Below are 108,623 nucleotides of genomic sequence, written 5' to 3'. Positions count from 1 at the left end.
CGCCCAGCGTTTCAACGCCTTTCATGCCCGGCCAAGTGCTGGTTCCCCCAAGCGAGGGAGAGAGGGCTGACCCCATGGCCAAAATACCGCTAGGGGCCGGACCAGAGTTTTTGCCTGATACCGCAAAACCCTTGGCCGCGATGCGGGTCGCACTGGCAGAGGCCGTTGCCCCGGAAACGGTCACCCCCGCGCTGCCAGCCATACCGCTGGATCGGACCATCACTCCAATGCCGTCACCGAAGACCGCGTTGCAGCTTGGCTCTGCTTTGTCCACGGTTATGGTCAGCCAATCTATGCCTACGAAGCTGGCAGTTCCGGAAAAGCTGATGGCCGCGCCTGCCTTGCCTGGACAAAGGGCAGACGCTGAAAACGCCACCGCAAATTTTGTGTCCAGCATTGCGCGCGGCCTTGGGTCTGGCCAAGTGCCAAAACCTGCGGCCAACCTGCCAATCCGGGCAATCGGGCCTGCCATGTCCGCCCCCGCGCTGCCCGCAATTGCCCCGATTGCGCCGCCGCTGCCCGGCCCGATTGAGGCTGCATCCCTACCGGTTGATACAGGCGGCGCGCCTATGGCCGCCCCTGTATCCGCCACGCCTGCGGCTGTGCCGCCCGCGCCGGGTGCGCTGGGTGCGCTGGGTATGCCCTTGCCGATGTTCGCCCCGGACTGGACCGCGCAATTGATCGAGGGGCCGGTTGCAAACTTGGCAGAGGCCGGGGGTGGCACGATGGTGCTGGAACTGGCCCCCGAGGAACTGGGGCGCATGACCGTTTCTGTCAGCGTGCAGGGCGATAGCGCATCGGTGTTGTTCGCCGCCGAAAACCCAGAGGCTGCAAGGCTTTTGTCAGAGGCGCAGCGCCAATTGGCCACCGATCTGGAACGACTTGGTATGACGCTTGCAGGGCATGACACAGCGCCAGAGCGGCGCGCACCGCAAGAGCAGGGGGGGCAGCCCGATGGGCATAGCCCTTCTGGCCTTGGCCCGACTGACCCGGTTTTAGCCCCTGCACCCGCGACCCGACTTGTGAACCTTATCGCATAAAGGCCCATCATGGCTGACAAAGAGAAAAACACCGACGACGTGACCGACGACGCCCCGAAAAAGAAGGGCGGCAAACTGTTGCTGCTGCTGGGGCTGCCGCTGACGGCTGCCTTATTCGCTGGCATCGGCTTTGGTGCAGGGTGGTTTCTGTATTCGGATGCGAATTCGCCCATGTCGCAAGCGCTGCGGATGATCGAACCCGCAGACTCTACGCCTGCCGAGGGCGAAGGTGGCGCGCGCGGTATGCCAGAGCAGACGCGCACAACCCCTGAGGACGGGGTGTTTGAGACGACCTATTTCAGTTTCGAAGAGGCGCTGACCACCAATCCGCAAGGCTCGCGCCGGTTCATCCAACTGGGGGTGACGCTGTCCACCCAGTATGACGCCAAGGTGATGGAGCATGTCGAAACCCATCAAGCGGCGCTGCGTTCCGATATGCTGGCGGTGATCGGCAGCTTCACAGAGGACGAAATGAGCAGCCGCGACGGGCGCGAACGCATGGCCGCCGCCCTGCGCGACGCGATCAACGAGCGTCTGGAAGCCATCGAAGGTTTCGGGGGCGTCGAAGGCGTGTTTTTCCCGTCTTTCGTGCTGCAATAGGCGCGCCATGGCAAAGCAACGCAAGCTTTCCTCGACAGAGGTCGCGGCCCTTGTCGGCGGGTTGACAGCCGATTTCGGCGGCGATGACGAAACAGAATTTCATAACGGGCAACCGGTCAGGCCGTTCTCTTTTGCCAAAACGCAAGATGCCGGCATTGGCGAATACCATGGTCTGCGCATTGTGCATGAGCGGTTCTGCCGCGTGGCGCGATCTGCCTTCATGCCGCTGTTGCGCTTCCAGCCGCGCCTGTCCAGCTTTCTGCCGGAGTTGATGACATTCGAGGACTACCGCAACGGGCAAGAGAATTTCGTCTCGCTGACCATCAGCGCGTCCGATGCGCTGCGCGGTAACCAGCTTATGGTGTTCCCGCCCGAGTTTATCGCGCGTCTGACCAATGCCTATTACGGCGGTGGGGTGGACGGGCCCAAGCTGCACCGCACCGAATTTACCGCCGCAGAACACAGGGTGATCGAACTGATCACCGACCGGCTGAATTCGGCGCTGGAACTTGCGTGGCGCGATCTGGTGACCGTGGGGTTCAACGCCATAAGCCGCGAAGAGAATATGCAGTTTATGGCCTTTGCCGAAAATGAAGAAAAGGTCGTATGCTGTTCATTTATAGTGGAAATTCCGGGTCATGAGGCGGCGACATTCGACATTGTCTACCCGCTTCAGATATTGAAGCCGATCTCCAGCCAGTTGCGCTCTCGGATGCAGTCTGACCAGTTGACAGAGGATCGCAACTGGCGTGAACGGCTGGAAGCCGCGATCCTTGGCATTCCGTTGACCGTCTCGGCGCGGTTGTGCCAGCCGCAGCTTTCGGTGGCCCGGCTGATGCGGCTGGAAGATGGCGACGTGGTCCCGGTGTCATTGGGCAGCGCGGTGGATGTGTTGGTCGATGGCGTGCCGATGTTCCAAGCCCAGCCGGGCGCGCAGAACGGCCATGCGGCCGTGTCGATCTTGCGGGCGATTGCGCCCCAAAGCCAAAAAGGACTAAGCCATGCCGAATGATGCAAAACCCACGGCGCCCGACCATTTGCGCCTGCTGGAAAATATTGACGTGGCGCTGACTGTCGAAGTGGGACGCACGCAGCTGACCATTCGCGACTTGCTGCGCCTGTCCGAAGGGTCGGTGGTCGAACTGAACCGCATGGCGGGCGATCCGCTGGATGTGCTGGTCAATGGCACCCCCATCGCCAAGGGCGAGGTCGTGATGGTCGGCGAACGCTTTGGCATTCGCTTTGGCCAGATCATAACCCCCGAAGAACGCGCCGACGTGGTCTGACACCGCCGCGCATGGCACGATCCTTGCAGCATCATGCCCAGATCGCGGGGCATTCCCGCAGGTAGATTTGGTGCTGCATGGATATTCTGACATTCGACCGGCTGGTTACGCTTGGCCTGTTCATGGCGGCGCTGGGCGCGGCATGGGTTTTCGTTCATCGCAACAAACACGGGCTGTCGCGCAAGCTGGCGCAGGGCCGCCGTTTGCAGGTGCAGGACACGCTTGCGCTGGGGGCCAACCAACGCGCCGTGCTGCTGGCGGTGGATGGCCGTGAATTTCTGGTCGTTCAGGGGAAGGGCGGCAATTGTTCCGTTCAGCCCTTGGGTGGCCCGGCGGCAGGGGCGCAGGCATGATCCGCCCCATCCTTGCCGTTTTCTTGGTGCTTCTGCCTGTGGCGGCACAGGCCCAAGGTCTGCCTGCGCTGACCATGACCGAAGGCGAGGGTGGCACAAGCTGGTCCTTGTCCTTGCAGATTCTGGCGCTGATGACGGCACTGACGGTGTTGCCATCCTTGCTGTTGGGCATGACCGCCTTCACCCGCATTGTGATCGTGCTGTCCATTCTGCGCCAAGCACTTGGCACGCAGCAAACGCCGCCCAACCAAGTGCTGATCGCGCTGGCGTTGTTCTTGACCTTCTTCGTCATGCAGCCGGTTTTCTCTGAAATCTACGAAACCGCGATTGGCCCGGCGCTGGATGGCGCGCTGCCACAAACCGAGGCGCTGGAACGTGCCAGCGTGATCATCAAGGCCTTCATGGTCGAACATACGCGGCAATCGGATTTGCTGATGTTTGCCGATATGGCGGGTGCAGGCCCGTTCGAATCCTCTGACACGGTGCCCTTTCATGTTCTGCTGCCCGCGTTCCTGACGTCCGAGCTGAAAACCGCCTTCCAGATCGGGTTCCTGCTGTTCCTGCCCTTTCTGGTCATCGATATCGTGATCGCCTCTATTCTGATGGCGCTTGGCATGATGATGGTGTCGCCCATCATGGTGGCGCTGCCGTTCAAGCTGCTGCTGTTCGTGCTGGTTGATGGCTGGGCGCTGACCGTGGGGTCGCTGGCCGCAGGCTATGGCATGGGGGGGTAACCTATGGACTATACCGAAGCATCGGAACAATTGCAGCTTGCCTATTTCACCATTTTGAAAGTGGCAGGCCCGGTTTTGGCCGTGGCCTTGGGCGTGGGGTTGCTGATCGGGGTGCTGCAAGCAGCGACATCCATCAACGAGCAAACGCTCAGCTTTGTGCCCAAGCTGGCGGTGGTGTTCATCGCCATGGCGCTTGGGTCGGCGCTGATGCTGGGCACCTTGTCCGATTACTTCCTGTTCGTGTTCGAACAGGTCCAAGACATTCGCTAGGGGGTGCTGGTGGAAGGTGCCGTTGTCACCCTGCCGGGGCTGGATTTGGCCAGCATGGCGGACCTGCTGGCGGCGCAGCTTTTTGCCATGTTGCGCATTGGTGCCTTCCTGATCGCATCGCCTGCGTTTGGGGGGCGCTTTGTGCCGCTGCCGGTGCGGATTGTCGCGGCCGTCTGCCTGTCGCTGGTCGTGCCTCAGCTATATGATATGCCCGATGCCGACAGCCTTGCCGCCTTGTCGGCTATACCATTGGTCCTTGCCGAAATCGCGGTGGGCGTGGTGGCAGGGCTGGTGCTGACCATCCTGTTCGCCGCCGCCAGCATTGCGGGCGATCAGATCGCCAATGCGGCAGGCTTGGGCTTTGCAGTGCAACTGGACCCGACCGCCGCCGGGCAAAGCCCTGTTCTGGCGCAGTTTTTCAGCCTTGCCTTGCTGTTGGTCTTTCTGGGCATGAATGGGCACCTGATGGCCTTGCGCATCATGCTGGACAGCTATGCCAGCTTTCCGCCTGGGGCAGAACTGGACATTGCCGCGCTAAGCCGCGCGGGCATCATGGCGGGCGCGTCAATGTTCGCGCTGGCCGCGTCGTTGATGTTGCCGGTTGTGGCCGGGTTGGTGGTGCTGAACCTGTCGGTCGGGGTGCTGACCCGGTCCGCCCCGCAGATGAACCTGTTCTCGGTGGGCTTTCCGCTGACCATCCTCATCATGTTCTTCTTGCTGTGGCTGGCCGCACCAGAAATGTTCTTGGGCTTTGCAAACCTTGCCAATGACAGTTTGACAACGCTTGATGGGCTTTGGCCCTTGCCGCGATAAGGGACCGCAATGGCAGAGCAAGACGAAAGCGCCGAACGCACGGAAGAGCCGACGCCACGCAAGCTGGATCAGGCGCGCAAGGATGGGCAGGTTCTGACCTCTCAGGAAATGCTGGTCTTTGCGGCGATTTCGGCGGCAACGGTGATCTTGCTGACCTTGCCCGTGCTGGGCGGCGCGATCCTGCAACGCTGGCGCGCCTATTTGAACGCGCCCAGCAATCTGGAACCCGATGCGCTGCTGGCGGCGCTGGGGTATGCGGGGCGCGATATATTGCTGGCGGCCGGGCTGATCGGGCTGCCTGTGATGCTGCTGATGATCGGCACGCAAATCGCTATCGGCGGGCTGAACTGGTCGGTGAAGGGCTTTGCCTTCAAGCCCGAAAAGATCGACCCGCTAAAGGGCTTCGGGCGCATGTTTTCGCTGAACTCTTTGGTGGAATTGTCCAAGGCGATTGGCAAGGTCACGCTGCTGGGAACGGTGGTTCTGGGCGGCGTGTATCTGGGGTTGGACGGGCTGACCGTGCTGGGCCTTGTGCCCTTGGGCGATGCCCTGCGCGTTGTGTTTCGTCTGACCTTGGGCATTTTTACCGGAATGTGCCTTGTGCTGGGGGGGATCGCGCTGGCCGATCTGCTGTGGCAAAGCCACAAACACCGCACGCAACTGCGCATGACCCCAAGCGAAGTGAAGCGTGAGAACCGCGAAGATAACGGCTCTCCAGAGGTGAAGAGCAAGCTGCGTCAATTGCAGATGCAAGCCAGCCAGCGCGCGGCGCGCGAACGCGGTGCGCTGGATGATGTGGGACAAGCCACCGCGGTCATCGTCAACCCGGCCCATTTCGCGGTCGCGCTGCGCTATGTGCCGGGGCAAGATGACGTGCCGGTCATGCTGGCATCTGGCCGCGATGGGCTGGCCTTTCAGGTTATCGAGCGCGCAAAATCGGCGCATATCCCGGTGCTGCGCTTGCCGCCCTTGGCGCGGGCGCTGTATTTTACTGGCGATATTGGCCAGCCCATCCATGACGGGCTGTTCGGCGCTGTGGCGGCTGTCTTGGCGCATGTGTGGCGGGTGGAACGCGGCCTGCAAGACGATCTGCCCGACATAGACCTGCCGCCCGATCTGCAATTCGACGGGCTGGGCAATCGCGCGGGCTAAGGCATGGCGCTTTAGCGAAACAAACACGCGCCAAGCCGTTGGCATGATCCTTGCAGCCTTGTCGCATATCCGACGCGCAGACCGGAAAGGACCGCCCAGATGCCCCGTTTCGCCACCGATTGCCCCAGATGCAAGCAAGCCCGGCGATTGGCCAGCTTTTGCTTTGCCGCCTTTGCCTTGGCCTTCATCGTCTCGGCCATGGATGACACGCTTGACCCTGCGCGGCAGGGGATTGTCCTGCTATGCGCCATGATGGCCGGTTTGGCCATTCTGCGCCATCCGATCGCGCGCGTGGTCCAAAGGCTTATGGGCAAAGGACATCGGTCATGACCACCAGATCCCCAGACCTGAAAACACTGGCCCAACAGGCGACAGAGGCCGCCAAACTGGCCACAGAGGCCGCAACAGAGGCCGAGGCCGCCATTGCCGCGCGCAATGACGCGGCCCTTGCGCTGGACAAGACTGCCAAGCAAACCCGTATGACCGCGATCGTGATTGCGGCGGTCGCGGTCCTGACCTTGGGCGTGGGGGCGCTGGGCTGGTTTCGCGCCTCGGGGCATCTGTCGCAAGCCGCAGAGGTGCAGGCCAGCGCCTCTGCCAGCTTTGTCGAGAACCTGATGGACATGAATGCCGCGCTGGACGAGATGAAAGCCGCCAGCACTGCCGCACAAGACCAAGCCAACCAGCATCAAGGATCTGTAGAGGCCTTGATCGCGCAGCTTGACCAGCGTTTGGCGGATCTGACGCGCGAAGCGATGGCGGCCCAGCAGGATGCGGCCAGCGCTAATGCGCCCGTCGCCGCCGCCGCGCCCGACCAATGCGGCGATATGCTGATCGCCTTGGCCGAAGTGGAATTGAACCTGACCCGCCAGCTTGCCGAATTGCCGATGGCCGTGGCCGCGCCTGATATGACACCGGGTGCGCGCCCCGAAGCCGCGGCGCCGCCAGCGCCCGCGCCTGCTCCGGCACAGCCCGCCGCCTCGCGCCCCGCGCCAGTACTGCGCAGCGCGCCACCGCCGCCGAACCCGTTCAGCTTTCCATGATGGGGGCAGGCCATGGCCGATGACAAGACACCAGAATCGGTCCTTGTTCTGAAGCGGTGCCGCACAGAGGATGCAGGCCATGTGTTCGGGCTGCGCGGGGGCGATATTTTGTTGGGGGTGAATGGAACTGCTTGGCGCGGCTCCGTGGCCGCCTTGCAAAAGCGCATCCTCCAACATCCCGCGCCGTCGGCATTGAGCTTTCAGCGCAAGGATGCAGTGTTCACCATCCTGACCGACCGCGCGGATTTGGGGCAATGGCAGGCAGAACCTGTGCCACAGACCTTGGCCGCGCTGCCCGACACGCCCGAAACGCTGCGCAACTGGGAAATCGTCGCCAGCCCGCGCGGGGGCCACGACCTGTTCTCGACCGCGCCATCGCTTCTGGCTTTGGTGGCACCGCCGATATGGCTGGCGCAATCGCGCCTGTGGTCGGGGCTGGCGCTGTTCGTGGCGGTCTGTGCGCTTGGGCTGCCCGTGGGCTGGCCGCTGATCGGCTGTGTCTGGCTGGCGGCGGGGCTGCATTTGTGGCGCAACGGGGTGCAACACCAGCGCCTTGCCTTGCAGCTAGAGGGGTATAGCCGCGCCGCCATCATTGCCGCCGCGTCCGAAGCAAGTGCCATGGCCGGGTGGCGCGCGCTGAACCCCAATGCGCGGTTTCGCTTTGCCGCGCCACCGGCCCCTGCCAAGCAGCCCGCGTCAGAGTTGGGATGACAGCATCGCCTGACGGCGCCGCACTGCTGAGGTCGCGATCCCAAGTTGTTCGCGATACTTGGCAACCGTGCGGCGCGCGACAGACACGCCTTCTTTATCCAGCAATTGCACCAAGCCTTCGTCACTATGGGGCCGCGTCGGCGTTTCTGACTGGATCAGCTTGCGGATGCGATTGCGCACAGCCTCGGCCGACCCGGAATTGCCTTCCTGCGCGGGCAAGGCGGCGGAAAAGAACCGTTTCAGCGGCATGACACCGTAGGGCGTGGCAATTGTCACCGCGTTGCTGACGCGGCTGACAGTGCTTTCATGAATGCCCACCGCATCGGCAATGTCTTTCATGATCATGGGGCGCAGATGCTCTGGCCCGGCCTTGAAAAACGCACGCTGGCTGCGCAAGATTTCCTCGCCAATCTTTAGCACGGTTTGGTTGCGATACTGAACCGCGCGCGACAGCCAGCGCGCCACCGAAAGGCGCTCGGCATGGTAGTCGGCCCCGCTGCGCATGCTGCGGCTTTCGTTATCGCGCACCATGACGGCGGGCATGGTCGAATTGTTCAGTTCCAGTCGCCAACCGCCTTGCGGCAATTGGCTGACCAGCAGGTCTGGGGCGCGGATGGGCATGGGGGCCTGTTCGAAGCGCGCGCCCGGTTTCGGGTCCAGCCCGCGCAAGTCGCGCAGCGCCGCGCGTAGATGGGGCATCTCGACCCCGCATATCCGGCACAAGCCTTGCAGGTCTGCGTTGCCCACCATTTGCAGATTGTCCAGAACCTTGGCGAAAAGCGGCGTCAACAAACCCTGCTCGGCAGCTTGCAGGCGCAGGCATTCGGCCAGATCGCGGGCGAACACGCCTGCCGGGTCCAATTTTTGCAGACGGTTCAGCATGGTTTCAACCTTGTCCATGCTGGCGCCCGAACGCAGGGCGATGTCGTCCAAAGGTGCTTCCAGCCAGCCGCTTGGGGCAAGCGATTCAAGGAATACTTCGGCCAGCGCCATGTCTTGCGTGCCCATGCCCAGCGCCGCGATCTGCTGGGCCATATGCGCATAAAGCGAAGCCGCGCCCGGATCGGGCAGCGCGCTGATGCGGTCCCAGTCTTGCGCTGTGCCACCAGACCCGCTGGGCAGGCGCGGCGCGTCGCCGGTATGGCGCAGTTTCAGGCTGACAAACGGGTTCTCATCGGCATGGCTTTCGATGAAGGCCTGCAATTCGGCATTGCTCATTTGCAGGAATGTAATCGCCTGCTGAAGTTGTTGGTTGACGACAAGCGATTGGCGCTGCCCCGTTAGAATCACCGGACTAAAATGCATCATGGCCTCCTGTATTGGGCCATTTTTGCAAAAAGGGCTTAAAAGGCAAAAAAACCGTTTGACAGGGCTAAAATGACGGAAGTCCGACGGTGCTTCTGGCATTAGCACGTTGAAAACAAATAACCCCGGCCAGATTAAGGCCGGGGTAATCTTTGCGCCTGTCAAAAAAGCGTCAGCCGCGCAGCAGACTCATAACGTTCTGCTTGGATGCATTGGCCTGCGCCAGCATGGCCGTTGCGGCCTGGCTCAGGATCTGACCGCGTGCAAGATTGGTCGATTCTGCGGCGAAGTCGGCATCCATAACCTGCGAGCGAGCAGATTCGACAGAGGTCGAGATGTTCGTCAGGTTCGAGATGGTCGAGTCCAGACGATTGGAAATAGCACCCAAGTCAGAGCGTGACTGGCTGACCTTGGCCAGCGCCATGTCGATCACATTGACTGCCTTGGCGGCACCATCGGCGGTGGACAGGTTGATCTCTGCCAACTGCTCTAGGTTACCGGCACCGTTGGAATCTGCAAAAAATGCTTCATCGGCGGTGTTGTCAGAGGTGTGCACAGAAAACACCTTGGTCGAGGACAGCGTGACCTGCCCGGTGACGGTTGCATCTGCGGCGGTGTCATCGATGGTGGTGGTCGATGTAAAGGCAGAGGTCGACGCCGTGCCATCCGCGTTCAGCACATCGACATCAAGGCTCAGGGCGGTGCCTGCGCCATCATCCGATGTAAAGCCAGACAATGCGATGTTTTCGCCAGACGTGTCAGTCAGGATGATTTCCGCATTGGTGTCGCCCATCCGCGCGGTCACACCGGTTTCGGTGGTTTTCGCGTTGATGGCATCGCGCAGGCTGCGCAGGTCCGACGCGTCAGAGATCGCGACTTCGCCCAATTCCACTTCATTGATTTCGAACGCTAGCTGGCCTGCCGCGCTTAGCCCCGACAGTTTGGCAACGGTCTGGGCATTGGCCGACACGGCGGTTTCAGAGGTTTGGCCATTGATTGCCGCCGCCAGATCTTTGGCCGACATGCCAGCGGTCTGCGTAATCTCTGCCGAACCGGCGTGACCGGACACGATGATCGACGTGCTTGCCGCGATGGTAGAGGCGTTGGCCGCCACCACGTTCACGTCCGAGCGCATGGTGAATGCGCCGATATCGGTGGCGCGCGTGCTTTCAACATTCACGCTTACAGTCTGGTTCGCATCTGCACCGATCTGGAATTGCTTGCCTTCAAAGCTGCCATCCATAACCTTCATGCCGTTGAAGGTGGTGGTTTCCGAGACGCGGTTGATTTCGGCAATCAACTGGCGGCTTTCTGCCACGATGTTCCCGCGGTCCGACGAGGTGTTGGTGTCGTTGGCAGATTGCACGGCCAGCTCGCGCAGGCGCTGCATCATGTTCGATACCTCGACATGCGCCGATTCCGTCGTGTCGATCAGGTTCTTGCCGTCGGTCGCGTTGCGCACAGCTTGGTTCAGGCCCATCACCTGTGCGGTCATCTTCTCGCCGATCGCCATGCCTGCGGCGTCGTCTTTCGCGGCGTTAATGCGCAGACCGGTCGACAGGCGGGTCATCGCGGTGTTCAATTCGTCATTGACGCGGGTCATGTTCGCCTGAGCGGACAGCGCGCCGATATTGGTGTTGATGCTGGTCATTTTCATGCTCCTTCGGGAATGCCCTGCGCCGTGCAGCGCCTGACATTGAGAACGGCAGCCCCCGGAAAAGTTTAGCCAGCAAATTCGCTGGCACGGGAATTGCAGGGCCAAAGGCGTGATCACACAGGCTGAGAGGGCGTTATGGATCTGGCCACAATCATTGGGTATGTCGGTGCGCTCGGCATGGTAATCGGGGCAATGGTCTTGGCCGGTGGGCTTGGTCCGTTCGTCGATATGCCGTCCATTCTGGTCGTGTTCGGGGGCACGGCCTTTGCCGTTTTGGCGACCACATCGATTGCGATTTATATTCGCAGTTTCAAAGCGATACTTCTTATGTTCAAGCCCTTCGCGCTGAACATAGAAGACCTTGTGCCGCGCATGGTGGAACTGGCCACGATGGCGCGCAAGGATGGCATGATGGCGCTGGAAGGGCAGCAGGTGCCCGACAAGTTTTTCGAGCGCGGCCTGCAAATGCTGATTGACGGAGCGGACGAAGGCAAACTTGTCAAACAGCTGAAACAAGACCTGAAATCCATGAAAGCCCGGCATGGTGCCACCCAGCGCGCGGTCAAGGCATGGGTCGATATTGGCCCGGCTTTTGGCATGATCGGCACGCTGATCGGTCTGGTTCTTATGCTCAAGAACATGTCCGACGTGTCGTCTATCGGGCCGGCGATGGCGATTGCACTTCTGACCACCCTGTACGGTGCGCTGTTGGCCAACGTGTTGTTTGGCCCGGTCTTGACCAAGATGGAATCGCGCACAGAGATGGAAGTCGAATATCGCCAACTGGTCATCGAAGGCTTGCGCGGCATTGCGCGCGGGGAAAGCCCGCGCCTTGTCGAGGACCAACTTGCCGCCGCCCTTGACCCGGCTGGTCAAGAAAAGCTGCGCGCCGCCGCCTAAGCGAAGGACATCAGACCCATGGCCGCGAAAACCAAATCGCAAAAGGTGGTTCCCATATTCGTCGAGGATGATGACGACGACGAACCGGATTGCCCCAAATGCCCGCCTGTCGGGGCCCCGGCTTGGATGGCGACCTTTGCCGATCTTGCAACGCTGCTGATGGCGTTTTTCGTGCTGATCTTGGCTTTTGCCAATTTTGATGAAGTATCGTTCAAGAAAATGACCGGCGCCCTGCGAGAGCATTTCGGCGAAAACATTGTCGAGATTCTGCCAAACCCCGAAAGCTCTACGGTGTTGGAGATGGATTTCAAGCCTGCATCGAACCCGGCCTCGCCCAGCGACTCGCCAGATCCGCAAGAGGCCGCCGGGCCAGAGGCAGAGGCCCTGCAAGCCTTGGCCGATACCTTGCGCGAGGCTCTGGAACAGGGGGAAATGACCGTATCGAATGAGAACGGCATGGTGTCTGTGCGCTTGCCCGAAGGGACAGGGGCGCAAGACCTTGCGCAAGCCTTGGCCAATACCGCGCAGGAATTCGCGGGCATGGGGCCAAAGCCCGAAAGCGGCGCAACCGGCGATCAGGCCGGGCAGGGCACGCAGCCGCAGGAAGATGCCGCGCCGGGCGATACCGGGCGCAGTTCCGAAGCGCGCGCCGCCATTGCCGATGCGCGCTTGCGCGTGGCGCTGCGCCAATTGCAGGCGCAAGGCTTGGTCGATGTCGAGCGCGATGAGAACAAGGTCAAGGTGACTGTGGGCGCGGGCGGTGCCTTTCCCTCTGGCTCTGCCGATCTGACGGCGCAGGCGCGGGACATCATGGCGCGGATCGCGCAAGCCTCTGTCGGGGATGGCGCCAATGTCACTGTAACGGGGCATACCGACTCTGTTCCGCTTAGCGGTGGTCCGTTCCGCGACAATTGGGGCTTGGCGGCGGCGCGCGCGTCTTCGGTGGTGCGCGAATTGGGGGCCAACGGCACAATAGAGCCGGGGCGCATGTTGGCCGCCAGCCGGGGCGAAGCAGATCCGGTGGCGTCGAACGCAACCGCGCAAGGCCGCGAGGCCAACCGACGCATTGAAATCCTGTTCGAATACGGGTCCGGGGACGGCGGCTAAAACATTTTCCAAAGCGGTCGTTACTGCCACTGAAGGAGGCTGCCATGACACCTGACCTACTTAGCAGCTTGAACAAGAACGGCACTGGCCTGCAACTGCGCGAACTTGCGCAAACCTTGGCCACCGCCGAAACCGTGCCGCGCATTGAACGGCTGCAACGCGCACAAGATGCCGACACTTTGCGTTTGTCGGGGCTGGGGCAGGTGCGCGCGCAATTGGATCAGCTTGGCACCCGTCTGGCCGAAGCCGCGGGCAACCCGGTTCTGACGGTCGAAAGCAGCACCGCCATGCTGGCCCCGCGGGTCACGGACCGTGCCGCGCTGACCAATGGCAGCATGTTTGTTGATGTCACAAACCTTGCGCAGCCGCAGGTGCTGGAATTTTCAGGGTTTACGGGTGCTGACCAACCTCTCGCGGCAGGCAGCCTGACTTTGGAATTCGGCGCGTGGTCAGAGGATGCTTTCAACGCAAACCCTGACCGAGAGGCGATCACGATTGACGTAGCGGAAGGCGCGACATTGCAAGACATGGTCCGTCAGCTAGACGCGCTGCCCGGCGTATCGGCCCAGCTTTTCGATAAGGGTGATGGGACATTCTCGCTTGGTGTGGCGTCGGATACCGGCGCGGAAAACGCGCTGCGCATTACCGCGCAGGATTTGGGTGGCCCCGGTCAGGCGCTGACAGCCTTTGACAATGCCAGCGACAATCAGGCCCGGCAGGTTCAGGCGGCACGCGATGCGCAGCTTACGGTGAATGGCATTTCTGTGACCCGGCCATCGAACACGATTGCAGATGTCGTGCCGGGGGTAGAGCTGACGTTGAACGGTGCCACAAGTGGGGTGCTGGACATTGGGCGCAGCGAAACAGCCGCGCGTCAGAATCTGCAATCCTTGGTCGATGGGCTGAATGACACGTTCGGCTTGCTGCGCGAGGTCACGCGCAACGGGATCGGTGACGAAGCCCGCGGCGATCTGGCGGGTGACGGCAACCTGCAAGCTTTGGACAGCGCCTTGCGGCGGCTTGTCTCTGAACCCATTGCGGGCTTTGATGATGAACCCGTCACGCTGGCCGAACTGGGTGTGGCCACCAATCGCGATGGCAGTTTGCGGCTGGACCCGCCCGCCTTTGACCGGGCTTTCGCCGCCCGCGCCGCTGATTTCGATGTCTTGTTCCAGAATAAGCTGCGTGCGCTTTCCGGTCAGGCAGAGGTATCGGGCAACCCGCAGGCCGCCTTGCCCGCAGGCGACTACCGGTTCGCGGTCGACGGCCAAGGGCGCGCAACACTGGACGGCGCGCGCATGTCCGGGTTCGAACGCGTGGATGGACAAATGGTCTATACCGTTCTGGATGGCCCCGCGCGCGGCGTGTCCGTGACCGCCCCGCCCGATCTGACATCTGACACGATCCGCTTTGGCCGCAGCTTTGCTGAATCCTTGGCAACGCTCATGGACAATGCGGTGGCCGAAAGCGGCCTGATTGGCCGCCGAGAGGCCGAACTGGACAGCAATGTGGACGACCGCGCAGAGCGCATTGACCTGTTCGAGGCCCGCGCAACCCTTCTGGAAAAGCGCTACATGTCACGCTTTGCAGCAATGGAGCAGGCCGTATCACAGATGAACTCGACCGGAAGCTATTTGCAAAACCTGGTCGAGATGTGGTCGAACCAGAAATAGCGTCTAGAGTGGTCTGATACGTCTTAGCGCAGACCCGGTGCCCGGCATGGCTGGGCAGGGTCTAACGTGCCAGACCATGCTTGCGCATCTTCTCGATCAGCGTGGTGCGGCGCAGGCCAAGCACATCGGCCGCGCGGCTGACGCAATTCGACTGCGCATCCAGCGCGGCAGAGATCATGACCACTTCGATATCGCGCAGATACCCCCGCAGATCGATCTTGCCCGAACCGTGACGGAACACCTCGCCCAACGCGTTCGGCGCGTCTTGTGCCACCATGTCGGGCAGGGGGGCCGCGGGCCAGTCGGTCTGGCCGGGCTCCGGATAGGAAAAGCGCATCAAGCTTTCGTTAACCTCGCGCGCACCGACCTTGCGGCCCGGAAACAGCAGGCAGGCGCGTTGCACCAGCGTTTTCAACTCGCGGATATTGCCGGGCCAGTCATGCGCCGACAGCACGCGCAGGGCCGATGCCTCGAATACGGGTTGTGCAATGTCGTGGCGCCCTTTGGCCTCGGCGTGCATCAAGTGGTCCAGCAGCATTGGCAGATCCGACAAACGCTCTGTCAAGGGCGGAACGCTAAGCGGGAAAACCGACAGGCGGAAATACAGGTCTTCGCGGAACGTGCCGTCCTTGACCATTGCGGCCAGATCGCGATGGGTGGCCGCGACAACCGCGATATCCAGATCGATCATCGAGCGGCCGCCCAAACGGCGCATGCTGCGGGTTTCCAGAACGCGCAACAGCTTGGCTTGCATCTGCAAGGGCAAATCGCCGATTTCATCCAGAAACAAGGTGCCGCCCTGCGCTTGCTCTATCAGGCCCGCGCGGGCGCTGTCAGCACCGGTATAGGCCCCGCGTTCGGCACCGAACAGCTCTCCTTCGAGCAGGTCTGCGGGGATTGCGGCGCAGTTCACGGCGACCATATCTCCGGTGCGGCGCGACATGTCATGCAGCGCTTGTGCGACCAGTTCCTTGCCCGCGCCGCTTGGTCCATGCACCAGAACCGGGGCCTGCGCATTCAGCAACAAGACCATCATCTGTTTCATCGCGACAATCGCGGGGGCCTTGCCTGGAATTAGCTTGTCCGCCCTTGCCATTAGCGCTACAGGGTCCGCGTCAAACTGCGGTCCGGTCGGATGTTCTGCCGAAATAATGGTGCTGAAATGTCTGACCATCTAAACGCTCCTCACTAACACCCGTCGAAAATCTTGCATTTCCGATGCAAGAACAACGGAACGGACGGATAATCACACGCACTTACGGCGGCGGCGCTCTGCGCATGGCGGCAAACCCATACTTTCGGATAGCGCTAAAAGTGGCGGCTTTGTGGCCGTTTTATAACCCAAATGGGCTGACGCCCTGACGGAGCATGCCATGCCGAATCACGCCTCGACCGCCCTAGTTCCATTCTCGGAATATCTGCCCGCGCGCCGCAAGACCGCGCCGCGCACCGACGCACCGGGCGCAGATGCCTATGCGCTGTCCTCGGGGGCCACACGGTTGGAAAACAATGCGCAGGTCGAACGCTACCTGCCGGATATTCTGGGCCGCGCCTTGGCCCGGTCGTGGATAGATGCCGATTTCCGTGCCAAGTTCCTGCAAGATCCGCGCGGAACCTTGGCCGCTCACCGTATTGAACTGCCCCCGGCCATTGTCATGGAGGTGGTGACCAAAGGGCAGACGCGGCCCATGGTCGTGGTGTCAGAGCGCCTAAAGGGAAGCGCGCAAACCCGCCGATTGATGTATTTGCAGCTTGTCATGGTGGCGGGAAAATGACCCGCGCCTTGGCTTTTGTCGCCCTGCTTGCTGCCAGTCCGGTGCAGGCTGACCCGTTTGCCGATGCGGTCGGCCTTGCGGCCAAAGGCCAGCACAGTGCGGCTGCTGCCGGGTTTCATGCCTTGGCGCAAGACGGTCATGGGCCTGCGGCGCACAATCTTGCAATACTGTTCGCGCTGGGCCATGGCGTGCCGCAAAGCAAGCCCGATGCGACCTATTGGGCCATGTCGGCATTTCTGGAAGGGCTGACAGCCGCAGAAGGGTTGTCTGATGTCTTGTTGGCCGAATTGTCGGTTGACGAGCGTGCGCAGGTTGCCGCGCGGTTGGAGCGCCGCTGGCTGCAACGCGCCGAAGCGGGCGAGGGCGGGGCCATGCTGGCCTTGGCCGTGGTGCTGGCGCTTATCCGACCAGAGCCAGACCTGCTGGCCGCCCATGCGTGGCAAACCATCGCCGCCGCGCTGGATGTAAACGGCGCGGCCCGCGCCCGCACGGAAACCTTGGCGCTCATGTCGCCAGACCAAAGGGACATGGCCCAAGGCCACGGCATGACGGCCTTTGCTGAATGGTGCAACCGGCAACCAGATGCGCGCCCGGTCTCTTGTGCGGTGGTTGCAATGGGCAACGGATAAGCGGTCGCAAAGCTCATGGATCGCTCTCAAGCCATCTGGCGGGCCAGAACACGCAAACCGCTCCCAATGAGTGACTGCAAACAAGCCAGCGCCAAACACAAAAAAACGCAGGTCCGAAGACCTGCGCGTTACTCGTTACTGACACACTCGGTGTCAGTGGGGTCGGAACGCCGCCAAAGTGCGAATCGTATCTTTCGACAACCCCGTTTCCTGACTAATCTGGGTCAGTGGCGTGTTGTCACGCACAAGCTGCATCGCTTCTTCAATCATCTTTTCGCCAGCCAGCCATTCAAGATCGGCCCGAATGGTTTCGACATTCTGGTTCATTTGCTCTTCGGCCGATTGGCGGCTGCGCGCGTGCTGTTCAAGCAATGTTTCCAATTGCGCGTTATGGCGGGTCAATCGGCTATCCATACTGTCCATCAGCGCGCGCGTGTGGGTATCCGCGCGCTCTTGCAGCTTGCGCCAGCTCAGCATCATGCCAAAGACAAGGGCCAAGACCGCAAGCACCAGTGCAGAGATCATCAACGGAAAGAAAAGCGAAACAGAACCAGTCATGGTCGGTCTTTCATTCAGCAAGTAAAGAGATCTGCGCGGCCAGCGCATCAGAGATCTTGGCCGCGTCCAGAGGGTATCGCCCTGCCGCTATTTCGCTGCTCAGATGCGTCACCAATTCTTGATTGACAGGTGGGCCTTTCGTCATTTCGGCGGGCAACCCGATCGCCGCCCGCGACAGGTCCACGTTATCCGATTGCCCAACGGGGTTGGGCTGATCAGCCCGGCCCAAGACCCCGGCAGCGGTGTTGCGCGACGCATCGACATCGGACAAGCCGCGCAACTGGGTGATGTTAGATGTAATGTTACTGACCATGACAGCCTCCGGTTTCATTCTCTAACGGCAGGTTGGCTGCTTATGTTAGGGGCCACGCGCAGACGTCCGACGGCGACAATTTCGGCTTGCACATTGCGTGCCGCGTTCCACGGCAAAACCCGAATGCGCTGGCCAATCCAGCCGTTTTCCAGCGCGGTCGCCGCAATCCCTATTTGAATGCCGCCGGTCATCAGTTCCAAAACCACCTTGTCGCCTTCGAAAATATCGAAATCGGGGGCCAGATGGCGCTCCAGCAGTGGCTGGTCTGGCATGAGCGAGGTTTGCAGGCGCCGTCCTTCGGCATGCTCTAGCCTGCTCAGCGCCCCCAGTCGCGGATGGGCTTGCACGCGCCTCAGATCGCCGGGCGCAATATATTGGCCGCGCAGAAGCGGCCTTGCGGCGACCAGCGTCATTTGAGTGTTGGCGGCAATCTGGCCCGCCCGTCTGGCGTTGCGCGGGGCGACGCTGGCATTGGTCGCGATCACCCGGCGCCACTGGGTTGGCGCGGTGCAGCGCAGTTCTGCCTTGGTCCAACTGCCCTGAAACGGGGTCACGCTTGGGGCATGATCGCAGGGCGGATAGGCGCGGATTGGTGCGGTCAACTGCGGCGCATCCAGCCCGGCTTGGTGCATCGCGCTGCTGACCAGCGCGACGACCTGCGCACCATCTATCGGTTTGGCCACGGTCACGCCGGGGGCAAGGGCCAGACATATGGCAAACAGGCCGTGCCGCATCAGTCCCAACCCGGCCCCGATTGAACAAAGCGCACCGCGCGGCCCGTGAAATGGTGGTTGGCCAAGGTCGGGTCGAGCGGCGACAGGCGCGCGCTGCGGTCTGACAGCTTTGTAATTTCCAGCATATGCAGGCTGTCGTCGCGGTCGGCGGTAAACCCAAGCGAGGTGCGCGTCAGCCCATGCACGCGCCCCAGCGGAACGCGCATATCCTGCGTAATGACCGCGCGGGGCGGCTGGCAGCCTGCATCGCGCAGCATGTCGCGCAGTGCAGGCACCGCCCCGGCCCCAAGCCTATGCGCCATCTGGTGGCGGTCGGGTTGCGCCAGCGTCGCCGCGCGGCCAAGCAAAGACGGGCCGGGCATGCGGATTTCGGCACGATGCCTGCGCTCTGTCTGCTCGCCTCCGGGGCCGTCCAGCCGCATATTCAGGTGCAAGACAAGCTCGCGCGCTTCCGGCGCGATGCGCATGTCCAGATGCAGGCCATGCCCGCCGGGGGCAACGTGGGTGCTGCCTTGGGTCAGGGTGGTCCAATCGGTGGCGTCGCGGTCGGGGTTGCCCGAAGGGGTGGCGCGGGCAAGGTGCAGTTCTGCGACGTCGCGCTGTTGGCCAAGCTGGTCCAACAACTGCCCGGCCAGATCATGCGCCAAGGCCTCGGCCCATGCGGGGGCTTGGGGGGCGACATGCAGGCGCGGGGGGTAGACGGTCAGCACCAGCGCGCGACGGCCCGGGCAAGCGGTTGGTGTGGCGGCCCCCACCATGGCGCGAATACGCACCAGCCAATGATCGCCCGACAGGCTTTGCGACAGGGTTTCCACCCGCAAAATCTGGCCAACAGGGCGCACCACCAGCATATCCGATGTCATGCGACCCAAGGACATGGCCGAATGTCCCTGCACATTGGCCCCGCCCGCGAATGCGGCGGCCAGCAAGGCATCTGCCAGCGCGCGGCGGCGCGCGGCGTCATGGTCGGCGGCGTTGTGAATGATCGCACTTCCGGTCACTTCGACCCAGACACCCGCCAAGGCCGCATGGGGCAGCAACGGCACTGCAAACGCGGCCATAAGCAGGCTGCGGCGGCTCAGGCGGCTCATCCGCCCGTTCCCACGGCGCGCAGGATATAGGCGACCGTATCGGCATCCAGCTGCATGGTCACGGCATAGCCATCATGGCTGCGCGGTGTGATCGCAACGGTGCGCGCCCCGCGCAAGGTGCCTTCAACGCGGGCGGCCAGCGTGTCGTTGCGCAAGACCGCATCGCGCAACAGGCTGTCAGAGGTGATGCGAATACCATGCACCTGTTCTGTCAGGTCGCGCAGCGCATCCAGCCGCGCGGCGCGCATGGCCAATATGCGCCGCTGGTTTAGGGACTCTCCGGGTTGCTTTGACACTTGCGCAAAGCCGCGCCCCACAAGCGGCGCCGGTCGAAGCTGCGGTGTAACTGTGGGTTCTGCGCCCGCCATGGCATCTTTCATTTCCGCCAGTTGGACGGTGTCGGCAGAGGCATCTTGCGGCAGGGCCTGAACGGCACTTTGCGGCAGGGCCATGCAGCCCGACAGGGCAAGACTGGCGACAAGGCCAGCCAAAATGGCTGTGCGGTGCGGGATCGGTTTGGTCATGGCAACCTCTGGCAGAAACTGTCTGGTGCCATGGCCCTGCAAATGCCGTGCCAGCCATCTTTGTTATGCGCAGCGCTTCTTGCCCGCGGATGGCATGGTTTTTGCAGACACACCCCGAAGATGCTTCAACGCAGGGGCCTGCATGTCTGCCATTATCCCAATGCCGCCATTCGGCCCGCACGCGGGGCATGGCGCATGAACGCGCTGACGCAGGGGCGGCTTGCCGGCTTGGACCTGGGCGGCGTGGCGCTGCCGATGGGCATTCTGGTTATCTTGGCGATGATGATCGTGCCATTGCCCGCGGCCATGCTGGATGTGTTTTTCATCGGCAACATCCTGCTGTCGCTGTTGGTGTTGATGGTGGCTATTCACGCGCAGCGGCCGCTCGATTTTTCCAGCTTCCCCTCCATTCTGCTGATCGCGACCACCTTGCGGCTGGCGTTGAACGTGGCCTCCACCCGGGTGGTGCTGGCCGACGGGCATACCGGCACCGGGGCCGCCGGACAGGTGATTCAGGCATTTGCCGATTTCGTCATTGGCGGCAATTTCTTCGTGGGTATTCTGGTCTTTGCCATTCTTGTCATCATCAACCTTGCGGTGATCGCCAAAGGGGCGGGGCGCGTGTCGGAAGTGTCGGCCCGCTTCACGCTGGATGCGATGCCCGGTAAGCAAATGGCCATTGATGCCGACCTCAACGCAGGGCTGCTATCTTCGGAAGAGGCCAAGCAACGCCGCGCCGAAGTCGCCGCAGAGGCCGATTTTTACGGCGCGATGGATGGTGCATCGAAATTCGTCAAAGGCGATGCCATTGCGGGGCTTATCATTCTGGCCATAAACCTGATTGGTGGCATTATTGTGGGTATGGTGCAATTCGGCCTAGGCTTTGGCGAGGCCGCCGATACCTATGTGCGCCTGTCCGTGGGCGATGCGCTGGTTGCGCAGATACCGGGGCTGCTGCTGTCCTTGGCGGCGGCAATCATCGTCACCCGCAGTTCGACCTCTACCACGATGAGCGGTGAAATCGGCCGCCAGTTGAACATTGCCCAGGCCTGGGCCCCGGCGGCTTTGGTGTTGTTCATTATCGGGCTGGTGCCGGGTATGCCGAACCTGATCTTCCTGACCGGTGCCGCTTTGGCTGCCGGGGCCGGGGTCTTGGCCTATCGCGGCACCAAGGCCGCGCAGGACAGCCGCGGGCAAGCAGAGGCACAGACCGCCAAACCCGCCGCCAGTGCCGCGCCCGAAGCGCAACCCATCACCCCAGAGGATGTGAGCGATATCGCGCAGCTTTCCTTGCAGATCGGCTATGGGCTGATCCCCTTGGCCAGCACAGAGAGCGGCGGCAACCTTGTGTCGCGCATTACCGCCATGCGGCGCGAATTGTCGCGCTCGCTTGGGTTCGTGGTGCCGGGGGTGCGGGTGCGCGATGATCTTGGCCTTGCGCCGAATGCATACCGTTTGCGCATTGGACAGACCATTGTGGCCGAAGACACCGCCTATGCGGACCGGCTATTGGCGCTGCCGGGCCATAATTCGCAACGCAAATTGACCGGGATAGAGGTCAAAGACCCTTCTTTCGGGCTGGAGGCGATCTGGATTCAACCGCATCAGCGCCCAGAGGCAGAGGCCGATGATTACACCATCGTTGACCCGGAATCGGTGATTGCGACGCATCTGGGCCAAGTGTTGCAGCGCCATGCGGGCGACCTGATCGGGCCGGATGACGTGCAGGCGCTGCTGGACGCCTTGGCCAAGGTCGCGCCCACGCTGGTGCAAACCGTGGTGCCCAAACTGGTGCCCTTGCACGTTTTGACCGCCGTCATCCGCCAATTGCTGAATGACCGCCTGCCCGTGGCCGATATGCGCCGCATTCTGGAAGGGCTGGCGCAGTTTTCGGGTGCCTCGCTTGGCATTGTGCAGCAGGCAGAGGCGCTGCGCCCGTCGCTGGTGCCGCTGTTGTTGCAGCAAATCTCGCCATTGTCGCAGGATTTGCCCGTGGTCACGTTGTCGCCCGCGCTGGAACAGCTTTTGCTGCGCACCAAGCGCGAGGCCGATGACGGGCTGATGCTGGACCCCGGTTTCGCGCAACGCCTTTTGCACGAATTGGGCGAAGCGCAGAACGCTGCCCAGACCAAGGGGCAAATGCTGGTGATCGTTGTGTCCAACAGCCTGCGCCGGGCGTTTGACATGTTCCTGCGTCCGCATCTGCCCGATGCCTTCGTGCTGGGCCTGAACGACCTGCCAGAAACCCGCCGCATTGGCATTTCGCGCAGCATTGATCTGCCCGATGGCCTGACGCCGCCTGCGTTGCAGAAAGGGTAGAGCGATGACCGTAATCCACATTCGCGCCGCAGATACCACCGCCGCCTTGGACGAGGTCGCGCGCCGTTTTGGCAAGGACGCGCTGATCTTGTCGACCACGCAAAAGGCAGGCGGTGTCGAAGTGGCTGTTGCCCAAGAGGACGCATCCGCGCGCATCAAGCGCGGCGCGCGCAAAGCCATGCCCCCCCCGGCCCTTGGCCCGTTGCCGCCGCGTCTGGTGTTGCTTGGACCGCCCGGTGCGGGGGTCTCCATGCTGGCGGGGCGTTTGGCCGCGCAGGCGCTGCAACGGCAGGATTCGGGTGTGCCGCAGTTGGTTGCGCTGCGCGCTGACCCTTTGGCGCCGCCCTCTCCGCTCGTGGCCCATGCGCGGTTGATCGGTTTGCCCGTTGACCAACCGCATTGGCCCGATGGCCCCGCGCCATGTCTAGAGCAACCTGCCCCCGCCGCGCCCCAGATCGTGGACCTGTCGGGCTTGGGCGCGTCTGCCCCTGTTCTTGCCAAACCGCTGCTAGGCTTGGCTGGCGCGCGCTGCTGGCTGGTTCTGCCCACCGGGCTGCATGTGCAGGCGCAAGACATGGTTGTGCCGCGATTTGCAAGCCTGGCCCATGCCATAGCGCTAACCCGCGCCGATATTTGCCCGCTAACGCTGGAAGATCGTGCGCTGCCGCAGCGTTTTGGCCTGCCACTTGCACTTGTCACCCAAGGCACCGGTTTGCTGGCACCGCTTGGCGCGCCCGAACCCGCGATTGCCGTGGCCGCAACCCCGGATCAGAAGGAAGCACAATATGTTGCCGCGCGCGTATCCTGAAACCGCCACCAACCCGGATAAACTGGTCGAGGACCATTACGATCTGGCGCGCAAGATCGCGTGGCATGTGCATGGCCGCGTGGGCAAACGTGTCGAGATCGACGATCTGCTTCAAGTGGCATATCTGGGTCTGCTGGATGCCGCACGACGGTATGTCGCCAAGCCCAACACGCCCTTCGCGGCCTATGCCAGTATTCGTATTCGCGGGGCGGTCATGGACCATTTGCGCGGTTTGGCCGGCATGACACGCGGCATTTTGCGCTTGCAAGCGCAGTTGCGTCAGGCCGAACAGCGGCTGGAGCAATCGCTGCTGCGCAGCCCTACGGAAACGGAAATCGCGGCAGAGCTTGACCTGAGCCTTGAAGACCTTGCCCGTGCGCGCGCCGATATCGACAATGGGTCAATCACCTCGATTGATGATGTCTATACAGACCATTCCATTCTGTTTCGGGATCACAGCCCGGATATGGAAGACCGCCTAACCCTTGCCAGCCGCAAGCGCATGTTGACCAAGGCCATCAGCGAATTGCCCGAACGCGAAGCCTTGGTGCTGCAATTGTATTATGTCGAGGAATTGAACGTCTACGAAGTGGGCGCGGTGCTGAACGTATCGACCGGGCGTGTGTCGCAGATCAAGAAATCCGCTATGGAACGGTTGCGCAAATTGATGGAGCTGGCCGATGTCTCGGCCAGCGCCTAAGCCCGCGTCAGGCTGCTGCTGATGATGGCGCAGGCATGATCTGGACACCATGCGCCATGCGAATGGACCAGTCATGCGTCGCCGCATCCAGCGAGATCACGTGTTCGGCCTGCAATAGCTGCACAGCCGCAACGGCCCGCGTGCGCGATTCCAGTTCGGCGGACACATTTATGGGGCGCCAATCCTGTCCTTGCACACGAATTTCGACCCCGGTTTCCGACAGGCGCAGCCAGAAGATATGCCCAAGGATTTCGAAGGTTTCCGCCACCTCTTCGGTGGGCAGATCACGGCGGCGCAGCAGATGCATCCGGATGAATTCCAGCTGGGCCTCTGGGTCGGCACGAATAATTTCGGCAGCGACCGCGGTCCAACCGTCATCTGTGGTGTGGTTCAGAAAGCTCCATTCTTGTTGCTCTGGCGTGCGGAACAGCAGGCTTTCGGTGTCCGGGTCCTCTGCGATCTGAAAGGCGCGTTCCATGACGCGCAACACGGCAAAGGGCGTGATGTTGATCTCTCTGGGGGAGGGCGTGTCGGCATCCGACCGCAACGCGCTTTCCGGCACAAGGCAGCCCGAACGCATATCCGACCAGCCGATGAACCCCGCGGCGCGCAGGATATCGTGCGCGGTTTCGGTAACAGACAGAGTATCGGGGGCTTGCATGCTGCTGTGGCTTTCGACCAGACCGGTAATTTGCAATGCTATCATTTGCGACCGGCTTGGCGCTTTGCCCGCGATCATGCGCAGGAACCCGGCCAAAGTAGGAGGGGTTGCTGCGGCGTCCAGATCTGCCAGTTTTTCAATTAGCTCCAGCATGGTCCCGGCCATTCTTTTGGGCAGATCACGCATGGCGCGCAACTGGTCTGACAAAAGCTCTGCGACCATGTCCAGCACGCGCAGCCGCGCCTTGGTTTGCCATTGGCCGGGCGCGCTGTTCAACACCAAGCGCCCGATCGGGTGGCCATGTTCGCATTTTATATCGACATGCAGGTCGATCAGGTCGGTTGTGAAACTGCCCAGCGCCGTGGTCTGAACGATATGGGCGTTGGCGCGGTCGATGACTTCGCCGTCAATGGCGGGAAAGTTGGCCGCCAGTTCGAACATGCCGCTTTCGAAGGCAAGTGATTTCCAGTTGTCCGACCATGGCGGCACAAGCAGGGTCACGCTTTTGGCATCTGTCACGGTTTGGGCCAAATGGCAGGCATTGGCAATCGTGCTGGACAGCGTTGAAAGTAATGTGTCGGACAAGGTGCGATCCCCCGTGAAAGCGATGGTATGGTCCGGCGCGCGGGTCAAAGCGCGCGCCTTGGGTGTTACTGTCGGTAACGGACAGGGCCGCGCTCACTTGAGGGCTGCGCATCTGTGCATTCGTCTATGCGCCCATCCGAATGGCTTGGTGTCTTGGCACGGGTCTTGCTTTGGCAACTGTATGCGACACGCTATCCATACCGTTTTTTGCCTGTGGCTGTGCGCTGCGCCCGGCCAGGCGACCATCCCCGATTGCGAAGATCTGGCAGAGCATGCCGGGCAGGCCGAGGGTGTCCCAAGCGGCGTGATGCGCGCAATCGCGCGGATTGAATCCGGGTATACGGTTGGCGGGCAGTTTCGCGCTTGGCCTTGGACCATCAACCGCGCGGGCAAGGGCAGCTACCACCCCAGCAAGTCAGAGGCGCTTGCATTGGCGCAGGCCGCGCTGAAGTCGGGCCGCCGCAATGTCGATCTTGGGTGTATGCAGATCAACTGGCGCTGGCATGGTAGTGCTTTCGACGGGGTGTCCGACATGCTGGACCCGGTCAAAAACACCCGCTACGCGGCGCGCTTCTTGCGCCTGTTGCACGACCGGCACGGCAGTTGGGACAGCGCCATCCGGCATTATCATTCGGCGGACCCGGCGCGCGGCACGGCCTATGCGGCGCGGGTCAAGCGCCATATGACCACGGATCATGCCCCGCGCCCCGCCGCGCCAACGCAGCCTGTGCGGCAAGCGGGCCTGCTGCAACGCGCGCCGCGGCCCTTGCTGGGCGGCACGCCCGCCCGCCCCCTGATCGCGCGCTAGACTGTCAGATAAGGCCAATCTCCTGCGACAGCAGAACCGCGCGGGTGCGGTTATTCGCCCCGATCTTGCGGCAAATGCTGTTGACATGCATTTTCACGGTGGCTTCGGCCAAGCCCAGTGCCTTGGCAATTTCCTTGTTGGATTTGCCCTCTGCCAAATGCGACAGAACATCCATTTCCTTGTTGCTCAGGTTGCCGGGGCGGCTGGCGTTGTCGTCGCGGCCTTGCGCTTTTATCAGTTCCATCGGCAGGTAGCGTTCGCCCGAATGCATGAACCGGATGGAATTTGCCAAAGACCGCAGCGGCGTGGTTTTCAGGATGATACCGGCGGCGCCCGCATCCATGATGTCGCGGGACATGCGCGGAGTTGTCATGCCGGTCAGAATGGCAACCGGCTTGCCCTTGTTCAGCTTCAAGGCCTGTTTCAACCCGTCCAGACCGTTCATGCCGGGCATGTTCAGGTCCAGCAACACAACATCAAAACTGCCCTCGCGGTGCAGGATTTGCGCAGCTTCGTCAAAGCTTGTGGCGATGTCCACCTGCATGCCTGCCGTATTGGCCAGGAACATCTGGAACATATCCGTGATCATGCAGTGGTCATCGGCCAGCAGCACGCGGATATGTTCAACATCGAGGGTGGAAAGCGTTGTCACGGGAAGGTCCTTGTCAATTTCGCAACCCTCCCATCTTACACCCGAAATACGGCTAATCTTTGGCGTTGGTCAAGGGTGGGTCGACTAATGGCTGGGTTTGTGGCGTGTCGGACTCCGCTTGCGGGCTGTCATCGCCGCCGCCGAACGCGCTGAGCAAACTTGCCGCATCATCCAGCGAAACCGCTGAAAACTTGGTTTCCTTGCGCTTTTTCTTTGGTGCCGGTGGTGGTGTGGGATCAGGCACAGGTTCTTCCGATGGCTCCGGTAGGGTCGGTTCTTCCGGAACAGGTTCGGGGGCCGCAGGGGCTTCATCTATGATTTCAGGCTCTGGGTCCGGTTGCGGGGCCGGTTCTTGCACGACTGGTTTCACCGCCGCCGGTTTTGCATGCAGCAAATGTTCCAGCAGCGCGATCCGCAGCCCCAGCCGTGCGCGCTTGTCCAGTTCCTGTCCGGGCAGGTCTGCCAGCATGTCGGCGGTTTTCTCTGCCGTCAACGGGCTGCAAGCCTTTGCTAGCCTGTCGATCCAGCCTTTTGCGGTCTGTGTCATGGTGGCGTTTCCTGATGTTTTTGCACTTGGCACCGTTCTTGCAAGAACCGGGCCATAGCCCGTTCAGAGCAAGGAGGAAGGGCAATGACAGTCTTGCGCGATCATATTGCCCTGCACGCAGAAGCGCTGAAAATCAGTGAACGCCGCGGCGTGATGCTGGCGTCAAATATCGCCAATGCTTCAACCCCCGGCTACAAAGCCCGCGATGTGGATTTCCACGCGGAACTGGCGCGCAGGGCTGGCGGGGCAGGGGCCTTGGCCACCACCGATTCCGGCCATATTGCCCAAACTGGCGCAGGGTTTGCGGCCCCCGGTTACCGTATGCCCACAACCGCCACGCTGGATGGCAACACGGTGGAACTGGCGGTCGAGCAGGTCGAATTCGCCGAGAACGCACTGCGCCAGCAGGCCAGCCTGACGTTTCTGAACCGGCGTATCAGCGGGCTAATGAGCGCAATCAGGGGCGAGTGAGATGACCGAAATCCGCAATGTATTCGACTTGGGCAGCCGTGCGCTATCGGCGCAGATGCAGCGGTTGAACACTACCGCATCAAACCTTGCCAATGCGTCCAGCATGTCGGGCAGCGCCGAAACCGCGTTCCGCGCCCTGCGCCCGGTTTTCGTGGTGGACGAGGCCGCGCCCGGCTCTGGCCTTGCCGCGCCGCGCGCCGACCGGATTGTCGCGCTGGACCGCGACCCGGCGCGCATCTTTCGCCCCGACCACCCCAATGCGGATGCCGAGGGCTTCGTCTACGAGGCCGCCGTCAATGTCGAAGAAGAAATGGTCGAGATGCTGGAAGCCAGCCGCAGCTACCAGAACACCCTAGAGGCAATGTCCACCTTGCGGATGCTGATGACCCGCACCCTTTCGATGGGAGATAGATAATGATCCAGCAGACTGCGTTCTCGGCGTTGACCGCGCCGCAAGCAAACCCGCAAGCCCCCAGCCAAAGCAATGAACTGGGCCAAGAGGATTTTCTGACCCTTCTGACCACGCAATTGCGCAATCAAGACCCGCTGAACCCGCTCCAAAACACAGAGTTTCTGGGCCAGATGGCGCAGTTCTCGACGGTGTCCGGAATAGACCGGATGAATGCAAGCCTTGAATCCTTGGGCGGCGGCTTGCGCGATCTGCGCATTGGCATGGCGTCCAACCTTGTCGGCCAATCGGTGTTGGTGCCTGCGACCGAGGTTTTCCCGAGTGCCGATGGCGCAATCCGTGGTGAAATCGAACTGGACGACCCGGTCGATGCACTGTCCGTGCGCATTATCGACCCTGACACGGGCGCGGTGTTGCACAGTCAGGACTTGGGCGCCCAAGGCCCCGGCATTGCGACCTTTGCTTGGGAAAACATGCCGCACAGCGCCCTAGCCCCGCGTCGTGCCTTGCAGTTAGAGGTTGCCGCCCAAACCGGGGAGCAGCAAAGTAGCCCATCCAGCCGCGCTTATGCCCGCGTGCTGGGGGCGGTTGTGGGCCAAGGCAATGATGACATCGCGCTGGATGTCGAAGGATACGGGCTGTTGCACAGCCTAGAAGTTGACAGCATTCGCTAAACCGAAAACCCGGAGAACCCCATGTCCATGAGCACCGCCCTGTCGGGCCTGCATGCCGCGCAACGCAGCATCTCTGTTACCTCGCATAACATCGCCAATGTTGGCACAACGGGCTTTCGCGGCTCTCGGGCCGAATTTGCCGATATTTTCACGCAATCGCCCTTTTCTGTTGCGCGCACGACCGCCGGGTCCGGCACGCAGATAACCCGCGTGGCACAGGATTTTTCGCAAGGCAGCGTGGTCGGCACCGGTAACCGGCTGGACCTTGCTATCGAAGGCCCTGGCTTTTTCGCCATGCGCGCCGAAAGCACCATGCCGGGTGTGGCCAATGAAACCGTCTATTCGCGGGCGGGTGCGTTTTCGATGTCGGCAGATGGGCATATCGTCAACAGCTCTGGCCAACAGCTGATGGGGTGGCCGGTTGCGCAGAACGGGCAGGTTCTGTCAGAGGCGCTTGGATCCGCGCAGGCAATGAACGTGCCGCTGACCATGGGCACGCCAATGGCCACGAGCGAGACAAGCTTGGAGTTGCGCCTGCCATCCGATCCGACCATGTCGGGCAGTCAAGCGGCGATCCCGCCGATCGAAGCGTTTGACCCGGCCAACCCCGAAACCTACGCGCATCGCACCCAGCTTCCCCTTTTTGACGAGAATGGCAACGCGGTCGAGGCAGAACTGTATCTGGTGCGCGAAAGCTCTGCGTCGCCCACTGACCCCAACACGGAATTCACTGCATATGTCATGCGGGATGGCGTGATGATGGATGCCACCGGCGACAGCACGCTGACCTTTGCCGCCGATGGCAGCTTGGTTGCGCCGGAGGGTGCGCTTGGTTTTGACAGCGCGGCTGGCGCTTTGTCGATGTCTTTTGACGGCTCCAGCCTTGGGGCAGAGCCGTTCGCCGTGGAATCGGTAGTGCAGGACGGGCAAACGGTTGGCCAACTGACCACGCTGGACATTGATTCCGAGGGCACGGTCTGGGCGTCTTATGGTGCAAATGACCGTGTGGCGGTCGGCAAGTTGCTTTTGGTCAACTTCCCCAATCCGGGCGAGCTGCGCCCATTGGGTGCTGCGACCTTTGGCGCGCAAGCCGATGCGGGCGAGCCTTTGGCCGGATCGCCCGGCGGCACCGGCTTTGGGCGGTTGCGGTCGGGCGCTTTGGAAATGGCCAATGTTGATCTGACAGAGGAACTGGTCGATCTGATTACCGCCCAGCGCAACTATCAGGCGAATGCCAAATCCATGGAAACATCATCGCAGATGATGCAGACCATCATGAATATCCGCAGCTAAACGGGGCGCGCATGGACAGGCTTGTCTATACCGCGCTGAATTCGTTGGCGAATATGCGCGATGACCGCGTGGTTTCGGCGCAGAACCTTGCGAATATATCGGTGCCGGGGTTTCGGCGGGATCTGCCCAATGATGGCGCGTCCCGCTTTCTAGAGGCGCTCGGCAACACCAGCTCTCGGGCGTTCCAGTTGGAAAGCGGGGTGCATGGTTTTTCGCGTGCCCCCGGCCCGCTGGAACAGACCGGCGACCCGATGGATATGGCGATTGCCGATGCGGGGTTCTTCCTGATCGAGCCCGCCAATGGCGGCGAGATGGCCCTGTCCCGGCGCGGCGATATGCAGGTGGACCCGGATGGCAACCTGCGCAACGGGTCGGGCGATCTGATGCTCAGCGCCGATATGCAGCCCATTGCCCTGCCGCCGTTTCGTGACATCGTTGTCGATGATCTGGGCCAGATCTATATCACACCGCTGGACGGTGCGCCGGGCGAGCGTGTGGCGGTGGCCATGTTGGGCACCGTCAACCCGCCCGAGGATTTGGCGCTGCGCAAATCGCCCGATGGCCATATTCGGCGGCTGGATGACGAAGCATTGCCCCCGCCCGACCAGCAAGCCCGCATCGTGCAGGGTATGCGCGAGGGCAGCAATGTGAATGCCACGACAGAATTGATCGCATCTATCGAATTGCAGCGCCGCTTCGAGATCAACCTGCGCATGGTCCAGACTGCCCGCGATGTGGACGAAGCCGGATCGACCCTGTTGCGCCCGCCGGATGGCTGAACTGGCACGGCATTTGCAGGTCATGGGCAACGCGCTTCTTGAAAGGACACGCCATGTCAACCAATGCCATGCATGTTGCCCGCACCGGGCTGGATGCCCAGCAAACCCGTTTGCAGGTCATCACAAACAACCTTGCCAACGTCAATACGACCGGGTTCAAGCGGGATCGCGCCAGCTTTGAAACGCTGCTGTATCAAACCCACCGCCCGGCGGGGGCGCAGACCTCTGACCAGACCGCGCTGACCGGCCCGATGGCCGTGGGCACCGGCGTGCGCGTGGTGGCAACCGAAAAGATCCACACCCAAGGCGCGATGAACATGACCGGCAACGCGTTGGACATGGCGATCGACGGGCGCGGGTTCTTTCAGGTTCTTATGCCGGATGGGCGCGTGGGGTATACCCGCGATGGCGGCTTTTCGCGCAATGCCGATGGCATGTTGACCACCGATAGCGGCTACCTGTTGCAACCCGAAATCAACATCCCGCCCGATGCCATGTCGATCAGCATTTCGAATGATGGGATTGTGTCGGTCCTGCTGCCCGGACAGGTCGACGCGCAAGAAGTGGGTCAGGTGGAACTGGCCAGCTTTGCCAACCCGCGCGGCTTGGCACCCATCGGGGAAAACCTGCTGACGCAGACGACTGCCTCGGGCGAGGCAGTTCTGGGCGTGCCCAATGGCGATGGCATGGGCAAGCTGGTGCAAGGCTCGCTCGAAGCCTCGAATGTCAATGTGGTCCAAGAGCTGGTCGATATGATCGAAACCCAGCGCGCCTATGAGATCAATTCGCGCTCCATCTCTGCCTCGGATGAGATGCTGAGCTATCTCTCCAACAGATTGTGAGCTGACATGCTGCGTCCTTTGATCCTGCTTTTGCCGCTGGCCGCCTGTTCGACCTATCTGGAAGACAAGGCTGGCCTTGACTATGCCCCCGTTTATCAGGAAGCGGTGCCAACGGCGTCGCGCACCACGGGCGGAATTTTCCATCAAGAGGCGCATGGGCTGTTCGTCAGTGACCGCCGCGCCAATGCGGTGGGCGATGTGCTGACGGTGCAATTCGTCGAGCGGCTTCAAGCCAGCAAATCACAAACCGCCAGTTCTGGCCGCGCCTCGAATTTCGAGATGACCTTGCCATCGCTTCTGCCCGGCGGGTTGACCGGCGCAGAGCTTGGACATTCCACCGCGCAGGATTTTTCCGGGCGCGGGGCGGCGACGCAGTCCAATTCCCTGACCGGGCGGCTGAGTGTGGGCGTGGTGCGTGTGCTGCCAAATGGCCATCTGGAAGTGATGGGGCAAAAGCGGCTGGCGCTGAATAACGGGGCCGAATATGTGCGCCTGACAGGCATTGTCCGCCCAGAGGATATTGGTTCAGACAACGTGGTCACATCCGACCGCTTGGCCCATGCCGATATTCGCTATATCGGCGCTGGCGATGTGGCCGATACGGGGCAGCAAGGCTGGCTGTCGCGGGTGCTGACAGCGGTAAACCCGATATGATCGCGCGCATCTGCCTGTCGCTTGCATTGCTGTTGCTGCCCGTGACCGCCCATGCGGACCGGCTGAAAGACCTGTCATCGGTTTACGGTGTGCGGATCAACCAGCTTGTTGGCTATGGCGTGGTCGTGGGCCTGTCGGGCAGCGGCGATGGCAATAGCGGGCTGACGCTGCAATCGCTGGAATCGCTGATCTCTCGGCTTGGGTTGCAGGTCAGCGCGCGCGATCTGAACGCGCGCAACGCGGCGGCTGTTATGGTCACGGCCGAACTTGGGCCGTTCATGAAGGAAGGGCAGGCGCTGGATGTGACCGTTTCGACCGTTGGCAGCGCGAAATCCTTGCAGGGCGGCACGTTGCTGATGACCCCGCTTCTGGGCGCGGATGGCGAAATCTACGGCATTGCGCAAGGCAATCTTGTCGTGGGCGGTTTGGGCGTAGAGGGCAATGACGGATCGTCGCTGACCGTGAACATCCCGACCGTGGGGCGCATTCCGGGCGGGGCCACCGTGGAACGTGTGGTCGATACGCCGTTGATGGACAATGAATACATCCTGCTGAACCTGCACCGGGCCGATTTCTCGACCGCGGCGGCGGTGCAACAGGCGATTGATGACAGCTTTGGCCCCGGCACCGCCGTGGCGATTGACGGGTCCTCCATAAAGGTGCGCGCGCCGGCGGATCCGGGATCGCGGATCGGGTTCCTTGGTATGCTGGAAAATATCCGCGTAACGCCAGATGCCCCGCCTGCGCGCGTTGTGGTCAATTCGCGTACAGGCACCGTGGTGATTGGTGGCAATGTGCGGGTTACGCCTGCGGCGGTGACACATGGGTCGCTGACCGTGCGCGTGACCGAGGATTTCAACGTGGACCAAGGCGCAACCGTGGTGGCGGGCGACGATGGTCAGGTGGTCGTGCCGGGTGACCCTGTCGTGACGCCCGACACAGAGATTGACGTGCAACAAGACCCCGCGCGCGCCTTCGTGTTCGACCCCGGTGTGTCGCTGTCATCACTGGTTGATGCCATCAACGCGGTCGGCGCCAGCCCGTCCGATCTTGTCGCCATTCTGGAAGCGCTGCGCCAAGCGGGTGCCTTGCGCGCAGAGCTTATGGTCATCTGAGGGAGCGCGGGATGGATTTGCCACCGATTGACGCGGCCCAAGTCAGCTTTGCTGCGCCCACCGGCACGGCCAAGGATCTGCGCCAAGCGGCTGAGGGGTTTGAATCGCTCTTTCTGGCAGAGCTGTTGAAATCGGGCCGCGCCAGTCTGCCGGGCGATGACCTGACCGGATCGCAGGCTGTCAGCGCCACCCAAGACATGCTGGATAGCCATCTGGCCAAACACGCGGCAGGACAGGCGGGTCTGGGCATTGCCGACGCGATCACGCGGCAATTCGGCGGATATGTGAAGCCATCATGAGTGATATGATCCATATCGCTCGCAGCGGCATCATTGCCGCGCGCACCGCGCTTGCGGTGACGTCCGAGAACGTGGCCAATGTCGGGACCGAAGGGTATCGGCGGCGCGATGTGGCCAGCGTGTCGAATGCGGGCGGGCAAACCACGCCCACCACGCAGCCAACAGGCGGGCAGGGGGTAAGTGTCAGCGAAGTGCGGCGCGCCTTTGACCAGCTTGTCGCGCAGCGGCTGTGGACAGCGACAAGCGCGCAATCGGCCAGTGCCGCGCATCGGCAAGTGGCGGACAGTCTGGAAACCCGTTTTACCCCCGGTGAAAACGGGCTTGATGGCACCATGCGCGATTTCTTCGACAGTCTGTCGCGTCTGGCCGCCAGCCCGGCCGATCGCACCACGCGCGCCAGTGCCTTGCACGGTGCCCAAACGCTGGCCACCGAAATCGTCGCTACGGCCCAAGGCGCGGCGCAATTGCGCGCCGACACGGTCGCCCAAGCGCAAATGACCACAGCCGAGGCGCAGGGCATTTTGCAGGATCTGCATGTTCTGAACGAACGGCTGGCGCATTTGGGCCAAAGCGAAACGATTGGTCATCATCCGCTGGCCGACCAGCGCGATGCGCTGTTGCAGCGTGCGGCCCAGCTTTTGCCGGCCTCTGTCGAACTGGGGGCGGATGGGCGCGCAACCCTGCGGCTTGGGTCTGAAGCCGGGCCGGTGCTGCTGGATGGCACCGGGCCAACGCGCCTGCATGTCAGCGCCGAAGACCAGTTGACGCTGCACATGACCGCACCTGATGGCAGCCGTCGCGATACCCGCATGTTGACGGGCGGGCGCTTGGGGGGGCTGGCCATGGGGCTGGGGGCGCTGGACATGGCCGCGCAGGAATTCGACAAACTGGCCCGCGATATGGTGGCGGGCCTGAATCAGTTGCACCGGCAGGGCACCGATGTGTTGGGCCAGCCGGGGGGCGATCTGTTCACAATGGATGGCTGGCAAGCCAAACCGGCGGCGGCCAATGCAGGCAAGGTGCAGGTGCAGGTGGACATGGCCCGCCCGCAGCCGCTGAATGGCCCGCTGGAACTGGTTTATGACGCGGGCGGCCCCGGCTGGACAGCCCGCGATGCAGGCGGAACAGTTCTGGCCACCGGTCATGACCGCTTGGTGTTGCCGGGCGTCACGGTCGATCTGGCCGGCGCGCCGCGCAACGGGGACCGGATTGTGCTGGAGCAGGTCACGGGCCGCGCGATTGACCTGCGCTTGGCCATTGGCGATGCCGACGAACTGGCCGCCGCTGCCGATGTTTTGGTCGCGCCCGCCCTTGGCAATGCCGGGGCGGCCAGCCTTCAGCTATCACGCGATGCGGGCGAACCGAGTCCCGACGCGCTGGATGTTGTGATCGCCGACGCCACTGTCGGGCTGGTCGAATTGCGCAACCCGTCCGATGACAGCCTTGTCGCCACTGGCACGCTGGCCGGTGATGGCCGCGTCACGCTGGCCGGGCTGAACTTGCAATTGCAGGGTGTGGGCCAAACCGGCGATCGGTTTACGCTGCGCCCGACCGCGGCCGGGTCCGGCAATGGCGCGACCGCGCAGGCCATGGCAGATCTGCGCAGCGCGCGGGGTGATGGCGGGTATGGGGTGTTGGACAGCCTGTCCAACTTCCAAGCGGATCTGGGCACGCGCGCCGCCGCCGTCCAGCGCGCCGATGACACGGCCCAAGCAAGGTTGGATAGCGCCGCCGCCGAAGATGCCGCGCTTGGGGCCGTGAACCTAGATGCAGAGGCCGCTCGTATGGTGGAATTGCAGCAAGCCTATCAAGCCTCGGCGCAGGCCATGTCGATAGCCCGCAGCCTGTTTGACACGCTGCTGCGCATGATCTGAAGGACCAGACAATGATTTCGGACGCTCAATTCGCCCAGACTGCCATTCGTGCCTTCACGCGGCAGGATCAGCAGATTTCCGATCTGCAAACCCGGCTGTCCTCTGGGGTGAATGATCCGCGCGTTTCTGCCGATCCCGCGCGCGCCATGGAATTGTCCGCCCTGCGCGATCTGCGCTCTGATCTGTCCACCCAGACCGATATTGGCCGGATTGCGGCCGACCGCTTGGCCATGACCGACAGCGTTCTGTCCGAAGTTTCTGACGGGGTGCGCGAATTGTATCGCATCAGCCTTCAGGCAAATAACGACACGCTGACCCGCGAAGCGCATGGCGCGCTGCGCGTTCAGGCCGAAACCCTGCGCAATACGCTTTTGGCGGCCGCCAATGCCACCGACCCGCAAGGCCGCCCGCTGTTCTCGGGCAACGCGCCCGGGCCAGCCTTTGTCAACGCGCCCGATGGTGTGCGCTATCAGGGCGACAATAGTGCAACCGCCATTCAAATGGGCCGCAACACCCTGATGCAGACGGGTTTGCCGGGTGGGCAAGTGTTCGGCGATGGGCAAGACAGCGTTTTCGCGCTGTTGGACGATGTTATCACCGGGCTGTCCGACCCTGTTCTTGGCGCGCGCGATACTGTCAGGGCCAATCAGCAAGCAACGCTGCAACTGGGCATACAGGATGATCCCATCACTTTTGACATTGCCGGGCCAGAGGGCCGCACACTGGTGCAACTGCCCCTGAGCGCCGGGTCCGAAGCCGCGCAGATCGCCGCGATCAACAGCGTTTCGGCGCAAACCGGGGTGCAGGCGCAGGCGGCGCCCGACGGGGTGGGCATTCGGTTAAGCGCGGCGGGTGACATGACGCTGTCCAACCAGACCAGCCCCATGGGCAACTTGGCCAGCCGCCCCTTGGTCACGCTGCAACAGCTTGACAGCGACGGCACGACGACGTCGGACCCGGTCGCGCTGCGCCCCGCCCATCTGGAGCGGCAGGAATTGCTGGCCCGGTCCTCTGCCAAGGTTGGACATATGGCAGAAATGCACGCAGCGGTGGGGGCCTTGGGCAGCACGCTGGACAGTCGGCTGGAACAGATTGCCGAAACCCGCCTGACGGTGGATCAAGCCATGTCGCGGCTGAATGACGTGAACGTGGCAGAGACCATAACCCGGCTGCAAACCCTGCTTTTGACGCAGCAGGCCTCGCAGCAAAGCTTTGTCAAAATCGCCGGGCAGTCGCTGTTCGACTATTTGCGCTAGGGGCTTAGCGTTCCATCTGGTTCCATGCTTGTTTCAGGCTGGCGATGAAATCGCGCGCCTTGACCAAGCCTTCGGCATGGCCTGCTTCCTTGCGAAAGGCTGCGGTAACCTGTTGGCGGCAATACTCATAAACCTGAAACAAGGATGTGGCGATCTGGCTGTTGCCGTCCATGTCCAGACTGCTTTGCAGGATGAACAGCGCCGACATCGCCTTGACCATGGAATCTGGCGGCAGGGCCGTGCCATTGGCGCTGGCAATGCAAAGTTTGTCCAGCGCGCCATGCAATTCGCCCATGACCAGCGCGACAATCGCATGGGAATCGTCAGGCACCACGGGGTCGCTTTTGGCAAGGCGGCTATAGTGCTGTCTGGCAAGTTGCAGGTTCATGGCAGGCCCCTTGGCATTGTTCTGTCAGATAGACCCTGTAACGGTCGTGCTGCCAAAACTGTAAGCCACAGGGCGGCATATCCGCGTGCAAAACTGCGCGCCGCGCAGCCCGCAAGTGGTGCTGGCTGCCGTCGGGGCGGTGCCCCGGTCGAACAATGCTGCCTTTGGGTTGGTGGAAGAATGCGGTGTTTTCGGCCAGCGCGCACTGCATTGGCAGGGATCGCTAGCTGCGCGCTTACACTGCCGGGTGCGCTTGGGGGCGGGCCAATAGCCCGCCGATCGTGTCGCGCGCGATACGGTCCAGCACCCATAGCGACAGCGCCAACCCGCTGATTACGGCGGTTGCAATGCCAAACCACACGCCCCATGTGCCCCAGTCGAACACCGTGACATAAAGCCAGCAGAACAACCCTACCGCAATGCCTTGTCGCCAGATGCCGATCCAGACCGTCGCCATGGGCCGCTTGAACGCTTGCAACATGGCGTTCACGGCAAATAGCGCCAGATAGACCGGCAAGATGAACCCGTCGACATGCAGGTAATCGGTGCCAAGGCGGATCACCTGCGGGTCAGTGCTGAACAGCGCGACCAAGGGTGCCGCGGCAAACCATAGCAGCCCGGACCCGCTCAGCATGATCGCGGTGCCGACCTTCAGGCAGAACCACCAGGCTTCGCGCACGCGGTCATACTGCCCCGCGCCGAAATTCTGCGCGACAATGGGCAAAAGCGCGCCGGTCAGGCCAAAGCCGGGCAACAGGATCAGCTGTTCAATCCGCAAACCCACCCCATAGGCCGCCAGCGCAGAGGGGCCGAACCCTTTCAGGAACATCTGTACGAAAAACCCCGCAACCAGCAGGATCATCATGGCAAAGGTCGCGGGCAGGGCTTGCGCCGCAATTTCCCGCGCCCGTGCCAAATCGGGCCGCCATGCGCGCGCGCCGTCCATCACCTCTGAGCGCATGACCTGCCACAGAATGTAGCCCATCACCCCGGTCTGGCTGACAAGCGTGGCCAGCGCGATCCCGTTAAAGCCAAGACCCGGCAGCAGCCCCGGCAGGCCGAAAACGAACAGCGGATTCAGCGCCAGATTGGCGAAAAACGCCGCGATCTGCGCGCGTTTCATCGAATTCGTGTCGCCCTGTGCGCTTAATATGCCATTGCCGCCAAACGCCAGCAGGAACGGTGCGGTCGCCAGCAGGATCACGTTCATATAGGCATTGGCGGCGTCGCGGTATGCGCCCGGTTCCGACACCAGCGCCAGCAGCGCCGGAGAGCCCCATATACCGGCCACGGCCAGCGCCAGCGCGGTCAGCGTGCCAAAGACCAGCCCTTGCGTGGCGATCTGGCGCGCGCCGTGGCTGTCCTCGGCCCCCAGTGCATTGCCCACCAGTGCCGACATGGCGCTGCTCAGGCCCACGCCAAAGGCGATCAGCAGCATGAAAACCTGAAAGGTAATTGCCAGCCCCGCCTGCGCGTCGGTGCCCAGAAGGCCCGCATACCACAGGTCCACCACGTTATAGAGCGTGGAAAACACCAGACCGATGGCCGCAGGCACCGCCAGCGCGCGGAAATGGCCGGGGATGGACCCCTGCCGCAGGTTGCGCGTGCGCGGCGTGCTCATGCTGTGTCCAATCGGGTCGGGCGGCGAAAGCGCCGCCCTGTCTGGCATATGCGCCGATTGAAGGGCTGGTCAAGAACAGGGTTTACCCGGCCTCGACATCCCAACCCGATACGGCCTTGACCTCTTGGAAATCCTCGATCCCCCAAATGCCGCCTTCGCGCCCGTTGCCCGACTGCTTCATGCCGCCAAAAGGCGAGCCCGCGCCGCGCGCTTTGCCATTCATCTCGACCATTCCAGAGCGCAGATGCCGCGCCATGCGGTTGCGCCGCGCGCCATCACGGCTTTGCACATAATTCGTCAGCCCGTAGGGCGTATCATTGGCAAGCGCTATGGCATGGGCTTCGTCATCGAACGGCATGATTGACAGGACAGGGCCGAAGATTTCCTCGCGCGCGATGGTCATGTCGGGGGTCACATCGGCAAACACCGTGGGACGTACGAAATAGCCGCGGTTCACGCCCTCGGGGCGGCCAAGCCCGCCTGCGACCAGCCGCGCGCCTTCAGTCATGCCGGTTTCTATCAGGTGTTGCACCTTGTCGAATTGCGCGGCACTTACCAGCGGGCCGATATGGCGGCCCGACTGGCTGGCGGGGCCAACTTGCGTGGCTTGTGCGATCTCTGCGGCCTGTTCGACGGTCTGGTCGTAAATGCTGCGTTCCACCAGCATCCGCGTGGGCGCGTTGCACGATTGCCCGGTATTCTGGAAGCAATGTTGCACGCCGCGCGCGACCGCCTTTTCATCGGCATCTGCGAAGATGATATTCGCGCCCTTGCCGCCCAGTTCCAGATGCACGCGCTTCAGCGTTTCGGCGGCATTCTTGGAAATGGCAATGCCCGCGCGGGTGGACCCGGTAAAGCTGACCATGTCCACGTCCATGTGGCCCGATAGCTGCGTGCCCACGCCCGGCCCGTCGCCATGCACCATGTTGAACACGCCCGGCGGCAGATCGGCTTGATGCATGATCTCGGCCCAGATATGGGCCGAAAGCGGCGCGATTTCCGACGGTTTCAGCACCATCGTGCAGCCCGCCAGAAGCGCCGGGATCACTTTCAGCGTGATCTGGTTCATGGGCCAGTTCCAAGGCGTAATCAGCGCGCAAACGCCCACCGCTTCGCGGATGATGCGGCTGTCAGGGGCGTGGTCCCCCAAGGGTGCTTCGAATGGCACCTGCGCGATGGCGCGGATGAAATTGCGGATGTGGGACTCGCCCGCGCCATATTGCGAACGGCGTGACAGGTCGATGGGCGCGCCCATCTCAAGACTCATGGCTTGGGCAAGCGGTTCCGCGTGCTCTTGATACAGCGTCAGAATGCGTTCGACCGCTGCCAGACGGGTGGCCGGGGCGCTATGCATCCAGCCGGGCAGGGCGGCTTTGGCCGCAGCCACTGCGGCGTCGGTGTCGGGCTGTCCGCCCAAGGCGATAACTGCGCAAACCTCTTCGGTCGAGGGGTCGATGACATCCATATCCGTGCCGGCCTGTGGGGCTACCCATGCGCCATCGATGTAGAATTGCCGTTTATCTTGCATCTTTTCCTCCGATATTTGGTGGCACTGTCGCACCGGGCTGCACGGCCTGCAAGGGTGGTCGAATTGTCGCATTCAAAATACGATGTTTAAATGCGATATCTAGAATCATTCTAAACGGGCGGTAGGCGCCCGACAATACTGGAGAGATCATGACCCTGCGTATCAACGATACCGTGCCCAACTTTACCGCCGACAGCACCGAAGGCACGCTGAATTTCCACGACTGGATCGGCGACAGCTACGCCATTCTGTTCAGCCACCCCAAGGATTTCACGCCGGTCTGCACCACCGAATTCGGGGCCGCCGCTGCCATGGCGGGCCAATTCGCCAAGCGCAACTGCAAGATCGCGGGCGTGTCCATCGACCCGGTGGAAGAACACCTGCAATGGAAAGCCGATGTCGAGAAAGTGTCAGGCAACCCGCTGAACTTCCCGATCTTCGCCGATGACAAGCTGGAGATAGCCAAGCTTTACGACATGCTGCCCGCAGATGCCTATCTGCCCGATGGCCGCACCGCCAACGACAGCGCCACCGTGCGCACGACCTTCATCATCGGGCCGGACAAGAAGTTGGAACTGGCGTTGATCTACCCGATGTCGGTGGGCCGCAACTTTGCCGAGATCCTGCGCGCGCTGGACGCGATCATCGCCACCAAGGGCCAGCCGCTGGCCACGCCCGCCGATTGGCAGGCCGGTGACGACATGATCGTGGGCCTTGCGCTGGACACCGACGCCGCGCGCGAGAAATTCGGCGATGTCGAAGTCGTGCTGCCCTATCTGCGCAAGGTGAAAGCCCCCGCTGCCTAAGAAAAGGCCTAACGCAGATCAATAACCCGCGCGTCAATGGCCAGCATATAGCCTTGGCGCGCGACATTCTTGACCAGAACCTCGCTTATCAACTGGTTGCCAAGGCTATCGCGCAGGCGCTTGATGCGCGTTGCACCTGCGGCTTCGTCGCATTCCGCCTCTGCCCGGCCAGAGATGACGGATTCAATCGCGGCCCCCGTCAGCATGTCGTCATCCAGCCGCGCTTCTGCCAGAACGGCCAGCGTTTCGACCGCCGCAGGTGTCAGGCGAAATTCCATGTCGTTAATGCCTACGGTATTCGTGGCCCGGTCGATCAGCAGCGCGGAAACCTGCAATCCTTGCTTTTCCACCGTGGCCAAGCGCCGGTTCAACACCACCAGCGTGACCACCATGAACAGCGATGTCACCAGCAGGCCCGTCGCAAAGATCAGCAGCACGAAGATCACAATCCGGTAGCTGACCAGCGTTTCGGAAAACGCCGTGCCCGATTGCGCCAGTATTTCCAGCAGCTTGATTTCCGCGCCCGTGGTCAGGTCGGCATTTTCCACGAACACACGTTCCACCCGCGCGTTGAAGGCGTTGGCGTCGGGCAGGTTCAGGAACAACAGCACCGCCGTCAGCGCCAGCACGGCCACGATTCCGGCAATGCCCAGCATCAGCGCGCGGCTGCCATGCCGAGTCAATTCAGCGGCGGAGATGGATGGCCCCGGCATTGGCGCTCCTTGCATCGAACTGGTCTTGGGTCAGGAAGGATTCGATCTGCAACAATGTCCAGCCTGACCGCGCGATCACGGGGGCGGCGTAGCGTGTGGCCGCATCGACCGACCCGCAGGCAGAGGCCGGCAATTCGATCAGCCCGTATTGCAGGCGCAACGGATTGTCCTGCTTGGCCTTGTAATCTGCGTAGCACTGCGCCGAGGCTTGCGTTGCAAGCGCCATCGCAATCAGGAACGCGCCCTGTGCAAAAATGTGTCTCATGCGGGAAACGCTGACACCAAGTGCTGCGATATGCAATATCCGGGGCGCGCGCGGGCCATGTCATCGGATAACATGGCAGCGATATTGCCTGTCAGAGCGGGGCAAGGGCAGGCTTGCACCATGACATCCAAACACGGAGACTTGCCATGACCTTGCCAACCCGACTGACCTCTGCCCTTGCGGCCATTGCGCTTGCCTTGGGGCTGTTTGCTACCAGTGCTGCGCCCGCCCGCGCCTCTGACGATGCTGCCAAACTGCTGTTCGGGGCGGCGACCCTTGCGATCATCGCGGGCGCTGTCCATGCCGAGCGTGACAACCGCCGCCATTACGACCCGCGCCCGCACCGGACGCATCGTGCGGTGGTGCTGCCGCATCGCTGCGCGTTCACGGTGCGTGTGCAGGGCAAGCGCCACCATGCCTATGGCGGTCGCTGCCTGCACCGCGCCGGGCTGCGCGGCTTGCCCAACCGCTGCGTGGTCGGCGAATGGCGCGGCGCGGTGTACGGGGCACGCTGCCTGCGCCGCAACGGGTATGTTGTGGGCTGACACTTGCGTTCGGGCGCGCGGGCTTGGCATAACACGCCATGTCCGCCGCCCCACAAATCCCAGATTTCAGCTTCGAGCGTCTTGCCATCGCGCAGGGCGCGTGTCGCGTGGTGGGGGTGGACGAGGTTGGGCGCGGCCCGCTATGTGGCCCGGTCACGGCGGCGGCGGTCTGGCTGGACCCGGCCCATCTGCCCGAAGGGCTGCGCGATTCCAAACGCCTGAGCGCCAAGGCCCGCTTGGCGCTTAGTGCCCAGATCCGCGCCCATGCCGATATCGGGATCGGCCATTGCAGCCCCGCAGAGATTGACGCGCTGAACATTCTGCAAGCGAGTTTTTTGGCCATGCAGCGCGCAATTGCCGCGCTGGCGGTCCCGCCCGACCATCTGCTAATTGACGGCAACCGCCTGCCCGCGAGCCTGCCCTGCGGCGCAGAGGCGGTGGTGAAAGGCGACGGGCGCAGCATGTCGATTGCCGCCGCGTCTATCATTGCCAAGACCGCGCGCGACGCGATCATGACAGACCTGGCGCAGAAATACCCCGGTTATGGGTGGGAACGAAACGCCGGATATCCGACAAACTGTCACTTAAATGCCATAGCAGAGCTTGGGCCAACCCCAGAGCATAGACGGTCCTTCAAGCCCATACGCAAAATCTTGTGTCCCGATTCTACTTGAAGAAAGTTTTTTAAATCTCTGATTCGAATAGAAATTGACGAAACGAATCACATGACTCATCTTGTGCTCAACGACACACGCACCAACGCGTGGAGACAGAGGCACAAATGGCAGTCAAAGACGCAGCGAAGGGCGCAAACATGCTTCCCTTGGACCAGATACTGGATGGCGATTGTATAGAAGTGATGCGCGGGCTGCCCGAAGCCAGCGTCGATCTGATTTTCGCGGACCCGCCCTATAACCTGCAATTGCGCGGCGATTTGCACCGCCCCGACAACAGCAAGGTAGATGCGGTCGATGACGCTTGGGACCAGTTTGACAGTTTCAAAGTGTATGACCAGTTCACGCGCGACTGGCTGGCCGCTGCGCGCCGCTTGTTGAAACCGAATGGCGCGATTTGGGTCATCGGGTCGTATCACAACATTTTCCGCGTCGGCACCGCGTTGCAGGATCAGGGTTTTTGGCTGCTGAATGATGTGGTCTGGCGCAAGTCCAACCCCATGCCCAATTTCCGCGGCAAACGCCTGACCAACGCGCATGAAACCATGATCTGGGCGTCGAAATCGGAAGGCGCGAAATATACGTTCAACTACGAGGCCCTCAAAGAGCTGAACGAAGGTGTGCAAATGCGCTCTGACTGGGTGCTGCCGATCTGTTCGGGCCATGAACGCCTGAAAGACGAGAACGGCGACAAGGCGCACCCCACGCAAAAACCGGAATCGCTGCTGCACCGCGTGCTGGTCGGCACCACCAACCCCGGCGACGTGGTGTTGGACCCGTTCTTCGGCACCGGCACCACGGGGGCGGTCGCAAAGCTGCTGGGCCGCCATTATATCGGGATTGAACGCGAAGAAAGCTACCGCAAGGTTGCCAGCAAGCGCCTAGGCCAAGTTCGCCCGCTGGAAGGCGCGGCGCTGGAAACCACCGTTTCGAAACGCGCCCAGCCGCGCGTGGCCTTTGGCACGCTGGTTGAACGCGGCCTGTTGCGCCCCGGCGAAGTGCTGGTTAACCCGCGCGGGCAGGCGGCCAAGCTGCGTGTCGATGGCTCGCTGGTCAGTGCCGAGCATCGCGGGTCGATCCACCAAGTTGGGGCCGCGCTGGAAGGCGCGCCATCCTGCAACGGCTGGACCTATTGGCAGTTCAAGCGCGACGGCAGACTTATTCCAATCGACATTCTGCGCCAGCAAATCCGGGCAGAGATGCACGATTGACCTCAGTTACCGCCGGTGCCTCGTGTTACCCGCCGGGGCGCCCACTTTACCCCGCCAGCAGTGGCGGGGTTTTTTTGTGCCGTCTGGCAGGCTACATCAGGCAAAAATGGAGGGATCATGCGCGATTTTCAGGCACCGGGCCGTTCGGCCGTTTTCGCAACCAACGGCATGTGCGCCACGTCGCACCCGTTGGCCGCCAAGGTGGCGCTGGATTTGCTGCAACAGGGCGGCAACGCGGTTGATGCCGCCATCGGCGCGGGCGTGCTGTTGGGCCTGTGCGAGCCGCATATGACCGGCTTGGGCGGCGATTGTTTCGTTTTGCTGAAACCGGCGGGCGAAGAGCGGGTAATCACGCTCAACGGCTCTGGCCGGGCGCCTGCGGCGGCGGATGCGGGGGCGCTGCGTGCGAAAGGTCTGGATGCGGTCCCGGTCTATGGGGTCGAAGCGGTCACCTTGCCGGGCGCGGTGGATGCGTTTTGCAAGCTCAGCACCGATTGGGGGCAGCTTGGCTTGGCCGATACACTTGCCCCGGCCATTCATTACGCCGAAACCGGCGTGCCGGTTGCGCCGCGCGTGGCCTATGACTGGGCGGAAGCTAGCAATCTGCAAGGCGCGGCACGGGCGCATTACCTGAATTCGGGTGCGCCCTTATGCGCGGGTCAGATTTTCCGCGCGCCGGGGCAGGCTGAAGTTCTGCGCCGCATCGCGCGCGACGGCCGCGCCGGGTTCTACGAGGGAGAGGTCGCGCAAGACCTGATCGACAGCCTGCGCGCCATGGGGGGTGTTCATACGCTCGACGATCTGGCGGCGACCGGCTGCACCTATGGCGACCCAATTCGCAGCGCCTATCGCGGGCTAGAGCTGTTGGAACATGCGCCGAACGGAACCGGGGCGGTCGCCAGCCTGATCCTGAATATCCTGAGCCATTTTGACATGGCCAGCCCAGACCCGTTTGGCCCGGAGCGCACACATCTTGAGGCCGAAGCCACCAAGCTGGCCTATGACGCACGCAACCGTTTCATTGCCGACCCGGACCATACGACCCGCCTTGCGCATCTGCTGGCCCCGAATACGGCGGCGCAACTGGCCGCGCTGATCGACCCCAAGCGCGTTCTGCCCGATGTCGCCCCCCTGACCGAGGCGATCCACCGTGATACGGTCTATATCACCGTGGTTGACCGCGACCGCATGGCGGTGTCGCTGATCTATTCCATCTTTCACAGCTTCGGGTCTGGGCTGGCCTCTGACAAGTTCGGCATTCTGTTCCAGAATCGCGGTGCGGGGTTTACGCTGGCAGAAGGGCACCCGAATGAGATGGCGGGCGGCAAACGCCCGATGCACACGATCATCCCGGCCATGCTGGGGGAGGGCGGGCGCATCACCATGCCCTTCGGCGTTATGGGCGGGGCCTATCAGCCGGTGGGCCATGCGCGTTTGCTGACCAATATGCGCGACCATGGGATGACCCTGCAAAGCGCCATAGACGCGCCGCGCGCTTTCGCGGAAAATGGCACCTTGGCGCTGGAAACCGGCTATCCGACCGGCACGGCACAGGCGCTGGCCGATTTGGGCCACAAGGTTATCGCATCGCCCGGTCCGCGCGGGGGCGCGCAAGCGATCCGCATCCATGACAGCGGTGTGTTGGAAGGTGCGTCCGACCCGCGCAAGGATGGCTGCGCCTTGGGGTATTGATTTCATCTTGCCCCAAATACTCAAAACGCCCTGCCGCAAGGCAGGGCGCACGATAAATACTTGCGGCGCAGCCGCACAATCAGGTCAAGCCGCCGAAAGCTGATCCCAGCAATCCAGCGCCTTGCCCGCATACATCACGGCTGGGCCACCGCCCATCTGGATGCACATGGCCAAAACATCGCCCAGTTCTTCGCGGGTGGCGCCCGCTTTCATCAGCGCTTCGACATGAAAGGCGATGCAAGGTTCGCAGCGCACCGCCACGGCAATGCCAAGCGCCACGAATTCTTTTTCTTTCACCCCGATGGCCGGGCTTTCCTTGGCCGCTTTCGACAGCGCGCCAAAACCCTTCATCGTGTCGGGGATGGTTTTGAACAAGGCGCGGCTCTGGTCGCGGGTCGCGTCTATAAAATCGGGGTAGTTCATGGGGCTATCCTATGTTTCGGTGTGCCCCTGTGCCTAACGCGCTGTCCGTCCTGCGGCTTTGACCTGCGTCAAATGCGCAAGAAAGGTTGCGCCAGTCGCGGCAGGATCGCGCGGAACTTCAAGGGCGCATCGGTCGCGGCCAAGCAGATGCAATCAAGGCCCGGTTCCGCAATCGGCGTGTGCTGTGTTTCTTCGGTCGCAATTTCCACATCGCCGCGTTTGAAGACTGCGTCCTCGTCGCGGAATGCGCCTTGCAAAACCAGTGTCAGTTCCAGCCCGTGGTGACCATGGTCCGGCACCGCTGCACCTGCAGGAATGTGCAGCAAGCGCGCGCTAGCTTTGTCAGATGTTTTCAGAATTGCCTGTCGCACGCCGCCGCCGACCGCGCGCCATTGCACATGGTTCAGCCCGCCGCCGATCGCATCGACCAGCGGGGCGGGCAGCACCGCGTCGCGGCCCGGCGCGGCTGGTTTGGCGGTTGGCGCTTCAGATTTGATACGCGCCATCACATTGGCCAGCGAATCCGCACCCATTGCGACGGTATCCTCGTCCAGCAAAGCGCCGCCAAGGGCGTCAAAGCTGGCAAGACGCGCGCGGCATTCGTCGCAGACGGAAATATGGGTGGCGACCACCAAGTTGAACGCCTCCGGCAACGAGCCAGCCGAATAGGCCATCAACAAATTGTCGCTCAGGTGGTGGGTAATCATTGTCAGTGCTTTCTTAACTCAAGGAGTGGCGCAGCCTCTCCAGCGCCAATCTGATCCGCGATTTGATCGTGCCAAGGGGTAAACCGGTCGCATCCGCAATTTCGCTATGCGAAAGTTCGTTGAAATAGGCGCGCTCGATCATGCTGCGCTGCGCTTCTGGCAGGGTGCGCAAGGCGGCGGCCAATTGCGCGGTTTCCTGTTGCAGGGCCAGCGCGTCCTCTTGGTCGGGTTCCGCTTCGGGGCCCCATGGCAGGTCTTCGGGTTCGGGGCGCCTGTCACGGCGCAGCATGTCTATCCGGCGGTTGCGCGCGATGGTGAATATCCAGGTCGCGGCGGAAGCGCGCGTGGGGTCGAATTGTGCTGCCTTGCGCCAGACCGTGACCATCACGTCTTGTGCGCATTCTTCGGCGGTGGTGGCATCTGCGCCCGATTTCATCAGATAGGCTTTTACGCGCGGCCCGAAATGCGCAAACAGCGCGGCGAACGCGGTGCTGTCTTGTGCTTCGGCAACGCGGCGCAAGACCATGCCCCAATCTGTCTCTTGTTCCCTGCCCACGCTTCCCAGCCTTCGCCACACGACTCGAACCGGTCGATTTGCCTGCACCATAGGGGGCAGGTGGGGGGCGTGTCGAGACGCCACAACAGGGTGGAAACTGTCAAACATACCTGACATACGGAATGAGCGTTCAGCCGGATCAAAAAATATGCACCTAACCAAGATGTTTTTTGCTTTGATCCGGGCCTTCCCGCCCAGCGTAATACGTCCATAGCCCGACACCGGGTATGCCATACTGTCAAGCAACGGAGACACGATGCCATTTGAAATGATTGACATGCCCGCGCGGCGGATTGCGATAATTGGCGGGGGCATTTCGGGGCTTGCAGGGGCTTACCTTATGTCGCAGCGCCACCGCGTGACCTTGTTTGAAGCCGAACCCCGTTTGGGCGGTCATGCCCGCACCGTGACGGCGGGCAAGCGTGGCGATCAGCCGGTGGATACCGGGTTCATTGTGTTCAACCATGTGAACTACCCCAACCTGACCGCGCTGTTTGAAAAGCTGGATGTGCCGACCGCGCCATCTGATATGAGCTTTTGTGCGTCTTTCGACGGCGGGCGCTACGAATACGGGCTTGGCAATCTGGACCAGCTATTTGCCACGCGCCGCGCGGCACTGGACCCGCGACATCTGCGGATGATCCGCGATATCCTGCATTTCAACAAGAACGGGCTGCGCGTGGCGCAGGCCGATCCCAGCCTGACCATCGGCGGCTTGTTGGAACGGCTGGGCACCGGCAACTGGTTCCGCGAGCGGTATATCCTGCCGTTTTCGGGCGCGATCTGGTCGACGCCGACAGCCAAGATCCTCGATTTTCCCGCCGTCGCGATGATGGAATTTTTCCGCAACCACGCGCTTTTGAACGCGACGGGGCAGCACCAGTGGCATACGGTGCGCGGCGGTTCTATTGAATACGTGCGGCGGCTAAGCACCTATCTGGAGCGCGCGGGCGTCAACCTGCGCCCAGCAACCCCGGTTGAACAGGTTACGCGCGGCGTTGATGGTGTGCAGGTCAAGGCGCAGGGGGCCGATCCCGAGCGCTTTGACGAGGTGATCTTTGCCACCCATTCCGACATTACCCTGCGCCTGCTGGCCGACCCGACAGAGGCAGAGCGCCGCGCCTTGGGTGCCGTGCGCTACCAGACCAATGATGCGGTGTTGCATTGTGACACGGATTTCATGCCAAAGCGGCGCAAGACATGGTCAAGCTGGGCCTATACAGAGCGCGGGCCGCAAGACCGTGACCGCATCTCGCTCAGTTACTGGATGAACTCGCTTCAGCCCATCCCCAAGGATGACCCGATATTCGTCACGCTGAATGCGAACCATCCGGTGCGGGAAGACTGTATCTACGACACCTACAGCTTCGCGCATCCGGTCTATGACATGGCCGCTTTGGAAGCGCAGGAAGCCGTGCGCGCCCTGAACGGTATGAACCGCACATGGTTTAGCGGGGCATGGTTGCATAGCGGCTTTCACGAGGACGGGTTCAAAAGCGCGGTCGATGTGGCGCGCGCCATGGATGTGCGTGCGCGCAAACTGGCAGAGGTCGCATGAGCACGCTCGAGCATATCGCGGGCCACACCTTTCACGGGCGGCGCGGGCCGGTGAATAACCGTTTCACCTATGCCGTGGATTATGTGCTATTCGATGCCGAGGCCGAGTTGCGCACCCCGCAGCTGTTGTCGCGCAATGCGCGCAACGTTGCAAGCCTGTCGGACCGCGACCATGGCGGGATGCCGGGGCAAGGGCGCGGGGCCGCTTGGGCGCGCGAGGTGCTCGCCGCCCATCAGCTGGAGGGCGTGACCGATGGCAAGCTGCTGCTGTTGACGCAACCGCGCGTGTTGGGGCATCTGTTCAACCCGGTCAGTTTCTGGCTGTGCCATGATGCGGCAGGTGACATGCGCGCCATGATCGCCGAAGTGAACAACACCTATGGCGACCGTCATTCCTATTTGTGCGTAAAGCCCGATCGTTCCCCGATCCAGCCCTCGGACGAATTGCAGGCGCGCAAGATTTTCTATGTCTCGCCCTTTCAGCCGGTCGAGGGGAATTACAGCTTCCACGTTGAAATGACCGATGCGAAAGTGAACATTCGCATCGGCTACCGGCAGGATGCCGAGGCAGAGAATGCCGGGCTGGTCGCCACTTTGACCGGCGCGCGCAAGCCCTTGGGCAATGGGGCGATCCTATGGGCGATGGCGCGGCGCATGGGCTCACGCCGGGTTCTGGCGCTGATCCATTGGCAGGCGCTGAAACTGTGGTGGAAGGGCGCGCGCTTCCGCAATCGCCCGGCACCACCCGCCGAAGAGGTCAGCCAGTGAACACCAGCACCGCCATAGCGCCTGCGCCCCGTTTCTGGGGCTATTCGCTTTATGGCGGGATGCTGGCCATGGCGGGGCTGCCCATCTATATTCACGCGCCGTTTTTCTATGTGCAGGAATATGGCGTGGCCTTGGGCCTGTTGGGCACGGTTTTGTTCGTGCTGCGCGCAGTGGATTTCGTGCAAGACCCGGCTTTGGGCTGGCTGGCCGCGCGGCTTGGCGCATGGCGGGGCCAAGCGACCGCGCTGGCCGTCCTTCTGCTGGCAGGTGCGATGGTCATGCTCTTCGCGGTGCCGCCCTTGTTTTGGCCGCTTGCGTGGTTTGCCATTGCCATCACGGTTCTGTTCACCTGTTATTCCTTCCTGACCATCTGCTTTTACGCCACGGGGGCTGCGCGCGGCGCGACACTGGGGCAGGGCGGGCATGTGCGCTTGGCCGCGTGGCGCGAAAGCGGGGCGCTGGTCGGTGTGTGTCTGGCCGCCGCAGCACCGGTGGCGCTGGAGGCGATCACGCCGGTGCCTTTCACGGGGTTCGCGCTGGGCTTTGTGCTGGTCGCCTTGGCCGCTTTTTGGGCCATGCGCCCCGAATGGCCACGGTTCAAGCCCGACTTGTCGGCGGTTGGCCCGTCCTTTCGCGATGTGCTGGCCGACCCGACCGCGCGCCGCTTGCTGGCGATTGCGCTGGTCAATGCAACGCCGGTCGCCATCACCTCTACCCTGTTTCTGTTCTACGCCGAATCCGTGCTGCAAACCGACGGGGCAGAGGGACCGCTGCTGGTGTTGCTGTTTCTGGCCGCCGCTGTCAGCGCGCCGGTCTGGGCGCAGATCGCCAAACGCTTCGGCGCGAAAACGGCGCTGCTGGGCGGCATGGCGCTGGCCATGGGCAGTTTCGCTTTCGTGCTGACACTTGGCGCGGGCGACCTGACGGCCTTTGCCATTATCTGCGTGCTGTCGGGCTTTGGTATGGGCGCGGATCTGACGCTTTTGCCCGCGATCTTCTCGCGCCGCATGGCGGAACTCTCGCCAGAGGCCGCGCAGGGCTTTGGCCTTTGGGCCTTTGTCACCAAGGCCACACTGGCGCTGGCGGCGATCATCGTGTTCCCGACGCTGGACATGGCCGGGTTCGAACAAGGCGCTGCCAATTCCGACACCGCCCTGACCACGCTTGTTTTGCTATATGCCGCGCTGCCCACGGTGCTGAAAGCAGGTGCTTTCACCCTGCTGGCCCTGACCCCTTTGAAGGAGAGCTGACACATGACCACCTTTCTAATCCTGCTGGCAGGAATGGCGCTGATGCTGGCGCTGGTCGTGGCGGTGCAGCGCTTCGCACGCTTCCCGGCCCAGCGACCGGCGGATTATGCGGCGATGGAACCGGCCTTCGACATCCGCCAGCACCTGTCCGGACCAATCGCCTGCGAGGGTGTGATCTATGGGCCGATGGGGCGTGTCACCTCGCGCTTTACCGCGAAAATGCATGGCACATGGGATGGCGACAGCGGCACCTTGGCCGAGCATTTCCGCTATGACAGTGGCACCACGCAGGACCGCGAATGGCGGCTGACATTGCAAAGCGGCGGCCGCATTCGGGCCGAGGCCGACGATCTGGTCGGCCGGGGCGAGGGCACGCAAAAAGGCGCGGCGGTGCAGTTGCGCTACACCATCCGCCTGCCCGACAGCGCAGGCGGGCACGCGCTGGACGTGACCGATTGGCTGTATCTGGTCGATGACAAGACCATCGTGAACCGCAGCCAGTTTCGCAAGTTCGGCATCAAGGTGGCCGAGCTGGTCGCGACCATGCGCAAGGTGGACCCATGAGAAAACTGTCAGGCAAGACGTATTGGCTGGTCGGCGCTTCCGAAGGGTTGGGGCGCGCGCTGGCACAGAAACTGTCGAAAGCCGGGGTGTCGCTGGTGCTGAGCGCGCGGGGCACGGACAGTCTGAATGATTTGGCGGGCAGCCTGCCCGGCCCGGCCCGCGTGGTCGCCTGCGACGTGTCGGACCGCGCGTCGGTCTTGGCCGCGGCACAAGACGTGGGCGCGGTGGACGGGCTGGTGTTTCTGGCAGGTGTCTACTGGCCGCAGCCCGCGCAAGAGTGGAACGCCGAGCAGGTGGAAGCCATGTTCGACGTGAACCTGACAGGGGCCGCCCGCGTGCTGGGCCAAGTCGTGCCCGCCATGGTTGCGCGCGGGGCGGGGCATGTGGTCATTACCGGGTCGCTGTCGGGCTATCGGGGTCTGCCGGGCGCGATTGGCTATGCGTCGTCCAAAGCGGGGCTGATGCATCTGGCAGAATCCATACACTGCGATCTGCGCGGCACGGGCGTGGATGTGCAACTGGCGGTGCCGGGCTTCATCCGCACGCGGCTGACAGAAAAGAACGATTTCGCCATGCCCTTCATCATGGAACCCGAACAGGCCGCAGAAGAAATGATGATCCTCATGCGCTCGGACAAATTCCACCGCGCCTTCCCCAAGCTGTTCTCGCTGGTGTTCCGGGGCGGCAACTTCCTGCCCGACTGGCTGTATTACCGGGTCTTCGGGCGCTAACGCCTGCGCGCGCATTGCCGCAATGCAGCGATTAGCGCTTGACATTATCTTGCGTCTTTTGCAGGTGTTTAGGCAAGAAAGTTTCGCACGCATCGCCGGAGGCCCGCATGACCGACACCCAAGTCCGCCCGCAAAAGGACAAGCCCTGGCTGTTTCGCACCTATGCCGGGCATTCCACCGCGCGCGCGTCGAACGCGCTGTATCGCAACAACCTGTCCAAGGGGCAGACGGGCCTGTCGGTGGCGTTCGATCTGCCCACGCAGACGGGCTATGACAGCGACCACGAATTGTCCAAGGGCGAGGTCGGCAAGGTCGGCGTGCCGATCTGCCATCTGGGCGATATGCGGCTGCTCTTCGACCAGATCCCGCTGGAGCAGATGAACACCTCGATGACCATCAACGCGACCGCGCCGTGGTTGCTGGCGCTGTATATCGCGGTGGCGGAAGAGCAGGGCGCAGATGTCAGCCAGTTGAACGGCACGGTGCAGAACGACCTTATCAAGGAATACCTGTCGCGCGGCACCTATATCTGCCCGCCCCAGCCCTCTATGCGGATGATTACCGATGTCGCGGCCTATACGCGCGAGCATCTGCCCAAATGGAACCCGATGAATGTCTGTTCCTACCACCTGCAAGAGGCGGGCGCGACACCGCAGCAAGAACTGGCCTTCGCGCTGGCGACGGCCTGTGCGGTGCTGGACGATCTGAAAACCAAGGTTCCTGCCGAACATTTCCCGCAGATGGTGGGGCGGATTTCGTTTTTTGTGAATGCAGGCATCCGCTTCGTGACAGAGATGTGCAAGATGCGCGCCTTCGTGGACCTGTGGGATGAAATCTGCCGCGACCGTTACGGCATTGATGACCCGAAATTCCGCCGCTTCCGCTACGGGGTGCAGGTCAACAGCCTTGGCCTGACCGAACCGCAGCCGGAAAACAACGTCTACCGCATTTTGATAGAGGCTTTGGCGGTCACGCTGTCAAAGAAAGCCCGCTGCCGCGCGCTGCAACTGCCCGCCTGGAACGAGGCGCTGGGCCTGCCGCGCCCGTGGGATCAGCAATGGTCGCTGCGCCTGCAACAGGTTCTGGCCTATGAAACCGACCTTCTGGAATATGACGACCTGTTCGACAACAACCCGGCAATTGATCGCAAGGTTGCTGAACTGGCCAACGGCGCGCGCGAAGAATTGGCGCGGATTGACGAGATGGGCGGCGCGGTCAAAGCCATTGACTACATGAAATCACGGCTGGTCGAGGCGAATGCAGAGCGCATCGCCGGTATTGAAACAGGCGATACCATCGTGGTCGGGGTGAACAAATTCACCACCACCGAACCTTCGCCCCTGACCACCGGCGAAGATGCGATCATGGTGTCCGACCCAGAGGCAGAGGCCGACCAGATCGCCCGCCTGACTGAATGGCGCGCTGCCCGCGACGAGGCCGCAGTGCAAGCCGCGCTTGCCGATCTGCGCGCTGCGGCACGGGACGGGCGCAATGTCATGCCGCCCTCGATAGCGGCGGCCAAGGCCGGGGCTACGACTGGCGAATGGGGCGAAACCGTGCGCGCGGCCTTTGGCCAATATCGCGGCCCGACCGGCGTTTCGCGCGCCCCGTCGAACCGGACCGAAGGGCTGGAAGATGTGCGCGAAGCTGTCGATGCCGTCAGCGCCAAGCTGGGCCGTAAGCTGAAATTCGTGGTCGGCAAGCCGGGGCTGGATGGGCATTCCAATGGCGCCGAGCAGATAGCCGCGCGGGCCCGCGATTGCGGGATGGACATTGCCTATGAGGGCATTCGCCTGACGCCTGCCGAAATCGTCGCTGCCGTGCGCGATGAAGACGCGCATGTGGTCGGCCTGTCGATTCTGTCGGGCAGTCATATTCCGCTGATGGGCGACCTGATGGCCTTGATGCGCGCCGAAGGGCTGGGGCATGTGCCTGTCATCGTGGGGGGCATCATCCCGGAGGACGACGCCGAACGCTTGCGCGCCATGGGTGTGGCCCGTGTCTATACGCCCAAAGATTTCAAACTGAACCAGATCATGATGGATATCGTGGCGCTGGTGGACCGCGAACCCGTCGCGGCAGAGTGAACGGCCCTTGCCCTGCCCGCCGGGGCGGGGCAAACATGGCCCGCAAGCAACAGGGGGCGCGGGCATGAAGCTGGTCAGTTTCAACATCAACGGAATCAAGGCGCGGGGACCGGCGCTGACCCGCTGGCTGGATGCGTTTAGACCCGACGTGCTGGTCATGCAGGAAATCAAATCGGTCGATGATGCTTTCCCACGAGAGATATTCGAAGACCGCGGCTACCATCTGGCAACCCATGGGCAAAAGGGTTTTAACGGGGTGGCGATTGCCAGCCTCTTGCCGCTGTCGGATGTAACGCGCGGCTTGCCGGGCGATGATGACGACGCGCAGTCGCGCTATATTGAGGCGACTGTGCAGGGGGCCACGCGTGTCTTGCGGGTTTGCGGATTGTATCTGCCCAATGGCAACCCGGTGGAACTGGACGGGGCAGGCGCGCCCGTGCCGGGGGGCAAATACGCCTATAAACTGGCATGGATGGCGCGGCTGCGCGCGCGGGCCGAAGCGCTTCTGGCGGCTGAGACCCCGTTTGTCATGTTGGGGGATTACAACATCATCCCGCAGGCCGAAGATGCCGCGCGGCCCAAGGCATGGGAGGCTGACGCGCTGTTTCGATTGCCCTCGCGCGAAGCGTTTCGGAAAATTGTCAATCTGGGCCTGACAGATGCGTTGCGCGCGTGCACGCAAGCGCCTGACAACTTTACGTTTTGGGATTATCAGGCCGGTGCGTGGGACCGCAATGACGGCATCCGCATTGACCATATTCTGCTGTGCCCCCAAGCCGCTGACTGGTTGCAAGATTGCGGCATTGACCGGGCGGTCCGGGGCGAAGAAAAGCCCTCTGACCATGTGCCGATCTGGGCCGAAATGGCGCTCTAACGCTTTGCCTCGCCTAAGGGCACGCGCCATTTTCGGACATCTGGCGTAGGGCTTTGTCAATGCCTTCAGGCCGGTTGATGTTGAAAGACAGATCACATGCCTTGCGCGGGAAGGCGGCGGTTGCGGTCCAGGGCCGGTCCGCCCAAGCCGCGACCTTGCGCCGCCCTGTTCCAGCGCGGTTTCGACATGAAACACCGCGTCCGGCAGCCCGCACAGCACCCTTCGGCGCTGACATATGCGGACATGGCGGCTCTGGCTAGCTTGCGCGTTTGATCCCGACAAACCGCGCCCGTGCGCGCGGGTCTTTGTCAAAGAGCGCGGCAAGCTGTTCGGTCATGGCCCCGGCCAGTTGTTCAACATCGGTAATCGTGACCGCGCGGTTGTAATAGCGCGTCACGTCATGGCCGATGCCGATGGCCAGAAGTTCCACCGCGCGGCGCTTTTCGACCATGGCGATCACGTCGCGCAGATGGCGCTCCAGATAATTCGCGGGGTTTACCGACAGCGTGCTGTCATCAACCGGCGCGCCGTCGGAAATAACCATCAGGATCTTGCGCGCCTCTGGCCGCGCGACCATGCGTCTATGCGCCCATTCCAGCGCCTCGCCGTCGATGTTCTCCTTCAGCAGGCCCTCTTTCATCATCAAGCCCAGATTGGGGCGCACGCGCCGCCACGGCGCATCGGCTTGCTTGTAGATGATATGGCGCAGATCGTTCAGGCGGCCCGGTTGCAGGCTGCGCCCTTCGGCCAGCCAGTTTTCCCGCGACAGCCCGCCCTTCCACGCGCGGGTGGTAAAGCCAAGGATTTCGACCTTGACGTTGCAGCGCTCCAGCGTGCGGGCCAAGACATCGGCACAGATGGCTGCGATCGAAATCGGCCGCCCGCGCATGGACCCGGAATTATCCAAAAGCAGCGTCACCACCGTGTCGCGGAATTCAGTGTCCTTTTCCTGCTTGAAAGACAGGGGCGTCGTGGGGTTGGCGACCACGCGCGCCAAGCGCCCGGCATCCAGCGTGCCTTCTTCCAGATCGAATAGCCAAGAGCGGTTCTGCTGGGCCTGCAAGCGACGTTGCAGTTTGTTGGCCAAGCGCGACACCGCGCCCTTCAAGGGTTCCAACTGCTGGTCCAGATAGGCGCGCAGGCGTTCCAATTCGGCAGGCTCTGCCAAGTCCTCGGCGCGGATTTCCTCGTCATGGGCGGTGGTGAAGACCTTGTAATCCGCACTCGCCTCGGAATGCGGCGGTGGGGGGGGCGGGTCCATGGGGGCCTCGCCCTCTGGCAGTTCCGCCTCGTCCGACATTTCGTCCTCGGCGTCTTCATCCACGGCCAGATCGGCTTGGGCGGCATCTTGCGATTGGCCGTCCTCGTCAGAGCTTTCGTCATCGGCGCTGTCATCATCGCCTTGGCTGTCGGGGTTTTCGGGCTCTTCGGGCTGATCTTCCTGATCCTCCTCAATGCCCTCATCCTCATCGCCCATGTCGTCGGGATCGTCGCCCAACTGGTCGCCAAAGCCCAGATCCTCGATCATGCGGCGGGTGAAGCGGGCAAAGGCGCCTTGGTCGGCCAGCACCTTGTCCAGCCCTTCCAAGGTGCCGCCCGCGCGCTCTTCGATAAAGCCGCGCCACAGGTCCAGCACATTGTCCGCGCCTTCGGGCAAGGTGCGCCCGGTGGCCAATTCGCGGATCATATAGCTGGCGGCCACGGGCAGGGGCGCATCCTTGCGGTCGCGGATCTGCGCATAGCCCTTGCGGCCCGCGTCATGCTTTATCCGCGCGTCGATATTGCCTGCGGTGCCGGGCATATGCCGCGCACCCACCGCTTCGCAACGGGCATCTTCCATCGCCTGATACAATTCGCGCGCCATGTCGCCTTGCGGCATATAACGTGCATGGGTGCCGGTGTCGTGGTAGCGGTGGCGCAGGGCCAAGCTGTCGGCGGTGCCGCGCGCCAGCAAAACTTCATCTCGGGTCATGCGGCGGGTCACTTGCGGCAAGCGCATGGCATCATTCGACAGGCCCGGCGGGTCGACCGAATAGGTCACCGTCATCTCGCGCGCATCGGCCATGGTGCGGGCGGTGTCGGACAGCGCCTTCTTGAACGGGTCTGCCGGATTGTCGGAAGGCTTGCTCATGCGTCACCGAGGCTTGTGCGTTGCGTTGTTTCACAGATAGACCAGCGCCCTGCGAAAGGAAAGCCGCGACCATGCGTGCCCGCACAGGGGCTGTGCGCCAACAGGCCTACCGCGTGACGGGGTTTGTGCCGATATCTGCGGTGAAACCACACCAACCCTTCGGAGAGAGAACATGACCCAGACCCCCCGTATCGGCGTAATTCTTGGCAGCACCCGCGACAGCCGTTTCGGGCTGGCGCCGGCTGAATGGATTTTGGCCCGCGCCAAGGCGCGCGGCGATTGGGATGTTGACCTGATCGACCTGAAAGACCACCCCTTGCCATTGTTCAACGAGATGGCGTCGAACGCTTGGATGCCTAGCCAAGACCCCGCCGCCGTGAAATGGCAAGAAACCCTTGCGCAATATGACGGGTTCATCTTCGTGACCCCGGAATACAACCGCTCCATCACTGGCGCGCTGAAAAACGCGCTGGACCAAGCCTATGTCGAATGGAACCGCAAGGCATTCGGCATTGTCAGCTACGGCTCGGTTGGTGGCACCCGCGCGGCGGAACATCTGCGCACCATCGGGGTAGAGTTGCAGATGGTCTCGACCCGGGCGGCGGTGCATATTGGCGGTGGCGATTTCTTCAGCGTGCACCCGCTGGGCGGCGATCCGAAACCGATCGAAACACTGGAAGCCAGCATTGGCGCGTCTGCCGATGCGATGCTGTCGGACCTTGATTGGTGGACCCGTGCCACCATGGCGGCCCGCGCCGCCTGATCCTGAATGCCAAAGCCGCAAACCCTGTGCCTTCGGCTGCGGGGTTTGCGGCAGGGCGCTTCGGCGCGCCGCTCATCTGGCACAGCAATGGTTTATCCCTATTGCACGACGCGGCCCAAGACGCGGAGTCGCAGCTTGCGAAGCCCTAGCGCAGATCCTGCGTGACGACGCCTTTCCAGCCAAGCCCTGCATAGGTCTCAAACCCATTGGTGCTGTGATAGGCAACCAGAGTGTTGTCGGTTGTATACCATCCCGACATGTAATCGGCATCGGGCGGAAACGAAATACGCTCGGTCAAGAACCCCAGACCATCGGACGAGGCGATGACCCGGTTTTGGCGGTCAATCAGCAAAACGCGCGTATTGCGACGGGCCATCGTTTCATCCATCCGCAAGCTGCCGACGACGGATCGCGCCTGCGCTTCCCAATCAAAACTGGAGGCCATGACCCCCAGAACCTTGCCATGCTTGTCGCCGTTCTCGCGGATTGCACAGGCATAGCTTAGGCATTGGTCGTCATTCAGCGCGCGCGATTTTACCACTTCGCCCACGGAAAACTCATCGCCCGATACTTGGTTCACGGCCTCCTTGAACCAAGAGAACTCTCTGACACAAAGGTTGGACAGGTCATATTTGTTGGGCCGCGCATTTGCGATGACCCTGCCCTCAAGATCGCAGATCCACAGGTCAAGATAGATGTTATAGGCGTCCAGAATTACGCCCAACCGCCGGGTTGCATGGGCAATGGCGCTTAGGTCCATGGTTTGCAGCGCGGTGACAAAAGACGAATCCGTCGCCCACCACCGCACGTCGCAGGTGCGCTCATACAAGTTTCGGTCAATGGTATCGACGGCGGTAAAGGCCAAATCCACCAAGCGATCGCCCAATGTGTCTTTTTCCATCTGGGCGACCATATCGTTCAGGCCGGACAGGCGCTGTGACAAGATGCTCTGGATGTCCTGCGCCACGGTGTTGATCTCTTCACCGACAAGGCCGACTTCCGCCGCGACAACCGAAAACCCGCGGCCAAATTGCCCGGCCTTGGCGGCCTCGATCTTGGCATTCAGGGCCAGCATCTGCATTTGGTTGGTAATCTTCCGAATGCGGTTCACGCTTTTGCCAGCATAAAGCGCAGCTTGGTTGCTTTGCTCTGAAATCGCATCCAGTGTCACGCGTTTCATGGTCGGGGCGGCAAGAGTATGGGTGTCTTTCACGTCTGCTCTCCGGTGGCGGCCTAACATTAAACGGACACACCTCTCAATGTGTTAGACAGTTTGTCGGGAAAACCGGCTGGCTGGGCCGCTTGTCCTGCGGCGTGGTAAGCGGGTCGGTTAACGTCCGGGGCACCCGGCCCCTGTCGGTTCTTGCCATGCGCAACAGCATAGCGCCAAAACACACTGCCGTAGGCCATGCGGCGCCGCGCAGTGCATGGCGCGGCATCGCAGTTGGCGAAGATTGGTTGATGCCGACCAGAACGAGAATGGCCAGCAACCATCGGGCGCGATGACCATTCTGCAAGCGCAGATCAGGCTTCGGGGGCCTGCGGCTAGAAGCGCGGGCTTGGGGCGACGCAATTGGCGGCGTTGTATTCAGAGCAGCCCAGCATGATCCCGGTCATCCCGCCAGAGCCGTTTCCAAACCCAAAGGTTCCGGCGGTTTCCTCGGCATTGGGTCCGTAGAAATCACCGTCCAGTTCGCCCCATGCCTGTGCGCCATTATACGAAAACAGCGTGCCATCGGTGTTGTAAAAGCGCCCATCCGGTCCGATCACGGCATCTTCGAACCCGGCTGCAAGGTCAACATATACGTTGTCATCCGCGTCGCGCAGTTGCCCGTCAAAACTGGCCGACAGGGTGCCAGATGTGAAATCCGCCGTCAGGTCCATGCCGCCAGTTGCGCGCCCTTCGTATTGAACGCCGTTCTCGATCAGGCTGGCCCCGGCTTGGAACTGGCCGCGATAGTCAACGCTTTCGCCGGGCAAGATGGTGTCTTCGGCATCATTCATGCCCGGCCCGGAATGGATGGCGACAAAGCTGTCCTCGCTGCCATTCGGCCCATGCCCATTCACCGCGAACGCCCCCGCATAGGCGTAATTGCCGCTCAGTTCGTTCACCAGCCAAGCGCTATCCGCATTCACCGCTTCGCATTCGGGCACGGTCGCACCGCCACCGGCGCGGCCGCAGGTCACGGATACCCCGGCCAAATCGCCATTGTGAAAATCGACCCTCGCGCCGCTGGCACGTCCAGAAATGCGATTGTAGCGCATTGTGGCCTCTACCCCTGCGGCAGGCGCGCCATTCGCAACCACGCCGCCGGAATTTCCCTGCCCCGATTGCGGCAGAACATTGGGAAGATTTCCCGTTCTTGGCAACCCGTTTGGGCTGGGCGACATCGCGCCACCGCCGCAGGCGGCCAAGGTCATGACGGACAAAGCTGAGGCAAGACGAATAAGCATGGCACGCAATCCTGCAAAGTTGATTGCTGCGAATATCGGGGGGCTTTGTGGCCAAGCTAGGCGGGAATTACGGCTGAACCGGGGAATTGTTCAGCACCATGCGACAATCTTGGGGCATGGGGCCAACCTGTTCGGCCCCGCATGTTTACCAAAGTTTAAGCAATTTCCGCGAGAGTGTTTGTATGACCCAGCCTGTTTGCCTAGCCGCACCAGTTTTGCCGCCGACCGCCCGCATAGGGCACGGCGTGCCCATCCGCGATCATGCGGCGCGCAACGTCACGACCTTCAAGGGTCAGCCGCGCCAAGCTCCGATCATATCTGTCCTTGCCCTGCATCTGCAAATCCACGCGCTCGGCCTGCGCAATCAAAGCGCTCAGATGCTGCGTTGCCGCGCGCCCGCGCGCCAATTCAGACGCGCATCTCGGGCGAAACGTCTCTGGCGTGTCGAAGCCGGTCAGCCGAACGGGCACGGTTCCGCCCCCGCCGCAGGCAACGCGGACCGTGTCGCCATCAACCACGCGCGCAATGCGACAGCCAGCCTGTTCAAAGGCCGTCGGTGCGCCGGGGGGCGGGGCTGCGGGCGTGCAGGCGGCCAGCAGCGCTGATGTCAGCAGGGCAAGATACTTCACCCCAAGGACATGCTGGCGGCAGATTCCGGCAGTTCCTCGTCAAAGCAACGCTGGTAGAATTCTGCCACCGTCTGGCGCTCCAACTCGTCGCATTTGTTCAAGAAGCTAAGGCGGAACGCATAACCGACCGACCGGAAGATGCGCGCATTCTCAGCCCAGTTTATCACCGTGCGGGGCGACATGACCGTGGACAGATCGCCATTCATGAAGGCGGTGCGCGTCATATCCGCGACCGTCACCATCTGGCTGATCTCTTGACGTCCCTTTGCCGTGTTATAGGCCGGGTTCTTCGACAGAACGATCGCGACCTCTGCGTCATGGCTCAGATAGTTCAGCGTGGCGACCAGCGACCAGCGGTCCATCTGCGCTTGGTTAATCTGCTGCGTGCCGTGATACAGGCCCGTCGTGTCGCCCAAGCCGACCGTGTTCGCGGTGGCAAACAGACGGAAAGACGGGTGCGGGGTGATGATTTCATTCTGGTCCAGCAAGGTCAGCTTGCCGTCATGTTCCAGCACGCGCTGAATGACGAACATCACATCAGGGCGGCCTGCATCGTATTCGTCAAACACAATCGCCACCGGGTTGCGCAGCGCCCAAGGCAGGATTCCGTCTTGAAATTCCGTAACCTGCACGCCGTCCTTCAGCTTGATCGCGTCTTTCCCGATCAGGTCAATCCGGCTGATATGGCTGTCCAGGTTTACCCGCACCGACGGCCAGTTCAGACGCGCGGCCACCTGTTCGATATGGGTGGATTTGCCGGTGCCGTGATAGCCTTGGATCATCACCCGCCGATTATAGGCAAAGCCCGCAAGAATCGCGAGCGTCGTGTCAGGGTCGAACTTGTAGGTCGGGTCCAGCGCAGGCACACGGTCGCTGCCCTCGGTAAAGCCCTTCACGGTCATGTCGCTGTCTATTCCGAACACATCGCGGACAGAGATATCTTCGGTGGGCCTGCTAAGGTCTGTCATGCCGTATTGTCCTGCTTTGGTTTGGCCGGGCCATCAAGTTTCGCTTGTGTGTGAAACATATGCCGCGAAGGTTCAAGGGGAAGGCGTGTCTTGCGTGACGATCAACCGCGCCAACCCGTGGAAATGGTAGATATCGGCAAGCCTTGGGGGCGCGGCCAGCCTTAGCCGTGGCAGGCGCGCAGACAGCACCGACAAGGCCCGCAGCAGTTCCAGCCGCGCAAGCGGAGCGCCAAGGCAGAAATGCAGCCCCGCGCCAAAGCCCGAATGGGCCTTTGGCACGCGAGCAGGTTTGAACGCGTTGGCGTCGTCCCAGTATTTTGGGCAGCGGTTTGCCGCGCCCAGCAGGCAGGCGATCTGCGCGCCGCGCGGCACGGTCACGCCCATCACATCTATGTCGTCATAGGCCCAGCGCGTGAACAGGTGCAGCGCCGGGTCGAAGCGCAGGCACTCCTCGACCAGTGCCTCGGTGATCGGGGTGGGCCATAGCCCGTGGTCCAGCAGGGTTTTCACCGCCAGCCCAAGGCTGTGCACCGTCGCTTCATGGCCTGCATTCAGCAGCAGGATGCAGGTGGCGATCATTTCATCGGTGGACAGGGTCTGCCCGTCATCCTCGGCGGCAATAAGATGGGTAATCAGGTCATCGGCGGGTTGGGTGCGGCGCTGGTCGATATAGCCGCGCAGGAAGCCCGCGAATTCGGTCGCGGCCTGGCTTGCGGCATCTTCCATCGCGCGCGTGCGCCCGGCCTGATACATGCCCACCATCGCATTCGACCAGCGCAGCAGCTCGGGCGCCATGGATTCGGGCACACCCAGCAACCGGGCAATGATGATGACGGGCAAGGGTTGGGCGAACTGCGCCAGCAGGTCGAACTCCCCTTTGGGCAAGCGGTCGATCAGGTCATGCGCGAGTGCGTCGATCTCTGGCGCAAGCGCCGCGATCCGGCGCGAGGTGAAGGCCCGCAACACCAAGCCGCGCAACCGCGTGTGGCGCGGCGGTTCCAGTTCCAGCATGGAATGCGCCTCGATGGCGTAGAACGGGGCCAGATGCGGCGCGATCTTGGGCGGGTCCAGCGGCACCCGCCCGAACCGGCGGTCGCGCAGCACCGCGTTGGTTGCGGCAAAACTGGTGGTGCAGGGCAGGGCGTAATCCTGCCAATATACCAGTGACCCAAGCGCGCGCATCCGGTCATAGGCCGGGTAGGGGTCTTGCACGAAACGCGGCTCTTTCGGGTCTTGGCAAAAGCTGGGAAGCGCGGCGAACGTCACGCTCAAACCTTTGACACCGCGTCGATGATCCGCGCCCATGACCGGATTCCACGGTGGAAACTGTCAAGGTCATACTTCTCATTTGGCGAGTGTATCGCATCATCTTCCTTGGCAAAGCCGACCAGCATTGAATCCATGTCCAAGATGGATTTGAAATAGCCCGCGATCGGGATGGACCCGCCAGAGCCGACGAAGGCCGCCGGTTTGGGCCATTCCGCGCTAAGCGCCCGGCGCGCGGCGTCAAAGGCCGGGTGGTCGGTGGCCATGACCGATGCCGGAGAGGCGCCATGATCGGCAAATTCCACGCCGCAATCTGCGGGCAGCCGGTCATGCACGAAGGCGCGAAATGCGGCGCGTATCTTGTGCGGGTCTTGGCGGCCCACCAGCCGAAAGCTGACCTTGGCGCTGGCTTGTGCGGGCAGCACGGTCTTGAACCCCGCGCCGGTATAGCCAGAGATCATGCCGTTAATCTCGCAGGTCGGGCGCGCCCAGATCATTTCCAGCGCGGTGCGGTCCTGTTCGCCCGCGGGCAGGCGCAGGCCCACCTGCCCTAGAAAGGTTTCTGCATCAAAGCCCAGCCCGGCCCATTGCGCGCGAATATCGGCGGGCAGGTCGGGCACGTCATCGTAGAAACCGGGCAGGGTGACGCGGCCTTGGTCGTCATGCAGATCGGCCAAGATGCGGGCCAGCACCCGCGCGGGGTTCATCGCAGCGCCGCCAAACATGCCCGAATGCAGGTCGCGGTCGGCGGCGTGGATGGTCACTTCTTCGCCCAGCAGCCCGCGCAGCATGGTGGTGATGGCGGGGGTTTCGGCATCGAACAAGCCAGTGTCGCAGATCAGCGCAATATCGGCTTTCAGCGCCTTGGCATGTTCGGTCATGTAGGGCACAAGCGAGGGCGAACCGCTTTCTTCCTCGCCCTCTAGGAAAAATGTCAGTTTTACCGGAAGGCTGCCATGCACCGCCAGCCATGCGCGGCAGGCTTCCAGAAAGGTCATCAACTGGCCTTTGTCATCCGATGCGCCGCGCGCGCGGATCACTTTTCCGCGTGCGGTTTCCTGCACTTCTGGGTCGAACGGGTCGCGGTCCCACAGGTGCAGCGGGTCCACCGGCTGTACATCGTAATGGCCGTAAAACAGCAGATGCGGGCCGGTTTCCGAGCCGCCGGTCGCCACCACCATCGGATGGCCGGTGGTCGGGTCTTTGCGCGCGGAAAACCCCATATCGGTCAAGTCCTTGACCAGCCAGTCCGCGGCGGCCTCGACATCGGGCTTATGCGCCGGGTCGGTCGAGATGGACGGGATGCGCAGCAGCGCCGCAAGCCGATCGAGCGCCTGCGGCAAGTCTGCGTCAATCCGGGACAATACGGGGGTGATGGTGTCGGTCATTCTGCGCTCCGCTGGCAAGGTTTTGGCCAAGGGTAACACCTGCCTTGGGGGTGTCCAGACCTGCCGCAACGACTATAACCAGCCGTGAATCGGGAATCGTGACTTTGGAGAGTGCCGAATGACGACAAAGTGCCATATGACGACATCGGGTCTGGCGGTTGCCGCCGCGCTGCTGGCCCTGCCTGCACAGGCGCAAGAGGTGACAACCGAAACCTACGCGCTGGACGGGGCGCAGATCATCCTGCACCTGCATCCGTTCCTGTCGGAAGAGGGCGTTCAGATGCTGCGCCTTGTCGGGCAGAATCGCGATGCGCTGTCGCTGTTCGTGGCCGATGGCGCACGTTTTGCGGCGATGGCCTTGGCCCCGGATGATGGCTTGGTCAAAGATGGTTTGCTGGCGGAATCCGCCGTTGCCGTGTCCGACCTGCCCGATCTGGACGCTGCGCGCAGCGCCGCGCTTGAAGGGTGCAACGCCGCCCGCAGGGACGGGCCGGAATGCGTTATCGCATTGGAAATTCAGCCAGAATAACACGCGCGACGTTTGGGCGCTCCCCCAAGTGTTGCACCTTGGCTTGGAATTGATCTAGATCAATGGTCATTCGCAGACTGCGTGTAAAACAGGCAGGTAGGTAATTTGGTTTGCAAGAATCAAGAATATCTATAAAAGCGAATATACCGAGCCGATGCCAGGGGAGTGGGTAGTGAACTACAATGCCGCGATCGATGCCGCCCTTAACCAACTTCACATAGAGGGGCGTTATCGTACCTTTATCGATATCGAGCGGCAGAAGGACCACTTCCCGAACGCTGTCTGGAACCGCCCCGATGGGACGAAGCAAGACATCGTTGTGTGGTGCGGCAATGATTACCTTGGCATGGGACAAAACCCCGCCGTCTTGGCCGCGATGCACGAAGCGCTGGATGCGACCGGCGCCGGGTCCGGCGGCACGCGCAACATTTCTGGCACCACCGCGTATCACAAACGGCTGGAAGCCTCTTTGGCCGATCTGCACCAGAAAGAAGCGGCGCTTCTGTTCACCTCGGCCTATATCGCCAATGATGCGACGCTTTCGACCCTGCCCAAATTGTTTCCGGGCCTGATTATCTACTCTGATGCGCTGAATCACGCGTCTATGATCGAGGGTGTGCGCCGCAACGGTGGCGCCAAGCGCATTTTCCGGCACAATGACGTGGCTCATCTGCGCGAATTGCTGGCCGCCGATGACCCTGCGGCACCCAAACTGATCGCGTTTGAATCGATCTATTCCATGGATGGCGATTTTGGCCCAATCGCGGCGATCTGCGATCTGGCCGACGAATTCAACGCGCTGACCTATATTGACGAAGTGCATGCCGTGGGCATGTATGGCCCGCGCGGGGCCGGTGTGGCCGAACGCGATGGGTTGATGCACCGCATCGACATTATCAACGGCACATTGGCCAAAGCCTATGGTGTGATGGGCGGCTATATTGCCGCATCCGCCAAAATGTGTGACGCAATCCGCTCTTATGCGCCGGGCTTTATTTTCACCACATCGCTTCCGCCTGCCGTGGCCGCCGGGGCTGTCGCCTCGGTCGAGTTTCTGAAAACAGCGCAATACCTGCGTGATAAACAACAGGACCACGCGCGCATATTGAAAATGCGGCTGCGGGGGCTTGGCCTGCCGATCATCGACCATGGCAGCCACATCGTGCCTGTGCATGTGGGCGACCCGGTGCATTGCAAAAAAATCTCGGATATGCTGCTGACAGATCACGGGATTTATGTGCAACCCATCAACTTTCCGACGGTGCCCCGCGGCACCGAACGCCTGCGATTCACCCCCTCGCCGGTGCATGACCCCAAAATGATTGACCGTTTGGTGCGTGCGATGGACGGGTTGTGGTCGCATTGTGCGCTAAATCGTGCCGAAATGTCTGCTTAACGCGTGTTAACACTTCAAATTGAAGTGAAACCTCGTATACTGAACGCATTAACCGGCTCGTAGAGGTCGGGTGTGTTCAAGTCGGGGCTCAGGTGAGCACGGAAGCGGTTAAAGGGCGGGCAATGAATTGGTTTGGCAGTAAACCCAAAGCGGCGCCGGTAGAGGATGGGAACCCAACGGGCTTCGATGATTTCGAGGTGCGCTTGGGCGATATTATTCGCGGTGAACGCGCAACGATGGGCAAATCGCTGCTGGATGTTCAGCGCGAATTGCATATTCGCGCAACTTATATAGCAGCAATCGAAGCAGGCGACCTGTCAGCCTTTGAAGCGCCAAGCTTTGTTGCAGGCTATGTGCGGTCTTATGCGCGGTATCTGGGGTTGGACCCGGATTGGTGCTACCGCCAATTCTGCTTGGAAACGAATTTCGCGATCAACTCCGATCTGGATCGCAGGCAGCCAAACAAAGTGCAGCCAGAGCCGATTCTGGGGGGTGAGTTTTCGCAAGGGCTGCTGTCGCGCACGCGCTTGGCGGACGACCCCGAACCTTTCTGGCAACGTCTGGATATGGGGGCCTTGGGCTCTGTGGCCGTTGTGTTGGCGCTGGTGGTCGGGCTGGGCTTTGGGGGCTGGACGGTTCTGAAAGAAGTGCAACGCGTGCAGCTTGCCCCTGCGGACCAACCGCCAGAGGTGATGGCAGACCTTGACCCGATTGCAACGGGCGCAGCCCTGCGCGCCGAGGCTGAGGTGTCGCTTTCTGCGGCGCTTGAGGACGATGATAGCACAGTTCTGGCCACCCCGCGCGACACCGCGCAAGGCGTGGTGCGGACATACCGGCCCGAAGCGCTCGACGCGCCCATCATGGTGTCGCGCGATGGTCCCATTGGCGCAATCCGGCGCGAAGCAGACGCCGAGGCCGAATCACAGGCCGCGCCTGAGGGTCTTGAAATCGGCTCTGCGATTGACCTTGCCTTGGCAGAGGCCACGGCGGCGCCAGCGTCAGACGTGCAGGTGCGCCGCAGCGGCCCGCCGACGGTAGAGGTTTTGGCCGTGCGCCCAAGCTGGATTCGCGTGCGCGCCGCTGATGGCACCGTGTTGTTCGAAAAAGTGCTGGATGCGGGTGAGCGTTATTCCGTGCCGCAGACGGAACAGGCCGCGACCTTGCGCGCGGGCAATTCCGGCTCTGTCTACCTGCTGGTCGATGGCGAACCGTTCGGCCCGACAGCGCCCGGTGCGCAGGTGGTGGACCGCATCGCGCTGTCAGCCGAAGCCGTTGTCGAGAGTTTTGACACGGCCGATCTGTCGGGCGACGAAGACCTGCGCACTTTCGTGAACGTGGCAGAAGTGCAGCCGTAATAGCCTGCCATAGATGGGTTGGGCGAGGGGGCGTTGCTTGTCGCAGCGCCTCTCTTGGTTTATGTTCTGCGCATACCCGCATAGCACAAGGCTTGCATGATGGATCACAACCATATCCGCCCATGGCGCAATATCGCGCGCCGCAAATCCCGCCAGATCATGGTCGGGTCGGTTCCGGTTGGGGGGGATGCCCCGATCAGCGTGCAGACCATGACAAACACCGATTCCGGCGATGCGCCGGCCACGATCAAACAGGTGTTGGCCTGTGTCGAAGCCGGGGCCGATATTGTGCGCGTCTCGGTGCCGGATACCGATGCCAGCCGCGCCCTGCGCGAGGTGGTGCGCGAAAGCCCGGTGCCCATCGTGGCCGATATCCATTTCCATTACAAACGCGCTATAGAGGCGGCTGAGGCGGGCGCGGCCTGCCTGCGCATCAACCCCGGCAATATTGGCGATGCCGCGCGCGTGCGCGAGGTGATCAAGGCCGCGCGCGACCATGGCTGTTCCATCCGCATTGGCGTGAATGCCGGGTCGTTGGAGCGCCACCTGCTGGAGAAATATGGCGAGCCGTGCCCCGACGCCATGATCGAAAGCGGCTTGGACCATATCCGCATCTTGCAGGACAATGATTTTCACGAGTTCAAGATCAGCGTGAAGGCGTCTGACGTGTTTCTGGCCTCTGCCGCCTATATGGGGCTGGCGGATGCGACCGATGCGCCCATCCATCTGGGGATTACCGAGGCGGGCGGGATGATCTCTGGCACGGTGAAATCCGCGATTGGCTTGGGGAACCTTTTGTGGATGGGCATTGGCGATACGATCCGCGTGTCGCTATCGGCTGACCCGGTGGAAGAGGTCAAGATCGGCTACGAGATCCTGAAATCGCTGGGGCTGCGGCACCGAGGGGTGAATATCATTTCCTGCCCGTCCTGCGCGCGCCAAGGCTTTGACGTAATCAAGACCGTGGCCACGCTGGAAGAGCGGCTGGCACATATCAAAACGCCGATGAGCCTGTCGATCATCGGTTGTGTGGTGAACGGGCCGGGCGAGGCGCTGATGACCGATCTGGGCTTTACCGGCGGTGGGGCCGGGTCAGGCATGGTGTATCTGGCGGGCAAACAAAGCCACAAGCTGAGCAATGAACAGATGGTCGAGCATATTGTCGAGCAGGTCGAAAGACGGGCCGCCGAGATTGAGGCGGATCGCGCGAAGCTGGACGCTGCCGAATAGCGTGACCGTGATTGACCAAACGGAAAAAGGGCGGCCCAGCGGGCCGCCCTTTTAAGTCTATGCTGGTGGCGGGGACGCGCTGGCGCGCGGCCCCCGCAAGGTCAGAGCAGGGATTTGACCTTTTCCGCCACGGCCTCTGCGGTGATGCCCAGTTCCTTGTAAAGCGTGGGCGCAGGCGCGGAGGCGCCGAAATCATGCATGCCAACGAAGGCCGATTTCTCGCGGCGTCCGCGTTCGCCGTAAAGCCAGCGGTCCCAGCCGAAGCGGATCGCGGCTTCCACCGCCACGCGCACCGGGCCTGCGGGCAGAACCTTGCGGCGGTAGGCGTCGGGCTGCTCTTCGAACAGCTCCCAGCAGGGGAAGGATACAACGCGCGTGCCGATCCCGTCCGCCTGCAACAGATCGCGCGCAGCCATGGCGATTTCCACCTCTGACCCGGTCGCCATCAGGATCGCCTGCCGCTTGCCGTCCGCATCCGCCAGCACATAGGCGCCTTGCGCGGTCAGGTTCTTGACCTTGTGTTCGGTGCGGAAGGTGGGCAGGTTCTGCCGTGTCAGCGCCAGCACCGACGGCGTGCGGTCGCTTGTCAGCGCCAGTTCCCACGCCTCGGCGGTTTCCACCGTGTCGCAGGGGCGGAACACGTTCACATTCGGTGTGGCGCGCAGCATGGCCAAATGTTCGACCGGCTGGTGGGTTGGTCCGTCTTCGCCCAGACCGATGGAATCATGCGTCATGACATAGGTCACCGGCACGCCCATCAGCGACGACAGCCGCATTGCGCCGCGCGCGTAATCGGTAAAGCACATGAAGGTGCCGCCATAGGGTTTGACGCCGCCATGCAGCGCCATGCCGTTCATCGCCGCTGCCATGCCATGTTCGCGGATGCCGTAATAGACATACCGGCCCTTGCGGTCATCGGCGTTGAACACGCCCAGACCGGCTGTCTTGGTGTTGTTCGACCCGGTCAGGTCGGCAGAGCCGCCAATGGTTTCCGGGCAGATGGTATTCACCACCTCCAGCACCATTTCCGAGGATTTGCGCGTGGCCACCTTGGGGGCGCTTTCGGAAATCTGTTTCTTGAAGGCGCGGATGGCGCTTTCCAGCTTCTTGGGCGCTTCGCCTGCCATGCGGCGCGTGAATTCAGCCTGCTTGGTGCCTGACAGCGCGGCGAAGCGGGCCTTCCAGTCCTCATGCGCCTTGGCGCCGCGTGCGCCGATGGCGCGCCATGCGTCCAGCACATCGGCCGGTATTTCAAAAGGCCCATGCTCCCAGCCATAGATCGCTTTGGTCGTGGCAATTTCCGCATCGCCCAAGGGCGCGCCATGCGCCCCGGATGTGCCGGCTTTCGCCGGGCTGCCAAAGCCGATCACGGTCTTGCAGTCGATCAAGACAGGCTGGTCGCTGCCCTTGGCCTCTGTCAGCGCGCGGTCGATATCGGCGGCGTTATGCCCGTCGCAGGACAGCACTTTCCAGCCAGCGGCGGCAAAACGTGCGCGCTGGTCGGTGCGGTCCGACAGGCTGACAGCGCCGTCAATGGTAATGTCGTTATTGTCCCACAGCACGATCAGGCGGCCCAGCTTCTGGTGGCCGGCCAGACCGATCGCTTCATGGCTGATGCCTTCCATCAGGCAGCCATCCCCGGCGATGACATAGGTGTAGTGATCGACCACTTTCGGGCCGAATTCGGCGCGCAGCTTTTCTTCGGCCATGGCAAAGCCCACGGCGTTGGAAATACCCTGACCCAAGGGGCCGGTGGTGGTTTCCACCCCATCCACATGGCCATATTCCGGATGGCCCGCGGTGATCGCGCCCCATTGGCGGAAATTCTTGATCTGCTCCAGCGTCATTTGTTTGTAGCCGGTCAGATACAGCAAAGCATAGATCAGCATGGACCCGTGCCCCGCCGACAGGATGAAGCGGTCGCGGTCGGCCCAATCCGGCGCGCTTGCGTCGAATTTCAGGTGCCGCTCGAACAGAACGGTTGCCACATCGGCCATGCCCATTGGCATGCCGGGATGGCCCGAATTGGCGGCCTGCACGGCATCCATGGCCAATGCGCGGATGGCGGTGGCCTTCATCCAGTGGTCGGGGTTGGCGGTTTTCAAAGCGGCAATATCCACGTCGGGTCTTCCTTGGGCTGGAAACAGGCGGTGTTAGCGGTAGCGCAACGCGCCGGGATCATAGGGCTTTTGGCCTGTGCTGCAAGCAACTTGGTTCATGCACCGCGCGCCGCTGCGCCCCAAGGTTGGAAAGCCGAAAAATTGGGGGTAGGCTGGCACGGCGTGGGTTGCCATACCCTGCATGGAATGATTCGGCCATGTGAAAGCGCCAATTTGGAAAGAGCAGGCATGACGGATATAGAAAAGATTGAAACGCGCCTGTCGCGCGCCTTGGACCGGATCGCGGCTGCGGCCGGGAAACTGGCCACCCCGGCAGCCCCTGCCGCCCCAGAGGATGAGGACGCCACCCGCCTCCGGGCGGAGCTGGAGGCCGAGCGCGCCAAGACAGCCCAACTGAACGAACGCGTGAATGCCGTGCGCCAGCGACAAGACAGTTCGGTCGCCTCTATGGAGCGGCGGCTTGCGCGGATGACCGAACAGCTTGACCTGCAAAGCTTGGAAATGCTGCGGCTGAAGAAAGCCAATTCCAAGCTGATCGAAGCCAATCGCCAGTTGCGCGAAGGGCGTGAGGCGCAGGTGATCGAACCAAGCGCGATCAATCGGTCGCTGGTGGCAGAACTGGAAGCGCTGCGCGCCGAGCGGGCGTCGGAACTGGCCGAAATGGAAGATGTCTTGGGTGAGTTGAAGCCGCTGATGAACACAGGAGAGCGGGATGCCTGAACAGACGATTACCATCGGTCACAAGGAATTTGCCGTTGCCTGCCAACCGGGGGAAGAGCAGTTCCTGCTGGCCGCCGCCGCGATGCTGGATGCCGAAGCGCGCACGCTTTTGAACCAGATCGGGCGGGTGCCTGCTGAACGTATGCTGCTGATGTCCGGTCTGATGCTGGCCGATAAAACGGCCGCGGTCGAAGACAAGCTGAAAGAGGCCGAGGCGCAGATCGAGTCGATGCGCGACGAAATCTCACGCCTGCATGCGCGCCCCGCGCAGAAGGTCGAGGTGCCCGTGGTGCCGCAAGACCTGACCGATGGCCTGTCGGAACTGGCCGCCCGCGCCGAAGCCGTGGCAGAAGAGATGGAAAGCCGCGCGTCATCGTAGCGCGCGGCGCAGCGCGGGCACGAAATCTGGGTGGTTGTAGATATCGTTATGGCCCGCTTGCAGGCGGATGACCTGCGCTTGCGGCAAAGTGGCCACCAGCGCATCAGAGCGTTGCGGCGCGATCACCTCATCTGCTGTTGCCAGCACAAGCGTGACCGGGGCCGCGACATTTTGCATGGCTTCGGCGGCGTTCATTTCGTGGCGGAATAGCCAAGGCACCGGCAGAAAAGGCAGGCTGTTCGCTGCTACCTTGGTCAGGCTGTCGAAGGGTGTGGCCAGGATCACCCGGTCCAGCATGCGCGCGCCTGCCAGATGCGCTGCAACCCCGCTGCCAATGCTGAACCCGACTGCGGCCACTGGCCCGTTCAGCGTGTCGTAGATCGCAAGGGCGTCCGACAGCAGGGCAGGCGCGGACGGCGTGCCGGTCGAAGGCGCATAACCCCGGTAGTGATAGACGACCACGTCATGCGACGGGGCAATCTGGTGCAGGAACAGCGCCATGGCCTCTGCATTCCAAGCATTGCCGGGAAAGCCAAGGATCGTGGGGCGCGACGGATCGCGCCCGGGGATGCGCACACCGTGCAACATGGCGTCCCCGATGGGTAGGGTCAGGCGCTCGGTATGTTCGGGCAGGGGAGGGGCTGCGCCCACCATGTGGCGCGGGAACACCAAGGCATGCTGAAACGAGGCAAGGACCGCGACCAAGCACGCATACAGGGCCGCGCCAATCAGCAGCGCTTTTAGGAGAACGCTCATGGGCCTACCCATTTCGAAACGCGGCAAGGCGCGTTGCGATGCTTGACCGATGATCGCGCATCGGCCAATCCCTCACTCCGCCGCTGTGCCCCGAAAACCCGTTGCGACAACGTATTTCTCGGAACTGTCCGAGCGGCTGGCAGGGGGTTTGACATTGGCAACCTTGCGGAAATTCTGCTTCAAAAGCTGTTGCAACTCGCCCTCGGCGCCGCCAGCCAGAACCTTGGCAACGAAGGTGCCATTTTCTTCCAGCACGTCAAAGGCGAAATGCGCCGCCGCCTCGCATAGTGCCATGATGCGCAAATGGTCGGTCTGTTTATGCCCCGACGATGATGCCGCCATATCCGACATCACCACATCCGCCTGGCCACCCAGCCAATCCTTGACCTGCGCTTCTGCGCCCTCGTCCAGAAAATCCAGCACATGCGCGGTGGCACCGGCCAGCGGTTCCACCTCTTGCAGGTCCACGCCCAGCACGGTGCCAATGCGCTTGCCCTTCTTCTCGCCAAGGGCATTCACCCGCGCGACAGCCACTTGCAGCCAGCCCCCCGGCGCACAGCCAAGGTCCACAACGCGGGCGCCCGGCACAAGGAAGCGATACTTGTCGTCCAGTTCCAACAGCTTGTAGGCCGCACGGCCCCGGTAGCCATCGCGCCGCGCAGCCGCGACGTAAGGGTCGTTCAACTGCCGTTCCAGCCAGCGGGTCGAGGATAGCTTGCGCCCGCGCGCGGTCTTGACCTTGACCTTCAGGTCACGTTGTCCGCGCCCGGATGTGTTCTTGCCCGTCATGTCATTCTCTCAATTCTGTGCGAGGTCCAGCGCGCCGTCGCTGCTCATCTGGGCGTAAAGCAACCCTTCGCGCAGGCCGCGATCCGCCACCGACATACGTTCGGTTGGCCAGATCCGCATCAGGGCTGTCAGGATTGCTGCGCCCGACATGATCTGCGTGTGCCGCTCGCGCCCAATGCGTGGGTCTTGCCGCCGCCCGATGGGGCCAAGCGCAAGATATTCGCGGATCACGCTGTCCACTTGGCCCGAATTCATCACCAGCCCGTCCACCTTGTTACGGTCATAACGCTTCAACCGCAAATAGCTGGCCGCAACCGTGGTAATCGTGCCTGATGTGCCGATGATCTGGAACGCCTTGTGCGGGGTCGCGTCGGCATAGGGGGTGAAGGCTTCAAGCTGTTCTTCGAAATACCAGCTCATCAGCGCGAAGCGGGCGGCGTCATCCGCGACATCGGCGAAATAGTCTTTCAGCGTGGCCACGCCCAAGGGCACGCTGATCCAGTCGACCACGCGCGGCTTGCCCGGCAGCGGCTCGCGGTTGAACGCGCCCTTATACATGGACAAGATCGCGTTGCGCCGCGCCTCTGGCACAACGCGCGACAGGTCGATCCAAACCAATTCGGTGGACCCGCCGCCAATGTCGATGACCAGAAGCTGTTCGGTATCCGCCGCCACCAAGGATGCACAGGACACCACCGCCAGCCGCGCTTCTTCCTCTGCGGTGATGATATCCAGCTTCAGCCCCGTTTCACGCTGTGCGCGACGAATGAAATCGCGGCTGTTGCGGGCGCGGCGGCATGCTTCGGTCGCAACCAAACGCATGGAACGCACATTGTGCCGTTCCAGCTTGGAACGGCAGATGCGCAGGGCCTGAAGCGTGCGTTGCATGGGGCGTTGCGACAGCAGACCAGAGCTTTCCAGCCCAGTGCCAAGCTCTACGGCCTTGGAAAAGCTGTCCACGACTTCAAATTGCCCGCCCTTGGGGCGCGCAATAAGCATGCGACAGCTATTCGTGCCCAGATCCAGCGCCGCGTATAGCTGCGCTGACCCGGGGTGGCGCGGGGCCTTTGCCGATGTCCTGACCACCGCATTGGGCGGGGCTTGGTCTGGTGTCAGGGGCGTGCCCGCGCCTGCGGGACGCTGGGGCGTCATGTTTCGCCCTCCAATTCATGTTATCAATAACGTAATGCAGCGCCGCCCCCCGCGCAAGGCTTTGCTTGGGTCGCGCGCGGCGCGGGCAAGGTCGGTTTTCGCATGATGCAAGACCCTTGGCCGCTGTAGAACAATGGCACAAGGCCCAAAAGGGGAATGCGACATGGCTCAGCTTGTCATTGTGTATTGGCGCGATATTCCTGCACAGGTGATCGTCGGCAAGGGGCGGCGCGCACAAAAGGTGCAGTTGTCCGAACGGTTCGAGCAGGCCATCGACCGGTGCGCGATGAAAGTGGGCGCGAAAGACGCCGATGCCTATCTGGCCGATTGGCGCAAAGCCGACCCGGTCGAGGTCGCTGGTAGCGATGAACAGGTCGCAAGCGCCACGGCGGCAGAGTTGGAAGCGGCGTATGACGCAAGCAGGCTGCGCGCGCTGATCGACAATGACGGCTGGGCATAGGCGCGGCCCGTGGCAAGGTTCAGGCTTGGGGAGAGCATTATGGGGCTGTTGAATTTCCGTCGTCCGGCCGAAATGGCCCCACCGCAAAATGGCGCGGTCGAGGCGCTGATGCAGGGCTTCTCGCTAGAGGTGATGCCGCGCACGGCTGAAAAGATCGATGATTTCCGCGCGCTTCTGCCCTTGGGCACGCGGGTGTATATTGCCCATATCGACGGCACGCCGATTGCGGATATGGTCGCCACCGCCGCACGCTTGCGTGCCCAAGGCATGGAGCCGATGCCACATTTTCCCGCGCGGCTTATCCGCGACCGGGCCGAAGTTGCCGATTGGGTCGATCGCTACCGCTCTGAGGCGGATGTGCAAGAGGCACTGATGCTGGGTGGCGGTGTCGCGACCCCGGCCGGGTTTTACGCGGATTCCATGCAACTGCTGGAAACCGGCCTGTTCGACGGGTTCAAGCGGCTGCATGTCGCGGGGCACCCCGAAGGCAACCGCGATATCGAACCCGCCGGGCAAGACCGAATCGTGATGCATGCGCTGCGCTGGAAACAGGATTTCGCGCGCAGCACCGGAGTGGACATGGCCATTGTCACGCAATTCGCCTTCGAGTCCGCGCCGATTGTAGCATGGTGCGACCGTCTGCGCGCCGAAGGGGTTGATCTGCCGGTGCATCTGGGGGTCGCCGGGCCTGCAAAGCTGCAAACGCTGATTAAATTCGCCGTGGCCTGCGGCGTTGGCCCGTCGCTGAAAGTGCTGCAAAAGCGCGCCAAGGATGTTTCGAAACTGCTATTGCCGTTCGAGCCGACCGAGCTTGTGCAGGCGCTGGCCGCGCACAAGGCGGCCCATCCTGATTTCGCGGTTGAAAAGCTGCATTTCTTCCCGCTGGGCGGTATCAAGACGAATACCACCTGGACTGCCACCCATGGCCGCGCCAGCGCCCGCCCCGGTGTTTAACCTTCTGCGATTGGACCGATAATGACCCGCACCGTCATCGAATCTGCCACGAAAACCGTTGTCATCGGCTTTGACGAGCCGTTTTGCGTGATTGGCGAACGTATTAACCCAACGGGGCGCAAGAAACTGGCGGCAGAGCTGGAGTTGGGCGATTTCTCGACCGTGGAACGTGACGCGCTGGAACAGGTGGCCTGTGGCGCGACGGTTCTGGACATCAATTCGGGTGCCGTGTTTTCCAACAAGATGGCCGAAGACCCGCGTTATGCCGACAATAATTTTGTCGAACCACCTTTGATGCGCGATCTGTGCGCGCGGGTGCAAGCCTTGGTGGATGTGCCACTATGCATCGACTCTTCGGTGCCGGCAGCACTTTTGGCGGGTTTGGAAACCTGCAACGGGCGGCCTTTGCTGAACTCTGTCACCGGCGAAGAAGAGCGGCTGGAAGCGATCCTGCCGCTGGTCAAGAAATTCAACGTGCCGGTGGTGGCCATTTCCAACGACGATACCGGCATCTCGGAAGACCCCGATGTGCGTTTCGCGGTCGCAAAGAAGATTGTCGAACGCGCAGCGGATTTTGGCATCCCGGCGCATGATATCGTGGTGGACCCGCTGGTCATGCCGATTGGCGCCATGGCCACGGCGGGGCATCAGGTGTTCACGCTGGTGCGCCGCTTGCGCGACGAGTTGGGCGTGAACACGACTTGCGGCGCATCGAATATCAGCTTCGGACTGCCGAACCGCCACGGGGTGAACGCGGCGTTCTTGCCTATGGCGATTGGTGCCGGGATGACCAGCGCGATCATGAACCCCGTGCGGGTGCAAGAAATGGAAGCGATCCGGGCCGCCAACTTGCTGATGAACCACGATGCCAATGGCGGGGCGTGGATTGGGCTGACCAAGGTGATGGATGCGATGAAGGACGGTGTCAGCTTTGCCGAAGCGTCGCGCGCCGCGATGGACGCAGGCGCGCGCACTGGCGGGCGGCGCGGCGGGCGGCGGGCGCGGGGCTAATGCCCCGGCCATAGCGTCAGCTTGCAAGCGCGGTTGCAAATTCAACACGGTCGCGCCCATGCGTTTTTGCCCGATACAGGGCTTTGTCAGCGCGCGAGAGGGCATCTGCAAATTCGGCTTTTGACCCGATGTCAGTGGCACCGACGCTGATGGTCAGCGCGCGGCCGCTCAGTTTCACGCTGTCTTTCAAAGTCAGGCGCAGGCGGTTGGCGATTGCGGTTCCTTCTTCCAATGTCAGATCCGGCAGGAAGATGACGAATTCTTCGCCGCCGAAACGGCCCAGAATATCGCAGCGGCGCAGCGCATCGCGCAGGCTGTCGGCGGTTTGCAGCAGCACTTGGTCGCCGACATCATGCCCAAGGGTGTCGTTGATGGATTTGAAGTGATCGAGATCGGCATAAAGCAACACACCGCGCTGCGCCGATGTTGCGTTCAGGCTCTGTTCGAACCCGCGCCGGTTTAGGGCACCTGTCAGCGGGTCCGTGCTGGCCGCTTCCTGTGTTTCGCGCAACTCTGCGTCCACGCCAAGCACCAGACGGTTGGTAAGTTTCATCACCTGACCGATTTCGTCATTCAGCGTGTCGGCAGGGGGGTGCGCTTGCGCTCTGTCTCGAACCGCAGCATGGCGGCCCCGATGCTGTAGAGAGGTTTGAGGATGGCGTGCAGGGATGCCAGCGTCAGGGCTGTGCCAACGACCGTTGCCACCAGCAGGATAAGCGCAAGCTGCGCGTTTTCCTGTATTCCGCCGTTGCGCCAGAATAGAAACGCGGTGGCCGCGATCAGCGGAACATGTGTTCCCAAGAACGCGATGAAAAAGACCTTCGCGGTAAAGCTGTTCGGAAACAGCCTGTTCAGAGCCATATGTACGAACAAGAGGGCATCCTTTCGGTAAGATGCCCTCTGAGTGTCACACGAGATTTAATCGAAGGTTAAAGGGCTTACGCGCTTGCCGTGCCCTTCTTGGTATCGGCATAGATCAGCAAGGGTTTGGCGTCCGACGTGACAGCCTCGTCGTTGACGACAACCTCGCTGACATTGTCCAAGCCCGGCAGGTCGAACATCGTATCCAGAAGGATATCTTCCATGATCGACCGCAACCCGCGCGCACCGGTCTTGCGCGCGATGGCACGTTTGGCGATGGCGCGCAGGGCCTCTTCGGTAAAGGTCAGATCCGCGCCTTCAATGTCGAACAGCTTTTGATACTGCTTGACCAGCGCATTCTTGGGTTCGGTCAGGATGGTGACAAGCGCGTCCTCGTCCAGATCGGTCAATGTGGCGGTCACTGGCAGACGCCCCACGAATTCGGGGATAAGCCCAAATTTCAGCAGGTCTTCGGGTTCCAGACTTTTCAGCCGCTCACCGATGGTGGTCTGGCTTTCATCCTTCACATCGGCGCCAAAGCCGATGGCAGAGCCTTTGCCGCGCTGCGCGATGATCCGGTCAAGCCCCGCGAACGCGCCGCCGCAGATGAACAGAATGTTGGTCGTGTCCACTTGCAGGAATTCCTGCTGCGGATGCTTGCGCCCGCCTTGCGGCGGCACCGATGCAACAGTGCCTTCCATCAGTTTCAGAAGCGCCTGCTGCACGCCTTCGCCCGACACGTCGCGGGTAATGGACGGATTGTCGGATTTGCGGGTGATCTTGTCGACCTCGTCAATATAGACGATGCCGCGCTGCGCGCGTTCGACATTGTATTCGCTGGCTTGTAGCAGCTTGAGGATGATATTCTCGACATCCTCACCGACATAGCCTGCTTCGGTCAGGGTGGTGGCATCGGCCATGGTAAAGGGCACATCCAGAATGCGCGCCAAGGTCTGCGCCAGCAATGTCTTGCCGCAGCCGGTCGGCCCGATCAGCAGGATGTTGGATTTGGACAGTTCCACCTCGCCCGCCTTGCCGGCATGGTTCAGGCGCTTGTAATGGTTGTGAACGGCCACGGACAAAACGCGCTTGGCCTGTTCCTGCCCGATGACATAATCATCCAGCACGTTGCAGATATCGCGCGGGGTCGGCACGCCATCGGTGGTCTTCAACCCGCCGGATTTCGTTTCCTCGCGGATGATGTCCATACAGAGTTCAACGCATTCATCGCAGATGAAAACGGTCGGGCCAGCGATCAGTTTGCGAACTTCATGCTGGCTTTTGCCACAGAAGGAGCAATAGAGCGTGTTCTTGCTGTCGGTTTCGGATGTCGGCATCACTCACCTCTGCGGTCGTGTCGATAGGATAGCTTGTCGGATGGGTCGTTATCTGACCTTCTTGTGACAAAGCCTAGGTTAGTCGGGCGGCAGGGACAATGCAAAACTGCACTGTCCCGCATGTTTGCGCCGGGCTGCATTATGCCCCGGCGGTATCTGCCCGCGATGTGACGATCTCGTCGATCAGGCCCCAATCCTTGGCCATCTCGGCGGTCATGAAATTGTCGCGCTCCAGCGCATCTTCCACTTTTTTCAGGGTTTGCCCGGTGTGGTGAACGTAAATCTTGTTCAACCGCTCTTTCAGTTCCAGAATTTCGCGGGCGTGGATGGAAATATCCGTCGCCTGCCCTTGGAACCCGCCAGAGGGCTGGTGCACCATGATCCGCGAATTGGGCAGCGAAAAGCGCATTCCCTTTTCACCGGCGGCCAGCAGCAAAGACCCCATGGACGCCGCTTGCCCGACAACGAGGGTCGAGACCTTCGGCTTGATGTATTGCATGGTGTCATAAATCGACAGGCCAGAGGTGACGACACCGCCGGGGCTGTTGATATACATAGAAATTTCCTTGGACGGGTTTTCCGCTTCAAGGTGCAGAAGCTGCGCCACGATCAGGCTGGCCATGCCGTCATGCACCGGGCCGGTCACGAAGATGATCCGTTCCTTCAGCAAGCGCGAGAAAATGTCATAGGCGCGTTCGCCGCGGCTGGTCTGTTCCACGACCATGGGAACAAGATTCATATAAGTTTCGATAGGATCGTTCATGCTGCCTGCTTTCATCCGTGACCTGCTTTGGTCTGTGATACCCGAGAGTGGTTGAGGGAATCTTAGTGCTGCGCCGGGAGGGCCGCAAGGGGCGGGGGGAAAGTTTGCCGCCTATCGGCTTGCCGCGAAGATCGCGTCGATCATGGCCTGATTGCCGCGCGACATTTCCAACGGGCAGGCAAAGGGCGCGCCCGTGCTGGCGGTTTCGGCAAAATGCTCCAGCATCAGCGCATATTGGTTCACATTGTTGAACCGTTCCATGTGCAGGCGTCCGCCGGTCAGCCATTCAACACGGGCATCGCCGTAAACTGCGCCATTGAACGGGGCGGACAGTTCGATCCAGCCATCTTGGCCGTGAAAGATCATATGCTGGCGGCGCTGCTGCATCATGCCGCAATAGAAGGACATGGTGAAATCGGGGAAATCGGCCCAGACGCGCGCGAAGATATCGACGCCATTCTGATACCGAATGTCTGACCGCAGGTTTACAGGCTCTGCCCCGGTCGCCATGCGCGTGGTGATGCAGGGGTAAACGCCCACATCGCGCAACCCGCCGCCCCCCTTGGCCGGGTCATGGCGGATATTGGCAATGTCGCGGTTGGTATAGGTGAAGCAGCCCTCGACATGTTCCAGCCGCCCGATGACACCCTGCGCCAGCAAATCGCGCACCAGCGCCCATTGCGGGTGGTGGGCGACCATGAAGGCTTCGGCAATCAGATTGCCGGATGTGTCGCGCGCGGCAATTAGCGCGTCAATCTGGTCTGCGCGCAAGGCGATGGGCTTTTCGCAAAGCACATGCTTGCCGGCTTGGGCGGCCCGGATGGACCAGTCCACATGCATGTCATTGGGCAAAGGAATATAGATGGCATCGACCGAAGGGTCGGCCAGAAGGGCGTCATAGCTGCCATGCACACGCAGCGCGGGGGCCAAAGCCTGAAATGGCGCGGCCTTGATCGGGTCGCGCGTGGCCAGCGCCACCAGTTCCGCCCCGCGCGCCAGTTGCATGGCCGGTGCCAGATCGGTCCGGGCGATCTTGGCCGCCCCCAGTATTCCCCAGCGCATGGGCGCCTCCTGTGCTTGTTGGCGCGACCATACTGGCCATGACAGAAGGGGCAAGGCATTGACGCTTGCGCAACCGGCGGCTAGGGCAGAACGCAAGATGAAGGATGGTCCCAGATGAACCTGTTTACCGAATTTCGTGCCTGTGTTCTGGACGCGCTTGTCGCGCTGACCGCGGCTGGCGCTTTGCCCGAAGGGCTGGATTTTGGCAATGTCACGGTCGAGCCGCCGCGCGATGCGGCGCATGGCGACATGGCCACCAACGCCGCAATGGTGCTGGCCAAGCCCGCAGGTCTGAAACCACGCGAGATTGCAGAGGCGCTGGCCGCCCACCTGCTGACCGACCCGCGCATTGCCAGCGCCGATGTGGCGGGGCCGGGCTTTTTGAACCTGCGGCTGTCAAATGCCGTTTGGGCCGCTGTGCTGGGCGATGTGCTGGCGCAGGGCAGCGCGTTCGGGCGCTCGACCATGGGGCAGGGCACCAAGGTAAACGTGGAATTCGTGTCGGCCAACCCCACCGGGCCGATGCATGTGGGCCATACGCGCGGCGCGGTGGTGGGCGACGCCTTGTCGAACCTGCTGGCCTTTGCGGGCTATGACGTGACGCGGGAATATTACATCAATGATGGCGGCGCGCAGGTCGATGTGCTGGCGCGGTCGGCTTACGAGCGTTACCGCGAGGCGCATGGCCGCTCGCCCGAGATTGCCGAAGGGCTTTACCCCGGCGCATACCTGATAGAGGTCGGCGAGGCGCTGAAAGCCGAATTCGGGGACCAGTTCCTTGACCAGCCCGAATCCGTCTGGCTGGACACCATCCGCAATTTCGCGACCGAACGCATGATGGCCATGATCCGCGAAGATCTGGCGGCATTGGGCGTGAAGATGGATGTGTATTCATCCGAAAAGGCGCTCTATGGCACGGGAGAGATTGAACGCGCTATCGACCGGCTGCGTGACAAGGGCCTGATCTATCGTGGCGTGCTGGAGCCGCCCAAGGGCAAGACGCCGGAAGATTGGGAACCGCGCGAACAGGTGCTGTTCAAATCCACCGCCCATGGCGATGATGTGGACCGCCCGATCATGAAATCGGACGGCGGCTGGACCTATTTCGCGCCCGATATTGCCTATCATTCCAACAAGGTGGATCGCGGTTTCGATCTGCTGATCGATATTTTTGGCGCTGACCATGGCGGCTATGTCAAGCGCATGAAAGCGGCGGTCGCGGCGCTGTCGGATAACCGTGTGCCGCTGGAAATTCGACTGATCCAGTTGGTGAAGCTGTATAAAAACGGCGAGCCTTTCAAAATGTCGAAACGCGCGGGCACCTTTGTCACGCTGCGCGATGTGGTGGAAGAGGTCGGCGCGGATGTGACCCGCTTCGTGATGCTGACGCGCAAGAACGACGCCACGCTGGATTTCGATTTCGCGCGTGTGCTGGAGCAATCGCGCGAAAACCCGGTCTGGTATGTGCAATATGCCAGCGCGCGGGTGCAATCTGTGTTGCGCAAGGCCGCCGATATGGGCGCGGATGGCACGGTGCCTGACCTGTCCAGCCTGACGCATGATGCCGAGCTGGGCCTGATCCGCAAACTGGCCGAATGGCCGCGCATCGTGGAACTGGCCGCGCGGGTTTACGAGCCGCACCGGGTGGCCGGTTATTTGTCGGAATTGGCCGCAGAATTCCACGCGCTTTGGAACCGCGGCAACGACACGCCCGCCCTGCGGTTCGTGCAAGAGGGCGATCTTGCCACAACCGCGGCCAAAACCGCGCTGGCGCGGGCGACAGGTGTTGTCATTGCCAACGGTCTGGCTATCCTTGGTGTCGCCGCGATGGATGAGATGCGCTGAAAAGGCTGCATTTTTCGCGGGACGTGACGCCTTTGCCGTGGTATCCTGCAAGGGTGAAAAACATATAAGCGCAAAAACGCGCGTAATACGGCAGTGTCGGGCAGGCATCTTGCCAACATGATTTAACCGAAACGGGCAGGGGGAAACCTTGCTCTGCATGAGGCAGGTATGGGTGAAAGCAGATATTTTCCTGCGTATGGCGCTCGGCCCCAGCGGGGGGCGGAGCCTGATGCTTGGGCGCAACGCGACATGGCACCGGGCTATGCGCACGCGCAAGACGGCTGGCCGCAAGAGCCAAGCCTGACCTCGCGCGGTTATGCGCCGCGCGCGCCCATGGACCATTATGGCAGTGCCGCGCAGCAATACCGTGCCGCGCCGGGGCATTTTGCCCCGCCACAGCCGGTATATGGCAACCAGCCCGATCCCTATGCGCCTGATCCTTACGCGTCAGACGCTTATCCGTCAGAGCTTTACGCGCCTGACCCTTATGCGCCAAGGCACGCAGGGCAACCGCAGTTTTACGGGCATACCCCTGTCGCAGATGATTTTGCTGCGCCGCAAGGCGCAATGGCACAAGCGCGGCCACAGGCAAGCCCGGCTGCGCGCCCGGTGTCCGTGGCAGGTATGGCGCAAGGCTTTGGCGCGGTGATGTCACTGGTGCTGATGATCTCTGGCGGTGTCTGGGCGTGGCAGATGATGCAGCGCGACGTCTCTGGCGTGCCGGTTGTGCGCGCGTTGGAAGGGCCGCTGCGCGTGACCCCGGACGACCCCGGCGGCGCACAGGCTGCGCATCAGGGGCTGTCGGTTACAGAACTGGCGGCAGATGGGCCGTCGACGCTGCCAAATGAATTCGTGCTGGCACCAGCCCCGCTTGATCTGGACCGCGACCTGAACACCCCGGCGCGCGACATGACCCAATCTGCGAACGAGCAAGAGCGCCTGATCGACGTGGGCTTTCCCATCGAGGGCAGCCCCGCGCCAGAAGCGGCAGCCCCCTTGGGAATTGTGCGTCCGAACCGGCTGGCGGTGGAGCAGTCGCCCCGACCGGCGCGGCGCGGCGCGCAGGCCGCCGCGCAACGCGCCAGCACGCCCGCCCCGGCAACGGGGGCAGAGAGCGACCTTGCCGCATCTATTGCCAATTCCGTCGCCGCCGATCTGTCGCGCAGTGGCGGGGTCGATGTGGACCCGGCAAGCATTGGCCCGGGCACCCGGCTTGTCCAGCTTGGCACCTATCAAAGCGCGGCAGAGGCGCGCAGCGCTTGGGACGGTCTGGCGCAGCGGTTCGATCCTCTGCTGGATGATCGGGGGCGCGTGATAGAGGCCGCGCATAGCGGTGGTTCCGTATTCTACCGGCTGCGCGCGCATGGTTTCAACGATGAGCGCGACGCAAGGCGGTTCTGTGCGGCGCTCATTGACCAGAAGATGGATTGTATTCCGGTGCTGATCCGATGACAGCTTCCCCGCGCGCGGTAATCTTCGGCTGCGCGGGGGTGCGCCTGACGGCGGCGGAAAAGCAGTTTTTGTACGCGGCGCAGCCATGGGGCGCGATCCTCTTTGCCCGCAATATAGATACCCCCGAACAGGTCAGCGCCCTGACGGCAGAGTGGCGTGACTGTCTGGGCCGCGATTTGCCCATTCTGGTTGACCAAGAGGGCGGGCGCGTGCAGCGCCTTGGCCCGCCGCATTGGCGCGCTTGGCCCCCGGCGCTAGTGCAAAGCGCGCAATCGCGCGACCCGGTGCGCGCCATGTATCTGCGCGGGCGGTTGATTGCGGCAGAATTGGCCGCGCTGGGCATCAACGTCAATTGCGCGCCGCTGGCCGATATCGCCCGGGCGGACACCCATGCCATTTTACGCAACCGCTGCTATGGGCAGACCTTGGACCAAGTGGTGGCCTTGGCGCGGGCCATGGCGGATGGCCTGCGCGACGGCGGTGTTCTGCCCGTGTTGAAACACATGCCCGGCCATGGGCGCGCAACGCTTGACAGTCATCTGGCGCTGCCGGTGGTCACGCAAGATGCCGCTACCCTGCGCGCGCAAGATTTCGCGGCGTTCGCGGCGCTGTCCGACCTACCCTTGGCCATGAGCGCGCATATCGTGTTTTCCGCGATTGACCCGGCGCAGCCCGCCACAACATCGCCGGCCATGATCCGGCTTATCCGCGACGAGATTGGCTTTGATGGCGCGCTGATGACCGATGATCTGTCCATGCAGGCCCTGTCCGGCAGTCTGGCCACGCGCGCGCAGGCGGCACTTGCCGCGGGCTGTGATCTTGTGTTGCACTGCAATGGCGTGCTGGACGAGATGCAGCAATTGGCCGAAGTTTGCCCTGCCTTGGCCGGGCCTGCGCTGGACCGCTGCGCAGGTGCGCTGGCGGGACGCCACGCACCGATTGCGGCGGATCTGTCCGAACTGGCGGATGAATACGATACACTGATCGCGGAGGCGCGGGCATGAGCCTTGAACCTTGGGACGAATTGCGCACGGCCCTTCAGGTTGCGCGGGCGGGCACGGTCAGCGGCGCCGCCCAACGGCTGGGGGTGCATCATGCCACGGTCATCCGCCATATCGACGGGCTGGAAGACCGCCTGGGCGTGAAACTGTTCCAACGCCATGCCAAGGGCTACACATTGACCGAAGCGGGGCGCTTGCTGACCGACGGCGCCGCAGAGACAGAGGCGCGCTTTGACAAGCTTGCAGCGCGACTGGACATGCTGCAAAGCGGGATCGAAGGCGAGCTGTGCGTCACCACGGTGCCAGAGCTGTGCGATATTGTCCTGCCGGTATTGACGGATCTGCGCGCCGCACACCCAAAGCTTGTGCCGTGCCTGCGGGTCGAAGAACGCCTGGCCCGGCTGGAATATGGCGAAGCGCATCTGGCATTGCGCGCCGGTTCGCGCCCGACCGAACCCGACAATGTCGTGCAGTCGCTTGGCGTACTGCCGGTGGCGCTTTTTGCCGCCCCTGCCTATCTGGAACGCCATGGTGCGCCCGAATCCGATGCCGCGCTTGGCGATCACACGGTCGTCACGGTCGAGCCGGGCCATGCCCGCGCGCCCTTCGACCGCTGGATGGAACAGCACGCCCGCCAAATTGCCCTGCACAGCAATGACCGCGCCACGCTGCTGGCGGCCATGCGCGCCGGGATGGGGCTGGGCTTTGCGCCCGCCAGCCTGAAAACCGATACCTTGGTGCAGGTTATGCCCCCCCGCCCGGAATGGGGGCCGGATTTGTGGCTTGTCACCCATGTCGACCTGCACCGCAGCCCCAAGGTGCAAGCGGTTACAACCGCGCTGAAGGCAAGATTTTCTGCGCTTGCCGATGAAAGCGCATAACCGGCCCTGAAAAACCCGATTTTCCGGTTGCGGCCCTTCGCCGGTATCATTAGACGGGTCGACGGAGACGTGGCCGAGTGGTCGAAGGCGCTCCCCTGCTAAGGGAGTAGGCCCGGAAGGGTCTCGTGGGTTCGAATCCCATCGTCTCCGCCATTGATCTCTGAATTCAATGGGGAAATTCGGGTTTCTGAAATATCCCGACACATCACACAACATCATGAAAAGCACATTAGGGATCGGCTTGGATGCGGGAACCTCTTTGTGGGCTGCTGTGTCTAAGCGGTCTGCGGGGGTGGAAAACATTGCCGAATGCTCCGTGCGGGTCATGCCCTGCACAGCAGCCCGCGTTCGGATGTCAAAGCGCTCACATCAGGCAAAGCGCTGATTTGCGCAGCATGGATGACCATGTTGGCGTTGCGCGGCGATACTGCGTTGATGCAATCCGCGGCGCGCCGCGACCCCGTTGAATGAGGTCGCGGCAAAGTACAGCGCTTGGCCATGCGCTTTGGTGGTGCCGCCCGGCGCTGCGCGCAAAGGCGGCTGCGGTCAGGCTTTCTCGTCGCCGTAATACCCGGCATAGCCGCTGCCATAATAGCTGCGCCTAGAGGGAGAGGCGTTGCGGTTCAGCGCTGCCAGCAACCGAACACCAGGTTGAATGACCTCTGACAACTGGGTTGCGGCATCGCGGAACTCTGTTTGGGTTGTATTGGCGAAGCGCACAATCATTACAACGATATCGGCGATCTGGGCCAAGTAGCGGCTGTCCACGACAGGCAGAACCGGAGGGCTGTCAAGGATGATGATATCAAACTCCTCGCGGACCGTCGCGATCATCTTCAGGAACAGGTCGGAATTTATCAACTGGTCCGTTGGCTTGGTGCTGCGATGGCCCGCCGGCACGAAGATTAGGTTTTCCACCGTATCGACATAGGGTTTCAACTGCTTGTGAGACGTGTCGGGGTCCAGATAATCGATCAGGCCATATTCCGGGGTTACATTGAGATAGTTGCCGATTGAGGGCCTGCGCAGGTCGGCGTCGATCAGCAAGGTGCGCTTGCCAGAGGCGGCATAGGTGCGCGCCAAGGCAATGGCCGAGGTTGTCTTGCCTTCGCCGGGCAGGGCCGACGCAACAAGGATCACGATGCCGCGTTGCTTTCCTTCACTCTCCTGCGTTCGTTCGGCGCGACCTTGCGCTAGGTTCGTGTCGATCGCGAGCCGCAATTTGCGCATGCTTTCGGAATATTGTGACAGCGGGGCGTCAATTATCTGGTTCCCCAAAAGCTGGGCATCCCCTTCGGAAACAGAATCGGGAATGGTCCCGATCGCCCGCGCCACGCTTAGGTTTTTAAGCTGGGCAAGCGACGTGATGCCGCCGATATAATATTCGTTCAACAGTGCAATCCCAACACCGACGCCGATGGCAAGCACCAGCGCGGCAGAGATGAAAAGCCGCTTGTTGGGCGAGGCGGCACTGGTCGGCGGCAACGCTTCCGAGACGACACGCGCATCAGAAACCTGGACATTGGCCAATGCGCTCAGATCCTGCACCCGAGAAAGCAGGCGCTGATATTGTTCACGCGCAATCGTGGCGTTTTGTTGCAGGTTGAATAGGTCTGCAACCACTTCGGATGACACATCGGTGCGCAGCAGCGCATCGCGCAGTTGTTCACGCGCCGCCTGTTCATTCTGCGAAATCGTGTCCAGACGGCTCTCGACGCTGCCCTGAGCTTCCGCGAAGGTTTCGTTCAGATTCTGTTCGACGGATGCAAGGGCCGAACGCAGGTCGATTTCAGCCTGAGAGCCGGCCGTTTCGCCGCTGAGGCGGTCCAATAGCTGCTCTCTTTCGCGCGCCAACTGGTCCAATGCGGAATCTTCCAGTGTGGCGGCCACGGTAATCCAGTCGCTTCGTTCGGCGGCGTCTTCGGTAGCTTGCAGCAGGGCAACGTTGGTGCTGCGAGAGGCTTGGGCCGATTCCAACTCTCGTCTGATGCGCCCGACAGACGGATCGTCGCTTTCCGCTTCCAGACGCGCAAGATTGTCGTCAATGAACGTGTTCAGATCTTCTTCGGCCCGGGTCAGGTTCTGGCGCGCGTTTTCGGTCTGTCGTTGCAAAACGTCGCGCGCGTCATTGATGGTTTCGGTTTTGCTGACCACTTGGCGTTCGATGTAGGTGTCGACATAAAGATTGGCCAATTCCGCGGCGCGCTGCGGGTCGGCGGATGTCACGCCCACAGAAATAAGATAGGTCAGGCCGCGGCGGCGCACTTCGACGGCTGAGCGCACTTGGCTGATCGTGCTTTTGACCAAGGCCTCTCCCGACCTTGGCTCGGAAGGGCGCAGCCCGACGGCCCGCCGCAGCCTGTCGGCGGCACCGTCCAAGCCTAGCGCAATGGCAATTCTTTCGCGCAGCCCAAGGCGCGCGCCGAATTCGGGATCGCGCACCAATTCGCCCTTTTCCACGACCGCAAGGATGGTGGAATCGGCGCGGAGAACTTCCACCTCGCCGTCAACGCGCGAATTCAGGATTGCACTTTGGCTGTTTTGCGTTTCGCGCGGGTCCAGCAGGTTCGAGCCGCCAGCATCGATCGAAATCAGCGCAGTGGCTCGATACATGGGCGTTGCAAGCGCAAGGTAGATGATTACCGGCACCAAGATAACAATGAAGGACAAGCCGATAAGCCGAACCTGGCGACGCAGAATGCCAATAATTTCCTTGAGATCTATGTCGGAAGAGTCCACGGTTTTTCCTTCGAGTGAGCCAACGACGTATGCTGAAACGCATAATAGATTTTGGAATATTCGTTAACATCGGCTTTTGCCGGACGAAAGCTGTCTTTGCGCCTTTCATGGAAGTTTTACGTTTTGCGCCTTGTTTGCACGGGTTCAGGGCAGATCGGTAAACAGGCTGCCTTCCCCGGTCATCATGATGGCTGGCGGTTGGTCCAGTGTCAGACGCAGGCATGTCAATCTTCCGGTCGCATAGGCACCGGTGTCGATTCCGATAGCCCGCGGGCCAAATTCGGGCTGCGCGGTCACATAGTGCCCGTAGACGAGTGTCAGGTCATCAGGCGCGACCAGCCCCGCGCGGCCCCATAGCAGCGCGCCCCAAGGTTGTGCCGTAAGCGGGGCGTTGGCGTCTGCCCCAGCATGGGCCAGCAGATACTGGCCGACCTGCAATCCGGGTAATGTGCGGTGCAGAAACCCAAGATGGGTGTCCGGAATATGCGCGGTCAGGATCTGGCGCAATTTCCGCTCGGGCATTTGTTGCAATGCGTCTGCGTCCAGTGCCAGACCGTAAGAAAGGAGCGTTTCGACACCGCCAAAGCCAAGCCATTGCGCGTTTTTCGCTGGCTTCTCCAGATAGGCCAGCATCATGCTTTCATGGTTGCCACGCAAACACAGCCGGCGCAGCGGGGGCGGGGCAGGGCGCAACAGGAAATCCAAAAGTGCCGCGGTATCCGGCCCTTTGTCGACAATGTCGCCTAGCAAGACCACCGTTGGCGTGCCGGGCAGGGCGGCAGCATCGCGCAGAATCTGCGCTTCCAACTGCCGATATAAAGACAGACAGCCATGCGCGTCACCGACCGCGTAGACCGGACCCTCTGACAGGTCCAGCACCGGGATTTCGACGCATTCGGCGGATGCGGTGTTGCCGCTCTTGCCGAGTGCCCTGCGCAAATGGGATAGCAAGCTCATGCAGATCCATCGCGTGTGGCGGGGCTGGGCGGTGGTGCAGGCGTGTTATGCCGCGGCGGCGCGATTGCCAGCCCGACGATAAACAAGAAGCAATAGACATTGGCTGGAATTTCAAGGCTGAAATCGACAAGCGAATGTATCGCGCCCAGACAGATGACGCCCAGCGCGCTTGCCAGAACGGCAGGATCGCTCTCGCCCCTTGCCAGTCGCCGAATGATCCGGGCCAAAGCCCATAGCAAGATAAGAAGCGGGATTGATCCGAACAGCACACCTTGCTCGACCCATAGGGTTAGATAGGTGTTATGGGCCATATCGAAATAGAGCTGCGTTGTCATGCCTTCGTCGCGATACAGCTGGAAGGCTGCCGCGAACGCGTCATAGCCGAATCCTGTCAGAGGACGCTCTGCGATCATGCGCAGCACGATTTCATAAATCTCTATGCGGTTGGCCGATTGCAAGGCGGTGAACAAAGCCCGTTCAGTCACACCGCTGCCAGCCGACGACAACAGCACAAGACCAACCACCAGCAGGATAAGCGTGGTCTCAAGCACGATGCGCTTTAGCGGCGTGCCGAAACGCAGACGCAATGTCAGAAATGTAATGAAACCACCCACTGTCGTGGCGAATACCCCCATGCGGGATTCGGTCAGCAAAATTGCCAGTGCCAGAATCAGAACCGCCGTCCACAAGGCCATGATTTCCAGCCGTTGCGGCGACAGCAGCGTAGCATGACCGCGATCCTTTTCGGATTGCGACGCGCGATGCCCGCGCTCCAGCGTCAGGGCCAAGGCCACGATCAAGCCGAAGCCCAGAAAGGTGGAAACGGAATTGCGGTTCACGAACGTTCCGGTCAGCACGCCCTGATAGGCCAGCTTTTCGCCCCAAAGCGCGAAATTATCCAATACGCGCAACGCGACCAGACCAAAGATTGCATGGGCCAAAATGCCAAGCATAAGCCACATCAACAGGCCGCGCGACCGTTCAGGCTGGGTGGCAATTTCAAAGACAAGAAAAACGAACAGTATGAACCCGGTCGCGCGAATCGCCCCCAGTACAGAGGCATCCGGCGCAAGCGACACGCTGGCAGGCCAGAGTCCCTGGGGTATCGTATCGGGCAGGGCTGCCAGAGTTGCGGGCAAGAATTGGGCGAGCGGCAACGCCTGCACAATCGCAAAGGCCGGAACCAGAAGCGCAATGCCAAAAAGCCAACGCATCTGCGTAACCTGCAAAGGTCTGCGTGAACCCATCAGATACTGCGCGCGCAATAAATAGGCAAAGCAGCCCAACGCGACCAGAAACGCCGCCAGAAGCCACCATGCAGGACGGTTTGATGCGACGGGAATGGCGCTCAGGACAACCAGAAGCACAAGCAGTCGCCCCGTGAGCGCATTCATCCGGGCATAACGCTTGGACCCTCTGGGCATAATAATTCGGGCTGGCCCCTGCGCCGGAAACGCGCGTCTCGGCTGTCTGGGCGGAATACGTTCCGGTTCACCGAGCATTACGTCGCACCTGTGTCAAAAAGGCTGCTTGCTCGCGATCCGGGCGCGTTTCGATAATGCGGATCAAAGCAGGCTGGACGGTTGGATCGTTCCAGTAAAGCTGTGCCAGCCAGACACGCCCCGACTGCGACTGCAACAAGGTAACGATATCGGCCTCGATAACGCGATCTGCGGCCGTGACGCCCAACGCTTGCAATTCGAATCCGCGCAAAAGGCGCAACTGCGCTTCCCAACCGTCACGCGGTGCGGTTTCCCAAGATGCAGTGATCGCATTGGCGGCTTCGGACAGGTCCGCCTCGTAACTTGCTTTGATAACATGGGCTGCGGACAACGTTGGGTTGCGTTTCAGCGCGGCTTCTGCCAGTTCCAAGCAACGCGCCGCTACGTTGGATCGGGTTTCCGAGGTTTGGATGCTCAACATAATACTGGACTGAAGTGCCGCACAAGCCTCGAACACTTCACGCTTCCCGCGCAAGCTGAACGGAATGTCGATGGTCTCTGAAGTGTCGGACAAAAGCCGAATCATCTCAAGTTCAGCAGAGCGCGCAAATCCAGCGGACTTATATTCGTATGCAAAAGTGGTTCCGACGCCTGCCAGAATCATGCCTGACAAGAGGTATCCAATCAGTTTCATGGCATCCGACGGTCATTGTTAAACACTTGTTGCACAAAGCATGTGCAGCATTTGCGCTATCATGGGAGCTTTGGCAAAAACAAGCGCATTACGCTTTCAGGCTTCGAATTTACCATTAAAAGAGGATCAAACCACTGTTATCCACGAGTAAGACATGGTAAACAGCGGGTGAAACATTCAGGAGTTGTTAACATGATGAAGAAAAGTTTTCTTGCTGCTATGGCGCTGTCCAGCAGCATGGCTGTCGGAACCGCAGCCAATGCTCAGGTAACGATTGACGTAACGGCAGTGCAAGCAGCTTGTGCAACCAGTGCGGCCGCGTGCACTGCTGTCATCAACCAAGCAGTTGCGCAGCTGCGCGCGGCAGGTTTGGCCCCGGCGCAGCTGAATGAAGCAATCGCAGCCGTGACCGGTGCCGCGATCAGCGCTTCGCAAAGTCTGCCTCCAGCAGAGCGCGCAGCAATCGCACCCGCGCTGACCGAAGCTGCGTCGCTGTCAACGGACCCAGAGCAGCAGGCAGCCATCCAGACCGCAGCAGCGCAAATCGCGGAAGAAGAGCCGACGACGGTCACTCCCGTCGCTGAAACGGCAAGCCCGACCTAACATCCGCTAAGCGGGTGGTAGTTGCCAGGTTGTAATCTGGTTAGGTGCGAGCGAGCCTATTCGCTTGCGCAAGCTTTTTGTTGCCTTGTGCTAGTATAGAATCGGTGTGCGCTTGCAAGGCGCTTCAGTGTGAGTTGTTTGTTTTCGGTGTAATTATTCAAGAAAATTGCAAAGGACTTCTCATGGAGCGCTCAATTACGGCACAGCTCGGGTATGAACCTGATGCGGCTGCGCACGCTTCCGACAGCCTAGATCTTGGGGTGCCCAATTCGGTATCTCGTGGAGTGTATCGCACATTCGGGAAACGGGTAGTTGATACCGGGTTAGTGTTGTTGTCATTGTTGTTCACGATACCGGTCATTTTGATTTGTGCCGCGATCATTGCGCGTGATGGTTATTTTCCGTTCTTCGGGCACACGCGGGTCGGCAAAGACGGCAAGGAATTCAAATGCTGGAAAATCCGCACCATGGTGCCGGACGCGCAACAGAAACTGCAAGAACATCTTGCATCCTGCCCTGCGGCGCGCGCGGAATGGGACGAGACTCGGAAGCTGAAAAACGACCCGCGCATCGTGCCTTTTGGTAGTTTTTTGCGGAAGTCCAGCTTGGATGAGTTGCCTCAGATTTTCAACGTGTTGCTAGGTCAGATGAGCTTGGTTGGACCGCGGCCCGTGGTGCGAGAGGAGCTGTCTTACTATGGCAATGGGCAGCGCGCCTATCTTGCAATGCGCCCAGGCATTACCGGTTTGTGGCAAGTTAGCGGCCGCAATGACGCAAGCTATGCAGAGCGGGTGCGGTTCGATGTGTCCTATTACAAGGATGTGTCCTTCATGCGTGATCTAAGCATCATCTTCCAAACGCTGAAGGTAGTTGTGGCGCGCAACGGGTATTAAGCCCCGATATTGACGAGGTCAGACCAATAATAGAGATCGCGCAAGATCCAAACGGGCAATGCGCGATTTTCCTCATTGCCTCTGAAAGTAAACAAGCACTGCCGGGCAATTATTTGAACAGCTTGCCCAACCCTTTGCCGGTTATTTTGCCCGCAATACGCCGCCCAATGCGGCGCGAAACAGCGCCTTTGCGCTTTGATGTCAGCGCTTGCACATCGCCGGAATATTTGGCCAGCGCATACAGGAATTTGCGGAATTTGTTTAAGCTCATGCCGAATAGTCTAGCTACGCTTTGCCGCGTGTCAAACCCCTGTAAGGCATTTTAGCCGTTGCCGTTTGTGATTATCGCGTGTTGCGCATAACTGGCAAATAGGTCTTTGAAATTCAGGTTCATCCCGCGCGCATCTGCGATTTTGGTCAATTGCTTGTCCAGATCGTGCCGTGGCGTGACATGAAATTTTGCCAGCCAAGCGTTCAACCCGCGGCGGGCCAGTCGTGGCAAGCGGTGCTGGCGGCCGAAATCGACGATATGCAAGCTGCCCCCTGCGGCCAGATGGTCAAGGGCACAGCTCACGGCACGGGGCCAATCCGGAATCATGGATAGGCTGTAGGACAGCACGATCCGGTCAAAACGCGCCTGACCAAGCAGGGTATTCGCGTCGAAGGCGCAGGCATCGCCATGCGCCAGCGTCGCCCGCGCGCCCAGTTTGGCCCGCGCGCTGCGCAGCATTTCTTCCGAGATATCGAACCCATACAGCTTGCTGCCGTTGTAGCGCCGCCCGATAAGGTCCAGATTGCGCCCGGTGCCGCAGGCCAGTTCCAACACGCTGCCACCTTGCGGCACATCCAGATGCGCGATCAGATGGTCGCGGCCCAGCAGAAACCACGCGCGTGTGGCATCGTAGATCAACCGCTGGTGGCGATAGGTGCGGTCCATCAGCGCTGCGTGATGCGTATCGGCCATGACCTAGCCCTTGAAGCGATACATATGCACACCGCCATAAATGGCAGAACGGTCGCGCGCGAAGGCATGGGCAGACGCGGCCATATCGTAGCGCCATTGCCCCAGCAGGTGGGTCGGCACGCGCCCCGGCAGAATGTCGTCGGTGCCGCCGGTGCGGAACAGCACGCGCGCGCTGGGGCGTGCGGTGCGCGTGATCTGCGCCCAAAGCGCGGTCAACTGCGCGTCGGTCATCCAGTCTTGCGCGTCCAGCAGCGTGTAGGCATCAAGCGAGCGCTCTGCACGGGTTGCCAGATGGTCGGTCAGTGACAGGTTTTCGGCCCGGATACGGTTCGCGCGGCTGGCGATCTGTGCGAAATTGCCCGGTTCCAGATAGGGCGGCAGGCTGGCATCGGGGGCGTTCTGGTAGCCCCGGTTGAAGGCTTGCCACAGGAAGTAATTGTCGCGCACAGGAAAATCGCAGACCAGCCGACGGGTCCGGGCACGCAGCACGTCGATGACCGCGCCATCGCCTGCAAGCTTGTCATATTGCGCAGGCGGAATACCCAAGCCGAAAAGAGAGGCTCTTTGCCGGGCAAGGAATTGCACCAGCGGGCGGTCGAACAGCGGGTCGATCGCGCTGTCATAGAATTGGCGTTGGGTTTCCATGTCGGGCGCGTCCAGAAGCGGGCGGAAATCCACTCGCGCAAGGCGCGCAACCACATGCACCGCGCCGATAAACCGGCCCAGCACGCCTTGACGGTAGAAGCCGCGTGCAAAATAGCGCCGCCGTTGGCTGCCCATGCTGCGCCCTGCCCAATAGGCGCGGCTGTCCGGGTCCAAATGCGGCAACAGCCGATCGACCAGCGCCGGGTTTTCGGGGCGGTCCGCATGGGCGAACAGATCATGGAATTCCGCCTGAGAGAGATGCGTTGCCGCCGCCTGCTTCAAACGCAACAGCGCAATATGCGCAGGCGACAGATCGACCGCCGTAATACTGGCCGGGTCCGTCGTCAGGTAGGACATGACATTGCACCCGCCAGAGGCGATGCAAACCATATCTGACCCCGGTTTCAGCGCAAGAGCGGCCATATCGGCGACCGGATCTTCCCAGATCTGCGCGTAGACCAGCCCCTCGAACAACCGTGCGAACAGGCGCTCGTTCAGTCCGGCCAGCGATTTGGCCGGTTTCTGGAACACTGCGGCCCCCAATTGACGAGAGACATTAACAGCATCGGTCATGGTGTGATTTCTTTCGGGTCAGTGCTGGGAAGATCGCGGGCATCGGCCAGCACGGCGTCGCGCCCACCAAGGCGGTAGAGAACACCGTCGCCGGGGTCGACCAATGCGGTCATGCTGTCGATCCAGTCGCCACAATTGGCATAGGTCAGGCCGAAATGATCGTGCAGCGCGGCAATATGGAAATGCCCACAGATCACCCCATCCAAGGCGTCATTGCGCGCCATCTGCACCATGCGCCTTTCATGCGCGCGCCCCCTGTAGCGCAGCATGTTCAGCCCGCAGATGACCATATCGACCACGCCCCGCGCCTGTGGGTCGCTGCGCGAACTGCGCAACATGCGTTCAAGCCGCCGCAGACCATGGTCGATCAGGCTGCCAAGGCGGGTCATGACATGCAGGCGGATCAGTCGGCTATCGGCTTCGTCGCCATGCACGACAAGGTAGCGTTTGCCATTTGCGCCTGTGTGAACATAGCGGCTGACATGGGTCGCGGGCAGTTTCGCATGATCGGGTATGCGGGTCGGGTCCGGGTCGTGATTGCCGCGCACATAGACCAGCTTTGCGCCCATCCGGGCGCGGGCACGCAGATGGTCGATCACGGCTTGGTCTTGCGCGGTCCAATGCGGCAGCATCGGGTGCCAAAGGTCCAGAATGTCGCCCACAAGGATATAGGTCTGGGCGGGATTGGCGCGCAGGAACTGCAATAGAAGTTCTGCCTGCGACGATAGCGCGCCCAAATGCAGGTCCGATAGGAACAGCGTGCGCCCATGGGGCTTTGGGCAGGTCTTGGAGCGAGGCTCGGGCATTGCACCATCCGAGTAGCCGGGTTTGCCGCACCATGCCCCCTATGCGCGACAGGGATGTGACGAAGATGTATCGGTTTTGTTTCAAAACCGCTTGTGGCGGTGATTGCGGTCTGATTATAAGTGTTATAACATAACATAACATATCACCACGACAGTGCAGGAGCCGCCCATGCCGCCAGATCCGCGTTTGCCCGTTACCGTCCTCTCTGGCTTTCTGGGGGCGGGAAAGACCACGCTTCTGAACCGGGTTTTGAACAACCGCGAAGGGCGCCGCGTGGCTGTCATCGTCAATGACATGTCAGAGGTGAATATCGACGCAGACCTTGTGCGCGCGGACACGGAATTGTCACGCACCGACGAAACGCTGGTCGAAATGTCGAACGGCTGCATCTGCTGCACCCTGCGCGATGACCTGCTGCAAGAGGTGCGCAAACTGGCGACCGCAGGGCGGTTCGACTACCTGTTGATCGAATCGACCGGCATTTCCGAACCCTTGCCTGTGGCCGCGACCTTCGATTTCCGCGATGCGGCGGGCGACAGCCTGTCCGATGTCGCCCGGCTGGATACAATGGTCACGGTGGTCGATGCAGTGAACCTGCTGCGGGACTATTCCAGCCATGATTTTCTGCGCGACCGTGGCCAGACATTGGGCGCGGAAGATGACCGCACATTGGTGCATCTGCTGACCGACCAAATCGAATTCGCCGATGTGGTCATTCTGAACAAGGTCGCCGATGCCGGGCCAGAGCGCACGGATGCCGCCCGCAAGATCATCCGCAGCCTGAACGCCGATGCGCGCATCATTGAAACCAATCATTCCCAAGTCGCCGCCGCCGCAATTCTGAACACCGGGCTGTTCGATTTTGACGCAGCGCAGCAGCACCCGATGTGGGCCAAAGAGCTTTACGGCTTTGCCGATCACACGCCCGAAACAGAGGAATACGGCGTCACCAGCCATGTTTACCGCGCGCGCCGCCCATTCGTGCCAGCCGCGATCATGGCGGTTCTGAATGGCGATTTGCCGGGCGTCATCCGTGCCAAGGGCCATTTCTGGATTGCCACGCGGCCCGACTGGGTGGCGGAATTTTCGCTGGCTGGTGCGCTATCCTCGGTCAGGCCCTTGGGCACTTGGTGGGCCGCTGTCCCGCGCGACCGCTGGCCCGACCACGATGCCGCGCGCAGCTACATGGCCGCACATTGGGCAGAACCATGGGGCGACCGGCGTCAGGAAATCGTGTTCATCGGCACCGCGATGGACTGGGCCGCGCTAAAAGCCAAGCTGGATGCCTGCCTGTTGCCCGAAGAACTGGCACAGGGGCCGGACAGCCTGCCAGACTTGCCAGACCCGTTCCCGCTGTGGCGCAGGGCCGCGGCCGCATGAGCGGGCGCAACCGCCGCACGCATCTGCGCGCCAAACCCCGCACGCGCGACCCGATGCAAGACTATGACCGCCTGCCGCCCGAATTGCGCGCTTGGCTGGCCCGCGCGGCGCTGCCCTGGCGCCCCGGTTCGGTGCGCAAGGTTTTCGCCCGCGCCTTGGCGCGAACGGGGGACACGGCGCGCGCGCTCGCGGCGCTGGAAGCCGCAGAGCGCCGCTTGGTTGCACGCGATGCCGCGACAATCTGGGGGCCAGCGCATCCGGCGGCGCAGGGCATGGAAAACGGCATTGCCGAGGGGGCAGGGCGGGGCTAACCTTTGCGCATGAGCAAGATTGTCAATCTGCGCACCATCCGCAAACAGGCCGCCCGCGATGCCAAGCGCCGCGCGGGTGATGCGAATGCCGCGCGCCATGGCCGCAGCCGGGCAGAGCGGCAGGCAGACCAGACACAAGCCGACAAAGCGCGCGCGCATCTGGACGCTCACAAGCTTACGCCCGATCAGACGCCATGAGCGCGCGCCCGGTCAAGCATTCGGTCACGCTGCGCGGGCACCGCACATCGGTCTCGCTTGAAGCTGAATTCTGGCAGGAATTCCGCGCCATTGCCGCGCGCGAGGGGATTGCGCTGAACGCGCTGGCCGCCCGGATTGACGCCGCACGCGGCGATACGGGACTCGCCTCTGCGATACGGCTGTTCGTGCTGCAAGACGCCCTGAGGCGCGCGGGTGGCTAAGCTTATTCCGCCCCGATGGCCTTGGCGTATTGGCGCTCTTCCGCATTTGCTGCTGTTTGGGCGGGCGACAGGGGGAATTCCTCTTCCGGCAGCCCTTCGCGCGACAACAGCACCGCCACGGGCCGCGCGGCGGGAATATGCGAGCAGACGATCATGACTGCGACCATGAAGGGCACGGCAAGGAACATGCCCGGAACGCCCCAGACCGCGCCCCAAAAAGCCAGCGAGATGATGATCCCGAAAGATGACAGGCGCAGGGTTTTGCCCATCAGCATCGGGTCGATGACATTTCCCAGCAGAAACTGGATCATGCCTGCGATCACGAATATCAAAACTGCGGTCGAAGGTTCTGTGACCTGAATATAGGCGACCAGTGTCAAAACCAGCGTGGCGATGATGGACCCGACCGAGGGGATGAAGTTCAGCACGAAGGTCAGCAGCCCCATGGCCGCAGCGAATTGCAGGTTAAAGACACTGACCAGCGCGAAAATCAGCGCGCCGGTGACCGCAGAGATCAGCGCCTTGACCAGCAGGTAGCGGTTCACACGCCGGATGATCGACCCGATGATGCGGTTGACGCGGCCCGCCTGCGCTGTGTCCCCCATCAGGTTTTCCAGCTTGGTGTTGAACCAGACCCGTTCGGCAAACAGGAACCCCACGAACAGGATGATAAGCACCACTTGGCTTAGAAGCGACCCCGCTTGCCCTGCCGCAGAGCGCAGGTAGCCAGAGATCTCGATGGAGCGCACCGTGGCCAGCACGGAGGCCTCGACATCCTCGCCCATCCACGCGAACATCTGCGCAATGGCGCGCTGCGCGTCGTCTGTATAGGCAAGCGTGGTGGTCAGCACCGTGTTGATCTGGGAAATCACCAGCCCGGCCATGGTCAGCAAGCCCGACGCGATCAGCACCACGGCCAGCACCGACGCGACCCAGTTCGTCACACGCAGATTGCCGATTTTCATGCGCTGGATGGAATTGATCGCATCCGAGGTCAAGGAAAACAGGATGATCGCGATGGCCAGCGAAATCAGGATAAACTTGGCCTGCACCAACAGGAACAACACCACTGCGAAAGCGATAATGCCCATCAGCCAAGTTTGCAGGCGGAACTTCTCGCCAAAGCTGAGACGGGCCGACAGCGGCGTTATGGTTTTCGGGTTTTCCGACATGGCTCCGTCAAGCAGATGCGATTTACGGCAGTATGGGCGTGAATCCGTTCACCGGCAAGGCATGATACGGGCAATGCAAAGGCAACGTGGTCATTCGTCCGCGGCGCGCAAGATATAGGCGGCAATCGCGTCTAGCTCTGCTTTGTCAAGTTGCCCCAGATTGGCGATGACCTTGGACATAGACCCGCCCGCCACGTCGAAAGAGGGCGTGAAGCCGGTTTCCAGATAGGCGCTGATGTCAAACGCCGTCCATGAGAAATCATCCCCGACGATTGCCGGAATGCGCCCGCTGCCGGATGGGTTGGGCGCACCTTCTAGCCAGCGCGCGCGGTCCATGCCGCCCAAGGCGTTGCGCGGGGTGTGGCATTCGGCGCAATGCGCCAAGGCTTCGGCCAAGTAGCGGCCTTGGGTTTCCTCTGCGGTCAGGTCGCCCGTCACAGCCCAGTCGCGGGTCATGAAAAGCGCCTTCCAAACGCCCACGCTGCGGCGAATGTTGAACGGAAAGCCCAGATCATGGTCGCGCGACGGCGTGGCGTCGGCGGGCAGGGTCATCATGTATTCGTAAAGGTCGGCCATGTCTTGCGGGTCGGCCTTGGCGTAAGATGTGTAGGGGAAAGCCGGGTAATAATGCTGCCCCTGCGGCGAGACCCCGCGCATGACCGCATCAAGGAAGTCAGCCTGCGTCCAGCCGCCGATTCCATGGTCCCGATCGGGGCTGATATTGGGCGCGTAGAACGTGCCGAAATGGGTTTCGAACTGCGCGCCGCCGCTCAGCACCAATGGGTCCGCGTCATCCTCTGTGCCCATGTGGCACGAAGCACAGCCCGCTGCCAGAAAGATGCGCTCTCCCGCCTGCGCATCGCCGGTCAGGCGTTCGGACACGGTTTCGGGCAAGGTGACGGGGCGGGTAACATACCATCCCAACGTCCCCCCGACGATCGCAAGCGCAAGAACAACACGCCCCAAGCGGTTCATATAATTGACCTTTCACGGTTCGAGAAGGCCGCCCCAGCATGGCTTGGGCGGCCTGTTCTTCCGGTCCGTCGCGCGAAGATCAGCTTTCTTCGCGGTAATCTTCGTGGCAGGCGCCGCAGCTTGCGCCCACGGCCCCCACGGCGGGGCGCAGCGCGTCCAGACCGTCGCCCGCCACGCCTTGCAGCGCGGCAGAGGCTTCTTGCAAGGCGACGAATTTGGCGGTGAAATCGTCAAGGTTTTCCCAGATCTCCGCCTTGGCGCGGGTTTCCATGACCATCGACGAATCGGTCCCTTCGGGCCATAGGCGCGACTGGTCATGCCGGGTCAGGTGAAACAGGTTATCGGCGGCTGTCTGTGCCATCTCTGCGTCATAGTCCATCCGGCCTTGGGCCATGCCGCCCAAGACGGCGATGTTGTGACCGTAAAGCTTGAACTGGCCCTGACGCGCTTCAATCGCGTTCATGTCCTGTGCCAGTGCAGGTGCTGCAAATGCTGCGACCAAAGCCGCGCCGTATAGTGTTTTGTAAAATCCCATAAGAGGTTTCCTTGCGAATTAGCTGGGGATTTTAGCTTAGCCCGGCTTGATGACGTTTAAAACACACGCACGCGTGATGGCGCGGCCAGCACACGCGCCTGTGAGAACGGGGCTTAGACGAAACGGACCTTACCAATATAGGGAAGGTTGCGGTTGCGCTGGGCGTAGTCGATGCCGTAGCCGACAACGAACTCATCAGGTATTTCAAAACCCGTCCAGCGCGCGCGAATGTCCACTTCCCGGCGCGACGGCTTGTCCAGAAGCGCGCAGACTTCCAACCGGGCCGGGTTGCGCGCCAGCAGCATCTGAAGCACATGGTGCAGCGTAAAGCCGGTATCGACAATATCTTCGACTACCAGCACATCGCGCCCCTCGATCTTGCCCGACAGGTCTTTCAAGATCCGCACCTCGCGCGAGGATTGCGTGCTGTTGCCATAGCTGGACGCTTCCAGAAAATCGACCTCTAGCGGCAGGCTGATTTCACGCACCAGATCGGCAATGAAGATGAACGATCCGCGCAGCAGGCCCACCACGACCAGCTTTTCGGTGGCGGCAAATTCGCGGCTGATTTCCTCGGCCAATTCTTCGACCCGCGCGGCGATCTGCTTGGCGCTTATCATTTGGTCGATCTCATAGGGTTTTTGCGACATCTCGGCCCCTTGATTTTTCAGGCCAAGTCTAAGACATGTCCTGCCCAGACAAAAGGCCCGATCCACCTATGCCCATCCATACCGAACACCGCCACATGCCTTACACGGCGCAGCAGATCTATGATCTGGTGGCGGATGTGGCGCGCTACCCAGAGTTTCTGCCATGGACCGCCGCCGCGCGCATCCGGTCGCGCGAACCCATCTTGGGCGGCGAAGAGATGCTGGCCGATCTGGTCATCTCGTTCAAGGTGTTCCGCGAACGCTTCGGCAGCCGCGTGCGGCTGTTTCCCGACGATGGCGTGATCGACACGGCCTATCTGGACGGGCCGTTCAAGCATATGGTGTCGCGCTGGACGATGAAAGATGCCGAAGGTGGCGGCTGCATCGTCGATTTCCACGTTGATTTCGAATTCCGCAACCCGATGCTGCAAAAGATCATCGGGGTCGTGTTCGATCAGGCCATGCGCCGCGTGGTCGGTGCGTTCGAAGCGCGTGCCAAGGCGCTTTATGGCTAGCGCGGCGCGCGATTTCGGTGTCATCGTGATGCACGATACATCGTCGCAATACCGAGCATTTTACGAGATATTTTCAGCCGCGCCCTGTCGAGCAACATCACCTGATGCTCAATTTCTCTGGCAATCATCGGGCCTTTGACGGGGCCGAAGCACTGCGCCGTTCCGCGCTGGATTTCGATCAATTCGCGCGCCATCGCATCCGCCCCGAGGTCGAATTCGGGGTCAGGGGCGGGCCATGGATTGTCCCCCTGATGAAACGCGAGAACACGCGGCTTGGTGCTGCAAGGAAAGGCAGCCCCCCGAGGTTGCAAGCGATATTCAGGTGAATGGCAGCACGCTGCTGCTGTCTCAGCGCGCCGCAAAGCTGTTCGCCCCGTTGATGCCCGAGAACACCGAAATTCTGCCGGTCGAGGTGGAGAACGGCGAAAATGTCTGCTGGATCAGGCCGATCTGTCTGCCCCATACGCTGGATGTCGAGCGTTCCTATTGCTCTGGCGGGCCACAATTCGAACGCCCCGTGCTGATTGTTGCGCAATTGACCGGCGCGCATTTGTTTTGCGTCCGCGACATTGCCAACCCGCCGGTGTTTTCAGAGCAGTTGGTGAAGCTTGTTCAAGATGCCGGGCTGTTCGGGGTCACGTTTCGCGAGGTCGCGCTTGCCTGACGGGGTTAACCCTGCGCGGCCGCGTCAAGCCGCGCCAAAACCATTGCCAGCGCATGATCGACCGTCGCCGCGCGCACTGCGTCGCGGCCAATCGCGCCGAACTCGACCGTTTGCGTGACCACGCCTTGCGCATCTGCCAGCCCGAAGCAGACGCGCCCTTCGGGCTTGTGCTCTGACCCGCCGGGGCCGGCAATGCCTGTGACCGCAACCGCGATCCCGGCATCTGACCGCGCCAAGGCCCCTTGCGCCATTTCGGCGGCTACCGCTTCCGACACCGCGCCATGTGCTGTTAGCGTGTCGGGCGACACGCCGAGCATGTCGCGTTTTGCCGCGTTGGAATAGGTCACGAACCCCCGGTCCACCACGTCGGACGATCCCGGCACAGCGGTCAGCGCGGCCATGATCATCCCGCCGGTGCAGGATTCGGCGGCCGCCAGCATCACGCCCTTGGCGCGGGCCGCATCCAGAACCGCCCCCGCGCTCATGCGCCCATCAACCCGTGGCTGACCACGGCGGCGACTGCCACCACCAGCGTGGCCAGAAATCCTGCCACGACATCATCCAGCATCACGCCCAAAGGTGTGTGCATCCGGTCGGCCAGCCCGACCGGGCCGGGCTTCCAGATGTCAAAGGCGCGAAAGGCCAGAAACGCCGTGACCCAGCCGGGCCAAAGCGCCGTGACAGGAACCCCCTGCATCATCGCGCCCAAGGACACGGGCCAAAGTGCAATCCACATGCCCACCACCTCGTCGATGACAATCTCAGACGGGTCGGCATCGGGCGCGCCGCGCGTCTCAACAATGGTGGCCCACCAGCCCAGCGCGAAGGCAACCAATGTGGCACCCAGCAGCAACCAGAACCCGCCCAGCACATGCAGGCCCCACGCCACGGGCAGGGCGGCGAAGCTGCCCCAAGTGCCCGGCGCGGGGCGCAGATAGCCCACGCCGCCAAAGGTTGCGATCATGCGTGTCAGGGTCATGCCCTATCCCCTTCATCTTGCAAAAATAATCCAGCCCCGATGCGTCAGCCTGCGATCAGGCAGGCCGTGGCCAGCGCGGCAATCCCTTCCTCGCGGCCCGTAAAGCCCAAGCGTTCCGACGTGGTGGCCTTTACGCTGACGCGTCCAACCTCGACCCCGATGATGCGCGCAAGTTCCGCCTGCATTGCGCCCGCATGTGGCCCGATCTTGGGATATTCGCAGACCAGCGTCACATCGCAATTAGCAAGCGCATAGCCCCGTGCGCGCGCCAGTTCGATCGCATGGCGCAGGAAGATATGGCTGGCAGCCCCCTTCCATTGCGGGTCAGAGGGCGGAAAATGGCGGCCAATATCGCCTTCGGCCAGCGCACCATAGATAGCATCGGTCAATGCGTGCATTCCGACATCGGCATCTGAATGGCCTTGAAGCGCGCGCCCATGCGGCACCTTCACCCCGCACAGCCAACAGCCATCGCCGGGGCCGAAGCGGTGCACGTCATAGCCATTGCCAAGGCGGATATCGGTCATTTGCGGTTTCCTTGCTTGCAGCATCGCCTCGGCGCGGGCGAAATCGGGCGCGTAGGTCAGTTTGTAATTCTCCTCGCAGCCCGGCACCAGTGCGACGGACAGGCCAAAGGCGCGGGCGATTTCCACGTCATCGGGGGCGTCGCCCGGCCATGCCCTGTGCGCGGACAGCAAGGGCGCGAAGTGAAAACCCTGCGGGGTCTGTGCGCGAAACAGCCCGTCACGCGGCACGGGTGCGCCGACAAAGCCGTCTTGCCCGCGCCACAGCGCATCGACCACGGCTAGCGCCGGGGCGGCGGCGGGGTAATCGTTCAGCGCCTGCATCACGTCACCCACAACCCGGGCAGAGACGAAGGGCCGCGCGCCGTCATGGATCAGAACGCGGTCGGGCGGGGCGGCGGATAACAGGTCCAGCGCCGCGCGCACCGACGCGGTGCGCGTTGCGCCGCCCGCCACAAGGGTCACGCCGTGCAGGTCCAGCCCTTGCGCGCGGGTCATGTCATCGGGGTGCAACACCAGAATCAGCCGGGTCAGACCGCCAGCGCGCAGCGCATCCAGCGTATGGGCCAGCACTGGCTGCCCGCCAAGCCTGCGCCACTGCTTGGGCGGGCCGCCGCCCGCGCGGGTGCCGCGCCCGGCGGCAACGATGATGGTGGCTATGGAACTGGTCATGCGCGCCCTGCGATCCTGTCGCGCCCTCTATACGCGCAGCGGCAGGTTGCTGACAATGCGCACGATTGCCACTTATATTTGCCCAAAAAGCGGGCGCATGATGAAAAATGCGCCAAGGGCGTGGCGGTTCAATTGGACTTGGGTCTGGCATGGGGCTATCCCTTCACGCATGAAAGACATGCTTTGCTCACTCCCATGACGGTTCCGTTCCCCTTCGAGGCGGGCGCTGGCTGCCCGGTCCTGCTGGCCCCGATGGCGGGCATTACCGATTTGCCGTTTCGGCGGGTCGTGGCCGGGTTCGGCGCGGCGCTGGTGGTGTCGGAAATGGTCGCCAGCGAAGACATGGTGCGCGCGCGCCCCTCGACCCGCGCCAAGGCAGAGCTGGGCGTTGCTGATGGCCAGACCGCCGTGCAACTTGCCGGGCGCGATGCGTGGTGGATGGGCGAAGCCGCACGCATGCTGGCCGATCAGGGCGCGCGAGTCATTGACATCAATATGGGCTGCCCTGCGAAAAAGGTCGTGGGTGGTTTGTCCGGATCGGCGCTGATGCGCGATCTCGATCACGCGTTGTCGCTGATTGACGCGGTGGTGGCCGCGGTGGATGTGCCGGTGACGTTGAAAACCCGGCTGGGTTGGGATGAGGCGTGCCACAATGCGCCAGAGCTTGCCCGCCGTGCCGTGGGCGCGGGCGTGAAAATGGTCACGATCCATGGCCGCACGCGCTGCCAGTTCTACAAGGGCCGCGCCGATTGGGCGGCAATTGCGCCGGTTGTGCGGGCGGTGGATGTGCCGGTGGTCGCCAATGGGGATATTACCGGTGCTCAGGCGGCCCGGCAGGCGCTGGCGCAATCCGGGGCAGGGGGTGTCATGGTTGGGCGCGGGGCGCAGGGGCGGCCATGGCTGCTGGCGCAGATTGCCGCAAGCCTGTCGGGCCGCCCGGTGCCGCCTGCGCCGCAAGGGGCCGAACTGGTCGCCTTGGTCGGCGCGCATTACGACGCGATGCTGGGCTTTTATGGCCGCGATCTGGGCCTGCGGGTCGCGCGCAAGCACTTGGGCTGGTATGCGGACGCGGCGGGCGGCTGCGCTCTGGCCCGCCGTGCTGCGCTGACCGCGACCAACCCCGCGCAGGTGCTTGCACTGCTGCCCGACCTGCTGGCCCCGATGCAAGAGGTTGCGGCATGACGCCCCCCGCCACCGGCACGATATGGGCGGCCTTGCCCGTGCCCTCTTTCATGGTGGGGCAGGTCAACGGGCGCGAATGCGTGGCCGATTGCAACCCGGCGGCCGAGCAGTTTCTAAGCCTGTCGCGCCGCGCGGTCCTGAACCGCCCCTTGGCGCGCCTGATCGAGATTGACGCAGAAATCAACCGCGCGCTGGAGCGCTGCCGCAGCAATCGCGCGCCAGTGTTCATCAACGATGCCTCTTTGGTCATCGGCGCGCGTAAGCCGGTCATGTGCTCCATTCAACTGGCGCCCATGGTGGACCGCCCCGACCTTGTGCTGATGCTGATTACCCCGCGCGAGATCGCAGGCAAGCTGGGACAGGTGGATGGCATCCGCAACGCCGCGCGTTCGGCCATTGGCATGTCGCAGATGCTGGCGCATGAGATCAAGAACCCGCTGGCGGGCATTACCGGGGCCGCGCAGCTTCTGTCCATGGGGCTGGAGCCGCGTGACCGCGAATTGACCGACCTGATCGTGGCCGAAACCCAGCGCATTGTGAACCTGCTAGACCAGGTCGAGCAATTCGGCAACCAGCGCCCGCCCGCCTGCCGTGCGATCAACATTCACGACATTCTGGAACGCGCCCGCCGGTCGGCAGAGGTGGGTTTTGCCGCGCATATGCGGATCCGGGACAATTACGACCCGTCCTTGCCACCGGTCT

At 62.0% G+C, this 108,623-nt stretch carries 119 protein-coding genes and 1 tRNA gene (2 of these 120 cut by a window edge); 69 read left to right on the top strand and 51 right to left on the bottom strand.

The window, feature by feature from the left end:
- The 12 genes from AWT76_RS10740 to AWT76_RS10685 form a co-directional block, all read left to right on the top strand.
- Positions 1-1,040, top strand: the 3' portion of a protein-coding gene (locus AWT76_RS10740) for a flagellar hook-length control protein FliK (protein WP_072246351.1). The gene continues 277 nt to the left of window position 1, outside the view; the window shows 1,040 of its 1,317 coding nt (coding positions 278-1,317); the start codon falls outside the window, past its left edge; its stop codon occupies positions 1,038-1,040.
- Between the two features lie 9 nt (positions 1,041-1,049).
- Entirely contained in the window at positions 1,050-1,640 is a 591-nt protein-coding gene (locus AWT76_RS10735) for a flagellar basal body-associated FliL family protein (RefSeq protein ID WP_072246350.1), read from the top strand.
- A gap of 7 nt (positions 1,641-1,647) precedes the next feature.
- Positions 1,648-2,652 carry a flagellar motor switch protein FliM gene (gene fliM / locus AWT76_RS10730; protein ID WP_072246349.1) on the top strand — a complete coding sequence of 335 codons (1,005 nt, stop codon included), beginning with the start codon at positions 1,648-1,650 and terminating at the stop codon, positions 2,650-2,652.
- Positions 2,642-2,926 (top strand): flagellar motor switch protein FliN, encoded by a 285-nt coding sequence (fliN, locus tag AWT76_RS10725; RefSeq protein WP_072246348.1) that lies wholly within the window; start codon positions 2,642-2,644, stop codon positions 2,924-2,926. The genes fliM and fliN overlap by 11 nt, the downstream gene beginning before the upstream one ends.
- Before the next feature lie 77 nt (positions 2,927-3,003).
- Complete coding sequence (locus tag AWT76_RS10720; RefSeq protein WP_072246347.1) at positions 3,004-3,279, top strand: flagellar biosynthetic protein FliO; 276 nt, start codon at positions 3,004-3,006, stop codon at positions 3,277-3,279.
- A complete protein-coding gene (gene fliP, locus AWT76_RS10715) occupies positions 3,276-4,013 on the top strand; it encodes a flagellar type III secretion system pore protein FliP (RefSeq protein WP_072246346.1) in 738 nt (245 codons plus the stop codon). The genes AWT76_RS10720 and fliP overlap by 4 nt, the downstream gene beginning before the upstream one ends.
- Before the next feature lie 3 nt (positions 4,014-4,016).
- Positions 4,017-4,283: a flagellar biosynthesis protein FliQ gene (fliQ, locus tag AWT76_RS10710; protein ID WP_072246345.1), complete on the top strand. Its 267-nt coding sequence runs from the start codon at positions 4,017-4,019 to the stop codon at positions 4,281-4,283.
- 9 nt (positions 4,284-4,292) lie between these two features.
- On the top strand, positions 4,293-5,096 hold the full coding sequence (fliR, locus tag AWT76_RS10705) for a flagellar biosynthetic protein FliR (RefSeq protein WP_072247649.1): 804 nt from the start codon (positions 4,293-4,295) through the stop codon (positions 5,094-5,096).
- 9 nt (positions 5,097-5,105) lie between these two features.
- Positions 5,106-6,248: an EscU/YscU/HrcU family type III secretion system export apparatus switch protein gene (locus AWT76_RS10700; protein WP_072246344.1), complete on the top strand. Its 1,143-nt coding sequence runs from the start codon at positions 5,106-5,108 to the stop codon at positions 6,246-6,248.
- A gap of 99 nt (positions 6,249-6,347) precedes the next feature.
- Positions 6,348-6,578, top strand: a complete 231-nt coding sequence (locus AWT76_RS10695) for a hypothetical protein (protein WP_072246343.1) — start codon at positions 6,348-6,350, stop codon at positions 6,576-6,578.
- Complete coding sequence (locus tag AWT76_RS10690) at positions 6,575-7,291, top strand: hypothetical protein (protein WP_072246342.1); 717 nt, start codon at positions 6,575-6,577, stop codon at positions 7,289-7,291. Before AWT76_RS10695 ends, AWT76_RS10690 begins: the two co-directional genes overlap by 4 nt.
- A gap of 12 nt (positions 7,292-7,303) precedes the next feature.
- Positions 7,304-8,002 carry a hypothetical protein gene (locus AWT76_RS10685; RefSeq protein WP_082700175.1) on the top strand — a complete coding sequence of 233 codons (699 nt, stop codon included), beginning with the start codon at positions 7,304-7,306 and terminating at the stop codon, positions 8,000-8,002.
- Here the strand turns inward: AWT76_RS10685 and rpoN are convergent.
- The gene (rpoN, locus tag AWT76_RS10680; RefSeq protein WP_072247647.1) at positions 7,988-9,307 is read right to left on the bottom strand and encodes an RNA polymerase factor sigma-54; all 1,320 of its coding nucleotides are present in this window, start codon (positions 9,305-9,307) and stop codon (positions 7,988-7,990) included. The genes AWT76_RS10685 and rpoN overlap by 15 nt on opposite strands.
- A gap of 172 nt (positions 9,308-9,479) precedes the next feature.
- Positions 9,480-10,958 (bottom strand): flagellin N-terminal helical domain-containing protein, encoded by a 1,479-nt coding sequence (locus AWT76_RS10675; RefSeq protein WP_072247646.1) that lies wholly within the window; start codon positions 10,956-10,958, stop codon positions 9,480-9,482.
- A gap of 141 nt (positions 10,959-11,099) precedes the next feature.
- Here AWT76_RS10675 and AWT76_RS10670 point away from each other — a divergent pair, with 141 nt between their 5' ends.
- Genes AWT76_RS10670 through fliD form a run of 3 tightly spaced genes read left to right on the top strand, consistent with a single transcriptional unit; the run spans position 11,100 to position 14,644 of the window.
- Entirely contained in the window at positions 11,100-11,864 is a 765-nt protein-coding gene (locus tag AWT76_RS10670) for a motility protein A (RefSeq protein ID WP_072246341.1), read from the top strand.
- Positions 11,865-11,882: 18 nt separating this feature from the next.
- Positions 11,883-12,971, top strand: a complete 1,089-nt coding sequence (locus tag AWT76_RS10665; RefSeq protein ID WP_072246340.1) for an OmpA family protein — start codon at positions 11,883-11,885, stop codon at positions 12,969-12,971.
- A 44-nt stretch (positions 12,972-13,015) separates the two neighbouring features.
- Positions 13,016-14,644 (top strand): flagellar filament capping protein FliD, encoded by a 1,629-nt coding sequence (gene fliD / locus AWT76_RS10660; protein ID WP_072246339.1) that lies wholly within the window; start codon positions 13,016-13,018, stop codon positions 14,642-14,644.
- 61 nt (positions 14,645-14,705) lie between these two features.
- Here the strand turns inward: fliD and AWT76_RS10655 are convergent, their stop codons facing one another.
- Positions 14,706-15,818 carry a sigma 54-interacting transcriptional regulator gene (locus tag AWT76_RS10655; RefSeq protein ID WP_082700174.1) on the bottom strand — a complete coding sequence of 371 codons (1,113 nt, stop codon included), beginning with the start codon at positions 15,816-15,818 and terminating at the stop codon, positions 14,706-14,708.
- A gap of 199 nt (positions 15,819-16,017) precedes the next feature.
- Here AWT76_RS10655 and AWT76_RS10650 point away from each other — a divergent pair, with 199 nt between their 5' ends.
- Positions 16,018-16,419 (top strand): hypothetical protein, encoded by a 402-nt coding sequence (locus AWT76_RS10650; protein ID WP_072246338.1) that lies wholly within the window; start codon positions 16,018-16,020, stop codon positions 16,417-16,419.
- On the top strand, positions 16,416-17,048 hold the full coding sequence (locus tag AWT76_RS10645) for a hypothetical protein (protein WP_072246337.1): 633 nt from the start codon (positions 16,416-16,418) through the stop codon (positions 17,046-17,048). Before AWT76_RS10650 ends, AWT76_RS10645 begins: the two co-directional genes overlap by 4 nt.
- 153 nt (positions 17,049-17,201) lie before the next feature.
- On the opposite strand, the gene AWT76_RS10640 is transcribed toward AWT76_RS10645, so the two are convergent.
- From AWT76_RS10640 to AWT76_RS10620, 5 genes are read right to left on the bottom strand one after another with little or no spacing between them, the layout of a single operon-like run.
- Entirely contained in the window at positions 17,202-17,606 is a 405-nt protein-coding gene (locus tag AWT76_RS10640; RefSeq protein ID WP_072246336.1) for a hypothetical protein, read from the bottom strand.
- 10 nt (positions 17,607-17,616) lie between these two features.
- Positions 17,617-17,919 carry a flagellar biosynthesis anti-sigma factor FlgM gene (locus AWT76_RS10635; RefSeq protein WP_176699386.1) on the bottom strand — a complete coding sequence of 101 codons (303 nt, stop codon included), beginning with the start codon at positions 17,917-17,919 and terminating at the stop codon, positions 17,617-17,619.
- A gap of 14 nt (positions 17,920-17,933) precedes the next feature.
- Positions 17,934-18,653, bottom strand: a complete 720-nt coding sequence (gene flgA / locus AWT76_RS10630) for a flagellar basal body P-ring formation chaperone FlgA (protein WP_072246335.1) — start codon at positions 18,651-18,653, stop codon at positions 17,934-17,936.
- A complete protein-coding gene (locus tag AWT76_RS10625; RefSeq protein WP_072246334.1) occupies positions 18,653-19,744 on the bottom strand; it encodes a flagellar assembly protein T N-terminal domain-containing protein in 1,092 nt (363 codons plus the stop codon). Before AWT76_RS10625 ends, flgA begins: the two co-directional genes overlap by 1 nt.
- Positions 19,741-20,268 carry an LPP20 family lipoprotein gene (locus AWT76_RS10620; RefSeq protein ID WP_072246333.1) on the bottom strand — a complete coding sequence of 176 codons (528 nt, stop codon included), beginning with the start codon at positions 20,266-20,268 and terminating at the stop codon, positions 19,741-19,743. The genes AWT76_RS10625 and AWT76_RS10620 overlap by 4 nt, the downstream gene beginning before the upstream one ends.
- Positions 20,269-20,463: 195 nt before the next feature.
- Here AWT76_RS10620 and flhA point away from each other — a divergent pair, with 195 nt between their 5' ends.
- Genes flhA through AWT76_RS10605 form a run of 3 tightly spaced genes read left to right on the top strand, consistent with a single transcriptional unit; the run spans position 20,464 to position 24,095 of the window.
- Positions 20,464-22,587 (top strand): flagellar biosynthesis protein FlhA, encoded by a 2,124-nt coding sequence (gene flhA, locus AWT76_RS10615; RefSeq protein ID WP_072247643.1) that lies wholly within the window; start codon positions 20,464-20,466, stop codon positions 22,585-22,587.
- Between the two features lie 4 nt (positions 22,588-22,591).
- Positions 22,592-23,395: a flagellar biosynthesis protein FlhF gene (locus AWT76_RS10610; RefSeq protein WP_072246332.1), complete on the top strand. Its 804-nt coding sequence runs from the start codon at positions 22,592-22,594 to the stop codon at positions 23,393-23,395.
- Positions 23,373-24,095, top strand: coding sequence for a sigma-70 family RNA polymerase sigma factor (locus AWT76_RS10605; protein ID WP_072246331.1), 723 nt, complete (start codon positions 23,373-23,375; stop codon positions 24,093-24,095). The genes AWT76_RS10610 and AWT76_RS10605 overlap by 23 nt, the downstream gene beginning before the upstream one ends.
- Before the next feature lie 7 nt (positions 24,096-24,102).
- On the opposite strand, the gene AWT76_RS10600 is transcribed toward AWT76_RS10605, so the two are convergent.
- Positions 24,103-25,389, bottom strand: a complete 1,287-nt coding sequence (locus AWT76_RS10600; RefSeq protein ID WP_072246330.1) for a hypothetical protein — start codon at positions 25,387-25,389, stop codon at positions 24,103-24,105.
- Positions 25,390-25,522: 133 nt separating this feature from the next.
- On the opposite strand from AWT76_RS10600, the gene AWT76_RS17000 reads away from it, so the two are divergent.
- On the top strand, positions 25,523-26,149 hold the full coding sequence (locus AWT76_RS17000; RefSeq protein ID WP_072246329.1) for a lytic transglycosylase domain-containing protein: 627 nt from the start codon (positions 25,523-25,525) through the stop codon (positions 26,147-26,149).
- Between the two features lie 4 nt (positions 26,150-26,153).
- Here the strand turns inward: AWT76_RS17000 and AWT76_RS10590 are convergent, their stop codons facing one another.
- Positions 26,154-26,801: a response regulator transcription factor gene (locus AWT76_RS10590; RefSeq protein ID WP_072246328.1), complete on the bottom strand. Its 648-nt coding sequence runs from the start codon at positions 26,799-26,801 to the stop codon at positions 26,154-26,156.
- Between the two features lie 52 nt (positions 26,802-26,853).
- Positions 26,854-27,348 carry a hypothetical protein gene (locus AWT76_RS10585; RefSeq protein WP_072246327.1) on the bottom strand — a complete coding sequence of 165 codons (495 nt, stop codon included), beginning with the start codon at positions 27,346-27,348 and terminating at the stop codon, positions 26,854-26,856.
- Positions 27,349-27,432: 84 nt separating this feature from the next.
- On the opposite strand from AWT76_RS10585, the gene flgB reads away from it, so the two are divergent.
- The 11 genes from flgB to flgL are packed head-to-tail and all read left to right on the top strand — an operon-like array spanning position 27,433 to position 37,014.
- Entirely contained in the window at positions 27,433-27,819 is a 387-nt protein-coding gene (gene flgB, locus AWT76_RS10580) for a flagellar basal body rod protein FlgB (RefSeq protein WP_072246326.1), read from the top strand.
- A 1-nt stretch (position 27,820) separates the two neighbouring features.
- Positions 27,821-28,234, top strand: coding sequence for a flagellar basal body rod protein FlgC (flgC, locus tag AWT76_RS10575; protein WP_072246325.1), 414 nt, complete (start codon positions 27,821-27,823; stop codon positions 28,232-28,234).
- On the top strand, positions 28,234-28,902 hold the full coding sequence (locus tag AWT76_RS10570) for a flagellar hook assembly protein FlgD (RefSeq protein ID WP_072246324.1): 669 nt from the start codon (positions 28,234-28,236) through the stop codon (positions 28,900-28,902). The genes flgC and AWT76_RS10570 overlap by 1 nt, the downstream gene beginning before the upstream one ends.
- 21 nt (positions 28,903-28,923) lie before the next feature.
- The gene (locus tag AWT76_RS10565; protein ID WP_072246323.1) at positions 28,924-30,195 is read left to right on the top strand and encodes a flagellar hook protein FlgE; all 1,272 of its coding nucleotides are present in this window, start codon (positions 28,924-28,926) and stop codon (positions 30,193-30,195) included.
- 11 nt (positions 30,196-30,206) lie between these two features.
- Entirely contained in the window at positions 30,207-30,974 is a 768-nt protein-coding gene (locus AWT76_RS10560; protein ID WP_072246322.1) for a flagellar hook-basal body complex protein, read from the top strand.
- A gap of 53 nt (positions 30,975-31,027) precedes the next feature.
- Positions 31,028-31,816 (top strand): flagellar basal-body rod protein FlgG, encoded by a 789-nt coding sequence (gene flgG / locus AWT76_RS16490; RefSeq protein WP_082700170.1) that lies wholly within the window; start codon positions 31,028-31,030, stop codon positions 31,814-31,816.
- Positions 31,817-31,822: 6 nt separating this feature from the next.
- Positions 31,823-32,470, top strand: coding sequence for a flagellar basal body L-ring protein FlgH (locus AWT76_RS16485; RefSeq protein ID WP_082700169.1), 648 nt, complete (start codon positions 31,823-31,825; stop codon positions 32,468-32,470).
- A complete protein-coding gene (locus AWT76_RS10550) occupies positions 32,467-33,585 on the top strand; it encodes a flagellar basal body P-ring protein FlgI (RefSeq protein ID WP_072246321.1) in 1,119 nt (372 codons plus the stop codon). Before AWT76_RS16485 ends, AWT76_RS10550 begins: the two co-directional genes overlap by 4 nt.
- An 11-nt stretch (positions 33,586-33,596) precedes the next feature.
- Positions 33,597-33,884 (top strand): rod-binding protein, encoded by a 288-nt coding sequence (locus tag AWT76_RS10545; protein WP_072246320.1) that lies wholly within the window; start codon positions 33,597-33,599, stop codon positions 33,882-33,884.
- Complete coding sequence (locus tag AWT76_RS10540) at positions 33,881-35,758, top strand: FlgK family flagellar hook-associated protein (RefSeq protein WP_072246319.1); 1,878 nt, start codon at positions 33,881-33,883, stop codon at positions 35,756-35,758. The genes AWT76_RS10545 and AWT76_RS10540 overlap by 4 nt, the downstream gene beginning before the upstream one ends.
- Positions 35,759-35,769: 11 nt before the next feature.
- On the top strand, positions 35,770-37,014 hold the full coding sequence (gene flgL, locus AWT76_RS10535) for a flagellar hook-associated protein FlgL (protein WP_072246318.1): 1,245 nt from the start codon (positions 35,770-35,772) through the stop codon (positions 37,012-37,014).
- Between the two features lie 4 nt (positions 37,015-37,018).
- Here flgL and AWT76_RS10530 read toward each other — a convergent pair whose 3' ends face one another.
- The 3 genes from AWT76_RS10530 to AWT76_RS10520 all read right to left on the bottom strand — a co-directional run bounded on the left by AWT76_RS10530 (position 37,019) and on the right by AWT76_RS10520 (position 40,551).
- Entirely contained in the window at positions 37,019-37,402 is a 384-nt protein-coding gene (locus AWT76_RS10530; RefSeq protein ID WP_072246317.1) for a flagellar protein FliS, read from the bottom strand.
- 235 nt (positions 37,403-37,637) lie between these two features.
- Positions 37,638-39,023, bottom strand: coding sequence for an MATE family efflux transporter (locus tag AWT76_RS10525; protein ID WP_072246316.1), 1,386 nt, complete (start codon positions 39,021-39,023; stop codon positions 37,638-37,640).
- 82 nt (positions 39,024-39,105) lie between these two features.
- Positions 39,106-40,551 (bottom strand): aldehyde dehydrogenase family protein, encoded by a 1,446-nt coding sequence (locus AWT76_RS10520; RefSeq protein WP_072246315.1) that lies wholly within the window; start codon positions 40,549-40,551, stop codon positions 39,106-39,108.
- Positions 40,552-40,700: 149 nt separating this feature from the next.
- Between AWT76_RS10520 and AWT76_RS10515 the strand changes: the two genes are divergently transcribed.
- Positions 40,701-41,357 carry a redoxin domain-containing protein gene (locus AWT76_RS10515; protein WP_072246314.1) on the top strand — a complete coding sequence of 219 codons (657 nt, stop codon included), beginning with the start codon at positions 40,701-40,703 and terminating at the stop codon, positions 41,355-41,357.
- 8 nt (positions 41,358-41,365) lie between these two features.
- Here the strand turns inward: AWT76_RS10515 and AWT76_RS10510 are convergent, their stop codons facing one another.
- Positions 41,366-42,070: a winged helix-turn-helix domain-containing protein gene (locus AWT76_RS10510; protein ID WP_072246313.1), complete on the bottom strand. Its 705-nt coding sequence runs from the start codon at positions 42,068-42,070 to the stop codon at positions 41,366-41,368.
- Positions 42,042-42,335: a hypothetical protein gene (locus AWT76_RS10505; protein ID WP_072246312.1), complete on the bottom strand. Its 294-nt coding sequence runs from the start codon at positions 42,333-42,335 to the stop codon at positions 42,042-42,044. The genes AWT76_RS10510 and AWT76_RS10505 overlap by 29 nt, the downstream gene beginning before the upstream one ends.
- A 146-nt stretch (positions 42,336-42,481) precedes the next feature.
- Between AWT76_RS10505 and AWT76_RS10500 the strand changes: the two genes are divergently transcribed.
- From AWT76_RS10500 to AWT76_RS10485, 4 genes are all read left to right on the top strand, one after another.
- Positions 42,482-42,880 carry a hypothetical protein gene (locus AWT76_RS10500; protein WP_072246311.1) on the top strand — a complete coding sequence of 133 codons (399 nt, stop codon included), beginning with the start codon at positions 42,482-42,484 and terminating at the stop codon, positions 42,878-42,880.
- Positions 42,881-42,918: 38 nt separating this feature from the next.
- Positions 42,919-43,554 carry a ribonuclease HII gene (locus tag AWT76_RS10495; RefSeq protein ID WP_072246310.1) on the top strand — a complete coding sequence of 212 codons (636 nt, stop codon included), beginning with the start codon at positions 42,919-42,921 and terminating at the stop codon, positions 43,552-43,554.
- Positions 43,555-43,661: 107 nt separating this feature from the next.
- Positions 43,662-44,765 carry a site-specific DNA-methyltransferase gene (locus tag AWT76_RS10490; RefSeq protein ID WP_072246309.1) on the top strand — a complete coding sequence of 368 codons (1,104 nt, stop codon included), beginning with the start codon at positions 43,662-43,664 and terminating at the stop codon, positions 44,763-44,765.
- 117 nt (positions 44,766-44,882) lie between these two features.
- Positions 44,883-46,457 (top strand): gamma-glutamyltransferase family protein, encoded by a 1,575-nt coding sequence (locus AWT76_RS10485; protein WP_072246308.1) that lies wholly within the window; start codon positions 44,883-44,885, stop codon positions 46,455-46,457.
- An 84-nt stretch (positions 46,458-46,541) separates the two neighbouring features.
- On the opposite strand, the gene AWT76_RS10480 is transcribed toward AWT76_RS10485, so the two are convergent.
- The 3 genes from AWT76_RS10480 to AWT76_RS10470 form a co-directional block, all read right to left on the bottom strand.
- Positions 46,542-46,880 carry a carboxymuconolactone decarboxylase family protein gene (locus tag AWT76_RS10480; RefSeq protein WP_072246307.1) on the bottom strand — a complete coding sequence of 113 codons (339 nt, stop codon included), beginning with the start codon at positions 46,878-46,880 and terminating at the stop codon, positions 46,542-46,544.
- Positions 46,881-46,948: 68 nt separating this feature from the next.
- Positions 46,949-47,587 carry a ChrR family anti-sigma-E factor gene (locus AWT76_RS10475; protein ID WP_072246306.1) on the bottom strand — a complete coding sequence of 213 codons (639 nt, stop codon included), beginning with the start codon at positions 47,585-47,587 and terminating at the stop codon, positions 46,949-46,951.
- Between the two features lie 13 nt (positions 47,588-47,600).
- A complete protein-coding gene (locus tag AWT76_RS10470) occupies positions 47,601-48,113 on the bottom strand; it encodes a sigma-70 family RNA polymerase sigma factor (RefSeq protein WP_245638843.1) in 513 nt (170 codons plus the stop codon).
- A 286-nt stretch (positions 48,114-48,399) separates the two neighbouring features.
- On the opposite strand from AWT76_RS10470, the gene AWT76_RS10465 reads away from it, so the two are divergent.
- From AWT76_RS10465 to xth, 7 genes are all read left to right on the top strand, one after another.
- The gene (locus AWT76_RS10465) at positions 48,400-49,701 is read left to right on the top strand and encodes an NAD(P)/FAD-dependent oxidoreductase (protein ID WP_072246304.1); all 1,302 of its coding nucleotides are present in this window, start codon (positions 48,400-48,402) and stop codon (positions 49,699-49,701) included.
- On the top strand, positions 49,698-50,468 hold the full coding sequence (locus AWT76_RS10460) for a DUF1365 domain-containing protein (protein ID WP_072246303.1): 771 nt from the start codon (positions 49,698-49,700) through the stop codon (positions 50,466-50,468). The genes AWT76_RS10465 and AWT76_RS10460 overlap by 4 nt, the downstream gene beginning before the upstream one ends.
- Positions 50,469-50,527: 59 nt before the next feature.
- Positions 50,528-51,718 carry an MFS transporter gene (locus AWT76_RS10455; protein WP_072247642.1) on the top strand — a complete coding sequence of 397 codons (1,191 nt, stop codon included), beginning with the start codon at positions 50,528-50,530 and terminating at the stop codon, positions 51,716-51,718.
- A 3-nt stretch (positions 51,719-51,721) separates the two neighbouring features.
- A complete protein-coding gene (locus tag AWT76_RS10450) occupies positions 51,722-52,282 on the top strand; it encodes a DUF3833 domain-containing protein (RefSeq protein ID WP_072246302.1) in 561 nt (186 codons plus the stop codon).
- Positions 52,279-53,013, top strand: coding sequence for an SDR family NAD(P)-dependent oxidoreductase (locus AWT76_RS10445; protein WP_072246301.1), 735 nt, complete (start codon positions 52,279-52,281; stop codon positions 53,011-53,013). Before AWT76_RS10450 ends, AWT76_RS10445 begins: the two co-directional genes overlap by 4 nt.
- Positions 53,014-53,120: 107 nt before the next feature.
- Positions 53,121-55,100, top strand: a complete 1,980-nt coding sequence (locus AWT76_RS10440; protein WP_072246300.1) for a protein meaA — start codon at positions 53,121-53,123, stop codon at positions 55,098-55,100.
- Between the two features lie 64 nt (positions 55,101-55,164).
- Positions 55,165-55,974 carry an exodeoxyribonuclease III gene (gene xth / locus AWT76_RS10435; protein ID WP_072246299.1) on the top strand — a complete coding sequence of 270 codons (810 nt, stop codon included), beginning with the start codon at positions 55,165-55,167 and terminating at the stop codon, positions 55,972-55,974.
- A gap of 256 nt (positions 55,975-56,230) precedes the next feature.
- On the opposite strand, the gene cobT is transcribed toward xth, so the two are convergent.
- Positions 56,231-58,105 (bottom strand): cobaltochelatase subunit CobT, encoded by a 1,875-nt coding sequence (gene cobT / locus AWT76_RS10430; RefSeq protein WP_072246298.1) that lies wholly within the window; start codon positions 58,103-58,105, stop codon positions 56,231-56,233.
- Between the two features lie 172 nt (positions 58,106-58,277).
- Here cobT and AWT76_RS10425 point away from each other — a divergent pair, with 172 nt between their 5' ends.
- On the top strand, positions 58,278-58,868 hold the full coding sequence (locus AWT76_RS10425) for an NADPH-dependent FMN reductase (RefSeq protein WP_072246297.1): 591 nt from the start codon (positions 58,278-58,280) through the stop codon (positions 58,866-58,868).
- Positions 58,869-59,013: 145 nt separating this feature from the next.
- Here the strand turns inward: AWT76_RS10425 and AWT76_RS10420 are convergent, their stop codons facing one another.
- The 6 genes from AWT76_RS10420 to AWT76_RS10395 all read right to left on the bottom strand — a co-directional run bounded on the left by AWT76_RS10420 (position 59,014) and on the right by AWT76_RS10395 (position 65,573).
- Positions 59,014-60,081: a methyl-accepting chemotaxis protein gene (locus tag AWT76_RS10420; protein ID WP_281179104.1), complete on the bottom strand. Its 1,068-nt coding sequence runs from the start codon at positions 60,079-60,081 to the stop codon at positions 59,014-59,016.
- Positions 60,082-60,413: 332 nt separating this feature from the next.
- A complete protein-coding gene (locus AWT76_RS10415) occupies positions 60,414-61,322 on the bottom strand; it encodes a transferrin-binding protein-like solute binding protein (protein WP_072246295.1) in 909 nt (302 codons plus the stop codon).
- 200 nt (positions 61,323-61,522) lie between these two features.
- Positions 61,523-61,951 (bottom strand): thermonuclease family protein, encoded by a 429-nt coding sequence (locus AWT76_RS16480; protein WP_176699385.1) that lies wholly within the window; start codon positions 61,949-61,951, stop codon positions 61,523-61,525.
- On the bottom strand, positions 61,948-62,919 hold the full coding sequence (gene cobS, locus AWT76_RS10405) for a cobaltochelatase subunit CobS (protein ID WP_072246294.1): 972 nt from the start codon (positions 62,917-62,919) through the stop codon (positions 61,948-61,950). Before cobS ends, AWT76_RS16480 begins: the two co-directional genes overlap by 4 nt.
- Positions 62,920-62,991: 72 nt before the next feature.
- A complete protein-coding gene (locus tag AWT76_RS10400; RefSeq protein WP_245638804.1) occupies positions 62,992-64,185 on the bottom strand; it encodes a cytochrome P450 in 1,194 nt (397 codons plus the stop codon).
- 2 nt (positions 64,186-64,187) lie between these two features.
- Positions 64,188-65,573, bottom strand: coding sequence for a M20/M25/M40 family metallo-hydrolase (locus AWT76_RS10395; protein ID WP_072246292.1), 1,386 nt, complete (start codon positions 65,571-65,573; stop codon positions 64,188-64,190).
- A gap of 118 nt (positions 65,574-65,691) precedes the next feature.
- Here AWT76_RS10395 and AWT76_RS10390 point away from each other — a divergent pair, with 118 nt between their 5' ends.
- The 4 genes from AWT76_RS10390 to ispG all read left to right on the top strand — a co-directional run bounded on the left by AWT76_RS10390 (position 65,692) and on the right by ispG (position 70,083).
- Complete coding sequence (locus AWT76_RS10390) at positions 65,692-66,102, top strand: hypothetical protein (protein WP_141655940.1); 411 nt, start codon at positions 65,692-65,694, stop codon at positions 66,100-66,102.
- A 154-nt stretch (positions 66,103-66,256) separates the two neighbouring features.
- The gene (gene hemA, locus AWT76_RS10385) at positions 66,257-67,498 is read left to right on the top strand and encodes a 5-aminolevulinate synthase (RefSeq protein WP_072246290.1); all 1,242 of its coding nucleotides are present in this window, start codon (positions 66,257-66,259) and stop codon (positions 67,496-67,498) included.
- Between the two features lie 122 nt (positions 67,499-67,620).
- Positions 67,621-68,853 carry a helix-turn-helix domain-containing protein gene (locus AWT76_RS10380; protein ID WP_072246289.1) on the top strand — a complete coding sequence of 411 codons (1,233 nt, stop codon included), beginning with the start codon at positions 67,621-67,623 and terminating at the stop codon, positions 68,851-68,853.
- Between the two features lie 99 nt (positions 68,854-68,952).
- Positions 68,953-70,083: a flavodoxin-dependent (E)-4-hydroxy-3-methylbut-2-enyl-diphosphate synthase gene (gene ispG, locus AWT76_RS10375; protein ID WP_072246288.1), complete on the top strand. Its 1,131-nt coding sequence runs from the start codon at positions 68,953-68,955 to the stop codon at positions 70,081-70,083.
- Positions 70,084-70,184: 101 nt separating this feature from the next.
- Here the strand turns inward: ispG and tkt are convergent, their stop codons facing one another.
- Positions 70,185-72,203, bottom strand: coding sequence for a transketolase (gene tkt / locus AWT76_RS10370; RefSeq protein WP_072246287.1), 2,019 nt, complete (start codon positions 72,201-72,203; stop codon positions 70,185-70,187).
- Positions 72,204-72,431: 228 nt separating this feature from the next.
- Between tkt and AWT76_RS10365 the strand changes: the two genes are divergently transcribed.
- Entirely contained in the window at positions 72,432-72,923 is a 492-nt protein-coding gene (locus AWT76_RS10365; RefSeq protein ID WP_072246286.1) for a hypothetical protein, read from the top strand.
- Positions 72,916-73,302, top strand: coding sequence for a cell division protein ZapA (locus AWT76_RS10360; RefSeq protein ID WP_072246285.1), 387 nt, complete (start codon positions 72,916-72,918; stop codon positions 73,300-73,302). Before AWT76_RS10365 ends, AWT76_RS10360 begins: the two co-directional genes overlap by 8 nt.
- Here the strand turns inward: AWT76_RS10360 and AWT76_RS10355 are convergent.
- The 3 genes from AWT76_RS10355 to AWT76_RS10345 form a co-directional block, all read right to left on the bottom strand.
- Complete coding sequence (locus tag AWT76_RS10355) at positions 73,294-74,058, bottom strand: alpha/beta hydrolase (RefSeq protein WP_072246284.1); 765 nt, start codon at positions 74,056-74,058, stop codon at positions 73,294-73,296. The genes AWT76_RS10360 and AWT76_RS10355 overlap by 9 nt on opposite strands.
- Before the next feature lie 72 nt (positions 74,059-74,130).
- Entirely contained in the window at positions 74,131-74,847 is a 717-nt protein-coding gene (locus AWT76_RS10350; RefSeq protein WP_072246283.1) for an RlmE family RNA methyltransferase, read from the bottom strand.
- 9 nt (positions 74,848-74,856) lie between these two features.
- Positions 74,857-75,999 (bottom strand): Ppx/GppA phosphatase family protein, encoded by a 1,143-nt coding sequence (locus AWT76_RS10345; protein ID WP_072246282.1) that lies wholly within the window; start codon positions 75,997-75,999, stop codon positions 74,857-74,859.
- Between the two features lie 163 nt (positions 76,000-76,162).
- Between AWT76_RS10345 and AWT76_RS10340 the strand changes: the two genes are divergently transcribed.
- Genes AWT76_RS10340 through AWT76_RS10330 form a run of 3 tightly spaced genes read left to right on the top strand, consistent with a single transcriptional unit; the run spans position 76,163 to position 78,424 of the window.
- Positions 76,163-76,459, top strand: a complete 297-nt coding sequence (locus tag AWT76_RS10340; protein WP_072247640.1) for a virulence factor — start codon at positions 76,163-76,165, stop codon at positions 76,457-76,459.
- 39 nt (positions 76,460-76,498) lie between these two features.
- Complete coding sequence (locus AWT76_RS10335; protein ID WP_072246281.1) at positions 76,499-77,413, top strand: methylenetetrahydrofolate reductase; 915 nt, start codon at positions 76,499-76,501, stop codon at positions 77,411-77,413.
- 21 nt (positions 77,414-77,434) lie between these two features.
- On the top strand, positions 77,435-78,424 hold the full coding sequence (locus tag AWT76_RS10330) for a methyltetrahydrofolate cobalamin methyltransferase (protein WP_072246280.1): 990 nt from the start codon (positions 77,435-77,437) through the stop codon (positions 78,422-78,424).
- Positions 78,425-78,440: 16 nt separating this feature from the next.
- Here the strand turns inward: AWT76_RS10330 and AWT76_RS10325 are convergent, their stop codons facing one another.
- The 5 genes from AWT76_RS10325 to AWT76_RS10305 form a co-directional block, all read right to left on the bottom strand.
- Positions 78,441-78,977, bottom strand: a complete 537-nt coding sequence (locus AWT76_RS10325; RefSeq protein WP_072246279.1) for a GGDEF domain-containing protein — start codon at positions 78,975-78,977, stop codon at positions 78,441-78,443.
- A 20-nt stretch (positions 78,978-78,997) separates the two neighbouring features.
- Positions 78,998-79,297, bottom strand: coding sequence for a hypothetical protein (locus AWT76_RS10320; protein ID WP_141655939.1), 300 nt, complete (start codon positions 79,295-79,297; stop codon positions 78,998-79,000).
- Between the two features lie 65 nt (positions 79,298-79,362).
- A complete protein-coding gene (gene clpX / locus AWT76_RS10315; RefSeq protein WP_072246277.1) occupies positions 79,363-80,622 on the bottom strand; it encodes an ATP-dependent Clp protease ATP-binding subunit ClpX in 1,260 nt (419 codons plus the stop codon).
- A 139-nt stretch (positions 80,623-80,761) separates the two neighbouring features.
- The gene (clpP, locus tag AWT76_RS10310; RefSeq protein ID WP_072247639.1) at positions 80,762-81,385 is read right to left on the bottom strand and encodes an ATP-dependent Clp endopeptidase proteolytic subunit ClpP; all 624 of its coding nucleotides are present in this window, start codon (positions 81,383-81,385) and stop codon (positions 80,762-80,764) included.
- A 111-nt stretch (positions 81,386-81,496) separates the two neighbouring features.
- On the bottom strand, positions 81,497-82,447 hold the full coding sequence (locus tag AWT76_RS10305; protein ID WP_072246276.1) for a Gfo/Idh/MocA family protein: 951 nt from the start codon (positions 82,445-82,447) through the stop codon (positions 81,497-81,499).
- 114 nt (positions 82,448-82,561) lie between these two features.
- Here AWT76_RS10305 and argS point away from each other — a divergent pair, with 114 nt between their 5' ends.
- From argS to AWT76_RS10280, 5 genes are all read left to right on the top strand, one after another.
- Positions 82,562-84,292 (top strand): arginine--tRNA ligase, encoded by a 1,731-nt coding sequence (gene argS, locus AWT76_RS10300; protein WP_072246275.1) that lies wholly within the window; start codon positions 82,562-82,564, stop codon positions 84,290-84,292.
- A 249-nt stretch (positions 84,293-84,541) separates the two neighbouring features.
- On the top strand, positions 84,542-85,744 hold the full coding sequence (locus AWT76_RS10295; protein ID WP_176699384.1) for an SPOR domain-containing protein: 1,203 nt from the start codon (positions 84,542-84,544) through the stop codon (positions 85,742-85,744).
- Entirely contained in the window at positions 85,741-86,748 is a 1,008-nt protein-coding gene (gene nagZ, locus AWT76_RS10290) for a beta-N-acetylhexosaminidase (RefSeq protein WP_072246274.1), read from the top strand. The genes AWT76_RS10295 and nagZ overlap by 4 nt, the downstream gene beginning before the upstream one ends.
- Positions 86,745-87,626: a LysR family transcriptional regulator gene (locus tag AWT76_RS10285; protein WP_072246273.1), complete on the top strand. Its 882-nt coding sequence runs from the start codon at positions 86,745-86,747 to the stop codon at positions 87,624-87,626. The genes nagZ and AWT76_RS10285 overlap by 4 nt, the downstream gene beginning before the upstream one ends.
- A 63-nt stretch (positions 87,627-87,689) precedes the next feature.
- Positions 87,690-87,779, top strand: a tRNA-Ser gene (locus AWT76_RS10280).
- Positions 87,780-88,172: 393 nt separating this feature from the next.
- On the opposite strand, the gene AWT76_RS10275 is transcribed toward AWT76_RS10280, so the two are convergent.
- The 4 genes from AWT76_RS10275 to AWT76_RS10260 all read right to left on the bottom strand — a co-directional run bounded on the left by AWT76_RS10275 (position 88,173) and on the right by AWT76_RS10260 (position 93,350).
- A complete protein-coding gene (locus AWT76_RS10275) occupies positions 88,173-90,365 on the bottom strand; it encodes a GumC family protein (protein ID WP_072246272.1) in 2,193 nt (730 codons plus the stop codon).
- A 144-nt stretch (positions 90,366-90,509) separates the two neighbouring features.
- Entirely contained in the window at positions 90,510-91,322 is an 813-nt protein-coding gene (locus tag AWT76_RS10270) for a metallophosphoesterase (protein WP_082700166.1), read from the bottom strand.
- Positions 91,319-92,536 (bottom strand): O-antigen ligase family protein, encoded by a 1,218-nt coding sequence (locus AWT76_RS10265; RefSeq protein ID WP_176699383.1) that lies wholly within the window; start codon positions 92,534-92,536, stop codon positions 91,319-91,321. Before AWT76_RS10265 ends, AWT76_RS10270 begins: the two co-directional genes overlap by 4 nt.
- A 277-nt stretch (positions 92,537-92,813) precedes the next feature.
- Entirely contained in the window at positions 92,814-93,350 is a 537-nt protein-coding gene (locus AWT76_RS10260) for a hypothetical protein (protein WP_141655936.1), read from the bottom strand.
- A gap of 150 nt (positions 93,351-93,500) precedes the next feature.
- Here AWT76_RS10260 and AWT76_RS10255 point away from each other — a divergent pair, with 150 nt between their 5' ends.
- Complete coding sequence (locus AWT76_RS10255; RefSeq protein WP_218055477.1) at positions 93,501-94,061, top strand: hypothetical protein; 561 nt, start codon at positions 93,501-93,503, stop codon at positions 94,059-94,061.
- Between the two features lie 182 nt (positions 94,062-94,243).
- Entirely contained in the window at positions 94,244-94,954 is a 711-nt protein-coding gene (locus tag AWT76_RS10250) for a sugar transferase (RefSeq protein ID WP_082700164.1), read from the top strand.
- Between the two features lie 109 nt (positions 94,955-95,063).
- On the opposite strand, the gene AWT76_RS16995 is transcribed toward AWT76_RS10250, so the two are convergent.
- The 4 genes from AWT76_RS16995 to AWT76_RS10235 are packed head-to-tail and all read right to left on the bottom strand — an operon-like array spanning position 95,064 to position 97,942.
- The gene (locus tag AWT76_RS16995) at positions 95,064-95,225 is read right to left on the bottom strand and encodes a hypothetical protein (RefSeq protein WP_176699382.1); all 162 of its coding nucleotides are present in this window, start codon (positions 95,223-95,225) and stop codon (positions 95,064-95,066) included.
- 51 nt (positions 95,226-95,276) lie between these two features.
- Positions 95,277-95,918, bottom strand: coding sequence for a class I SAM-dependent methyltransferase (locus AWT76_RS10245; protein WP_072246268.1), 642 nt, complete (start codon positions 95,916-95,918; stop codon positions 95,277-95,279).
- 3 nt (positions 95,919-95,921) lie between these two features.
- Entirely contained in the window at positions 95,922-97,136 is a 1,215-nt protein-coding gene (locus AWT76_RS10240) for a BtaA family protein (RefSeq protein ID WP_072246267.1), read from the bottom strand.
- Positions 97,133-97,942: a UDP-2,3-diacylglucosamine diphosphatase gene (locus tag AWT76_RS10235; protein ID WP_072246266.1), complete on the bottom strand. Its 810-nt coding sequence runs from the start codon at positions 97,940-97,942 to the stop codon at positions 97,133-97,135. The genes AWT76_RS10240 and AWT76_RS10235 overlap by 4 nt, the downstream gene beginning before the upstream one ends.
- 169 nt (positions 97,943-98,111) lie before the next feature.
- On the opposite strand from AWT76_RS10235, the gene AWT76_RS10230 reads away from it, so the two are divergent.
- From AWT76_RS10230 to AWT76_RS10215, 4 genes are read left to right on the top strand one after another with little or no spacing between them, the layout of a single operon-like run.
- Positions 98,112-99,323, top strand: a complete 1,212-nt coding sequence (locus tag AWT76_RS10230; RefSeq protein WP_072246265.1) for a GTP-binding protein — start codon at positions 98,112-98,114, stop codon at positions 99,321-99,323.
- Positions 99,320-99,634 (top strand): DUF6525 family protein, encoded by a 315-nt coding sequence (locus AWT76_RS10225; RefSeq protein ID WP_072247636.1) that lies wholly within the window; start codon positions 99,320-99,322, stop codon positions 99,632-99,634. The genes AWT76_RS10230 and AWT76_RS10225 overlap by 4 nt, the downstream gene beginning before the upstream one ends.
- A gap of 9 nt (positions 99,635-99,643) precedes the next feature.
- Positions 99,644-99,832, top strand: a complete 189-nt coding sequence (locus AWT76_RS10220) for a DUF4169 family protein (RefSeq protein ID WP_072246264.1) — start codon at positions 99,644-99,646, stop codon at positions 99,830-99,832.
- The gene (locus AWT76_RS10215; RefSeq protein WP_072246263.1) at positions 99,829-100,053 is read left to right on the top strand and encodes a ribbon-helix-helix domain-containing protein; all 225 of its coding nucleotides are present in this window, start codon (positions 99,829-99,831) and stop codon (positions 100,051-100,053) included. The genes AWT76_RS10220 and AWT76_RS10215 overlap by 4 nt, the downstream gene beginning before the upstream one ends.
- A gap of 2 nt (positions 100,054-100,055) precedes the next feature.
- On the opposite strand, the gene AWT76_RS10210 is transcribed toward AWT76_RS10215, so the two are convergent.
- The 4 genes from AWT76_RS10210 to hpt all read right to left on the bottom strand — a co-directional run bounded on the left by AWT76_RS10210 (position 100,056) and on the right by hpt (position 103,385).
- Positions 100,056-101,144: an AI-2E family transporter gene (locus AWT76_RS10210; RefSeq protein WP_141656006.1), complete on the bottom strand. Its 1,089-nt coding sequence runs from the start codon at positions 101,142-101,144 to the stop codon at positions 100,056-100,058.
- Positions 101,145-101,315: 171 nt separating this feature from the next.
- Positions 101,316-102,200, bottom strand: a complete 885-nt coding sequence (locus AWT76_RS10205) for a cytochrome c (RefSeq protein WP_072246261.1) — start codon at positions 102,198-102,200, stop codon at positions 101,316-101,318.
- 79 nt (positions 102,201-102,279) lie between these two features.
- Entirely contained in the window at positions 102,280-102,735 is a 456-nt protein-coding gene (locus AWT76_RS10200) for a c-type cytochrome (RefSeq protein ID WP_072246260.1), read from the bottom strand.
- 113 nt (positions 102,736-102,848) lie between these two features.
- Complete coding sequence (gene hpt / locus AWT76_RS10195) at positions 102,849-103,385, bottom strand: hypoxanthine phosphoribosyltransferase (RefSeq protein WP_072246259.1); 537 nt, start codon at positions 103,383-103,385, stop codon at positions 102,849-102,851.
- Positions 103,386-103,453: 68 nt separating this feature from the next.
- Here hpt and AWT76_RS10190 point away from each other — a divergent pair, with 68 nt between their 5' ends.
- Entirely contained in the window at positions 103,454-103,900 is a 447-nt protein-coding gene (locus AWT76_RS10190; RefSeq protein WP_072246258.1) for a type II toxin-antitoxin system RatA family toxin, read from the top strand.
- A 20-nt stretch (positions 103,901-103,920) separates the two neighbouring features.
- Here AWT76_RS10190 and AWT76_RS16990 read toward each other — a convergent pair whose 3' ends face one another.
- Complete coding sequence (locus AWT76_RS16990; protein WP_176699381.1) at positions 103,921-104,094, bottom strand: hypothetical protein; 174 nt, start codon at positions 104,092-104,094, stop codon at positions 103,921-103,923.
- A gap of 41 nt (positions 104,095-104,135) precedes the next feature.
- On the opposite strand from AWT76_RS16990, the gene AWT76_RS10180 reads away from it, so the two are divergent.
- Positions 104,136-104,564, top strand: coding sequence for a hypothetical protein (locus AWT76_RS10180; protein ID WP_141655934.1), 429 nt, complete (start codon positions 104,136-104,138; stop codon positions 104,562-104,564).
- A gap of 5 nt (positions 104,565-104,569) precedes the next feature.
- Here the strand turns inward: AWT76_RS10180 and AWT76_RS10175 are convergent, their stop codons facing one another.
- From AWT76_RS10175 to AWT76_RS10165, 3 genes are read right to left on the bottom strand one after another with little or no spacing between them, the layout of a single operon-like run.
- Positions 104,570-105,049 carry a CinA family protein gene (locus tag AWT76_RS10175; protein WP_072246255.1) on the bottom strand — a complete coding sequence of 160 codons (480 nt, stop codon included), beginning with the start codon at positions 105,047-105,049 and terminating at the stop codon, positions 104,570-104,572.
- Positions 105,046-105,543 carry a phosphatidylglycerophosphatase A family protein gene (locus AWT76_RS10170; protein WP_072246254.1) on the bottom strand — a complete coding sequence of 166 codons (498 nt, stop codon included), beginning with the start codon at positions 105,541-105,543 and terminating at the stop codon, positions 105,046-105,048. Before AWT76_RS10170 ends, AWT76_RS10175 begins: the two co-directional genes overlap by 4 nt.
- Positions 105,544-105,587: 44 nt before the next feature.
- Positions 105,588-106,739 carry a bifunctional 2-C-methyl-D-erythritol 4-phosphate cytidylyltransferase/2-C-methyl-D-erythritol 2,4-cyclodiphosphate synthase gene (locus tag AWT76_RS10165; RefSeq protein ID WP_072246253.1) on the bottom strand — a complete coding sequence of 384 codons (1,152 nt, stop codon included), beginning with the start codon at positions 106,737-106,739 and terminating at the stop codon, positions 105,588-105,590.
- A 195-nt stretch (positions 106,740-106,934) separates the two neighbouring features.
- On the opposite strand from AWT76_RS10165, the gene dusB reads away from it, so the two are divergent.
- Together dusB and AWT76_RS10155 are read left to right on the top strand one after the other, a co-directional pair.
- Positions 106,935-107,921 (top strand): tRNA dihydrouridine synthase DusB, encoded by a 987-nt coding sequence (gene dusB, locus AWT76_RS10160; RefSeq protein ID WP_072247635.1) that lies wholly within the window; start codon positions 106,935-106,937, stop codon positions 107,919-107,921.
- Positions 107,918-108,623 carry the 5' portion of a two-component system sensor histidine kinase NtrB gene (locus AWT76_RS10155; protein WP_072246252.1) on the top strand. Its footprint extends 401 nt past the window's final position, so the window shows 706 of its 1,107 coding nt (coding positions 1-706); its start codon is at positions 107,918-107,920; the stop codon falls past the right edge of the window. Before dusB ends, AWT76_RS10155 begins: the two co-directional genes overlap by 4 nt.

Origin of the sequence: Roseibaca calidilacus (assembly GCF_001517585.1) — a bacterium.
Taxonomy (GTDB): Bacteria; Pseudomonadota; Alphaproteobacteria; order Rhodobacterales; family Rhodobacteraceae; genus Roseinatronobacter; species Roseinatronobacter calidilacus.
Note: the sequence above shows the minus strand (reverse complement) of the source record. Positions and strands in the feature narration are given on the sequence as shown.

What these genes read in the sequence shown, in the direction of transcription:
- AWT76_RS10360 (WP_072246285.1), top strand. Translation starts at nt 72,916, where the DNA reads ATGCCTGAACAGACGATTACCATCGGTCACAAGGAATTTGCCGTTGCC.
- AWT76_RS10540 (WP_072246319.1), top strand. Translation starts at nt 33,881, where the DNA reads ATGAGTGATATGATCCATATCGCTCGCAGCGGCATCATTGCCGCGCGC.
- cobS (WP_072246294.1), bottom strand. Translation starts at nt 62,919, where the DNA reads ATGACAGACCTTAGCAGGCCCACCGAAGATATCTCTGTCCGCGATGTG.
- AWT76_RS10345 (WP_072246282.1), bottom strand. Translation starts at nt 75,999, where the DNA reads ATGACGCCCCAGCGTCCCGCAGGCGCGGGCACGCCCCTGACACCAGAC.
- flgC (WP_072246325.1), top strand. Translation starts at nt 27,821, where the DNA reads ATGACCGAAATCCGCAATGTATTCGACTTGGGCAGCCGTGCGCTATCG.
- AWT76_RS10490 (WP_072246309.1), top strand. Translation starts at nt 43,662, where the DNA reads ATGGCAGTCAAAGACGCAGCGAAGGGCGCAAACATGCTTCCCTTGGAC.
- AWT76_RS10525 (WP_072246316.1), bottom strand. Translation starts at nt 39,023, where the DNA reads ATGAGCACGCCGCGCACGCGCAACCTGCGGCAGGGGTCCATCCCCGGC.
- AWT76_RS10620 (WP_072246333.1), bottom strand. Translation starts at nt 20,268, where the DNA reads ATGACCAAACCGATCCCGCACCGCACAGCCATTTTGGCTGGCCTTGTC.
- AWT76_RS10355 (WP_072246284.1), bottom strand. Translation starts at nt 74,058, where the DNA reads ATGAGCGTTCTCCTAAAAGCGCTGCTGATTGGCGCGGCCCTGTATGCG.
- flgB (WP_072246326.1), top strand. Translation starts at nt 27,433, where the DNA reads ATGACAGTCTTGCGCGATCATATTGCCCTGCACGCAGAAGCGCTGAAA.
- ispG (WP_072246288.1), top strand. Translation starts at nt 68,953, where the DNA reads ATGGATCACAACCATATCCGCCCATGGCGCAATATCGCGCGCCGCAAA.
- AWT76_RS10350 (WP_072246283.1), bottom strand. Translation starts at nt 74,847, where the DNA reads ATGACGGGCAAGAACACATCCGGGCGCGGACAACGTGACCTGAAGGTC.
- AWT76_RS10500 (WP_072246311.1), top strand. Translation starts at nt 42,482, where the DNA reads ATGACCTTGCCAACCCGACTGACCTCTGCCCTTGCGGCCATTGCGCTT.
- fliQ (WP_072246345.1), top strand. Translation starts at nt 4,017, where the DNA reads ATGGACTATACCGAAGCATCGGAACAATTGCAGCTTGCCTATTTCACC.
- clpX (WP_072246277.1), bottom strand. Translation starts at nt 80,622, where the DNA reads ATGCCGACATCCGAAACCGACAGCAAGAACACGCTCTATTGCTCCTTC.
- flgG (WP_082700170.1), top strand. Translation starts at nt 31,028, where the DNA reads ATGTCAACCAATGCCATGCATGTTGCCCGCACCGGGCTGGATGCCCAG.
- AWT76_RS10175 (WP_072246255.1), bottom strand. Translation starts at nt 105,049, where the DNA reads ATGAGCGCGGGGGCGGTTCTGGATGCGGCCCGCGCCAAGGGCGTGATG.
- AWT76_RS10495 (WP_072246310.1), top strand. Translation starts at nt 42,919, where the DNA reads ATGTCCGCCGCCCCACAAATCCCAGATTTCAGCTTCGAGCGTCTTGCC.
- AWT76_RS10260 (WP_141655936.1), bottom strand. Translation starts at nt 93,350, where the DNA reads ATGATTCGGCTTTTGTCCGACACTTCAGAGACCATCGACATTCCGTTC.
- AWT76_RS10450 (WP_072246302.1), top strand. Translation starts at nt 51,722, where the DNA reads ATGACCACCTTTCTAATCCTGCTGGCAGGAATGGCGCTGATGCTGGCG.
- AWT76_RS10695 (WP_072246343.1), top strand. Translation starts at nt 6,348, where the DNA reads ATGCCCCGTTTCGCCACCGATTGCCCCAGATGCAAGCAAGCCCGGCGA.
- AWT76_RS10735 (WP_072246350.1), top strand. Translation starts at nt 1,050, where the DNA reads ATGGCTGACAAAGAGAAAAACACCGACGACGTGACCGACGACGCCCCG.
- AWT76_RS10685 (WP_082700175.1), top strand. Translation starts at nt 7,304, where the DNA reads ATGGCCGATGACAAGACACCAGAATCGGTCCTTGTTCTGAAGCGGTGC.
- AWT76_RS10225 (WP_072247636.1), top strand. Translation starts at nt 99,320, where the DNA reads ATGAGCGGGCGCAACCGCCGCACGCATCTGCGCGCCAAACCCCGCACG.
- rpoN (WP_072247647.1), bottom strand. Translation starts at nt 9,307, where the DNA reads ATGCATTTTAGTCCGGTGATTCTAACGGGGCAGCGCCAATCGCTTGTC.
- AWT76_RS10460 (WP_072246303.1), top strand. Translation starts at nt 49,698, where the DNA reads ATGAGCACGCTCGAGCATATCGCGGGCCACACCTTTCACGGGCGGCGC.
- AWT76_RS10550 (WP_072246321.1), top strand. Translation starts at nt 32,467, where the DNA reads ATGATCGCGCGCATCTGCCTGTCGCTTGCATTGCTGTTGCTGCCCGTG.
- AWT76_RS10625 (WP_072246334.1), bottom strand. Translation starts at nt 19,744, where the DNA reads ATGAGCCGCCTGAGCCGCCGCAGCCTGCTTATGGCCGCGTTTGCAGTG.
- dusB (WP_072247635.1), top strand. Translation starts at nt 106,935, where the DNA reads ATGACGGTTCCGTTCCCCTTCGAGGCGGGCGCTGGCTGCCCGGTCCTG.
- AWT76_RS10305 (WP_072246276.1), bottom strand. Translation starts at nt 82,447, where the DNA reads ATGCGCTGGGGAATACTGGGGGCGGCCAAGATCGCCCGGACCGATCTG.
- AWT76_RS10465 (WP_072246304.1), top strand. Translation starts at nt 48,400, where the DNA reads ATGCCATTTGAAATGATTGACATGCCCGCGCGGCGGATTGCGATAATT.
- AWT76_RS17000 (WP_072246329.1), top strand. Translation starts at nt 25,523, where the DNA reads ATGCGACACGCTATCCATACCGTTTTTTGCCTGTGGCTGTGCGCTGCG.
- AWT76_RS10585 (WP_072246327.1), bottom strand. Translation starts at nt 27,348, where the DNA reads ATGACACAGACCGCAAAAGGCTGGATCGACAGGCTAGCAAAGGCTTGC.
- fliN (WP_072246348.1), top strand. Translation starts at nt 2,642, where the DNA reads ATGCCGAATGATGCAAAACCCACGGCGCCCGACCATTTGCGCCTGCTG.
- AWT76_RS10480 (WP_072246307.1), bottom strand. Translation starts at nt 46,880, where the DNA reads ATGAACTACCCCGATTTTATAGACGCGACCCGCGACCAGAGCCGCGCC.
- AWT76_RS10675 (WP_072247646.1), bottom strand. Translation starts at nt 10,958, where the DNA reads ATGACCAGCATCAACACCAATATCGGCGCGCTGTCCGCTCAGGCGAAC.
- AWT76_RS10425 (WP_072246297.1), top strand. Translation starts at nt 58,278, where the DNA reads ATGACCCAGACCCCCCGTATCGGCGTAATTCTTGGCAGCACCCGCGAC.
- AWT76_RS10335 (WP_072246281.1), top strand. Translation starts at nt 76,499, where the DNA reads ATGGGGCTGTTGAATTTCCGTCGTCCGGCCGAAATGGCCCCACCGCAA.
- AWT76_RS10470 (WP_245638843.1), bottom strand. Translation starts at nt 48,113, where the DNA reads ATGGTCTTGCGCCGCGTTGCCGAAGCACAAGACAGCACCGCGTTCGCC.
- fliM (WP_072246349.1), top strand. Translation starts at nt 1,648, where the DNA reads ATGGCAAAGCAACGCAAGCTTTCCTCGACAGAGGTCGCGGCCCTTGTC.
- AWT76_RS10690 (WP_072246342.1), top strand. Translation starts at nt 6,575, where the DNA reads ATGACCACCAGATCCCCAGACCTGAAAACACTGGCCCAACAGGCGACA.
- AWT76_RS10190 (WP_072246258.1), top strand. Translation starts at nt 103,454, where the DNA reads ATGCCCATCCATACCGAACACCGCCACATGCCTTACACGGCGCAGCAG.
- AWT76_RS10670 (WP_072246341.1), top strand. Translation starts at nt 11,100, where the DNA reads ATGGATCTGGCCACAATCATTGGGTATGTCGGTGCGCTCGGCATGGTA.
- AWT76_RS10530 (WP_072246317.1), bottom strand. Translation starts at nt 37,402, where the DNA reads ATGAACCTGCAACTTGCCAGACAGCACTATAGCCGCCTTGCCAAAAGC.
- AWT76_RS10560 (WP_072246322.1), top strand. Translation starts at nt 30,207, where the DNA reads ATGGACAGGCTTGTCTATACCGCGCTGAATTCGTTGGCGAATATGCGC.
- AWT76_RS10520 (WP_072246315.1), bottom strand. Translation starts at nt 40,551, where the DNA reads ATGCAAGATAAACGGCAATTCTACATCGATGGCGCATGGGTAGCCCCA.
- flgL (WP_072246318.1), top strand. Translation starts at nt 35,770, where the DNA reads ATGATTTCGGACGCTCAATTCGCCCAGACTGCCATTCGTGCCTTCACG.
- AWT76_RS10210 (WP_141656006.1), bottom strand. Translation starts at nt 101,144, where the DNA reads ATGGGCATTATCGCTTTCGCAGTGGTGTTGTTCCTGTTGGTGCAGGCC.
- AWT76_RS10720 (WP_072246347.1), top strand. Translation starts at nt 3,004, where the DNA reads ATGGATATTCTGACATTCGACCGGCTGGTTACGCTTGGCCTGTTCATG.
- AWT76_RS10170 (WP_072246254.1), bottom strand. Translation starts at nt 105,543, where the DNA reads ATGACCCTGACACGCATGATCGCAACCTTTGGCGGCGTGGGCTATCTG.
- AWT76_RS10505 (WP_072246312.1), bottom strand. Translation starts at nt 42,335, where the DNA reads ATGAGACACATTTTTGCACAGGGCGCGTTCCTGATTGCGATGGCGCTT.
- AWT76_RS16995 (WP_176699382.1), bottom strand. Translation starts at nt 95,225, where the DNA reads ATGAGCTTAAACAAATTCCGCAAATTCCTGTATGCGCTGGCCAAATAT.
- AWT76_RS10395 (WP_072246292.1), bottom strand. Translation starts at nt 65,573, where the DNA reads ATGACCGACACCATCACCCCCGTATTGTCCCGGATTGACGCAGACTTG.
- flgA (WP_072246335.1), bottom strand. Translation starts at nt 18,653, where the DNA reads ATGCGGCACGGCCTGTTTGCCATATGTCTGGCCCTTGCCCCCGGCGTG.
- AWT76_RS10325 (WP_072246279.1), bottom strand. Translation starts at nt 78,977, where the DNA reads ATGAAACTTACCAACCGTCTGGTGCTTGGCGTGGACGCAGAGTTGCGC.
- AWT76_RS10640 (WP_072246336.1), bottom strand. Translation starts at nt 17,606, where the DNA reads ATGACTGGTTCTGTTTCGCTTTTCTTTCCGTTGATGATCTCTGCACTG.
- AWT76_RS10295 (WP_176699384.1), top strand. Translation starts at nt 84,542, where the DNA reads ATGGCACCGGGCTATGCGCACGCGCAAGACGGCTGGCCGCAAGAGCCA.
- AWT76_RS10635 (WP_176699386.1), bottom strand. Translation starts at nt 17,919, where the DNA reads ATGGTCAGTAACATTACATCTAACATCACCCAGTTGCGCGGCTTGTCC.
- AWT76_RS10240 (WP_072246267.1), bottom strand. Translation starts at nt 97,136, where the DNA reads ATGACCGATGCTGTTAATGTCTCTCGTCAATTGGGGGCCGCAGTGTTC.
- AWT76_RS10250 (WP_082700164.1), top strand. Translation starts at nt 94,244, where the DNA reads ATGGAGCGCTCAATTACGGCACAGCTCGGGTATGAACCTGATGCGGCT.
- AWT76_RS10485 (WP_072246308.1), top strand. Translation starts at nt 44,883, where the DNA reads ATGCGCGATTTTCAGGCACCGGGCCGTTCGGCCGTTTTCGCAACCAAC.
- AWT76_RS10655 (WP_082700174.1), bottom strand. Translation starts at nt 15,818, where the DNA reads ATGGTCAGACATTTCAGCACCATTATTTCGGCAGAACATCCGACCGGA.
- AWT76_RS10510 (WP_072246313.1), bottom strand. Translation starts at nt 42,070, where the DNA reads ATGCCGGGGCCATCCATCTCCGCCGCTGAATTGACTCGGCATGGCAGC.
- AWT76_RS10215 (WP_072246263.1), top strand. Translation starts at nt 99,829, where the DNA reads ATGAGCGCGCGCCCGGTCAAGCATTCGGTCACGCTGCGCGGGCACCGC.
- argS (WP_072246275.1), top strand. Translation starts at nt 82,562, where the DNA reads ATGAACCTGTTTACCGAATTTCGTGCCTGTGTTCTGGACGCGCTTGTC.
- AWT76_RS10645 (WP_072246337.1), top strand. Translation starts at nt 16,416, where the DNA reads ATGACCCGCGCCTTGGCTTTTGTCGCCCTGCTTGCTGCCAGTCCGGTG.
- AWT76_RS10570 (WP_072246324.1), top strand. Translation starts at nt 28,234, where the DNA reads ATGATCCAGCAGACTGCGTTCTCGGCGTTGACCGCGCCGCAAGCAAAC.
- AWT76_RS10415 (WP_072246295.1), bottom strand. Translation starts at nt 61,322, where the DNA reads ATGCTTATTCGTCTTGCCTCAGCTTTGTCCGTCATGACCTTGGCCGCC.
- AWT76_RS10440 (WP_072246300.1), top strand. Translation starts at nt 53,121, where the DNA reads ATGACCGACACCCAAGTCCGCCCGCAAAAGGACAAGCCCTGGCTGTTT.
- AWT76_RS10245 (WP_072246268.1), bottom strand. Translation starts at nt 95,918, where the DNA reads ATGGCCGATACGCATCACGCAGCGCTGATGGACCGCACCTATCGCCAC.
- AWT76_RS10390 (WP_141655940.1), top strand. Translation starts at nt 65,692, where the DNA reads ATGACGACAAAGTGCCATATGACGACATCGGGTCTGGCGGTTGCCGCC.
- AWT76_RS16485 (WP_082700169.1), top strand. Translation starts at nt 31,823, where the DNA reads ATGCTGCGTCCTTTGATCCTGCTTTTGCCGCTGGCCGCCTGTTCGACC.
- AWT76_RS10445 (WP_072246301.1), top strand. Translation starts at nt 52,279, where the DNA reads ATGAGAAAACTGTCAGGCAAGACGTATTGGCTGGTCGGCGCTTCCGAA.
- hpt (WP_072246259.1), bottom strand. Translation starts at nt 103,385, where the DNA reads ATGTCGCAAAAACCCTATGAGATCGACCAAATGATAAGCGCCAAGCAG.
- AWT76_RS10380 (WP_072246289.1), top strand. Translation starts at nt 67,621, where the DNA reads ATGAATTGGTTTGGCAGTAAACCCAAAGCGGCGCCGGTAGAGGATGGG.
- AWT76_RS10285 (WP_072246273.1), top strand. Translation starts at nt 86,745, where the DNA reads ATGAGCCTTGAACCTTGGGACGAATTGCGCACGGCCCTTCAGGTTGCG.
- AWT76_RS10545 (WP_072246320.1), top strand. Translation starts at nt 33,597, where the DNA reads ATGGATTTGCCACCGATTGACGCGGCCCAAGTCAGCTTTGCTGCGCCC.
- AWT76_RS10455 (WP_072247642.1), top strand. Translation starts at nt 50,528, where the DNA reads ATGCTGGCCATGGCGGGGCTGCCCATCTATATTCACGCGCCGTTTTTC.
- AWT76_RS16990 (WP_176699381.1), bottom strand. Translation starts at nt 104,094, where the DNA reads ATGGCGCGCGAATTGATCGAAATCCAGCGCGGAACGGCGCAGTGCTTC.
- AWT76_RS10565 (WP_072246323.1), top strand. Translation starts at nt 28,924, where the DNA reads ATGTCCATGAGCACCGCCCTGTCGGGCCTGCATGCCGCGCAACGCAGC.
- AWT76_RS10270 (WP_082700166.1), bottom strand. Translation starts at nt 91,322, where the DNA reads ATGAGCTTGCTATCCCATTTGCGCAGGGCACTCGGCAAGAGCGGCAAC.
- AWT76_RS10180 (WP_141655934.1), top strand. Translation starts at nt 104,136, where the DNA reads ATGGATTGTCCCCCTGATGAAACGCGAGAACACGCGGCTTGGTGCTGC.
- AWT76_RS10230 (WP_072246265.1), top strand. Translation starts at nt 98,112, where the DNA reads ATGCCGCCAGATCCGCGTTTGCCCGTTACCGTCCTCTCTGGCTTTCTG.
- AWT76_RS10220 (WP_072246264.1), top strand. Translation starts at nt 99,644, where the DNA reads ATGAGCAAGATTGTCAATCTGCGCACCATCCGCAAACAGGCCGCCCGC.
- AWT76_RS10235 (WP_072246266.1), bottom strand. Translation starts at nt 97,942, where the DNA reads ATGCCCGAGCCTCGCTCCAAGACCTGCCCAAAGCCCCATGGGCGCACG.
- fliD (WP_072246339.1), top strand. Translation starts at nt 13,016, where the DNA reads ATGACACCTGACCTACTTAGCAGCTTGAACAAGAACGGCACTGGCCTG.
- hemA (WP_072246290.1), top strand. Translation starts at nt 66,257, where the DNA reads ATGCCAGGGGAGTGGGTAGTGAACTACAATGCCGCGATCGATGCCGCC.
- AWT76_RS10330 (WP_072246280.1), top strand. Translation starts at nt 77,435, where the DNA reads ATGACCCGCACCGTCATCGAATCTGCCACGAAAACCGTTGTCATCGGC.
- AWT76_RS10200 (WP_072246260.1), bottom strand. Translation starts at nt 102,735, where the DNA reads ATGGGATTTTACAAAACACTATACGGCGCGGCTTTGGTCGCAGCATTT.
- AWT76_RS10650 (WP_072246338.1), top strand. Translation starts at nt 16,018, where the DNA reads ATGCCGAATCACGCCTCGACCGCCCTAGTTCCATTCTCGGAATATCTG.
- AWT76_RS10515 (WP_072246314.1), top strand. Translation starts at nt 40,701, where the DNA reads ATGACCCTGCGTATCAACGATACCGTGCCCAACTTTACCGCCGACAGC.
- AWT76_RS10475 (WP_072246306.1), bottom strand. Translation starts at nt 47,587, where the DNA reads ATGATTACCCACCACCTGAGCGACAATTTGTTGATGGCCTATTCGGCT.
- AWT76_RS10205 (WP_072246261.1), bottom strand. Translation starts at nt 102,200, where the DNA reads ATGAACCGCTTGGGGCGTGTTGTTCTTGCGCTTGCGATCGTCGGGGGG.
- fliP (WP_072246346.1), top strand. Translation starts at nt 3,276, where the DNA reads ATGATCCGCCCCATCCTTGCCGTTTTCTTGGTGCTTCTGCCTGTGGCG.
- nagZ (WP_072246274.1), top strand. Translation starts at nt 85,741, where the DNA reads ATGACAGCTTCCCCGCGCGCGGTAATCTTCGGCTGCGCGGGGGTGCGC.
- AWT76_RS10365 (WP_072246286.1), top strand. Translation starts at nt 72,432, where the DNA reads ATGACGGATATAGAAAAGATTGAAACGCGCCTGTCGCGCGCCTTGGAC.
- clpP (WP_072247639.1), bottom strand. Translation starts at nt 81,385, where the DNA reads ATGAACGATCCTATCGAAACTTATATGAATCTTGTTCCCATGGTCGTG.
- AWT76_RS10340 (WP_072247640.1), top strand. Translation starts at nt 76,163, where the DNA reads ATGGCTCAGCTTGTCATTGTGTATTGGCGCGATATTCCTGCACAGGTG.
- AWT76_RS10605 (WP_072246331.1), top strand. Translation starts at nt 23,373, where the DNA reads ATGTTGCCGCGCGCGTATCCTGAAACCGCCACCAACCCGGATAAACTG.
- flhA (WP_072247643.1), top strand. Translation starts at nt 20,464, where the DNA reads ATGAACGCGCTGACGCAGGGGCGGCTTGCCGGCTTGGACCTGGGCGGC.
- AWT76_RS10665 (WP_072246340.1), top strand. Translation starts at nt 11,883, where the DNA reads ATGGCCGCGAAAACCAAATCGCAAAAGGTGGTTCCCATATTCGTCGAG.
- AWT76_RS10610 (WP_072246332.1), top strand. Translation starts at nt 22,592, where the DNA reads ATGACCGTAATCCACATTCGCGCCGCAGATACCACCGCCGCCTTGGAC.
- AWT76_RS10700 (WP_072246344.1), top strand. Translation starts at nt 5,106, where the DNA reads ATGGCAGAGCAAGACGAAAGCGCCGAACGCACGGAAGAGCCGACGCCA.
- AWT76_RS10265 (WP_176699383.1), bottom strand. Translation starts at nt 92,536, where the DNA reads ATGCGTTGGCTTTTTGGCATTGCGCTTCTGGTTCCGGCCTTTGCGATT.
- xth (WP_072246299.1), top strand. Translation starts at nt 55,165, where the DNA reads ATGAAGCTGGTCAGTTTCAACATCAACGGAATCAAGGCGCGGGGACCG.
- AWT76_RS10165 (WP_072246253.1), bottom strand. Translation starts at nt 106,739, where the DNA reads ATGACCAGTTCCATAGCCACCATCATCGTTGCCGCCGGGCGCGGCACC.
- cobT (WP_072246298.1), bottom strand. Translation starts at nt 58,105, where the DNA reads ATGAGCAAGCCTTCCGACAATCCGGCAGACCCGTTCAAGAAGGCGCTG.